Origin of the sequence: Methylosinus sp. (assembly GCF_036560965.1) — a bacterium.
Classification (GTDB): Bacteria; Pseudomonadota; Alphaproteobacteria; order Rhizobiales; family Beijerinckiaceae; genus Methylosinus.
On record NZ_DATBQF010000062.1, the window covers coordinates 1 to 111,885 of the forward strand.

Below are 111,885 nucleotides of genomic sequence, written 5' to 3' on the forward strand. Positions count from 1 at the left end.
TCGGCTGGATGGCGCTTGGCGTGTTCGGCGTCGTTCTTCAGCTGCTCGGCCGCATCCATGCGCTGATCGGCAAGGAAGGCGTCGCCCTCCTCACCGAGTAAGATATGACGAGGCCGCCCGCGCCCCGAGGGCGCGGGCGGATGATCAAAGAAAGGAAAAGCCTATGATCGGCAAGTTGCTTGTCGCGGCGTCCTTGCTCTCGCCCCTGGCTTTTTGGCTGGCTGCGCCGCGTCGGGTTCCGGCGCGCGTCGCACACTGCTGCAGGGGCGCGAAGAGAGGCTTCTGAGGTCGTCTCTTTTCCGCCGAAAGGCCGCTACCGCGCGACGCCGCAACGAGCGGCGCCGTGCGCGCTTCTTTCGTCACGCGCCTTCACTGCGTTTACCGTGAGGTATGCGCTTGCATTGTAAATTCATTCGGCTCGACTAGATCGGGAGGCGGGTGCGCGACCAACGCCAGCCCTTACCAGGAGAGCTCTCATGAACGACCTGCTCGTTATTGCCTTTTCCTCGGAGCAGAAGGCCGAGGAAGTGAGGCAGAAGCTTTTTCAAATGCAAAAGGAATATTTGATCGAAATGGGCGACGCGGTCGTCGCGGTAAAGGACGCCGAGGGCCACATCAAGCTCAATCAGCTCTTCAACATGACGGCGATCGGCGGCGTCTCCGGCATGTTCTGGGGCGCTCTCATCGGTCTGATCTTCTTGATGCCGCTCGCGGGGGCAGCGCTGGGCGCGGCCTCGGGCGCCGTTTCCGGGGCGCTGACCGACTTTGGCATCGACGATAAATTCATGAAGGAAGCCGCGGAGGTGATTCCGCCGGGCGGCGCGGCGCTCTTCGTTCTCGTCCACAAAATGACGACGGATAAGGTCCTCGAAGGCTTGAAAGGCGTGGGCGGAACGGTGCTCCGCACATCTTTCGAAAAGTCGAAGGAGGACGCCATTCGCGCCGCGCTCGCGGCCCAGATTCCGAGCATCTGACCGAAAAGGCGCGCGCCATCCGATGGCTATGGCGCGCGCAGGGTCTTGCTCAAGCGGTTGCGCGTTTCTCCCGCCGATGCGCGTGCAAAGTCACCCAAAGGCTGACGCCCACAAAGGCGGCCCCGAGCAGGGCGACGATAATGAACAGCGAAGAACGTTGTATGATCGCCATCCCCGGCACAAAGAGCGCGAGGATCAGGCCCACCACGCAAATCTGCCACGCCTGGGCGTGAACGCCGGCGACAAAGGTTGCAAGCGCGAGGATAACCATCAGATTGAGGCCCGCCGCATTGACGTCGATCAGCGCGCGCAACGATGGTGAATACATCAGCAACATAGCGGCCAGAAATGCGGCCCAGTGCAAGATTTGAGTCCAGATCAGCTTGACGCGGTCCTCCCTTGTCGGCGCATGCCGCCAGCCGACAAAGATGCAAAGCGCGCAATACACGGGCGTGAGCAGCTCCCAATACCATTGGACGGGCGCCCCCGTGAAGGTCACGAGACCAATGCCGACCACCGCCATCGAAAGCATGACGATGTAGGGCAGTTCGATCTTCAGCACGTCGGTGAAAAGCACTTCCGGCGGCTGCGTCCTGATCTCGTCGATGCCATCTTCGAGCGCGGCCGCCCACGATGGCGCATGCGCGTGCTCATGCGGCTTTTGGGGCTCGGCTGCGTGACCACCCGCCGATTCGGGGCTGTTGGACATTCGAATTTCCCTTGTCGAGAAGCGCTGTCGTAGACGCGCGCGTTTGACGCTCCGTCAGCCGGCGAGGCGCAATGCCCGGAGGATAGTGCGAGCGATCGAACTCGGCAACCGCGGCTCTCCAGCCGGCCGCTCGGTCGGGAGGCGCTCGTCGCCATCGCGCATGGCGGCGCTTTTGGAAGGTTAGCGGGTTTTCTCTTTGTCCTTCGCTAGCGGGACCACATATTGCAGCGCGGTGACGGAGAAAAAGCCGCCGAGCCAGGCCCCGGCCGCGGCGAAGAGCACATAGCCCCAGTTTGCCGTGTAGCTAATTACCGCAAAGGCCGAGAGCAGATACCATGCGCTGCTCCAGCTCGCCGCGGCGACGCGTCTGCGCGCCGAAACGGCCGCATTGAAAAACACATAAACGGCGTCGGTCGCAGCGGTCGATAGCAGGACGCCGACCGCGACAAACGGATCAATCGGCGGAAGACTCATCTACAAAGCGCTCTTCTTGCAACTTGGTTGATTTGCGGACGACGTCGCTCGGGGTCGAGCTTCAATATAGAAGTGCGCTATTGGGCACAACTCAGCAGCACTTCTGTTAACCAATATAAAGCATCGCCGCGCTTGCAACTGCGGCGAAGAATACGGAGAGGGCGACGGCGTTGAAGATTGGCGTTCGTATCATGGTGGGATAGGATGGATAGTTGAAAAGGCTGTTTCAATTCGCAAATTGATCGCGCGGCGAAGAGTCGCGGCCTTCTCGAGCAGAGGTCCGACGACCAAGCTGATTTCCATCATCAGCCGATCCAACTCACGTTAATTTCGCCGCGCGCGCCGATGGGACTTCTTTTTGTCGTCGGCTTTCCCGCCTATCAATACCAAGTTGATTCCTGCCTGCTGGAGCTCCTGGATCATGAAGAGATTTGTCCTAGCCGGACTGTTCCTCTATGCGTCGCTCGGCGCGGCGGCGGCCAAAGGGGGCATGCAAACCTGGATTCTGGTCTGCCCCAAGAGCTTCGCTCAAAATGAATGCAATCTGACGACGGCAAGCCGCTGGTACCATTTGCCTTCCCCGCAACCAGCGGGTGGCAGCCCCGCGATACAGGCAGCGCGGGCCAGGATTGGCCAAGGCCTCGCCGCGGGGTTTTATTTGTCGCAGGAGCAGTTCCCCGCCGGCGTCTCGATGGGCGACCGCGCCCGAGTGTTCAAGGCCTGTGATCCGCAGCCCGCCGCTCCAGTCGACGCTGAAGCGGCGGAATGGGCGCAACGCGGCGAATGCCTGCGCTAGCGCGCTTTCCGCTCGCATGGAATTATGCGAGCGATAAGAAATCGCGCCAAAATCAGAAACCTGGAGCGCATTCTTATCGCAAAGTCTGTCAACTTTTGCGGAATGCGCTCCAAGCCGGAAGCGCGCCTGATAATGGATGCTGCACAATCGGCCACGCGCCGCGCCCGCCTCCGATGGGACGACGTCGGCGGTCTGATTGCGGTCGTCGCGATCATTCTGTTTGCTCGTCCTTACAGAGGACTCGCTGGAGACGCCGCGCTCTATGTCGGCCATGCGGTCGCCGCTCTCGATTCCCAGCAGGTCGGCCTCGACCCGATGTGGGCGCTCGACGGGCAGATGAGGTTCAGCATCTTCCCGCGCCTTGTCGAAACGTCGGTCTCATGGCTCGGCGTGCATTCGGGAGCCTTGGCCCTGGCCTTTGCCGGTCTTTGCGCATGGGGCGCTGGGCTTTTCGTGCTTGCCAATGCGTTGGGGCTTGGCTCTTCGCTCGTCGCCGTCGCTTTGGCTGCCATGGCCTTTCCCGCCGGATATGGCGCTTATGGCGCGATTTATTTTGCAGAGCCGCTCGCCGTGCCGCGCGTTTTCGCGGAAGCGGTTGGCCTGCTCGCGCTCGCGGCTTTGATTTTTGAACGGCGCGCCTTATTCGCCCTGATCATCGCCTTCGCAATGTTGTTGCATCCGCTCATGGCCACCGGCGCGCTGGCCACGGGCCTCGCGTATGTCTCTTTGCGCGACAAGCGGATTGCGTTCTTCTTTGTCATCCTCGCATTGACGGGATTGGTTCTGGTTCCGTGGATTGGGACGCCAGTTCTCGATCCATTAACGGCTCGCATGGATGCCGAGTGGCTCCAAATCCTACGCGGCCCCAACGACTATCTCTTTCCGGCATTATGGCCGCAGATGGCTTGGCGGCTGAAGGCGACCCAGGCGATCAGCGTGGCGCTTTATGCCTGGTTGTCGCCGGGCGTTGCGCGCCGCTTTTTTTTGTCGGTGTTGATTGCGGCCGGCGCGGGCCTCGCAGCGTCGATTGTTTTGGGCGATATTCTGTCTTTTCGGCTTGCGGTTCAAACCCAGCCATGGCGCATTGGTTGGCTGCTTTGCGTCGCGGCGCCGATCGGTTTCGTTCTGTGCGCACGCCCTCTGTGGCGCGCCGGCGGAACGCGCCGCCTCTCCGTGTTTTTGATGGCCGCCGCCTGGGCGGTGAGCGATCAGGCATCGGGACCGGCTTTGGCGCTATTGGCGGCCGGGATCATCGTCGGCGAGCGGTGGTTGGAAGGCCAAATCTCCGAAAAGACGGTCATGCTTATCGGAGCATGCGCGTCCTTTTTCGTCATCGCGAAATTCGCGCTGGAGCTTGGGGCTATTCACAATCTTGTCACTCGAGCTCCGGCGCCGGCGCAGCCATCCTATCGATTTTTGCTCCTGCACGCGCATGCCCTGGCTGGGCCTGTGGCCTTGGCGACCGTTATTGCGCCGGACTTGCTTGCGCGATTCCGACTTGCGCGCGCGACCTCCGCCGCGTCTTTCGTCGCCGCGATCTGTTTTGGCGTCTCAATGTTTTTCTGGAATCCCCGACTGGACCCGTTCCGATTGGCGCGTGTGGGCGCGAGCGCCTATCCCGAGCTCGAGGAAATGCTGAGCAATCGGCCGGGGCCTGTCCTTTGGCTGGGAGGCAGTCAGGAAGCTTGGTACTGGGCTCGGCGTCCCAATTGGGCGGCCCCGATCCAAGGGAATGGGATCGTCTTTTCGCGTGAGCTGACGTTTCTTTGGTTTACGCGCATGCGACGGCTCAGCGCGCTTGGATGGATCGCCGACGGCGAAACTGTTTCGAGGGGCGTCGCCCGGGCGGACCCGGTGTTCCCAGTCCTCCAACCCGAGCAGATTAAGACGTTTTGCGAAACGTCGGATGCGCCGTCGTGGATCATCGCGCCCACCCCGACGCCCAACGGCGAGGCGATATGGCGCGCGCCGGAGCCGCGCTATGCGCCTCTGCCGGAGAGCGGCGCCTATGAGCGGATCGACCTCTACCGGCTCATCCCCTGCGCGTCAGGCGCGTAAACCCGCAGGATTAATCGCGGTTGGAACCTCGTCTGGCGCGAGCCGAGAAATAGGCCCCGGCGCGTTGACAGCTTAGACCTACGTGCCCGAGGGGCGCTTCGGCCCATGCCTGAGCGCGGCGCATGGGCCGCCGCGAACATGCGGCAGGCGGGGAAGCAAGCCATAGCAATTGCGGATTGAACGCATTGTGCGAGACAAAGCAGGCGTTAGTTACGGGATCCGGGTTGCTGGCGAGGGGGCGAACGAAGCGATTGCTTGGAGGCTGCTATGAAAAAGCTAAGGCTCGCACTCGCTATCGTCTCGCTTCTCGCATCCTCCGCGCAAGCTCAAGTTCCGACCTGTCAAAACCAAGGCGACGCCGGAAATACAACTTGCATGGCTGGCATGCTCTATCGATGCGTCTGCAGGCAAATCCAGACATCGACAAGCTGTGCGTGGAATAATGCGGCCGTTGCCTGCACTGCGTTTTCTGGAGAGGATTTGGAGCAAAATGGCAAATACTCGACTCCTGCTGTAGAGTCGCCTCTCAGCCTTTAACAGAAAGCATTAGGATCCGCTCACCAAATTTCCCCTTCACGCGCGCGGCGTAGCGCTTGCTTTCGCCGAATCCGCCCCGTAGGCTCCCCCTCAGATGACGGCTCGTCCTCGCTGTCAGAAGAAAACGCCCCGACGCCGGGATGTACGCGCGGGGCGTTTTTTCACGCCCGGATGCCCGCCCGGGCGTCACTTTGGAAGAGGAAAGCAGCGTGAGGCTGATAGCGCTTTTTATTCTTGGGGCGGCGCTCGGGGCGTGTCGGTCGCCGTCGGGGCCCGGCGAGGCCGAAAAACTCTCTGCGGCTACGCGCCAGGCATATAATCAGCGTTTAGACAGGTTGTGTAACGGATTGCCAGCCGTTCAAAGGGCTTATTGCGCGAGCAAGGTCCCTGAATGAGCCCAGCCGACGCCCCGACCGTGGACTAACGGCGGGGCGTTTTGATTTTCGTGATTTCGAGCGCATTCCGCAAAAGTTGACAGACTCTTGCGATAGGAATGCGCCCAAGATTTTTTTGACGCGATTTTCTTATCGCTCGCGTGATTCCGTGCGAGCGGAGCGCGCTAAGCCGCAATCCGGAAGGATTGGGGAGGCTCCTCGGCGTTGGCCGTTTCGGAAGCTTCCTCCCTCGCAGGCCTCTTCCAAGAGCAAACAAGCCGCCCCGTGGCTGGATCACGGGTCCAGACACTTATGAGCCGTTCGCGGCGAAGGTCCGGAATATGCTCTTCGCAACGGCGCGGCGGAACCGCGTCCGCGATCGGACGCTGCGTAAACAGGTATTTTGCGAGCTTGATCATCGCCCGTCTCCTTAACCGTTGAAGTCCACGGCCCGGAGCATGAGCGGCAGGCAGAAGCTTTAGGCTCTAGCGGCGCCTCTCACGCGGCCTCCGAGACCGCGGATGTTTTCGTTGTCGAGCGGCGTCGTTTGCGCAGACGATGCTGCGGGCGCGGCGCCTAAGCGGCTACTGCCCATAAGTCTTTCTGGGGTTGGTGAGATCGACGACACAGCCAGGGCCCGTCGTCTGCTGGCGATATCGGTCTCCGCTTCGAGCTTGTCAAGCGACGGAATTAGATTTCGTGGTATCCTCCACGAACCGCGCGAGGACGGCAGCGGGCCGATCGCATCGTGTGACGACACAGCCGCAACTCCCGTCCCGCTTGACCGCCAAATAAGGACTCCAGTCATTGAAACGTGTTTCGAGAAACCTACAGGGCTTCAAGGGCCGCCAGCGCAGTTTTGCGGTTCAAGTTGTTCGGCTCGGGAGCGCCGAGCCACCAAAGCGGCGTGGTGAGACGAAGGCGCCCGTTTCTCAGCCGCCCCAGCCGGCGCCATTGGGCGAGGCCTTCAATCCGGAGCTCGAAGCAAACAAGGCTCCGCGCCCGTGGCAGGCCGCAGGCGCCAGGATCATCGAGGCGGTCGACCAGCCGCGAGTTCTCGATACGCAGCGCGAGCCGAAACCGCGCTGCGGCCGTCCGAGCCGGCAAAAACTCGATGCGAGAAACGGGAAACAAGTCGAGGCCGAGGCCGTCACCGCCGGGGCCGCTATACCCGCCAAGCTGAAAAACCCTCGGGCGCCGCATAAGCACGCCGGGGAGGAAATTCGTCCGGGCCTCGCCGAGCCGGCGCTCGCGCCAGCGGCCTCCGAGTCGACCGCCGAGTCCACAAAAGCCAAGAGAATGCGCCGCAGTAAGATTGAGGCCCTGGTTGCGAGGCTGGCCGAGCCCTCAACGCCAAGCCGTGCAAAGCGCGAGGTACGGAAGGTTCTCACCGAGACGGGAGTTCGGCTCACATTCCGCCAGCGCCGCGCCTTGCGCCTCAAGGCGAGTCCCTGAGCGACCTCGTCCGACGATTGGCGAGGCGCTTCCGAGAAAAGCGCCAATCCCCGACTATGAAGCACGCGCGAAGATCAATCGTTGTGCCCATCGCCGCTACAGGGACGGGAAGCGCCTCGGGCTCGGACGGAAATGCGGCGGACGTGATCCAGCCGGATGTAAGCGCGGCGCATTTTGCTATATCGATGAATGTGACGGCGCGCCGTTGGGTCAAAATCGATGGAAACAAATCGGCTGGAAGCTTTTAGTGACGGCGTGTTGGCGATCGTCATCACGATTATGGTGTTGGAGCTAAAGATTCCGCATGGCGAGGACCTTACTGCGCTGTTCCCGCTCTGGCCCGTATTTAGCAGTTATGCGTTAAGTTTTGTCTATATCGGGATCTACTGGAATAATCATCATCATATGTTGAAAGCCTCCGAGCGCGTCAACGGCCAGATATTATGGGCCAATCTCCATTTGTTATTTTGGTTATCGCTGTTGCCTTTTACGACAGGCTGGATGGGCGAGAACCACTTTGCCCGCTGGCCAACATTTTTTTACGGCTTGAATTTGCTCGTTACCGCTATCGCATATTATGTCTTACAGACCTCCTTAGTGCATCTACACGGCCCAAGAAGCTTGCTCGCCAGCGCGATCGGACGGGATGTTAAGGGAAAGGCGTCGCCCTTCCTATACGTGCTTGGCATTGTCACAACCTGGCTATTCTCGCCGTGGGGAGGTTTAGTCTTTTTTGTCGGCGTAGCCCTGATGTGGCTCGTGCCAGACCGCCGCATCGAAGATAGGCTTGAGGTGAGAAAAAGCGACACGTGATCCCCGGAACAACGGTGCCGCAGGGCCAGCAAGCCGACTATTGAAAGCTTTCTCGCGCTGGTGGCCCGTTGCCTGTGCCGCGGGTGGCCACTCTAACGGCCGGCCGGCGCCCCTCACGTATGACTCGGTCGAAGCGCCGGCTCCGACACGACCTGCGGCGGCAGACCGGGTGACGCGTCCAACAAACCGGAAGCAACCGGCCGCCAGAATATCAGTGGCGCGGCGCGCCGATCCGCGTCAACAGCTGGTAACCTAACAGGCCGCCAAGCGCGGCTCCCCCCAGCGCCGCAATTGCGCCGGCGGCGCCAAATCCCGCTACTGCGCCTAAAACCGCGCCAGTCCCCGCAAAGATATAGCGATTTTTCTGTTGGTTCGGGTTCCGTTCACTGTCCGCCATGGTCCGCTCTCCAGTTCTGTATGCCTGACAGATGGGACGAACGGGCCGGCGGGCGAGGCCTATGGCGCCGGGCCGTCCGGCCCGCCTGACTGGTCGCAGTATCGGGCGAGCGGGATTGGTTGGGCTACGACATTGGCGAGCGCGGTCTCCTACCATAATGCGCGGGACGCCCAGGAAGGGTTCGGCCTCCGCCCACGCGTCGCCCAGTGCAAGCCGACCGCACGTGGGGGCAGCTTACCTGCAAAGGGCGCCAAGGCGGATATTGTGAAGGCGGTGCCCCGCGCGGCCGGCGTCTCGAAGAGGGATGCGGCGACGCTGGCCCCCACCATCCCCCGCCACCGCCGGATGTGGGCGCCCACATCGGCTTGAGTCTGGGCGACTCGTTGGTTGACTTGAAATACCCTGACGGCACGCCCCTGAAGGAATGCGCCGGCGCTTTTGCGCTCACCGGCGGAGATCACGACGTGCCTTAAGTTCGCAGCACACGTGCGACCTACCCGAGCCCCGGTAGCTACCGGGTCAAAGAGAAACGCCCCTCCCATTCTTTAATACGGAAAGCGCTGATTTTTAGCTCTTATGGCTCGCGAAGTCGACGAAGGCGTCATCAAACCGCTTCATGTGATACCGCAGCCAGCTTTGTAGACCTTCGCCAAGATCGGGAGAGAGTTGAACTGTATTGTCGACAAGTGATGCGGTGAACTCCTTGAGGCCCTTAACGAGGTAATCATGGTCACGCTTGTGCAGGAGCATCCCGGGATAGCTTTCAATCAACATATGGTCTTCTTCGTGTTTAAAATGCTCCTTTGTCATATCGACTAGCTTCTGCAACGCCTCTAAAACAACGGAAGTTTCCGGAGCATCTTTTTGCAGTTCCTGGCGGATAAAATTTATCTGATCTGCAATGGCTTTGTGTTCCTTTGCATCAATCTCGTTTGAAGTCGCGTCGCTCATCCAGGTAACCCTTCGATATGGAATGGGTGGATAATCTTCGACACAGGATTCATGAAGGTTGTGCGACGACAAGGCGCAGGAGTGCGACTTTTGGGCGACGCGTGAAGGCCATGGCGGCGGCGGCGCGCGTCGTTGCGGCCGGATTGGTCGCAGTGGGGAGAACAGGGGGAGGTGAGGAGCTGCCTCGCATGCGACAGGCGAGGGGGAGGACTTGTTACGCGCCTCGATACCCCAGAGCGCCTTCTCGGCGGGTAATTGTAACTTATCGTCTTCGCTAATGGCAGGAGTGGAGGGGCGCATAAAAATCCCCTGAAAACAAAAGCTTCGACGCGGCTCACCGGCGAAACTCCAGCTTTTGATTATAAAGGGGTTTCCGCCGCACTGGCTCACCCCTTTGAATGGCAGTCTCAAAAAGAAACCGCCGCTCCGGCTGATCCCCGGAACGGCGGTAAAAACCATGTGAAAGCTGCAAACTTTCGAGGGGAAGATTACCGCTCATCGGCTCTCCGCGCAACACCAGATTGTAGGGGCCGCTCATGAATTCGGCGGCTATCACAATCGTTCGCGGCGCGCATCGCTCGTGCTTCACGACGATCAAGAACGAACTTCTACAGAACAAGATCGGATTGTCCTGTCAGTCACGCGCCATCCTCTTCGATCTTCTCTCGCGTCCTGAGAATTGGCATGTCGTCATAGAGCATCTTGCGAAGGTGCATATGATCGGCCGTGACCAAGTCTATAAGGCGCTCGCCGAGCTGCGGGACAAAGGCTTCGCAACGCTTGAGAAGCTTCGCGATGGGCAAACCGGGAAGATCAAAGGCTCGCGCTGGATCATAACCGAGGAGCCTGCGACGACTTCACCACGTCCTGAAAATCAGGACGCGGCGGAAACCGCGTCCTTGTCCGCCGTATCCGGCATTTCAGGACACGGAAAGGTAGAAAATAAAGATAATATACAAAATCCCCCCAAAGCCCCCGATGGGGGCAGAGAGGGAGATTTCTCTCAATCTCAAGGGGACAATTCAGCCGGCTCGAGCCTGTCCGATGCTTGGCAGACCTTCTCAGCGAATTGGCCATGGAGGATCGGGGAACAGCGCCACAAGGCGCAGGCCTCATTCTCGCGCCTCAACGCTGACGAGCAGGCCGACGCGATACGCGGAGTCCCCGCCTTCCGCGCTGCGATAGCCAGCCGCACCCATCCGCCGCACGCTGCTACCTACTTGACCGAGCGCATGTGGCAGGGCGTCCCGCCTGCCACCTCGCAACCGCAGACGAGCAAGGCGTCCAGCGCGCCGGGCAGACCCGCAATGGCGATCTTACGGCCGGACGGACAATGGTTCCTAAAAGAGGGCTCGCCGCAACTTGCCCGATGGAAGGAATACGAGCGCCAGATCGGCAAAAAGAACCGCAGCTTGTTCCGACCGACCGAATGGCCGCCGAATGCGCAGACGAGCGGCGTGCGCGGAGCGGCCTCGGAGCAGGCCACCGCATGCAACCCCTCGAAAATGGTCCCAATGCCGCAAATCCGAGCGGGGATAGCAATCGGGTAGGGGAACTTTTCCTTTCGCGCTCTCAAAGGCTTGGAAATGACAGAGGCAGAAAAGGCAATAGCGTTCATCGAGGGTCTGACGGTCCCGACGGGCCCGTTGTCGGGCCAGCCGATCGCGCTCGCACCCTATCAACGGCAGTTCCTCGAGGGGGCGCTGGCGTCTGGCGTCACGATTGGCGTCCTTTCGGTCGCGCGCGGCGCCGGCAAGAGCGCCCTTACGGCGGGCGTCGCGCTCGGACATTTGCTCGGCGAGATAGACCCGCAGCCTCGACGCGAATGCCTCGTAGGTGCCCGCACGCGCGACCAGGCGCGCGTGATTTGGGATTATATTTCCGGCCTGGCGCGCTCGCTTCCCGACAATATACAAAAGCGACTGACGTTCCGCCGCGCGCCACGCCTTGAAATCGAGTTTGATGACGAGGCCGGCCCGCATATCGTGTGCGTCCTGCCAGCGGATGGACGGACGGCGCTCGGCACATCGCCGACCCTATGCGTGCTCGATGAGCGAGGGCATTGGGAAAAAGAAAAAGGCGACGCGCTCGAACATGCGCTCCTTTCAGGCGTCGGCAAGCGTGGCGGCCGTATGCTTCTCGTCTCGACAAGCGCGAGCGACGACGCGCACGCATTCTCGCGCTGGATAGACGAGCCTCTTTCAGGATCCTATGTGCAAGAGCATCGCGCGCCGGACGGCTGCGCGCCCGATGATCTCGCGGCGATCAAGGCAGCAAATCCCGGGGCTGAATATGGCGTCGGCGCGTCGCTTGAATGGCTGGAAGCGCAGGCGCGCCGCGCGGTCGCGCGCGGCGGATCAGCGCTCACCGCCTGGCGGCTTTACAATCTAAATCAGCGCGTCGCCGACGAAAATCGGTCCGTTCTCATAACGGCCGACCAATGGCTCTCATGCGAAACGGATGACCTCTTCTTCGCAGGTCGCGAAGGACCTGTGATCGTCGGCATCGACCTTGGAGGAAGCGCCTCCATGTCGGCGGCGGCCTTCTACTGGCCAGCGACAGGCCGGCTTGAGGCTGTAGCGCATTTTCCGTCGAAGCCGTCGCTTCTCGATCGCGGACACATAGACGGCGTGTCAGGTCGCTATGTCGAGATGCACAATCGCGGCGAGCTATTCGCAATCGGCGATGCGACCGTGCCGGTTGCGGCGTGGCTATCGGACGTGATGACGCGCATAGAAGGGCAGCCGATCGGCGCGCTCGTGATGGACCGCTTCAAACAGTCTGAGCTCGCCGAGGCAATCAATCGCGCCGGCATTCGCGCGCCGCTGGTGTGGCGCGGCTTCGGGTGGAAAGACGGCAGCGAAGATATCGAGCGGTTCCGCCGGTCCGTGTTCGACGGAAAGGTTAAGGCCCGCCCGTCGCTGCTGCTGCGATCGGCCTTCGCAGACGCGATTACCCTCGTCGATCCGGCGGGCAACCACAAGCTGGCGAAAGGTAGGTCGAATGGCCGGATCGACGCCGCTGCCGCAACGCTGCTCGCCGTCGCAGAGGGCGCTCGCGCGACGGGACGCGCCTCGAAGAAGCCGAGGGCGGTCGCATGGGTGTGATGAAAAAATACAGACGCCACTCGGAAAAAATCACCCGATCGGCGCGCTGGAAATCCCTGCGCTTCATCGTCTTGCGCCGGGACGGCTTCAAATGTGTGACGCCCGAGTGCGGCGCTCGCGGCGCCCTTGAGGTCGACCACATCAAGCCGGTTCGGACGCATCCAGAACTCGCATTCGACCTCTCTAACCTTCAGTCGCTTTGCGTAGCGTGCCACTCGCGTAAGACCCGCCTCGAAATCGGTCTAGGTGAAATCGATCCGCGCAAGGAAGCGTGGAAACAACTCGTTAAGGACATAAAATGCTCGAAAGTGTGAAAATCTCTCGCCGCCAAAGCGAAATTCGCCAGTCTCTCGCTGGACTCGTCGGAAAGTCCGATGCGACTGCGGACGAAATTCGTTCGATGGAAGCGCTGGACAATGAGTATCGCGGCAATGAGACCCGCTACCGCGCGGCGCTGATCGCCGAGGACACGGAACGGCGCGAGGCCGGCGCCGATCTCGAAACGCGCGGCGACCGGGAATATGCCGACCTCGTTTCCCGGTTCGAAATTCGGCAGGCCGCGCTCTTTCTCGACGAAGGCCGCTTGTTGAATGGCCCCACTGCCGAAATCGTTTCCGAATTGCGCGCCAAGGGCGGCTATCGCGGCGTCCCGATTCCGTGGGCTGCGCTCGAACAGCGCGTGGGCGAAACCGTCGCCAGCGGCACTCCCAACCCGATCCGCATCGCCCCGACGATCGACCGCATCTTTCCCGAGTCAGTCGCCGTGCGCATGGGCGCGCAAATTATTTCGATCGACAGCGGCGAGGTGGACTATCCCGTCACCACGTCGGCGGTCTCGGCAGCTTGGGCTGCGACGGAAACGGGCGCGGTTGGCGGTCCCACGCCCTATGCGACAACCCAGAAACCCCTCAAGCCGACCAATACGCTGGGCATTACCGCCAAGATCACGCGGACCACACTCAAGCAGGGTGGAACGGCGATCGAGCAGGCCGTGCGGCGCGACATTAACGGCGCGATCGGCGCTGCGCTCGACAAGGGTGTCTTTCTCGGCGCCGGCGCGTCTGGCGAGCCTGCCGGCGTCCTTGTCGGCAGCTACGGCATCACGTCCACGGCCGTCAATGCCGCCGCATCGTGGGCTGCATTTCGCGCCGCCGTTGAGGCGTTCATGATCGCAAACGCGGCGACCTCTCCAGCGGACGTGCGCCTGCTCATTCGTCCCGAAATTTGGAATTCGATGGACAACGTTCTCATCACGAATACAGCGGTGAGTGAGTGGGATCGTCTGGTCAAGAATATTCCCCTCTCGAATATCGCCGCGTCATCGAATGCGCTTGCCGCCCCGGCTGGCGGACCGCCGGTCTCTTCCAAGGCGCTGTTGACGACAAACGTTGGCGGAGTGCCTCCGATCTTCGTCGGCGCCTGGGGCGCGATCGACCTCATCCGGGACCCGTATAGCGACGCCGCGTCGGGCGGTCTGCGTCTCACGGCGCTTGCGACGCTGGATGTGACGGTTTCGCGTCCGGCGCAGCTTCAAATCTTGACGGGCGTCCAATAATGGAGTGCCGCGCGCTTCAAATCGAGCTTCGAGCGGCGGGGAGCAATCCCCGCAAGCTCGAAGGGTATGCCGCGACGTTCGGCGTTGAAACCCGTATCGGGGATTTTGTCGAAACGATTCGGGTGGGGGCCTTCGCTGCATCTCTTGCCAGCGGGCGGGACATTATCGCCCTTTCCGATCATGACGCGACGCGCGTCCTTGGTCGCACGAAAAGCGGGACCTTGCGCTTATCTGAAGACACGCGCGGTCTGCAATTCAGCCTCGACCTTCCCGACACGACGGCCGCGCGCGATCTTCTGGCGCTTGCCGAGCGCGGCGACTTAGGTGGCGCCTCATTTGGCTTCAAGGCGCAGGACGAAAAGTGGAGCGGCAACCGCCGGGAGCTTCGAGCGATCGAGCTCCACGAAATTTCCATCGTTCAATCGTGGCCCGCCTATTCAAACACGAAAGTCGAAGCGCGAGGTCGCCTAAGCGCTGAAGCGCCTCACGCAGGCCTGAGCCGAACTCTCAATAAATGGAGGCCGTGACGGTGGCGACGACGATAAAGCAGGACGAAGCGTTCCCGGCGTCGTATCCGCCGAGGCCGACAGGCCTCTCATCGGCGGCCTCTGCGCTCGACGCGGCGATGATATGGCAGCGGATCGAAGCTTACATTGCGTATCGCTACGCGGCGCGCGCGGTCATTTGGACTGTTGAAGGCTGCGGCGAATGGCGCCCACCTCTCGCGCCGACAACGGTCAGCGTCACTGAAGTCTGGTCGCAGGGCGGCGTGTGGGAGGCGACTATTCTCGACGCTGCGCCGCTCGGCGGTTTCTGTCTTTCGGCTACGGGGCCGTATCGCTTCACAGCGAGCGTCGGCGGCGGCGACATGCCCGCGGCGGTCGCCGAAGCATATCGGCGCCTAGCTGAGTATTTTGCGATCGCCAGACAGAACGCGAATCCAGGCGTGCGCCAGGAGCACGTTGACGGCGTCATGATGAACTTGTTCGACGCTACAGCGCTAGCAAAAGCAATGCAGAATTCTGGCGCCGGCGACTTGCTACGCTCGTTTAGGAGGGCATAACGATGGCATGGCGATGGCCCTGGCAGAAGGTCGAGAAGCGAAGTGCGTCTTCGGGCTTCACGGCGGAAATCATCGGCGCCCGTGCGTCCTACATCGCCGGGCCTGCTGGTATAGGCGAACTGACGGCCGCCGCTCAGAGCTGTGTGAGCTTGTGGGAAAATGGCTTCGCAATCGCTGACATAGATGGAACGGCGCTACTTGATCGGCGCGCGCTGGCGCTGATCGGGCGTTCGCTCGCTCTGCGCGGCGAGGCGGTGTTCCTGATCCGCGATAGGCTGGTGCCCTGCGCCGACTGGGATTTGCGGACGCGCAACGGCTCCCCGACCGCCTATCGCGTCTCGATATCGGAAGCCGGCGGCGGAACGACACAGACCGCGCTTGCTGGCGAAGTTCTACATTTTCGCATCGGGGCCGATGCGGCTACCCCTTGGCTTGGCGCTTCGCCGCTGCGGCGCTCGGCTCTGACCGCCAGCCTGTTACAGTCTCTTGAGTCGGCCCTTGGCGAAGTCTATGAGAACGCGCCTCTCGGAAGCCAAATCGTACCGTTTCCAGAAAGCAGCGACGTTGATCTAGAAACGATCGGCAGAGGCTTCCGTGCCAGGCGCGGGCGCGTGCTGCTACGCGAGTCGGTGAACGTCTCGGCGGCTGGTGGCCCGGCTCCGGCGGCAGATTGGAAACCTCAGGATGTTACGCCAGACCTGAGCCGAGCGATGACCGCCGAGACTCTCGCGGCGGCGCGGGCGGCCATTTGCAGAGCCTTCGGCGTGCTTCCGGGGCTGTTCTACCAACAGGCACAAGGGCCGCTTGTACGCGAGGCGCAACGCCACCTTGCGGCGTGGACATTGCAGCCGATCGCCGAGCTTATCGCCGAGGAGGCGACGGCGAAGCTCGGAGCTGCGATCAAGATGGACGTGCTTCGCCCAACGCAAGCCTTCGACAGCGGCGGCGCGGCGCGGGCGCTCGGGGCGCTCGTCTCGGCGATGGCCGAGGCGAAAGCGGCTGGCTTGCCACCTGAAGTTCTGGCAGGCGCGTTCAGGAGGCTGGATTGGGAAACTTGAGGTCACTTCGTCCGGCGGCGCAGGCGGACGCCGGCGCCGCCGCCATTCTCTGCAATGAACTCGACGCCGCCAGCCTCAAGGGCGGCGCGCATCTTCGCAACTGCATCTGTAGAAACGTTAGCCCCTTTGCCAGTTTCAAAGCGCTTGACTGTCGGATGAGACAGACCGGCCGCTTCCGCAAGCTGTTCCTGGGACCATCCAAGTAGACCTCGCGCTGCGCGCGCCTGGGCGACGATCATTATGGGCTTGACCATTTTTGGATCATTTCATATGATCCAATTTGTATCACAAGCGGTATGCGCGAACAATCACGCCGGACAATGACGTCTCGGCGAACGCTACCGTATTGCCAGTGATGGAGCGCCCAATGGCTGACTCGCCGAATACGAGAACTTTGCTCAATCGTCGTCTGTTTCTCGCGGCTGGCTCTGCCGGAGCCGTCTTCGGGGCGCTGAGCGCGGCGGTAGCCGTTGAAGTCGGCGACCCGCTCTCCGCGCTGATCGAGCGTCACCGCGATATCTACAAACAATTCAACGACATATGTAAGATTGAGGGTGATATTGAAGCAAGCGACCCGCTCTTCGAAGCGGTTAATGAGGAGTGGCGGCGGTTGGATGATGCCGAATGTCTGGCGATGGGAGAGCTTCTAGATTTTCCCGTGAATAGCCTGGAGCAGATGAAGGCCAAGGCGTCATATCTGCGCGGCTATTTCGGTCGCGGCCACCTGGAAGGTAACCAGTTCATGGCTTTCCTTGACAGCCTAATTGCGTAAGGCTGGAGACGACAAATCTCAAATAAAACAAAGCAAAAGAACGCCTGCGTCGGCGAGGGTCGACGCAGGCGGGAGCATCTCGCCCGCTATCGGTTCGACGCGATCCGAGATGCGATTGCGACCATCATGCGTGATGATGAGCGTTCATGAACCTTTGCGAGATCAAGTATGAGGAAACAAGTCACAAAGATTATATTAGCTTCCTCGAGTACCATCGCGAAATTGAACTGTGGCCGGAACGCGATCAATAAAGCTGTGGAAAAATGCGAGAGGGCGCGGCACAAGGCCGCGTCCAATTCGTCACTGCGCCACTTCCAGAGAAGTGACCGGAAACGTGTCGCTTTCTTTTTTCCAAGGGGCTTTGTCCTGCACGAACCAAGTGCACCATGCGGTTATAGTCCCATATTTTTCGGCAACTTCGTCCACGGTCATCTTTGGGCCGCCCGATTTGAGCCGAACCACTGAACCAGTTTTGATTTCGTCAGCCATTGCTGTCACTCCGATGAGATTCGCGTAGGAAGTGTAGCATTGGCGGTCCTCTCCCGTCACCATTCGAGCAACGCACAAATGGACTTGACGCAACCCGTCATTTGATATTGACTCGAATAGGCGGAGGCGATCGAGATGGCGACCCCTGGCGAGCTGGTGAAAGTGATAGCGGCCTCGACGGGTGAGGACGAGGCGACTGTTGCGCAGCACGACCGCAACCTTGTCATGGCTGGGCTGCGATCAAAAGGGGGGCGTGGGCGCAGCGCAGCGAATGTGAAGCCGCGCGACGCGGCGCACATTTTGACGGCAATCCTTGGAAGCCCACGCGTCAAGGACAGCGTTGAAACAGTAGAGCGCTATACGCTCACGCAAGAGCATCATGCTTATTGGCACGAGCATTACCCCGATAAGTTGCAGGGCATGGGAAAAGCAAATGTCTGGGAAGACTACGGAATCCCAGAGTTGGCCAAGCTTCCACCTGATCATTCGTTTGTTGATGCTCTCTCAGTCATCATAGCTATCGCAGCCGAAGGGAAATTGAAAAATGAACTGAGTGGATATTGGTCTCTGGAAAACATCAAGATCATTGTCACTTCGCCGTCGACGTACGCACGTATTTCAATAAGTTATTTCCAACACAAGGACCAAAATGCTTCGGTTCAAGCGGACTACCGGCCGAACGATCTACCTGCGGATTGGGTGAAGAACAAGGGGTTGCGTCGCTCAACGGAAATGAATGCACTTCCGATCATCTACATTGGCGCGCTTCTAGCCGGGCGGTTGGACGAACTTCCTAAGCTCTGTTTTGATTCGGCGCGTGAAGATGGGGGTGCCCGGGAATGACGAACGCGACCCGTAAACCTCGCATCTCTCAATCGGAAATGACGAAGGCTCTCCGCGCCGCGCGCGATTCCGGCCATAACGTCCAGCGCGTGGAAATCGAGCCGGGCGGTCGCGTTGTCGTCATAATGGGCGAACCTGAGCAAACGGCAGTAAGTTCGATTGATGTAGAACTTTCCCGCATCCTGGAGCGTCGCCAATGAAGTGGCGCTACGTCAAACGCGACGTGAGCCGTCACGGGCAGGTTCGTTGGTATTTCCGACGCGGCGGCGAGCCAAAGGTGAGGCTCCCAGATTATCCCGGCGCGTCGAAGGAGGCGGAAACGGCCTATTATGCCGCACTCGACCGCAAGCCATCTGCGCCCGCGCCAATGGCGGATACATGGCCAGCCGGATCGTTTGGGGCGCTCGTCACGCGCTACATCAATTCCCCGAAATATCAATCTCTCGCGCCTATAACGCAGGCGGGCTATCGACGCCAGCTTGACAGGCTCCGGGAGAGCATCGGCCTTCTGCCCTATCGCGAATTTCGGCGCCGCCATGTCGTTCGCCTGGTGGAGGCCAAAGCCGGTCGGCCCGGCGAGGCCAATAATGTCCTGAAGGCGTTGCAGGCGCTATTCACCTACGCGCTGAAAGCGGAGTTGCTGGATTTGCCCGTATCGCCCGCTGCAGGCGTCGAAAAGCTGAAGGTCACGGGGCCTCGTGCAGGGGGCTCGGAAACATGGCTCCCCGAACATGCCGCGATGTTTCGCGCGCGCTGGCCTCTCGGCACGCCGCAGCGGACGGCGTTCGAAATTTGCTGGAATACGGGCCTTCGGATCGGCGACGCGCTTCTCCTCGGGCCGCAACACGTTCGCGACGGGCGTGTGCGAATGACGACGCGCAAAAAGGGCGTCGCTGTCGATAACCCGGTTTTGCCTGAACTTGCGGAAGCGCTAGCCGCAGTGCCCACGCGGCATCTAACCTATCTCGCGACGCAGGGGGGGGAGAACTCGCTCGGCGAAGGCCGCTTATACGTGGTTTTCGAAAGCAGCGAGGGCGGCAGAAATCCCCCCGAAATACTCATCCCACGGTTGCCGTAAGGGTCTCATGACTGAGGCGGCCGAAGGTGGCGCGTCCGACGAACAGTTGGCGGCGCTGGGCGGGCATAGCTCCACAAAATCGGTTTCCAGCTACACCAAAAAAGCGCGGCGCGGCGTGCTCGCAGATGGTGCCGTCGCGCGCCTCGAAAGGGGAGAAAACAGAACATCCATCGGCCCACCTTCTAAAAAAGTGGGTCAAAATGGCGTGTAACCATCTGAAAATGAAGGAGAATTTTGCATGAATGGCAGGAGTGGAGGGGCTCGAACCCCCAACCCCCGGTTTTGGAGACCGGTGCTCTAGCCGATTGAGCTACACTCCTGCGGGACGGCGCGCCGTCGGGCTTCTCATGCCGCATCAGGGCCGAGGATGCAAGCGCCGGGGCTTCGCCCTGGCGCATTTTGGAGTCGAGGACGAGCGCCGGGGCTCGCCCTGGCGCATTTTGGCGTCAGGAATTGCCGCCCGAGAGCACCGTCACGGCGCGGCGGTTCTGCGACCAGCAGGAAATGTCGTCGCAGACGGCGACCGGCCGCTCCTTGCCATAGCTGATCGTGCGGATGCGCGGCGCCGCCAGCCCGCGCGAGGCGAGGTAGCTTTTCACCACTTCGGCGCGGCGGGCGCCGAGCGCGAAATTATATTCGCGCGTGCCACGCTCGTCGGCATGGCCTTCCACGGTGAAGGAATAGCGCCCATAGCGCGTCAGCCAGTCGGCCTGCTTGTCGAGGGTGGCCTGCGCGGTCGGCGTCAGCTCGCTCGAATCGGTCTCGAAATAGACGCGGTCGCCGACATTGACGACGAAATCCTGCGGGCTTCCGGGCGCCGCATAGCCGCCGCGGCCATTGGCGCCGGCGAGCGCGGCGTTTTCGTCCTCGGCGTTCTTGGCGCAGGCGGCGAGCGAGACCGCCGCCAGCAGGGCGACGGCGAAGCGCAGGGCGCGCGCGGCGGTAACGAATGCCATGTCCTCGAAACTCCTCTGACGACGGCTCTACTGTCGCCAGTCCTATCCGCGCAGGGGTTAAACGAAGGTTCCGTCAACCTTGACGAAAGCTTTGCGCGCCCCGCTGCGGCGCATCGAATGTCGGTAAGGTTAACGTGAGCTTGATCGTCGATGCGGTCGATGGCGCGAGTGAGGCGAAAAGGCGGCGCGAAAGGAGACGCAGGGAATTGCGGATGGGGAATGCGGGGCTGGACCGCCGCGCCGATCATCGTTAGCAATTCATACATCATGCGGCGGAGGGAGTCGGAGACGATGCGCGACCTGAAACGCTCCGCCCGACGCTTCGGCGCGCCGCTTTGCGCGGCTTTCGGAGCCGCCATGCTCGCCGGCTGCGTCGACACGGCGGTGGAGATCGGCCATCCGCGTCCCGAGCAGCTCGCCCAGCGGCAACGTCCGGCGCCGCGTCCCGGCGTCAGCCCGCGCGGCGCGCCGGTGGCGCTCACCAGTTTCGAAGGCGCGCCCGAAGCGGCGCTCGCTCGGTTCCGCCCGGTCTTCGCCCGCGCCGCGGAGAGCCGCGACATCGGCTCCGCCGGAGAGCCGGACGCCGCCTATCGTTTGCGCTTCTATCTCACCGCCTATGCGGGCGCGGAGGGGACGACGCGCTTCGCCTATGTCTTCGACGTCTTCGACCGCAATGGACGGCGCGCCCGTCGTCTGACCGACGAGATCGCCGTGCGGGGCGATGGCGATCCCTGGACGCTGCTCGACGACAGGGCGCTCGCCGAGGTCGCGGCGCGCGGAGCCGCCGCGCTCGCCGCCTTTCTCTCCGATACGCCCGAGGCGATCGCGGCCGCGGCAGGCGGCGAATCGGGCGTGACGATCGCCGCCGCCACACGCGGCGAGCCGGCTGCGGCGCAGAATGGTCCCAAGGCGCTGGGGCTCGCCGAAGCGAAATGATCGTTCCCGCTGCCGATCCAGCGAGCCGTCCTCCGGCGGATTGACGTCGTCGCCGCCTTTCTGTATCGATTTCGCTACATAAGGTCGCGGAGGCGAAAGCCGTCGCGCCAGGGGATGGGGTGCCCCCTATAACCGCCGAAAAGGCTGATGACTCCTGCTGAAACCGATGATCGCGAGATCATCGAACGAGGGCGTTCGCGCTCGATATGCAGGAGTACGGCTATGAATCAGGATCTCTCGGTTTTCATCACTCCCTTCGCTCTCGTCATCGGATGCGGGCTGATCGCCGTGGGCGGTCTCTTCTTCATCGACATCAAATTTCTGCGGTCGCAATTCCAGGCGATCGTGGCGCTTGTGATCGGCGGCTTCATTATCGCGGCGCTGGAGGTCGTGCTCGCCGGCAGCAGCGTCTCCTTCTTCAAGGCGCAGCAGGTGCAGACCTCCGTTTGCGAGCTCGAGGGCGAATCGGCGCATCCGGAGGCGCGTCTCGGCGGCGACGCCCACATCATTCACAAGCACATCCTCGGCTGCATGCAGGAGGCCGGCTATGAATGGTCGCCGACGCATCGCAATTGCAAGGACGCGCCGGTCGCCACCAATCCCTATTGCTATCTGCCGGCGAGCGGCTTCGACCGCACCATCACTGCATTCCAGCTGAGATTCGAATAGCCCGGGCGCGACGGCGCGGCTAAGGTCTCTCTCCGCCCGCGGGGCGCTTGCCGTTTGGAGTTCTTGCTCCATTTGACCTCGAGACTGAGGGGAAGGCGGCGCCCCGTCGGGACCAGACGGGAGACGCACCGATGAACGAGGACATATCCGCCTTCGTGGCTCCGCTGACGCTGATTCTCGGGGGCGCGCTTCTGGCGCTCGGCGGTCTGTCCTTCATCGGGATCGATTATTTCGACAGCAAGTTCAAAGCGCGCGTCGCCTTCGCGATCGGCCTCGCCTTCATCGTCGCCACCGAGCTCGTCTTCGTGACCAGCAGCAGTAGCGGGCGCTATTTCGCCGGGCTGAAGATCGACGTGACCGATTGCGAGCTCGACAGCGAGTCCAAGCTGCCCGACGAGCGGCACAAGAACAGCCGCGTGCTGCACGATCATATCGTCGGCTGCATGGAGCGGCTCGGCTATGAATGGAACGTCGACCACGAGCATTGCAAAGAGGCGAAGATCGCCACGAATTCCTTCTGCTATCTGCCGACGCGGCCGGTGGCGCGGGCGATCGTGCGGTTTCAGACAGCCTTCGAATGATCCGGCTTCGAATGATCGCGGCGCTCAGGCGCGATCCACCGCCTCGCCGGGAACGAAAGCGTCGAAGGCCGCCCAGAACTGCTCGCGCAATTCGTCGCGCTCCATCAGCAATTCATGACGCGCGCCGGGAACCGCTATGAGGCTCGCGACCGGAAGCCGCTGCGAGAAGCGCTCGATCGCGCGCGAGGATACGATGCGGTCGCGTCCGCAGAGAAAGGCCATCACCGGCGTGCGCACGGCGCGGGCGTATTCGGGCGCGGCGAATTGCTTCATCAGGCGGAAGGCGGCGTTGGCCCAGCCGACGGTCGGATCGCCGACCGCCAGTTGCGGCGAGGCGCGCACCACATCGGCGTTGCGGGTGAAGCGCGCGGGGTCGGAGGTCAGCCGATTGCTCTCGAAGGGCAGCTCCTCGAGCGATTTCGGACCGCCGCCCGGCACATACATCGCGCCGAGCCCGAACATGTCGAGCGTGTCGGCGATCGCGCGCGCGCCGATCGGAAAGCGCATGCCTTCGAAATCGATCATCGGCGCCGCGACGATCACACGATCGAAGGGCGAGCGCGCCGAATGGGCGCGGTCGAGCAGAATGGCGCCGCCCATGGAATGGGCCAGCGCATGCCAGGGCGAGGGGCATTCGAGCGCCAGAACATCGGTGATGAAGGCGTCGAGATCGCGCTGATAGAGCGCGAAATCGTCGACATGGCCCTTGCGCGGATCGGAAAGGTCGCGCTCCGAGCCGCCCTGTCCGCGCCAATCCAGCGTCACCACATGAAAGTCGCGCGCGAGCAGATCGTTGATCGTCTCGAAATATTTCTCGATGAACTCCGCGCGGCCTTGGAACAGCGCGACCGTGCCGATCGCGCCGCGTGGCGGCGAAAAGCTCGCGGCGCGCAACATGCGTCCGTCCGCCGTGCGAATGGCGAAGACCTTCGCATTGGGCGGCGCGGGATTGTTCGGCGTCGCGAAGAGCTTTGGTTCGGTGAGCGGCATGTCTGGCGGTCCTGCTGCGGCCGGAGCGAAAGACGCTGCGCGCGCCTTTCGTCCCGTCTATCGCATTTCTCGTCCGACCGCGCAAAAGGCGGCGGGTCAGAATTTCACCGTCATGCCCGCATAATAGGAGCGGCCGGGGCCGGGCACGGCTCCGGGCATGCTGGTCTTCTTGTAGTCCGCGTAATCGAATCCGCCGAGCGGCGAGTAGTAGCGCACATCGGCGACATTGGTGACGCCGAGATCGATGCGGAAAGCGTCCCATTCATAGCTGGTGCGCAGATTGACGAGCCCATAGGAGGGCGTCCTCAATTCATTGCGCGCCGTGCTCACATGCGTCTTGCTGTCGACGAGCTGCAGCTCGACGGCGCTGCTCCAGCCGCCGAGCTTGTGCTCCAGCGCGAAACGCGCGTTGAGCGGCATGATGTGATAGAGCCCGTCGCCGCGATCGAGATTCTCGCCATAGACATAGCCGATCACGCCCGAGAGCGTGAAGCGGCCCACGTCCGCCGCCTCGTACAGCTTGCCGCGGCCGGAGAGATCGAAGCCATAGAGCTCCGCCTTGTGATTGCGGAACTGCAGGATCGGGAACCAGCTGCCATTCTTGTCGGCGAAGCCGCCGACGCGATCGGCGTCGATGAAATTCTCGACATAGCTGAAGTAGGGCGTCGCCTTCGCTTCCCAATCATGATCGACCGGGTCGCGCCAGGCGGCGGTGAAGCTCACCGTATGCGCGACCTCCGGCTTCAGATCGGGATTGCCGACATAGCCATTGGCGTCGCCGAACCAGCCGATCATGCTGCTCGCCATGCCGCCGACGCCGAACACATAGCGCTCATAGAGATTGGGCGAGCGCGTCTTGCGCGAATAGCCGAGCTCATAGGCGCTCGTCTCATCCGCCTGATAGCGTAGGAGCGCCGTCATGTCGAAATTGACGTCGGTGCGCGCATGGCTGCGGGCGTTGAAGGCGCGCGCCGCCGTCGCGTCTGGATTGGACATGCCCATCATGCCCATCGGGATGGGATTGCGCGGATCATAGGCGCTGGCGTCGCCCGTGCTCATCCACACGATGTCGTTGCGCACGCCGAGCACCGTCGTCCATTGCGGCGCCCATTTCGCTTCCCATTCCGCGAATGTGCCGATGCGATCACGCTGGCCGCCATTGATGTTCCAATAGGTTCCCGGACCCATCATCATGCTGCCGACGATCGGCGGCCACCAGTCGTTCAGATGATAGCCGTGGAATTCATTGCCGATGCGCAGCAGATTGGAGGCGTCGAGCGGAATGGCGGCCTTCACCAGATAGCCATAGTCCGTCCCGGAGGCGTTCATCGGCATATTGGCGGGCTGCTTGTCGTAGAGGAAGCCCATCTTATGCGCCGTATGATGCCAGAAGGCGCGCGCCTCGAGCTTTCCCCAGTCGAACGCGCCTTCATAGCCGGCGTCGACGGAGTAGCCGCGATTATAGGTCATATCCATGCGCTGATTGACGAAGCCCTGATAGGGGATGTTCTGATATCCGCCCCTCAGCGTGAAGAGATGTCCGTCGTTCTGATAGGCGAGCGTCGCCGAATGATTTTCGGAGATGAATCCGGTGGAGAGAACCTTGGGGCCATTGTCGCCCGAGTGATAATCGGAGCCGCGCGTGTAGCCGCCATTGTAGAGCAGGCTGAAATGCTCGGTGGCGACATTCGCCGTTCCCGAGACGCCGAAGCCGCTGTTGGAGCTGCGGAAGAATCCAGAGACCGAGCCGGAGGCGATGACGCCCGGCGCGATGGACGGGCCGGGCGCCGCGACGCGCGGATTTGCGAAGATAGGGGGCTTCGGCTCGACTGAAATCGTGCCCGCGATCGAATCGCCGCCCTTGCTCACCGGCGTCACGCCGGAGAGAACCTCGATCTTTCCGACATTGCTCGGATCGATATAGGAGAGCGGCGGATTCATGTGATTGGCGCAGGCCGAGGTGATCTCGGCGCCGCCGAGCAGAATCTTGATGCGGTCGTCGGCGAGGCCGTGCAATGCGGGAAGACGCGACACGCCGCCCGCCTCATAGAGATCGACGCCCGGCGCCCCGTAGAGAAGCTGCGCCGCGTCGCTGGCGTCGGGACGCCGCGCATCGAGCGTCTCGCCGCTGATTTGCGTCGCGCCGATCGGCGTGAAGGGTCCATCGGCGTGGCGTGTGGCCGCGCGCAGCGCACGCTCGCGCTCCGCCGCTATGTCGATCGGCGGCAGCGGAACGGCGCCGGCGTCGTTGCGCACGGTCTGGTTCTGCGCGAGCACGATGGCGACGCTGCGTCCATCGCGCGCGAGACGATAGCCGATGCCGGTTCCCGCGAGCAGACGATCGAGCGCGTCTTCCAGCGTGAAGGCGCCGGAGAGTCCGCGCGTCGTGAGATCGCGCGTCAGCCGCGATTTGTAGACGAGCTGCGCGCCCGTGGCGTCGGCGAGGCGATTGAGCGCGAAGGCGATGGAGCCCGGCGGAATCTCATAGCTGCGCACGGCGGCGGAGAGCTCGGCCTCCGGCATTGCGACATGCGCGATGGCCGGCGCCTCCTGCCCGAGGACGAGAGCGCTCAGAGCCGTCGCTATCGCTGTCGCGCCCATGTTCTTATTCTCGAGACAAAAAAATCGCCGCCTCATCCGCCGCTCTCCGAGTTCTCAGCAGGGACGAAACTGTCCCTCTGTGAACTCTGACGAATGGAGCGCGCAAACACGCACGTCCGGACGACGAAAAAAACTCAGCGCAGGATGCGGCGTTCCGTCTCATCCGCGCAGCACCACGAAATAGTCGCCGATGTGAATCGCATCGAGATCGAGCGAGGCTTCGATCGCGCGCAGCGCGCCGATCGGATCGGCCGCGTCGAACACTCCGGTGACGCGCAGCTTGCGGACGGCGGCGCTCGGCGCCAGCACATAGCCGTGGTGATAGCGCGCGAGAATGTCGACGACCTCGCCGAGCGGGCGATCCACGAAGATCAGCTTGCCGCGTCGCCAGGCGGTCTCGTCCCGCACGGCGACGGGGACGGGCGCGCTCGCCGGCGCCGCCGGTCCGAAGTCGCATTGGCGGCCTTCTTCGACCAGCGTCGTCTCGCCGCGGCTCGCGACGGAGACTTTGTGCTCGGCGACGGTCACGCGCGCGCCGCCCCCCTCGAGCGCGATGTCGAAAGAGGTGCCGAGCGCCGTCACCGCGCCGCCCGCCGCCGTCACGACGAAAGGCCGCGTCGCGTCCGCCGCGACCTCGAAAAAAGCCTCGCCTTCGAGCAGCGTCAGCGCGCGCCTCCCGGCGGCGTAATGCACCGCGATCGCCGATCTCGCGCCGAGCTGGACCTTCGATCCGTCCGCCAGGCCGATGATGCGCGTCTCGCCGGTGGCGGTGCGGAAATCGGCGCTCCAGAGGAGACGCAGATCGTCGAAGCACGCCAGCGCCGCCAGCGAGGCGGCCAGCGCCGCCGCCGCGGCCCATCGGCGTCGTCTCGGCGCCTGCGTCGGGGCGGCGGCGCGGCGGGGCTTCAGCGCCCGCACGTCGCCCAATAGCGCGCAAATCTCCTCGAAGGCCGCGGCGTTGGCGGAATCGGCGAGCCAGGCCTCGAAAGCGGCGCTCTCGATGGCGGACAGCCGGCCGCCGTCGCGCCTCACCCACCAGGCGACGGCGGCGTCTTCGGCGTCGGTCGATTCGTCGGGCTCGCGGTCGTCGTTCGGGCCGCCGGTCATCGGTCGCAACTCGCTCCTCACACTTACAGACGAACGAGGGCGCGAAAAGGGATGCGCCGCCGCCGATTTTTTATCGCGCCGCATTTCGGCAGCGACGAATGGCGATGCGCAAATGCCGATCCACCATATTGCGGGAAATGCCGAGACGCCGCGCGATCTCGTCCTGCGGGACATCCTCGTGCATGCGCAGGACGAAGACCTCCCGGCATTTGGGCGGCAGCGTCTCGATCGCCTCGGCGAGCAGGCGCGCGCGCTGGTCCGCGTCGAGCCGCTGCTCGGCGGTGGCCTCCTCGGAAGGCGTGTCGCAGGCGTCGGCGTCGGCGACGAAAATCTTCGTCTCCAGCCTGCGCCGGCGCGAAAAATCCATCGCCAGATTGACGGCCGTGCGGCGCAGATAGGCGGGGGGATCGGCGATCTCCTCCGTCATATTGCGATGCATGACGCGCAGGAACGCCTCCTGGACGATGTCCGGGGCGTGATCGGGGCCGACGCGCCGCGCCAGCAGCCGCGTCAGCTCGCGCTGCGTGCGCGCGAATAGATCGCGCAGGGAGGTGAATTTGCCGTCGGGCAATTTGCTGCCGGGCATGGCGCCATCCGTCGAGGCGTCCGCCGGGCGCCGAGAGCGGCGTCCGGTCTGTCTTTCCTCATGTCGAAAAGGGCCGCGGAAACACGGCGCGGATCAGGCGAGGAGCGGATCAGGCGAGGGGAGGGGCGCGCGACGACCAGGAGCTCGCCCAGCCGACCGGCTCGCGCTCCGCCGGCGCCGCCCGGCCTCGAGCGAGCGGGACGGTGGAGAACACGGGAAAAGCGAAAGCCGGCTCCTGGCCCTCCGGCGCCGCGAGCGGCGGGGCGTCGCGTCCGGCGACGCAGAGAATGCAGCAAGGGGAGTGATCGCGCTCGGCCGGCGGCGCGCCGTCCCTATGCGGCTCGCAATAGGCGGAGGCGGAAACGCCGGGAGCGTCCGCCGGCGCATGCGCTCGGGCGATGGCGGCGGTGAACAAAGCCTGCAGCGCGAAAAGGCAAAGCGCCAGCGTCGAGACGAACATGCGTCTCGCCACGGGGGTGCATGACATTGAGCCGTTCGCCATGCGCGACCCTAGAGCCGGGAAATTTCCGCCGTCAATGAAATCGTCGCGCTCGCGGTGAAAAACTCGGGCCCCGTCACAAATTTGCGACACCAGCCCATCGTCGGCGCCTCTTGCATGGCGCGAAACGCGTTCCCACATCAATTTCAGCGCGGGCCGTAGCGGACGCGCTTCATCCCCGGCGCGAGCGGGGACGATGCCCCTCGCGCTCCACTGTCGCTTCTAGGAGGACATGTCATGCGTCACTTCGATCTCTCCCCGCTGTATCGCTCGACCGTCGGCTTCGACCGCCTGTTTTCCCTGCTCGACCAGGGCGCGGGCCCGGAGGCGGCTCCCGCCTATCCCCCTTATAATATCGAGCGCACGGGCGAGAACGCCTATCGCGTGACCCTGGCCGTGGCCGGCTTCGCGCAAGAAGATCTGTCGATCGAGACGCGCGAGAACACGCTGACCATCAAGGGCGCCAAGGAACCCGCGCCCGAGACCGGCGTCAAACGCGAAATCCTGCATCAAGGCATTGCGGCGCGAGCCTTCGAGCGGCGCTTCCAGCTCGCCGATCACGTCGTCGTGACCGGAGCGACCCTCGCCAATGGCCTGCTGCATGTCGATCTGGTCCGCCAGATTCCCGAGGCGCAGAAGCCGCGCCGCATCGAGATCGGCGGCGGCGCTCCGGCGCAGACGATCGACGCCAAGGCCGCCTGATCGGCCTTCGATAGGCGCTGAAAAATCGAGGCGTCCCCGTGGGACGCCTCTTTTTTTGGTCAGCCGCCGGGCGTGGGCGTGGGCGTCGGCGTGGACGTGGGCGGCTCGCCCGTCGGCGGCGCCTTGGTCTGTTCCGCCGACACCGGATTGGCGGGCGGCGAAGGCGCGGGGCTCGCGGCCGTCGGCGCAGCGGTCTGGGGAGCAGCGGTCGGGGGCGCCGCGGTCTGGGGAGCAGGAGCGGCCTGCTGATGGCCGATGGCGGCGGACGGCTCCGGGGCGGGCGCGGCGGCGTGAGGCGTCGTCTCCTGTGGAGGCGTCGGGGCTTTCGGCTCGGAGGGCGGCGTCGGCGCGGCGCCGGTCGCGGGGGCCGGTCCGGATTGCTGTTGCGCCGGGACCTTGCGCTCGCCGGGCCGCGCGGAGGCGGGTTTGGGCCAGGCCGGCTTTTCGGCGCTATGCGGCGCGGCGGATTGCATCGGCGTCGGTCGCGCCGGCGGCTTGGTCGCCTGCGAGGGCGGGGCATGAGGAATGCGCTGCGTCTCGGGGCCGTCTGGCCGGGCGGCGGCATGGGTCCGGCCCGGCGTCTCCGCCCGCCGGGGCGTCGGCGCAGATTGCGGGGCGGGACGGCGCGGCTCGGCGCCGAGACCCGGCACGACCAGAGGATCGTCGACCGCGCCGGTCCGCCGCCCGTCATAGGGGTCGACCGGCGGTGCGCCGCGATAGGCGGCGGGCGGCGCGTCGCCATAGCCCGGCGCCTCGTGGACGATCTCCGGCCCGACGCGCCAGGATCTCAAAATCTCGCCCTCATAGGGGTCGATGAGGAAGCGCCGGTAGCGTCCGCGGCGGTCGACGCCGGTCGCCACCACCTGATCGCCGCGGCGGCCGAGGGCGCCGACGAGGTGAAAACCCTCTTCCTCGAGGATTCCGGCGATCGCCCGCGGCGAGGCGTTCGGCGCGGGCTCCGGAATCGGCTGGTGAAAGGCGTAGCCGAAGGGCCGAAAGAAGAAATCCGCCGCAGCCGGCGTCGCGGCCGCGAACGGCGCGAGGCTCGCGAGGGCGAGCAAGAGCTTCGGCCGCAAGAGCTTCGGCCGCAGTCTCGATAGCGTCATGAACCGCTCCACATCGTCATTGATCATCCGCCCCCGTCTCGACAGCGGAGCTTCCGCGACCAATGCGGCGAGCTTTGGACGCGGACGGCGCGTTCGGCGGGCGGAATGCGCCGGGATTTCGGTTTTGTGGAGGCAGATTGCTTGTGTGCTGCGCGTAAATCTGGCAACAATATTTCCCGCTGATATGTCAGCCTTGCTGACCATTCTCCTCCGATGACGCATTCGCGCGTCGCGGAGCTAATCGATGAATTCGACGACAGGGGACGGGGACGCAGGCGCGGCGATCGGGCCGAGCCGCCTCCGGACTCGCCCGGGAGACGCCGCCATGACCGCGATCGACGCCAGAGACCCCCTCCTGCCGCAGGCTCAGGGCCTCTACGATCCGTCCAAGGAGCACGACTCCTGCGGCGTCGGCTTCGTCGCCGATCTGCACAACGCCAAGAGCCACGAGATCGTCGAGATGGGTCTGCAGATCCTTCTCAATCTCGATCATCGCGGCGCCGTGGGCGCCGATCCCAAGCTCGGCGACGGCTGCGGCATTCTCGTGCAGATTCCGCACGGCTTCTTCGCGGAGGAATGCGCCAAGCTCGGTTTCGCGCTGCCGGAGCCCGGCCATTACGCCATCGGCCAGTTCTTCCTCACACGCGACCACGCGGAGCGCGCCAAGGCGAAGGAGCTCATCGAGGCGGCCGCCACGAGCCAAGATCTCGTCGTGCTCGGCTGGCGCGACACGCCGGTCGATTCGAGCGATCTCGGCGCGGCGGTGAAGGCGGTCGAGCCGGTGCATGGGCAGGTCTTCTTCGGCCGCGGCCCCTCGGTGACCGACGATGTCGATTTCGAGCGCCGCCTCTATCTGGCGCGCAAGACGGCCTCCAATGAAATCTATGCGCGCGGGCCCGTCGCCCGCGAGCATTACTCCGTCTCGGTGTCGTCGCAGACCATCGTCTACAAGGGCATGGTGCTGGTCTCGCAGCTCGGCGAATATTTCCTCGATCTGAAAGACCCGCGCTTCATCAGCGCCCTGGCGCTGGTGCATCAGCGCTTCGCCACCAACACGTTCCCGTCGTGGCGGCTCGCGCATCCGTATCGCTTCGTCGCGCATAATGGCGAGATCAACACGCTGCGCGGCAATCTCAACTGGATGGCGGCGCGGCAGGCCTCGGTCGCCTCGCCGCTGTTCGGCAACGACATCGAAAAGCTGTGGCCGATCTCCTATGAGGGGCAGTCGGACACCGCCTGCTTCGACAATGCGCTCGAGTTTCTCGTGCAGGGCGGCTATCCGCTCGCCCATGCGGTGATGATGCTGATCCCCGAGGCCTGGTCCGGCAATCCGCTGATGGACGCCGAACGCAAGGCCTTCTACGAATATCACGCGGCGCTGATGGAGCCCTGGGACGGGCCGGCGGCCATGGCCTTCACCGACGGCCGACAGATCGGCGCGACGCTGGATCGCAACGGCCTGCGCCCGGCGCGCTATCTCGTGACCGAGGACGGGCTCGTCGTGATGGCCTCCGAGATGGGCGTGCTGCCGATCCCGCAGGAGAAGATCGTCCAGAAATGGCGGCTGCAGCCGGGCAAGATGCTGCTCGTCGATCTCGAGCAGGGACGCATCGTCTCCGACGACGAGATCAAGAAGGAGCTGGCCTCCTCGCATCCCTACAAGCAATGGCTCGAGCGCACGCAGATCGTGCTCGAGGATTTGAAGCCCGTCGAGCCGCGCGCCTCGCGCGCCGATGTGTCCTTGCTCAATCGCCAGCAGGCCTTCGGCTATTCGCAGGAGGAGCTCGATCTGCTGCTCTTCCCCATGGCCGTCACCGGCCAGGAGGCGGTCGGCTCCATGGGCACGGATACGCCCATCTCGGCGCTCTCCGACAAGCCGAAGCTGATCTACACCTATTTCAAGCAGAATTTCGCGCAGGTCACCAATCCGCCGATCGATCCGATCCGCGAGGAATTGGTGATGAGCCTCGTCTCCTTCATCGGCCCGCGCCCGAACATTCTCGATCACGAAGGTTCGGCGAAGCGCAAGCGGCTCGAGGTGCGTCAGCCCATCCTCACCAATGAGGACCTCGAGAAGATCCGCTGCATCGGCCATATCGAAGACAGCTTCGACACCAAGACGCTGGACATCACCTATGGCGCCACGACCGGCGCGGCCGGTCTGCGCGAGGCGCTGAACCGGCTCGGCGAGCGCGCCGAAAAGGCGGTGAACGGCGGCTATAACATCATCATCCTCTCCGACCGCATGGTGGGGCCGGATCGCATTCCGATTCCGGCGCTGCTCGCCACCGCGGCCGTGCATCATCATCTCATTCGCCGCGGCCTGCGCACCTCGGTCGGCCTCGTCGTCGAGACCGGCGAAGCGCGTGAGGTGCATCATTTCGCGCTGCTCGCAGGCTTCGGCGCCGAGGCGATCAACCCCTATCTCGCCTTCGAGACGCTGGAGGCTTCGACCGACGAATTTCCGGCCGACGTCGACGGCCCTACGGCGATCAAGCGCTTCATCAAGGCGGTCGACAAGGGCCTTCTGAAGGTCATGTCGAAGATGGGCATCTCGACCTATCAATCCTATTGCGGCGGGCAGATCTTCGACGCCGTCGGCCTCGCGCAGAGCTTCATCGACGAATTCTTCCGCGGCACGACGACGCGCGTCGAGGGCGTCGGCCTGGACGAGATCGCGGCCGAGACGGTGCGCCGTCACAAGGACGCTTTCGGCGATGTGGCGATCTATCGCGACGCGCTGGATGTCGGCGGCGATTACGCCTTCCGCATTCGTGGCGAGGCGCATAGCTGGACGCCGCATACGGTGTCGCTGCTGCAGCACGCCGTGCGCGCCAATGCGCAGGACAAATATCGCGCCTTCGCGCAGCATCTGAACGAGCAGGACGAGAAGCTGCTCAATCTGCGCGGCCTGTTCCGCGTCAAGACGGCGGAGGAGGATGGACGCGCGCCCGTTCCGCTCGACGAGGTCGAGCCGGCGAATGAGCTCGTCAAGCGTTTCTCCACCGGCGCCATGTCCTTCGGCTCCATCTCGCGCGAGGCGCATACGACGCTCGCCATTGCGATGAATCGCATCGGCGGAAAATCCAACACGGGCGAGGGCGGCGAGGAGCCGGAGCGCTTCAAGCCGCTGCCCAATGGCGACAGCGCGCGCTCGGCGATCAAGCAGGTGGCGTCTGGGCGTTTCGGCGTGACGGCGGAATATCTCGTCAATTCCGACATGATCCAGATCAAGATGGCGCAGGGCGCGAAGCCCGGCGAAGGCGGACAATTGCCCGGCGACAAGGTCGATGCGGTGATCGCCAAGGTGCGTCATTCGACGCCGGGCGTCGGCCTCATCTCGCCGCCGCCGCATCACGACATTTATTCGATCGAGGATTTGGCGCAGCTGATCTTCGATTTGAAGAACGTCAATCCGCGCGCCAATGTGTCGGTGAAGCTCGTCTCCGAAGTGGGCGTCGGCACGGTCGCCGCCGGCGTCTCCAAGGGCCGCGCCGATCATGTGACGATCTCGGGCTATGACGGCGGCACGGGCGCCTCGCCGCTCACCTCCATCAAGCACGCCGGCAGCCCGTGGGAGATCGGCCTCGCCGAGACGCATCAGACGCTGGTGCTGAACGGTCTGCGCGCGCGCATCGCGGTGCAGGTCGACGGCGGCTTGCGCACCGGCCGCGACGTCGTCGTCGGCGCGCTGCTGGGAGCGGACGAGTTCGGCTTCGCGACGGCGCCGCTGATCGCCGCCGGTTGCGTGATGATGCGCAAATGCCATCTCAACACTTGCCCCGTCGGCGTCGCGACGCAGGACCCGGTGCTGCGCAAGCGCTTCGTCGGCCAGCCCGAGCATGTCATCAACTTCTTCTTCTTCGTCGCCGAGGAAGTTCGCGAGCTGATGGCGGCGATGGGCTATCGCCGTTTCGAGGAGCTGATCGGCCAGATGCAGATGCTCGACAAGGAGATGGCGCTCGCCCATTGGAAGGCGAAGGGTCTCGACTTCTCGAAGCTGTTCCACAAGCCGGCGGGCGAGGGCGCCGCGATCCGTCACAGCTTCATGCAGGATCACGGGCTCGACAAGGTTCTGGACAATAGACTCATCGAGGCGGCGCGCGCCTCGATCGATCGCGGCGCGAAGACGTCCATCGAGACGGCGATCCGCAATGTCGATCGCTCGACCGGCGCGATGCTGTCGGGCGAGGTGGCGCGCATCTATGGCCATGCCGGCCTGCCCGAGGACACGATCGACATTCGCGCGACCGGCACGGCGGGGCAGAGCTTCGGCGCCTTTCTCGCGCGCGGCGTGACGCTGCGGCTCGAGGGCGAGGCGAACGACTATGTCGGCAAGGGCCTCTCGGGCGGCAAGGTCATCGTCTATCCCTCGCGCGAGGCCAAGCAGATCATTCCGGAAAAATCGATCATCGTCGGCAATACGGTGCTCTATGGCGCGATCGCCGGCGAGGCCTATCTGCGCGGCGTCGCCGGCGAGCGTTTCGCCGTGCGCAATTCGGGCGCCTATGCCGTCGTCGAGGGCGTCGGCGATCACGGCTGCGAATATATGACCGGCGGCGTCGTCGTCGTGCTGGGTCAGACCGGCCGCAATTTCGCAGCCGGCATGTCGGGCGGCGTGGCCTATGTGCTGGATGAGGACGGCGGCTTCGCCGAGCGCTGCAATCTCGCCATGGTCGATCTCGAGCCGCTGCGCGACGAGGAGGCCGCGATGACGCAGGCCTATCATCAGAGCGGCGATCTCGAGCAGCATGGCCGCGTCGATGTGATGACCGATATGACGCGCTTCGACGCCGAGCGCCTGAAGCATCTCGTCTCCAATCATCTGCGCTACACGGGCTCGACGCGCGCGCGCGCGATCCTCGACGATTGGGAGAGCTACAAGCCGAAGTTCCGCAAGGTGATGCCGGTCGAGTATCGCCGCGCGCTCACCGAATTGCTGGCGCGCAGCCAGAGCGGCGAGAAGCTGAAGGCGGCCGGCGAATAAGGACGCGCCGGCGCGTCACGCCGCCGGCGCCTCGACCCGAATGTGTAGAACTTCCGGCGGCGCGCCGAAGCGCACCGGAAGCCCTGTGCATCCCAATCCGCCGGAGACGACGAGATGCTTCTCGTCCTCGACGATATGTCCATAGACATAGCGATTGCCGAAGCGCGAGGGCACGATCGGCGCCCAGCCGAAGAGCCGCACCTGTCCGCCATGCGTATGTCCGCAGAGCGTCAGAGCGACGCGCTCCGGCACTTGCGGAAAAATGTCGGGCTCATGCGCCAATAGGATGACGGGATCGTCGGTCGTGACGGCGGCGAGCGTCGCCGGCAGATCGTCGAGCCCCTTCCATCGGCGGCGTCCGACCGGAATCGCATATTGATCGGCGAGGCCGGCCAGCCAGAACGAGCGGTCGCCATGCGCCAGACGCACGGCCTGATTTTCATAGACGGGAATCGAATTGTCCTCGAGCGCGATGCGCGCGGGAGCCGCGCCGCCGCCGTGGCGCCGAACCTTGCGATCGTCCCACATGTCGTGATTGCCGAGGATCGCATGGACGCCGAGCGGCGCCCTGAGACGCGCGAGCGCGCGCGCCCATTGCGCCGACGGAATCGGCGTGGCGAAATGATGCAGTCCGGCGACATAGTCGCCGAGCAGCACGATGACGTCGGGCCGGAGCGCGTTCATCCGATCGACAATGGCGTCGATGCGCTCGATCGACATCCAGGGATCGCAGGCGTGGAGATCGGAGAGCGCCGCGATCTCCAGGGCGAAGCCCTTCGGCCAGTTGGACGGCGCGACGCGATAGCGGGCGACGCGCGGCGCCTGCAGCGGCCCATAGCCGAACGCATAGGCGGCCCCCGCGAAGGCGGAAGCCGCGCCGGCGAGCGCGCCCCGCAGAAAGGCGCGCCGGGTCAGCATGGTCATGGCGTCTCCCACATGGCTCGTCTGGCCGAGAACCGACGTGTGACGTCAAAGCCGATCAATGCGTCCGTTTCGAGTTGCGCTTCGCGGGCGGCGTCGTTTCGCCGACTCATCTCGCCGCGGGGAATGGCCCCTCGTCGAGAAAATAGCCATAGCCCGGCGCGGGCCGCGGAGGAACCGGATCGGCCGCCGTATAGGCGCCGGGGCGATAGCTGCGATCGTAAGGATTGCTCTGCGGATAATAGGCCGGCTCGATAGAGGGCGGGGGAGCGAATTCATTGGCGCGATAGCGCGCTCTGATCGGCCGCGGCCACGCCGCCGCATCCTCTTCCGCCGCGACGCGGTCGTAACGCTGCGGCGCCATTGCAGCGCGTGCATAGGCCGGCTCCGGCTCCCGCCAGCGGCGCGCCGAGCGGGCAGGGTGAATCGGCCGGAAATCGGCGGCGGCCCGCGGTGAGAAATCATCGGGGCCGAGCCCGCGAATGACGACCGGTCCGCGCGCGCCGGCGAAGGACGCGGTGGGAAGGCCGGAGAGCGCGGCCAGCAAGGCCGCTGACAGAATCGTCGCACTGATACGCATGATCGACGCCTTTCGTCTCGAAGCAGAGCGCGGCAGGGCGGAAATATGCGCCGACGTGTCAAATCGGCGCGGCTCCCTGTCGCGCGCCTGCCAGGAGCAAGGCGCGTTCCCAATTCGTTAACCGTGAATTTTCGACAGCCGGGAATCGTTCGTCAGCCGAGCGTCTTCGTCAGCCGAGCTTGGCCTTCAGAGCATGGCCGGCGAGCGTCTTGCCGAGCGACCAGACAGCGCCCGGCGCGTGATGCGCCTCGGCGATGACCTTGTCGAAGGAACGCTCGATCCAATCGCAATCGAAATCATCGATGGTGAGCGGCGGCAGCAGCTTGATCGTGTGATTGCCATGGCCGGCGACTTGCGTCAGCACCTTGTGCTGCTCGAACAGCGGAATGCTGATGAGCTGGCAGAACAGGCCCGAATTGACCGTCTCGAGCAGGTTCCACGCGGCTTTCAGCTTCAGCGAACGCGGCTCGCCGAATTCGATTCCGATCATCAGCCCTTTGCCGCGCACATCGGCGACGAGCTCGTAGCGCTCCGCCATGGCGCGGAAGCAAGCGAGGAGCCGCTCGCCTTTGGCCGCGGAGTTCTCGACCAGACGCTCGCTCTCTATGACCTCGAGCGTGGCGAGGCCGGCCGCCATTGCGAGATCATTCTTTCCGAAGGTCGAACCATGCACGACCGCGCGATCCATGCGGTCGAACATTTTTTCGAAGATCCATTTGCGCGTCAGCACCGCGCCGACGGGGACATGGCCGCCCGACAGCGCCTTGGCGACGAGCACGAGATCGGGCTCGACGCCATAATGCTCTATGGCGAAGAACTTTCCGGTGCGGCCGAGACCGGTCTGAATCTCGTCGGCGACGAGCAAGGTCCCATATTTACGGCACAGCGCCGCCGCCTGCGCGAGATAATCTTGCGCCGGCATGTTCACGCCCTTGCCCTGAATGGGCTCGACGAAGAAGGCCGCGACGTCGCGATGGCGCAGCGCGTCCTCGAGCGCGACGAGATCGTCGAACGGAATCTCACGCGTGCTCGGCAGCAGCGGGCCGAAGCCTTTCTTGAAAATCTCGTCGCCATTGAGCGACAGCGAGCCATAGCTGAGTCCGTGAAAGGAATGCGCGCAATGGAGTATGCCCGCGCGGCCGGTCGCCGCGCGCGAAAATTTGATCGCCGCCTCGACGGCCTCCGTGCCCGAATTGGTGAAGAAGACTTTGTCGAGATAGGGCGCGAAGCCGAGCAGCCGCTCGGCGAGCAGCGCCGCGGGCACCGACACGTCGAGCTGAACCAGATTGGGCAGCTCGGCGCCGAGCACGCTCATCAGCGCGGCGCGCAGCGCGGGATGATTGCGCCCGACCGCGAACACGCCCCAGCCACTCAGCAGATCGAGATAACGCGCGCCTTTGCGATCATAGAGATATTGACCGGCGCCACGCACGAATCCGACGTCATAGCCGATCGTCTTGAGCACCCGCACCCACATCTCGTTGAGATGCTGCGAGTGCAGAGCGAAACGCTCGCTCTCCCGCTCCGCATAGAGTGAGGCGAGATCGAAATTCGGGGCGCCGCCGTCCTGCGCCAGGTCGCGATCGTCTTGCGGCGTAATGAAGGTCATGCGCTCTGCGTCCGTGTCCTTTGGCGGCGGGCCATCTTCTCGCGGGAATTGCGGGCGGTCAACCGCGCCACCCGCCGTGGCGGCCGCGCACTATGTCGCGGCTTCGCGCGGACCGCAACATATGGACGAGCATATTGTTTCGCGCCGCTCTGTCCAGCCCGATCGCTCGGCGGCGCGGCGCCGCAGGCGCGCGCCGTCCGGCTTTTTGGCGCTCTGGCGCCAAATCGCGCCGCTTTCATGGCGAAAATCGGCGCGGCGCGAGCGCGCGCGACGCGGCGATCCGTCTCGCGCAAAGCTGCGATCGCTCGCCGAAGGCGCTCGTACGGTATTTCGCGTAACTCTCGCCGATAGCGCGGAACGCCAAGCATTTTCAGGCTTTGTATCCACAGCGAAGGCGCGCGGGACAAAAAAGTCGGTTGGAGGAAAGCGCGTCGATGATATCTTAACCACAGTGATTCACGGGCGAGCGTCGCGATTCGAGTCTTCGAGGGCGAGCGGAGCGCATTCGTTCCGAATCGACAGGGGGAGTTGGTCTGTTGGGCGCAAAAATTTCATTCCAGAATGAGTTGAGCGCGTCGACCATCAATATCGAAAACGGCGAAGCCGGGCTCGATCTCATCGAAGTGTCCGGAACCATCAAATGGTTCGACGTTTCGAAGGGATATGGATTCGTCGTTCCCGATGATGGCGGCGCGGATATTCTCTTGCATGTGACGATCCTTCGTCGTTCCGGATTCCAGTCCGCCTACGAAGGCGCGCGCGTCGTTTGCGAGGTGCAGAATCGCGTCAAGGGAATGCAGGTGTTCCGCGTGATCGGCATGGACGAGTCGACGGCCGTTCATCCCTCGCAGAACGGCGTCGCGCGCACCCATGTCCAGGTGGCGCCGTCGAGCGGCTATGAGATCGCCATCGTCAAATGGTTCAACCGGGTAAAAGGCTTCGGCTTCCTGACCCGCGGCGAGGGGACCGACGATATCTTCCTGCATATGGAGACGGTGCGACGCTTCGGACTCGCCGAGCTGAAGCCCGGCGACAGCGTGCTGGTGCGCTACGGCGACGGCCCCAAGGGGCTGATGGCGACCGAGGTGCGGCCGTTGGAATCGGCGTTGCCGGCCTCTCATTAGAGCCGAGCGAGACGGGCGCTTCCGCGCCGCTTTGCATTTCCCGACCGCAATGGCAGAATGGCCGTCGAGCGCGCGCGTTTCGACACTATCGTCATGCGCTCCGCGGTCGGGTCGCGGCGAGGGCGAGCATGTCGGGTGAGTTGTCGCGGAAAGTCTCCAGCGTCGTCATGACGCTTCTCCTCCTGCTCCTTTGCGCGTCGGTCGTTCCCGGCTGCGCCAAGGATGTCGGAGCGGCGCCGCCGCCATCGGTGAAAATGTCCGTCGAGCCGCTCGAGATCGTCACCACGACGGGCGCGCATCGGCTGCGCGTCGAGGTGGCGCGCACGCCGGATCAGCGCGAGAGAGGCTTGATGTTTCGCACATCGCTTCCCGCCGACGGCGGCATGCTGTTCGACTTCCACGACGAGCGGCCGGTGTCCATGTGGATGAAGAACACGCCGCTCTCGCTCGATATGATCTTCGTGTCGCGCGCGGGGCGCGTCGTCTCCTTGGCGCTGGGCGCGGAGCCCTATTCGGAGCGGGTGATCTCCTCCGGCGGGTCGGCGCTGGCCGTCATAGAGCTCGCCGCCGGCGTGGCGCAGCGCCTGTCGATCGCCGTCGGCGACACTGTCAGACATCCGATTTTCGAGAGATAGAGCGACGCGGCGCGCGCTCGCGCTTGTGAGCGGCGCGCCCTCGTGCTAGCGAGGCGTTCAGCGGAAATGGGCTCCGCGGCCTATTCGCGAGACGGGGTATGGCGCAGCCTGGTAGCGCGGAAGTTTTGGGTACTTCAGGTCGCAGGTTCGAATCCTGCTGCCCCGACCAATGGGCGCGGAGCCACCGTCACAGCGCCGCTATTTCGTTTTTGGCTGGCGGCGAGCCAGCTCTTGCCGAGGCCGATATGACCGCACGCATTCACCGCCCGTCCCCCAGCGCGACGCAATCCGGTCCGGGACCGGCCAAGGCCTGGGTGCTCGAATTCGAGAACGAGACCCCGCGCGAGCTCGATCCGCTGATGGGCTGGACCGGCACGTCTGACGCCAAGGCGCAGATCAAGCTGCGCTTCGCCACCAAGGAGGAGGCGATCGCCTATGCCGAGCGCAAGGCGCTCGTCTACCGCGTCGAGGAGCCCAAGCCCGGCTCGCCGTTGCGCCGCATCATGTCCTACGCCGATAATTTCAAGACGCAGCGCGTCGGCCAGTGGACGCACTGACGACCACAGCCTCCGTCACGACCCCGTAGCTCAGCCGGATAGAGCAACCGCCTTCTAAGCGGTAGGTCGCTGGTTCGAATCCAGCCGGGGTCGCCATGCGGTCGACGACCGGACTCGCCTTTCGTCGCCTCCGCGATTCGTTTCGGCCGCCGCAATTCTCAATTCGTCGCGCGCTCGTCGCCGCGCGTTCGCCTGCACCCGAGACGCCGCCGGGCGAACATGTTAGAGTGTGCGCATCGACTCCGTAGCTCAGCTGGATAGAGCAACTGCCTTCGAAGCAGTAGGTCGTAGGTTCGAATCCTACCGGGGTCGCCAGCCGATTCATTGCGATCGTCCCCTATCGCGAGCATGGGCCCGCCGGCGGCTCTGCGACAGCGGCGATGCTCCCCTCCATTGCAAGCGCAGCGCTCGACGACGGCCACGTCCGGCGCGCGCTCGCATTGTGGCGAATCCCACATCGTTTTTTCGAGCAGAGATTAGCGTCGTCGTCATCGGCCGCCGCCGAATGAAATGCGACGAGCGCCGAATTCTTCGAAACGAATTGGGAAGCAAATCATGCGCTATGAGATCATCCTTCACAATCAGCACGCCAATCAGCAGCTGGATTTCGTTGCGTTCGACGATGCGATCGAAGCCGCGCCGACGCCGATCGCGCCGAATATTCCCGCCGGGGGCGTCGGGGCTGCGCGCGTCAGGGTCAAGTCCGTTCCGGGCAATCCGGTGGTTCCGATCGTCGGCGGCGGCGGCCACCCCGGCGGAACGATCTATTATTCCCGAACCGACGCCAATGGGCTGCGTTTCTACAAAATCTCGATTTTTCCGCCTGTCGCCGGAGGTTTTGTCGCCATTCAGCGCTGCGCCGCGACCGGGGCCGTCCCCAATCCCCACACGGGAAACTACCAAGCCTATCGAAATGTTTTCCTGCCGACAGGACCCAAGCTGGCGGTGAGCAAGTTCGTGCATGCCGGCGTGGTGCGGGTGTCCATGACCATCTAGAGCGCCCATCCGATCCCGTTGGATGGGGCTAGCGTTGCTTCTCGATCTGAACGATTCCGTTCGATCGGAAAGCGCGAGCGCCGGCGGCGGGGCGGCTCGGACTGTGGCGGCGCCGTGACAGTCGTGCGATTTCGACGCCGACCCCGCCGCATGGCGCATTTCCGCCTTGACGGTCGCGGTTTCGCCTGTCTCCAATGCGCCATGGCTTCGTCTCGGGCGCAAATCCGCCGGCTGCAGGGCGCGCTCGCCGTGCTCGCAGCGGCGTGGCTGCTGCTCCAGTCGCTCGTCGGCGTCGCCCAGGCGAGGGCGCCTCTGTCGCCGTCGGGCTGGGCGCTGTCGCAAGGCGACGACGGGCTCTGCGACATTCGGTCCGGCGATCGCGGGCCGGCGAAGCGCGACCATTCCCACGCCCAGTGCATTTTGTGCCGCATCTGCGCGCGCGACGAGGCGCCGGCACAGCTGGTGTCGGAGCCTATCCTCGATCCTGCGCCGCGCCGTGTGGCGACGCTCTGCGTCTCGTCGCGCAGCCGGCGCCCCCCGCCGCCGATCGGCCGGCCCAGCCTTTTCTCTCCCCGCGCGCCGCCGCCGTCGATCGGCTGATCGACTTCATCACTCTGATTTCCTTTTCTCTCGGTCTCGTCCGTCGCATCCCGTGCGGCGCCGAGACCGCCGCGGGCGGCGGCGTATGTCGGCAAAGAAATCCCATCTCATTCGCGCTCTGTTCGAGCGCAATCGACGCGTGCTGACGGCCTATCTCACGCGCCGCGTCGGCGCGGAGGCGGCGCCCGATCTGCTGCAGGAGACCTTCGTGCGCGCGCTGCGGCACGAGCGCCTCGACGACGTCGCCGATCCGCCGGCCTTTCTCCAGCAGATCGCCGCCAATCTGACGCGCGACTTCGCCCGGCGGCGGCGCACCGAGACCAAATATCTGAGCTTCGACCCGTTTCTCGGCGAGCGGCCGAGCGGCGACGCGCCGCAGGACGAGATCGTCGATCGTGATCGCCGCGCGCATCGGCTCACCGAGGCGATCGCGGCGCTGCCGCCGCGCTGCCGCGAGGTTTTCGAGCTCTGCGCCTTCGAGGATCTGTCCTTTCCCGAGATCGCGGCGCGCCTCGGCGTCTCCGAGCGCATGGTCCGCCAGCATATGAGCATCGCCATGCAGCGCTGCTGGGCGGCGCTCGCGTGAGAGAAATTTGCGCGACGACCTTCCTTTTTTCGCTTTCCTGCGTCGTATTCGGCAGGCGCGCGTGATCGGCCGCGCGCGGAGCGACGATGCGATGACGACGGATGACGACGGCGCCCTCCATGCAGCGGCGATCGAATGGTGGGTTCGGGAGACGGCGGGCGAGCTCGTCGGCGAGGCGCGCGCCGAATTCGGCGCCTGGCTCGCGGCCGATCCCGCCCACGCCCGCGCCTATGCCGATATTGCGGGAATGTTCGCGCAGGCGCGGGAGCTGCGTCCCGCCCGCCGGCCGCAGCGGCGCCTCGCGCGGTCGGGGCGCGCGGCGGCATGGGGCGGATTGCTCGCCGCTTGCGTGGCTTTGCTGGTCTGGATCGGCGATCTCGCCATTGTCCTGCGGGCGGACCATCGGACCGGCGTCGGCCAGCGTCGGACGGCGATCCTCGCGGATGGCTCCCGCGTCGAGCTCGACGGCGGCTCGGCGATCGCCGTCCGCTTCGAGCCCGGCCGCCGGCAGGTGACGCTGCTCGCCGGAGAAGCCTGGTTCGAGGTCGCGCCGGACACGGCCCGTCCCTTCGTCGTCGAGGCGGCGGGTGGGACGGTCACCGCGCTCGGCACGGCTTTCGACGTCGCGCTGGACGGCAACGAGGCCCGGGTCGCCGTGGGCGAGCATGCGGTGGCGGTGGCGAGCGGCGGCGCGCGCCTCGTCGTGGAGGCGGGCCGGCAGACCGCATTCGAGGCCGATGCGCCGGCGCGGGGGACGGCGAGCGTCGCCGGGGAGGCGATCGGCGCCTGGCGGCGGGGCGCGCTGATCGTCGAGGACCGGCCGCTCGGCGACGTCCTCACGACGCTCGGACGGCATCGTCAGGGGCTCGTCCTGTGCTTGCGCGCGGCGACCTGCGCGCGGCGCGTGAGCGGCGTGTTCTCGGCCGCCGAGCCGCTGACGGCGTTGCGCGAGATCGAGTTCTTCCTCGGCCTGCATGCGATTCAACTGACCGACTATCTGATTTTTCTGACGGAGTGACGCGCGGCGCCGGCGCACGCGGGACGGTCCGAATTTTTTTCGCTTTTCGACATTCCGAAATCGACGCGAGAGCGTCGAGTTGGTCACGGGCGGCGTCTCGCGTCCGGGGCAAATTCGACAGGAAGCGGCGATGGCGAAGAAAGGTCTGCGTTACGAGGGTGCGGCGATGGGGTCGACAGTTGCGGCGATGGCGTTCGGCGCCTTTGCGATGGGAGGAACGCCCGCGGAGGCCTCCCTCTCGCCGCAGGAGCGAAGCGGCGTCGTGCTGGTCTACGAGATACCCGCCGGATCGGTGGCGACGGCGCTCAACGCCTTCGCGGTGAGGAACGGGCTGCATCTCCTCTATGAGGCGCATGTGACGCGGGCGCTGCGCACTCCGGGTCTCTCGGGCGCTTTTTCGCTGCGTGAAGGGCTGGATCGGCTGCTCGTGGGCACGGGGCTGACCTATCGTTTCGGCGGCCCGGACGAGAAGGCCGTCTCGATCATTCTGGCGCAGAACGACACGGTGCGCAGCGACGCGGGTGGCGCCGAGCCGCTGCCGCCGATCGATGTGGGGGCGGAGCGTCCGGTTGCGGCGCCCGGACGAGCGGGCGGCGCCGGAAAGGGCGATCCGACAGCCTATCACGTCCCGGACGCCGTGACGGCGACGAAGACCAATACTCCGATCATGGAGACGCCGATCTCCATTCAGGTCGTTCCGCAACAAGTGTTGCAGGATCAGCAAGCGACGACCCTGGCCCGCGCGGTCGACAATGTCAGCGGCGTGAGATCCTTTACCGCGACCTATGTGGGCGGAAACGATCAGTTCCAAGTCCGCGGATTCAATTCGACCGTCACATATCTGGACGGATTGAGAACGACGCAGGGCAATCCGGGCACAAACACGTTGAGCAATATCGAGCGCGTCGAAGTTCTGAAAGGTCCGGCATCGATTCTCTACGGCCGCGCGGAGCCGGGCGGCATCGTCAATATCGTCACCAAAAAGCCGCTGGCGGCTCCGCAATACTCGGTCGATCAGATGTTCGGCTCATGGAACACCTATCGCACAGTCGTCGATGCGACCGGTCCTTTGACCAAGGACGGCTCGGTGCTCTATCGGCTGACCGGAGAAGTGGATCACCACCATTCGTTCCAGAACTTCTATGCCGCTCGCAACTACGTCGTTTCGCCGGTCGTTCAATGGAACATCGACGCCGCGACGCAAATCACAACGCATTTTCAATACGGCCATCAGAACGAGCCTTTCGACATCGGCGCGATCACCTATACGAAATATAATCCCTTGTCTCTGGTATACGGCGTCGGACCGGTCGGCTTTATCCCGCGTGGGCGGACGTTCGAAGATCCGAATTCGAACAGCAAATTGGACACAATGAGATTTGGTTTCAACTGGTCGCACAAATTCAACGAATATTGGACATTGACGAACCGCTTTCAGGCCGTTCACGGGGAGGGGCGTTCCTATTTGACCGCGACCTCGGGTTTCAATGCGACGAATCCGCTATTGCTCAACCGGGCCTATGTCGCAAATAATGGTCGGACCTACACCTACGCCACCAACCTCGATCTTACGGGTAATTTCGATACATTCGGCGTCGGCCATACGCTTCTTCTCGGCGGCGACTATTTCCTGTTCAGAGGCGTAAATTCGTTATTCGGGTTTTCCAACTTTCCTGTGCCCTCGATCAATTATCTTGCGCCGACATACGCTTTTACGCCGAATGAGGACTATCTATACAAAGCGGCCGGACCCGGGCTCATATCGGTCAATCGACAGAACTGGCTCGGCGTTTATCTTCAGGATCAAATCAAGCTGCCCTATGATTTGTTCCTATTGGTCGGCGCACGCTATGACAATGTCGTCGTTCGCAGCAACGGATTTGCCGGCAAGGGCGACCTGACCACCGACAATTCAGAGCGAGTGACGCCGCGTTTCGGGCTGCTGTGGAGGCCGATTCGAGAGCTGAGCCTCTATGCCAGCTATGTGGAGAATTTCGGCGCCGCCGGCGGCTTGGCGGGACCTGCGGGAGCCCAGCAGATATTGCCGCCGCAGACGGCGGAACAATGGGAGGTCGGCGTCAAGACGGAACTGTTCGACCAGCGTCTGACGGCGACGATCGCCTATTTCAATCTCATCAAGCAACATGTCGCGACGCCGGACCCCGACCCGACGCGGGCGGCGCTGGGTTTTCAGGTGTCGGCGGGAGAAATCCGCAACAAAGGATTTGAGCTCGACGTGGCGGGAGAAGTTCTGCCGGGTTGGAAGGTCATCGCCGGCTACTCCTATATCGATTCGCTGGTCACCAAGGACAATGGCGTCGTCACCGATCCGCTCGGCAATATCGTCAGCTACAACGGCGTTTCCGGCTTCATTCCAGCCGGCGTTTCGCGTCACATGGGCAATCTCTGGACGACTTACGAATTTCAGAGCGGCGATTGGAAGGGATTGAAATTCGGCGGCGGCGCGAATACGCGCAGCAAGGCCTATGGCGATCGCTTGGATAGCTATCATACGCCTGGATACGCCACCGTCGGCCTCATGGCGGCCTATAGCTGGATGTTCGACAAGAGCAAATTGACGGCGCAGCTCAATGTCGAGAACCTGCTGGACACACGCTACTATCCGGAGGGAACCCGTAGCGCCGTGCAAGTCGATGTCGGCGCGCCGCGCACGTTCCGGGGCTCGCTCCGCATGGAGTTCTGACGATGCGTCGCGCCTTCTGGGTGGGGCTGCATCGCTGGGCGGGATTGGCGATGGCGGGGTTTCTCGTCATCGTCGCCGTCACGGGGAGCGTGCTCGCCTTTCGTGAGGAGATCGACGCTCGGCTCAATCCGGAGCTTCTGACTGTCGCCGCTCGCGACGCTCCGACGCTCGATCCCCTCGAGCTGAGAGAGCGCGCGGCGGCGCTCTATCCGGGCGCGCGCATCGACGATGCGCCGCTGGACGTCGAGCCGGGCCGCTCCTACATGGCCCGCGTCTGGACGAAAGGGGAAGGAGAAGCCGGTCCGCTGATCTTTCTCTATCTCGACCCTTATACGGGAGAGAGGCTCGGAACGCGCATATGGGGCGTCGTCTCGTTCGACCGACGAGATTTGCTCCTCTTTCTCTATCGCCTGCATTACACGCTCGCTCTGCCGGCTTTCACCGGAAGCATCGGAGGCACGCTGCTCGGCGTCACCGCGCTCATTTGGACGATCGATTGCTTCGTCGCCTTCTACCTCACCTTGCCGCCGAGGCGGCGCGACCGGAGCAAGGCGTCCGATGCTGCGAAATCCTGGTGGGATCGATGGCGACCGGCTTGGCGGATCAAATTCGCGGGCGGCGCCTATCGCGTCAATTTCGACATTCATCGCGCCTTCGGCCTATGGACCTGGGCGATGCTGCTGGTCTTCGCCTGGTCGGGCGTCGGCTTCAATCTCGATGCTGTCTATCGGCCGACGATGAAGGCGCTGTTCGGCTTCGCCGACGTTCCCGCTCTGCCGGCGCGGGCCGAGCCTCTCGAAGCGCCGCTTCTCGACTGGCGCGCGGCGCGCGCCGTCGGGCGCAGGCTGCTCGACCAGCAGGCGCAGAAAGAGGGGTTTGTCATCGAGCGGGAGGCGCTTCTCTCTCTCGATCGTAGCCGCGGCGTCTACGCTCTCGTCGCACGCAGCTCGCCGGAGATTGCAGCGAATACGCGAGCAATGGTCGTTTTCGACGCCGACTCCGGCGCTCTGCGCGCTGCGACATGGCCGGGAGACTCTGTCGAGAAAGCAGGAAATTCGATCGGTCGATGGCTCGCGCGGCTCCACACCGCTTCCGTCTTCGGCCTGCCGATGAAGATTCTCGTCTGCGTGCTCGGCTTCGCGATCTGCGCGCTGTCCGTCACCGGCGTCTATATCTGGTGGAAGAAGAAGAGAGCGCGAACCTTCGGCCGAGGCCGAGCCGAAAAGCGCGAAGCCGAGGGCGCGCAGCGATAATTCGCTGGATCAGCTCGCCCGCGCCGCCTCCGGGAACTTCGCCAGAAACGCCCGCAGCACGACGATCTGATCCGCCGCGCGGCGCTTGAGGCCGAGGTCCAGAAAGCCGTCGAGATCGGCGACGATGAAGTCGCGCACCGCCGCAGGACCATGGCGGAGCCCGAGCAGATACGAAGCGAGCAGCGCGTCGTGCCGCGCCGAATACGTCACGCCAGTCATGATCTCGTTCGATGTGGGCCCCCGTCCGAATGCCGGGATATGCGCAAACATTTGAACTGCTCCCCTCGAGTCCCCGCCGCCCGCGACATTCCGTCGCGCCTCGGGGCCTGATTAGGCGTTTTCGCGAGTAGGCGAAATCGGGGAGAACTACGTATTTTGGAAGCTGCGGAATTTTATGCCTTTTCTTCCGCCGACGCGGCGGCGCGCAGGCGCGTGAAGCCGGCGTCGAGATCGTCCTTCAGGTCCTCGATATCCTCGAGCCCGATCGAGAGCCTTATCGCCGGGCCGCCCGGCGCCCACTCTGTCGCCGTGCGATAGGAGGCGCAGTCGAAGGGCAGCGCCAGACTCTCGAATCCGCCCCAGGAATAGCCGAGGCCGAACAGCTCCAGCCCGTCCAGCATAGCGGCGACGGCCGCCGGCGGGACCGGCTTCAGAATGAAGGAGAACAGGCCCGTCGAGCCGAGAAAGTCGCGTTTCCACAGAGCATGGTCCGGATGGCTCTCGAAAGCCGGATGGATCACCTCGGCGACCTCCGCGCGAGCGGCGAGCCAGCGGGCGATCTCCAGCCCGGCGCGCTCGGCCTCGCGCAGGCGCAATTCCATCGTGCGCATGCCGCGCAGCGCCAGGAAGACATCCTCCGGCCCCGGACACATGGCGAAAGCGTTATAGGTCGCGCGCAGGCGCTTGGCCCATTTGTCATTGGCCGAGACGAGGCCGAGCAGAAGATCGGAATGGCCGGCGAGATATTTGGTGCCCGCCTCGATCGCCATGTCCACGCCGCGCTCATGCGGCGGAAAGAACAGCGGCGTCGCCCAGGTGTTGTCGAGGATGACGCAGACGCCTCTCGCATGAGCGGCTTCGGCGATGGCGGGAATGTCCTGCACCTCGAACGTCTGCGAGCCGGGCGATTCGGCCAATATCGCTGTCGTGTTCGGCCGGATCAGCGCGGCGACGCCGGCGCCGATGCGCGGATCGTAATAGCTGGTCTCGACGCCGAGGCGCTTCAGCACGCTGTCGCAGAACATCCGCGCCGGCAGATAGCAGGAATCGGTGACGAGCAGATGGTCGCCCGCCTTCAGCGCGGTCAGCAGCGCGAGGGTGATGGCCGCGAGGCCGGAGGGGACCGCGACCGCATCCGCCGCGCCGGCTATGTCGATCCAGGCCTCCTCCAGCGCCTGCGTCGTCGGCGTGCCCTTGGTGGCGTAGGTGTAGGCGCCGCGATTGGCGAGCAGCGACGCCGTATCGGGAAACAGCACCGTGGAGCCGCGGTAGATCGGCGTGTTCACGAAGCCGAATTGCTGCGAGGGCTCGCGCCCGGCATGGGCGAGGCGGGTGCGGCTACGCTTTTTTCGCCCAGATTGTCCTCTAGTCTCGCTCATGTCTCGCCTATCGCGCCTTTCGTCGAACCGATTTGCGGCGGCCTGCTCCGCGCCGCAGCATAGACTGTTTCGGCGCGCGCGGCGCCGATGGGCGGGACATGGGCGATCATGGCGAATTTGTCCAATGATCGCTCGCGACGTCGCAAGCTGAAACCCCGGGTCGACTATGATCTCTCGCCTGTTCCGCCGCATCATCCTCGCCGCGAGCCTCCTGCTGCTCGCCGGCGGCGCCGAGGCCTCCACGCTCGAGCAGGTGCAAAAGCGCGGCTTTCTGATCTGTGGCGCGAGCAATGGCCTGCCGGGCTTCTCGCGCCAGGACGAGGCGGGCCGCTGGAGCGGCTTCGACGTGGACTTCTGCCGCGCGCTCGCCGCCGCCATCTTCGACGATCCGGAGAAAATGCAATTCGTGACGCTCGCTTCCAAGGATCGCGTGAAGGCGCTGCAATCGGGCATGGTCGATCTTCTGGCGCGCGGCGCCGCCTGGACGCTGTCGCGCGACGCCGGGCAGGGGCTCTCCTATGCGGCGATCACCTTTTTCGACGGGCAGGGATTTCTCGCGCGGAAAAAATCCGTCGCCTCGCTGCGCGATCTCGGCGGTCTCGCGGTCTGCGTGCAGCAGGGCACGCCCTTCGAGCTCGATCTGGTCGATTTTCGCCGCGACGACGCCAAGCCGATCGAGCCCAAGCTCTTCCCCACATTCGAGGAGGCGGCCAAGGCCTATGCCGACGGCAAATGCGAGGCGCTGACGGCGGATCTGTCGATGCTCGCCGCCCAGCGGCAGGAGCTCGCGACGCCGGCCGATCACGCGATTCTTCCCGAGCTCATCGACAAGGAGCCGCTCGGCCCCATCGTGCGGCAAAGCGACGATCAATGGTTCGACATCGTCCGCTGGACGCATTTCGCCTTGGTGGACGCCGAGGAGCTCGGCGTGACCTCGGCCAATGTCGACGAGCAGCTGAAATCGGCGGACCCGCGCGTGCGGCGCCTGCTCGGCGTCGATGGCGGGCGCGTCGAAGGGCTCGGGCTCGAGGCGGATTGGGCCTATCGCATCATCAAGCACGTCGGCGATTACGGCGAGGTCTTCGAGCGCAATCTCGGCGCCGGTTCGCCGATCGGCCTCGAGCGTCGGCTCAACGCCCTATGGACGAAGGGCGGGCTGATGTATGCGCCGCCGGTGCGGTGAGCGCGAGCCTCGTCGATGAGCGGATCACTCCGCGCCCGCCCGCCGGGGCTTTCGCGCGCGCTCCCACCAGGCGAAGAGCGCGTCGAGATCATGCGCGAGCGTTTCCGCCAGCGGCCCGGCGAATTGACGCCACTCGTCCACGTAATGGGGCGAGACGGCCGTCACCACCGGAACCTTGGCCACCATAGCCGCGCGGAAAGCGTCGGCGAGGCCGCCGCTCGACGCCTCCTGCTTGCTGAATTTGCTGATCACCACGAGATCGACGCCCTCGGCGATGCGCCGCTCGATCGCGGCGCAGGCGAGCGCCAATTCGCTCGAGTCGAGATTGCAGGCGACCGAGCCAGCGCCTAAATCCTGCGAGATCGCATAGAGCGCGCCATCGGCGATGTCGCGCAGCACGATGCGGCTGCGGCCGGTCGCCTCGTCGGGCATGCGCGCCTGGGTGACGCCGGCGACGCGCGCGCCGCTCTCGGAAAGACGCCGCGCGAAATCGGCGATGAGCGCCTGCGCCTGCGCGCTCGGCTCGCCGGGAAGGGCGGCGATCGGCGCCGTGGCGGGCAAGGAAGCGTAAAGGGTCATTTCGCTTTTCTCTTCAGGCGCGTTTCTGACGGGCGCGTTCTCATGAGCGCCGCGGCTCGTGATTTCTGTCGCAGCGCGCGGCGGACTCGCCTATCCTCGCGAGATCGGCGGCGGCCCGGCGCTTTCGTTCGGCGAGGCTCGCGCCTCTTGTCATTCCGGGGCGGCGCCCGATCTGTTATAGACAGTCAGGGACGCGACGTGAACAGCCGTAACGATGAACGAGGCAATGCGCCGCTTTCCCGCTCCGCTCGCACGGAGGCGGTCGAGGCGTTCATTCGGGAGGCGCGGCGCGTCGGCGCGGCGGCCGATCGGGGCCGGCTGATTTTCGCGCTCGACGCCACGATGAGCCGCCAGCCGACATGGGACCTCGCGCAATCGTTGCAAGGACGCATGTTCGAGGCGACGGCCGCGCTCGGCGGCCTCGATGTGCAGCTGGTGTTCTTTCGCGGCTTCGGCGAATGCCGCGCTTCGGATTTCGTCGGCGGCGGGCAGGGGCTCGCGGCCTTGATGGCGAAAATCGCCTGCCGCGGCGGCCGCACGCAGATCGCCAAAGTCTTTCGCCATGCGCTCGAGGAGACCGGCGCGCGCCGCATCGGCGCTCTGGTCTTCGTCGGCGACGCGATGGAGGAGAAGCCGGATGAATTATGCGAGCTCGCCGGCCGTCTCGGCCTGCTCGGCGTCAAGGCCTTCATGTTCCACGAGGGCGGCGACGTGGAAGCCGGCGCCGCCTTTCGCGAGATCGCGCGGCTGACCGGCGGAGCCTATGCCGCATTCGACGCAACGGCGCCGCGCCGTCTCGCCGAGCTTCTGTCCGCCGCCGCCGCTTATGCCGCGGGTGGGCTGGCCGAGCTCGAGCGCCGCGCTACAAAAGGCGAGGACGCCGCCCGCCTTCTTTTGTCCCAGATGGGGTGAGGAGCCCGCTTCATGCCCGTTCTGATCGGATTTCTCGCATTGGTGCTCGCGCTCTATGGAATGCGCATGTTCACACGCGCCTCGCCGGCGTCGATGGCCCGCATCATTCGCAAGGGCGGCGGCGCGGCGACGATCGCGCTCGGCCTGTTCTTCATCCTGCGCGGACGCATCGACCTCGGCCTGCTGCTGGCGTCGGCGGGCATGTGGCTCTACGGCGCTTTCTCGCGCGGGGTGAAGCGCTTCGGCCATGCGAGCGCCGGCGCCGGCGTGTCGCGCGTGCGCTCGGCCATGATCGAGATGGAGCTCGACCATTCGAGCGGCGCGATCCGCGGCACGATCCTCGCCGGCAAGGACGAGGGCAAGCGGCTCGACGCGCTGACGCGGCCGGCGGTGATGGAGCTCTACCGCCATTGCCGCAGCGTCGATCCGGAAGGGGCGCGTCTCTTAGAGGTGTATCTGGACCGCCGGTTTGCCGGCTGGCGTCAGACAGGAGACGGTCGACGCGACGCGGGGGGCGCCGATGCGGGCGGCGTCGGACCAGGCGGCCGCGGCGGCACGATTTCGGAAGATGAGGCCTATGAAATTCTGGGCCTCAAAAAGGGAGCGGCGCGCCAGGACATCGCGCGGGCGCATCGCGATCTGATGAAGAAGCTTCATCCGGACCATGGCGGGACGACTGATCTCGCGGCCCGGGTCAACGAAGCCAAAGATGTCCTCATGCGTCGTCATCATCATTGAAGCTCGGCCTTGCTCGCTCAACGCTCGTCGCTTTTTTAAAATAGGGCTTCGGTCGATCAATTCTTGGTCGCGAAACAGGAAAAGCCGGAGCGCTTCAGGGCGCGGCAGGCGGTCTCGGCGCTTTTTTCCTCGAGCCCGGCGAAGCGAGCCCGATAGAGCGTCTCTCGTCCTTTCTGCACCTTTTCGGTGAAGGCCTTGGCGGTGGCCGGCACGCCCTTGGCGCGGGCGCGGGAGAGCAATTGCTGAGCCTTTTCGGCGTCGTCGGTGGCGCCGATCTGAATCATCCAGCCCGAATGGATCGGCCGCGCCTGCTCGGCCTTGGACAGCTCGCCGCGATCGCTGCGGGCGACCAGCGTGCGATCCGCTTCCAACGCGCGCGACGGCAGCGCGGTGGGCGTCACGGCGGCGATCTTCGTCCCATGTCCGGCCTTGGCGGCGGTGGAGCCATCGGCGGTCGCGCGAATGCTGTCGTGACGCTGCGTCTCGGCCGGACGACGCGAGCCGCGTTCGGGCGCCGCTTCGGCCGCCTTGTGGCCGCCGGCGACGAAGGCCGGACGAATCTTGTCGGCGCGCTCGGGCGTCGGAATCGAGAGAATGGGCGCAGTGGAGGCGAGCGCCAGCGGCGCCGCGACGCGCGGGGTAGGAGCGGGCGCAGGCGTGACCGCGGCCGCGACGACAGGAGCGTCCTCTCGCTCGTCCTCGGCGGCTTCGGCGCGGGCGATCGGGGCGGGAGCGGGCTCGCCCTCATTGATCGGCCGCGCGGTGCGGACCGCGGCGCCGTCGTCTATGTGCTCGGCGATGAGCCCGGCCATCACGCGGTCGCGAGCGGCGGCGGTGCGCCCGCCCATGACGACGGCGACGATATGATGGCCGTCGCGCCGCACCGAGGTCAGCAGATTGAAGCCGGACGCATGGGTGTAGCCGGTCTTGATGCCGTCGACGCCGCGGATCTGGCCGAGCAGATGATTGTGATTGCGGTGCGACTGGCCGCGCCAGACGAAGGCGCTGGTCGAGAAATAGCGGTAATAGCGCGGAAAGCGATCCTGGATCGCGCGGCCGAGCACGGAGAGATCATGCGCCGTGGTGATCTGCTCGTCATTGGGCAGGCCGGAGGCGTTGGCGTAATGGGTCCGGCTCATGCCGAGCTGATGCGCCTTGCGGGTCATCATCTCGGCGAAGGTCTCCTCGTCGCCGGCGATATTCTCGGCGATCGCCGCGGCGATGTCATTGGCCGATTTGGTGACGACCGCCTTGATGGCGCTGTCGACGTCGATCGTCTGGCCGGGCGCGAGGCCGAGCTTGGTCGGCGCCTGAGCCGCCGCATGGGAGGAGATGACGAGCGGCGAGTCGAGCCGCAGCCGGCCCTTCTCGAGCTGCTCGAACAGGAGATAGAGCGTCATCACCTTGGTGACGGAGGCCGGATGGCGCAGCTCGTGCTCGCTGCGCCCATAGAGCGTGCGGCCGCTGTTGGCGTCGACGACGATCGCCGCGAAGGCCGGGCCGCCGCCGCCCTCGGAATGGCCGCGTCGCGCCGCATGGACGAGATGAGCGCCGCCGCGGCGATGATGCGCCGCATGATGGATAAAGGCGTGACGCGCGTGATAGCCGCGGCCGGAATAATGATGGCGCCGGGCCTCCGCGGGAATGGCGAAGAGCGACGATAAGACGGCCGCCGCCGCCAGAGCCGCCACCCACTTCCAACGCTCGAGCCCTCCGGCGACGCCACGCTTGGTCATTTATCCCGATCCCGTTTCACTTGTCCCATCATGCGCTTTCGGCGCCCGGGCCAGCCTGAGCGTTGCCGAAAAGTCACATGATTACAATCTTACCGTTCCGAGGTTACCCCCTGGTTAAGGCGAAAGCCGCTCGGCATTGTGGTTTTGCATCGCAACATTGTTATTGACTTCGATTGTGCAATGCATATAAGTTTTGCTGTCAACTGAGCGCATGGAGTCCGCCAAGGGGCGAAAGCCGAAACGCGCTCTATACGAGGACGAGACCGATGGTTGCCACTTTCGAAAACGTTCAGCAGATTGGCAAGGAGCAATTCGAAGCGGTGTCCGCGGCGGCGGCCGCCCTCACCAAGGGCTGGCAGACCATTGCGGCCGAGACGACCGACTATTCGAAGAAGTCCTTCGAAAAGAGCCGTCTCCTCGCCGAAAAGATGATTGGCGTCAAGAAGATCGACGAAGCCATCCAATTGCAGTCGGATTACGCCAAGGGCGCCTACGAGGACTTCCTCGCCGAGGCGACCAAGCTCGGCGAGCTCTATTCCAGCCTCGCCAAGGAAGCGTTCAAGCCCGTCGAAGTCGCGGCGACGAAAGTCTATTCCGCGGGCGAGTGAGCCCTCGGCCCGACGCGTCCTCGACACTCGTCTCGGAAAAGCCGGTCGGATCGTTCCGCCCGGCTTTTCGTTTGTTCCGGCCTGTGGCGCCGCGGTAGAATCGCGAAGCCTGTGCGTAAAATCCACAGGCGGAGACGAGCGCGTTGCGAATCCCGACGTTGCGGCGCGATATGGCCGCCTGGGATTGGAGGCGCGTCCGAGGAGGCAGCCAAATGAGCGCGATCGACGCGGTCGGCTTCGTTCATCTGCATGTCCATACCGCTTTTTCTCTGCGGGAAGGCGCGCTGACGCTGACGCGGCTCATCGATCTGGCCCAGAAGGACCAGATGCCGGCCCTCGCCGTCACCGATACGGATAATCTCTTCGGCGCGTTGGAGTTTTCCGAGAAGGCCGCCAAAGCCGGCGTCCAGCCGATCCCCGGCGTCCAGCTCACCATCGATTTCGGCGACGGGACGCAGAGCGCCGTCGGCGCCACGGACGGCCGCGGCCATATCGTGCTCATCGCGCAATCGGAGCGCGGCTACGCCAATCTGATGCGGCTGGCCTCGCGCGCCTATCTCGAGCCGGCGCAGGGCGAGGCCTCCCATGTGTCGCTCGACAGTCTGGCGGCCAATTGCGAGGAGCTGATCGCGCTCACCGGCGGATCGGAGGGCGGCGTCGACGCTCTCTTCGCCAAGGGTCGGCCGGAGCAGGCGCGCGCGCGGCTCGAGACGCTGCTGCCGCTGTTCGACGGCCGGCTCTATGTCGAGATCCAACGCCACGGCCTCGACCAGCAGCGGCGCGTCGAGCCGCAATTGCTCGATTTCGCCTATCGGCGCGGCGTTCCGCTGGTTGCGACCAACGAGCCCTTTTTCGCCACGGCGGAGGATTTCGAGGCGCATGACGCGCTGCTCTGCATCGCCGAGGGCACGGTGACCAGCGTCGCCGAGCGCCGGAGGCTTTCGCCGCAGCATTATTTCAAGACGCGCCGCGAGATGCGCGATCTCTTCGCCGATCTGCGCGAGGCGACCGACTCCACAGTGGAGATCGCGCGGCGCGTGTCCTTCCGGCCGCTTACGCGCAAGCCGATCATGCCGCGCTACATGCTGGACGGAGAGGGCGGCGGGGAAGCGCTCGAGGACATCGAGGCGCGGGAATTGCGCCGTCAGGCCAAGGAGGGGCTGGAGGCGCGTCTCGTCGTCCAGCCGCCGGCGCCGGGCCTGACGCGCGAGACCTATGACGCCCGCCTCGAATTCGAGCTCGACGTCATCGAGAAGATGCGCTTTCCCGGCTACTTCCTGATCGTCTCGGACTTCATCAAATATGCGAAGCTGCAAGGAATTCCGGTCGGGCCGGGGCGCGGCTCGGGCGCCGGCTCGCTGGTCGCCTATGCGCTGACCATCACCGATCTCGATCCTCTGCGCTTCGGCCTGTTCTTCGAGCGCTTCCTCAATCCCGAACGCATGTCCATGCCGGATTTCGACGTGGACTTCTGCCAGACCCGGCGCGGCGAGGTCATCGACTATGTCCGCGAGCGCTACGGCGCTGAAAAGGTCGCGCAGATCATCACCTTCGGCTCCTTCCTGGCCCGCGGCGTGCTGCGCAGCGTCGGCCGCGTGCTGGAAATGCCGCTGGGGCAGGTGGACAAGCTCGCCAAGCTGGTCCCGCAGAATCCCGCCAAGCCGGTGACGCTGGCGGAGGCGGTCTCCGGCGAGCAGAAGCTGCGCGAGGCGATCGCCGAGGAGCCGAAGGTCGCTCGGCTGTTCAAGATCGCCGGCGCTCTCGAGGGCCTCTATTCCAACGCCTCGACGCACGCCGCCGGCGTCGTGATCGGCGACCGCCCGCTCGACTCGCTGGTGCCGCTCTATCGCGACCCGAAGTCGGACATGCCGGCGACCCAGTTCAATATGAAATGGGTGGAGCCGGCCGGCCTCATCAAATTCGACTTCCTCGGCCTCAAGACGCTGACCGTGCTGGCGACGGCCGTCGATCTGGTGCGGCGGCGCCGTCGCGACTTCGATCTCGCGGCCATTCCGCTCGACGATTCCGAGACCTATGAGATGCTCGGGCGCGGCGAGACGGTGGGCGTGTTCCAGCTGGAAAGCGCGGGCATGCGCAAGGCGCTGGTCGAGATGCACGCCGATCATTTCGAGGACATTATCGCGCTCGTCGCGCTCTATCGGCCGGGCCCCATGGCCAATATCCCGACCTATTGCGCCGTGAAGCTCGGCGACGAGGAGCCCGATTACATCCACCCCAAGATCGAGCACATACTGAAGGAGACGTTCGGCGTCATCATCTACCAGGAGCAGGTGATGCAGATCGCGCAGGTCCTGTCCGGCTATTCGCTGGGCGAGGCCGATCTGCTGCGCCGCGCCATGGGCAAGAAGATCAAATCGGAGATGGACGCGCAGCGCGAGCGCTTCGTCAGCGGCGCGTTGGAAAGGGGCCTGGAGCCGGCCAAGGCCAGCGAGATCTTCGACCTGCTGGCGAAATTCGCCGATTACGGCTTCAACAAGAGCCACGCGGCGGCCTATGCGCTCATCGCCTATCAGACGGCCTGGTTCAAAGCGCATTATCCGGTCGAGTTCCTGGCCGCCTCCATGACCCTGGACAAGGGCAACACCGACAAGCTGGCCGAATTCCGCAATGAGGCGCGGCGCCTGGGCATAGCCGTCGAGCCGCCCTCCATCCGCCGCTCGGGCGTCGATTTCGATGTCGCCGCCGGCGTGGATGACACGCTCGCGATCCGCTATGCGCTCTCGGCGGTGAAGGGCGTCGGCGAGGGGCAGGCGGAGTCGATCGTGCGCCTGCGCGGCGAGAAACCCTTCCGCAGCCTCTCGGACTTCGCCCGCAGGATCAATCCGCGCGAGGTCAATAAGAAGGTGCTGGAGAATCTCGCCTGCTGCGGAGCCTTCGACGAATTGGACGCCGATCGTGCGCGCGTCGTCGGCGCGATCGAGACGATCCTCGCCTGCGCCAATCGCTGCGCCGAGGATCGGCAGGCCGGACAAAATGCGCTGTTCGGCGGCGCCGAGGCGGAGGAGGAGATCGTCCTGCCCAAGTCGCAGCCCTGGACCGCCTCGGAAAAGCTGAAGCGCGAATTCGATGCGGCCGGCTTCTTTCTCTCCGGCCATCCGCTCGACTCCTATGCCGGCGTGCTCGGCCGGCTGCGGCTCACACGTTGGGCCGAGTTCATCATCGCGGTGAAGCGAGGCGCGAGCGCCGGTCGGCTCGCCGCCGTCGTGCTGGACCGCGCCGAGCGGCGCACCAAATCGGGCTCCAAAATGGGCGTCGTCCAGCTCTCGGACGACAGCGGGCAGTATGAGGCGATCCTGTTTCAGGAGGGGCTCAACCAGTACCGCGAGCTTTTGGAGAAGGGCGCGACCGTGCTGGTGACGCTCTCCGCCGCGCTGGAGGGCGAGGATGTGCGGGCCCGCATCACCGAGGTGCAGCCGCTCGCCGTCGCCGCCGCGCGCGCGCAGAAGGGGCTGCGCATCTTCGTGCAGGACGCCGCGCCGCTGGATGCGCTGAAGTCGCGGCTGACGACCCGCGGCGAGGGCGAGGTGTCGATCGTCGCGCCGCTGGAGCGTTTCGCGAGCGAGGTGGAAATCAAGCTGCCGGGCGGCTATTCGGTCTCGGCCGATGTCGCCGGCGCGCTGAAGACGATCCCCGGCGTGCTCGCCGTGGAGCATGTCTGAGGTCCCGCGCGCAAAGGCAGCGGCTCCGTGTCTTACATTAAGTAAATACGCTTAGTTGTTGAAAATAATATATAATATTGTTCACCTGAGACTTTACGTGAAGACGGCTTTTCGCGTCCTGCGACGCTGCGCCTCTTCTGGCGCGTGGGAGATGCGCCTACATGAGAACCGTTCGCCGCGAGAGGCGGCGCTCGCTTCGATCGAGGAGGCGGGAATGAACGAGGCGATCGGCTTTCTCGGAAGGCCAGACGCGGGCTTCCTGCTTCTGGCGGTCATCGGCGCGCTTTGCGGCTGGCTCGTCGGCGCGCTCCTCTGGGCGTCCGACTCGCTCTTCGCCGATATGGCGGTCGGCGTCGCCGGAGCCTGGCTCGGCGCGCAATCGGCCGATCTCTGTGGGCTGGCCGTCGAGGGCTCGATCGGCCATTTCCTCGCCGGCCTGCTCGGGTCCATAATCATCGTCTCGCTCTGGGCCCGCGTCGATCATCCTCGCGCATCCGTCTCGTCGAGCGAAAGGCGTTAGGCAAAAGCTATGACCGTCCTTCTCGATCTCCTCGATGACGATCCGCGCAAGCGCGACGCGGCCGCTCCGCGCCATCCCGAAAAGGCGCATCGGCCCGACACGCCGCTGGCGCGCAAGCCGGACTGGATCCGCGTCAAGGCGCCGGGCTCGGCGGCCTGGCGCGAGACCAGCGCGATCCTGCGCGGCGGCGGCCTCTCGACTGTCTGCCAGGAGGCCTCCTGTCCCAATATCGGCGAGTGCTGGGAGAAGAAGCACGCGACCTTCCTCGTCATGGGGTCGGTCTGCACGCGCGCCTGCGCCTTCTGCAATGTGGCGACCGGCCTGCCGGCGGCGCTCGACCCGACCGAGCCGGAGAGGGTCGCGGAGGCGACGGCCAAGCTCGGCCTCTCCCATGTGGTCGTCACCTCGGTCGATCGCGACGATCTCGACGACGGCGGGGCGGGGCACATAGGCGAGACGATCCGGGCCATACGCGCCGCCTGTCCCACGACGACGATCGAGGTGCTGACGCCGGACTTCCTGCGCAAGGACGGCGCGCTGGAAAAAGTCGTCGCCGCGCGGCCGGATGTATTCAACCATAATCTCGAGACAGTCCCGTCGCTCTATGTGACGGTGCGGCCGGGAGCCCGCTATTTCCACTCGCTGCGTCTGCTGCAGCGGGTCAAGGAGCTCGATTCCACCATCTTCACCAAATCCGGCCTGATGGTCGGGCTCGGCGAGGGGCGGAACGAGATTCTCCAGGTGATGGATGATCTACGCGTGGCCGATGTGGATTTCCTCACCATCGGCCAATATCTCCAGCCGACCCGCAAGCATCACGAGGTGGCCCGCTTCGTGACGCCGCACGAGTTCGAGGCGTTTTCGACGATCGCCTACGCCAAGGGGTTTTCCATGGTCTCCGCCTCGCCGCTCACGCGCTCCTCGCACCATGCGGGCGCGGATTTCGAGAAGTTGCGGGCAAAACGGCTCGGCGCGTCTCGATGATCTCCTTCAGCGCGGCGGCGTTGTTCATCGCCGGCTCGCGGGAGGCGAAGACGAGCGTCACCACCCGGCCGCGGCCGAGCGCGCGCAGACGCTTCAGCTCCTCCGGGCAGGCCTCGCGCAGCTCACGCGCATAGCGGGCCTTGAACTCCCGCCAGCGCTGCGGGGAATGCGCGTACCAGCGCCGCAGCGCGTCGCTCGGCGCGACGCGACGATCCCATTCGTCCAGCTCGGCTTTCGCTTTGGCGAGGCCGCGGGGCCACAGGCGATCGACGAGGATGCGCTTGCCGTCCTCGGCGCTCGCCTTCTCATAGGCGCGCTTGATCTTGAACATGCTTTTCCTCGGGGTCGAAGCCCCCCGGGCAGCGACATAGGGCGCTAGGCGCTCGCGTCGCGCGGGCGAAAAGGCGGTTTTCCCGACTTCCGCAATAGTGGTAATAGCTTCGCCCATGAAGAGCTTCCGCAACCGCCGCCGGGTGAATTTCCGCGCCGACGACATGTTCGCCCTGGTCAGGGACGTCGAATCCTATCCGAAATTCGTGCCCCTCTGCGAGGCGCTGCGCGTGCGTCGCCGCAGCACGACGGAGGAGGGCGTGGAGGTGATTCTCGCCGAGATGCAGGTTGGCTTCAAGGCGGTCTGCGAGCGCTTCACCAGCCGCGTCACCTGCGATCCGAACAAGCGCGAGATCCTCGTCGAATATGTCGACGGTCCATTCAAGAAGCTCGAGAACCGCTGGACCTTCGCCGATGAGGTCTCGGGTCCGGACGGCGCGCCGCGCTCGGTCGTCGACTTCTTCATCAATTACGAGTTCCGCAGCCGGACGCTCGGGCTGGTGATGGGGGCGATGTTCGACTCCGCCTTCCACAAATATTCCGACGCCTTCGTCAAGCGCGCCGGCGAGGTCTATGGCCGCCGCTGAGCGGCCTCGATCATCAGCTCCAGCGCCTGCCGGACCGAGGCCTCTCTTATCGCCTCGCGCGTCTCCGGGCCGAAGCGGCGCTCGACATGATCGACGCCGAAGCCTTTGCGCAGGCAGGCGAAATGGACGAGCCCGACGGGCTTTTCCGCGCTGCCGCCGCCAGGGCCGGCAATTCCGGTGATCGAGACGGCGATATCGGCGAAAGAGCGCTCGACCGCGCCGCTCGCCATGGCCCGCGCCGTCTCGGCGCTCACCGCGCCATAGCGCTCGAGGATATCGTGCGGGACGCCGAGCATCTCCTCCTTGGCGGCGTTGGAATAGGTGACGAAGCCACGATCGAAAGCATCGGAGGAGCCGGCGATCTCGGTGATCGCCCCGGCGACGAGCCCGCCGGTACAGGATTCCGCGGTCGCGAGGCGCAGAGCCTGCGCGCGGCAGAGATCGAGCAGGCGTTCGGCGAGGCGCGGCAGGTCCGGGGAGGTCATGAGCTGACTCGCTCGGCGTGAGGGAGGGCGTCGAGCCCATAGATAGGCCGGATCGGACTCCGCCGTCCATCCGACCAAAAATGCGGCTAGGTCTCCGATAGCGCGACCGCTTGCTCCAACGCCGCGCTTCGCGACGCCGCGATCAGCCGGCCGAGGGCGCGAAACTCGTCGCCGCGGCGCGAGGATTTGCGCCAGACCAGGCCGATCGTCCGGCGCGGCTCCGGCGCCTCAATGCGGAGCACGCGGACGCCGCCCCTCGCGGTCTCGATCGGCAGGCTCATCTCGGGGAGCAGCGTGCACCCCATGCCCGCCGAAACCATCTGAATCAGCGTCGTCAGATTGGTCATGCCGAAAGTGTCTATGTTCAGCACATTACGGCTCTCGCAAAAGCTGAGCGCCTGATCGCGCAGGCAGTGGCCGTCCTCCAGCAGCAGCAGCCGCTGCGCCTTCAGCATTTCCGCGCTGACGGAGTCGACCTCTTCCGGGCCGCCGCTCGGCGGCGTGACGAGATAGAAGCGATCCTCGAACAGCGGCATCGAATCGAGATCCGGATCGACGGGCGTCGCCAGCATGACGAGGTCGAGAAGCCCGTCGTCCAGCTCGGCCAGCAATGTGGCTGTCTGCGCCTCGCGAAGATGCAAAGGCCTCAGAGCAGCCGCGCCGCCGCCGAGCGCATCGAACAAGGTCGGCAGAATATAGGGCGCGACCGTCGGTATGACGCCGAGGCGAAGCGGACAGAAATTCTGCGCCGCCATCGTCTCCAGCTCCGAAATATCGGCGAGGATGCGGTGGGCGACCTTGGCGATCTCTCCGCCGGCGGCGGTCAGGATGACCAGCTTGCCGCGTCGCTCGACCAATTGCGTGCCGAGCTCGACCTCCAGCTCCTTGATCTGCATCGAGAGCGCCGGCTGCGTCACGGCGCAGAGATCGGCCGCCCTGCCGAAATGCTCGGTGCGGGCGAGGGCGTCGAAGTAGCGGAGCTGCTTTGTCGTTATCATCAGTTTTCCTGATCGATGACGAAGAAATTCGAATTTTACCTAATCGATTTCGCGTCTTATAGCAAGCTTGGCGGGGGTGCGACGAGGAGCTGAACAATGCCGAATGCGATAGAAAAAGAGATGACGAGCGCCGGAAAGCCGCGCTCGCGAACGAGCTTGCGGCGTTTTCTACAAACGACGGCGGCTGCGATGGCGATCGTCGTCGGCGCGACCCTCGCCGCCGCGGCCGAGGGCGCGCCGCATCCCAATCAGTTCTGGTGGCCGGACCAGCTCGATCTCTCGCCGCTTCGCCGCAACGCCGCGGAATCGAATCCGCTCGGCAAGGATTTCGACTATGCGAAGGCGTTCCAGACGCTCGACCTCGCCGCCGTCAAAAAGGACATAGAGGCGGTTTTGACGACCTCGCAGGACTGGTGGCCGGCGGACTATGGCAATTACGGCCCCTTCTTCATCCGCATGGCCTGGCATGGGGCCGGAACTTATCGCGTTCACGACGGCCGAGGCGGCGCGGGCGGGGCGCAGCAGCGCTTCGAGCCGCTCAACAGCTGGCCGGACAACGCCAATCTCGACAAGGCGCGGCGTCTGCTGTGGCCGGTGAAGAAGAAATATGGCCAGAAGCTCTCCTGGGGCGATCTGATGGTGCTGACCGGCAATGTCGCGATGGAGAAGATGGGCTTTGCGACCTTCGGCTTCGGCGGCGGCCGCAGTGACGATTGGGAGCCCGATCTCGTCTATTGGGGCGCGCCCAAATTCATGGCCAGCAATCGCGACAAGAGCGGCGCGCTCGAGAAACCCTTGGGCGCGGTCCAGATGGGCCTGATCTATGTCAATCCCGAAGGGCCCAATGGCGTGCCGGACCCGCTCGCCGCGGCCAAGGACATAAGGGAAGCCTTCGGGCGCATGGCGATGAACGACGAGGAGACCGTCGCGCTGATCGCCGGCGGCCATACTTTCGGCAAGGCGCATGGCGCCAAATCGCCGGCCAAATGCGTCGGCCCCGCGCCGGCGGGCGAGAAGATCGAGGCGCAAGGCCTCGGCTGGGCCAATCGCTGCGGCTCCGGCAAGGGCGCGGATACGATCACCAGCGGGCTGGAAGGCGCCTGGTCTGCCGATCCGGTCTCGTTCACCACGCAATATCTGGACAATCTCTTCGGCCATGAGTGGGTCAAGACCAAGAGCCCGGCCGGCGCGACGCAATGGAAGCCCAAGGACGCCGAGGACGTCGTCCCCGATGCGCACGAGCCCGGCAAGGCGCATCCGCTGATGATGTTCACCACCGATCTGGCGCTGAAATTCGACCCCGAATACGCCAAGATCGCCAAGCGCTTCCATGACGATCCGAATGCGTTCAAGCTGGCTTTCGCCAAGGCTTGGTTCAAGCTGACGCACAGGGATATGGGGCCGCGCTCGCGCTATCTCGGAGCGCTGGTTCCGAAGGAAGAGCTGATCTGGCAGGATCCAGTTCCGCACGCGAATGACAAGCCGATCGAGGCCGCGGACCTTGCCGGATTGAAGTCGAAAATCCTCGCCGCGGGCCTCACCGACGCCGAGCTGGTCCGAACGGCTTGGGCCTCGGCGGCTTCGTTCCGCGGCACGGATAAGCGGGGCGGCGCCAATGGCGCGCGCATACGCCTCGCGCCGGAAAAGGATTGGGCGGTCAACGACCCCGCCGAGCTGGCGAAGGTCGTGAAGACGCTGGAGGAGGTGAAGGCCGGCTTCGACAAGGCCCATGCCGCCGACGGCAAGCGCGTGTCGATAGCCGATCTCATCGTGCTCGGCGGCTCCGCTGCGATCGAGGCCGCCGCCAAAAAGGCCGGCGTCACGGTCGAGGTTCCGGTCTCGACGGGGCGCGCGGACGCGACGCAGGCGCAGACGGATGTCGAATCCTTCGCGGTTCTCGAGCCGAAGGCCGACGGCTTCCGAAATTACTTCGCCAAAGGCGGCGGGAAATCGCCGTCCGAGGCCTTGGTCGATCGCGCGAGCCTGCTGGACCTCACCGTCCCCGAGATGACCGTTCTCGTCGGCGGAATGCGGACGCTCGGCGCGAATGAGGGGAATTCGCGGCTCGGCGTCTTCACCTCGCGGCCGGGCGTGTTGAGCAACGAGTTTTTCGTCAATCTGCTCGACATGTCCACGCAATGGAAAAAGTCGACCGCGACGGAAGGCGTCTATGAGGGCGGCGACCGCAAGAGCGGCGAGCTCAAATGGACCGCGAGCGCCGTCGATCTGCTCTTCGGCTCCAATTCTGAGCTGAGGGCGGTCGCGGAAGTCTACGCCTCGGACGACGCGAAAGAGAAGTTCGTGCGCGACTTCGTCGCAGCATGGGTCAAGGTGATGAATCTGGACCGCTTCGACTTGCGCTGATCGAACTGCCGGCCGGGCTCCGACCTCTCGGAGTCCGGCCGACGGAATTCGTTCATACGGCGGACATCGGCAGCCGCACCGTCGCCAGCGCCAGCGCCGCCATGCCCTCCTGCCGGCCGGTGAAGCCTAAGCGCTCGGAGGTCGTTGCCTTCACCGCCACGCGGCCGATGTCGACCTCCATGATCTTCGCGAGGCTCTCGCGTATCGCGTCGCGATGCGGGCCGATCTTCGGCGCCTCGCAGACGATGGTGGCGTCGACATGGGCGATGATCCCGCCGCGCTCGCGCACGCGCTTGGCCGCGAAGGCCAGGAAGATGGAGGAGGGCGCGCCCTTCCATTGCTGGTCCGAGGGCGGGAAATGCTTGCCGATGTCGCCGTCGGCGAGCGCGCCGAGCAGCGCGTCGGTGATGGCGTGGGCGAGCACATCGGCGTCGGAATGGCCGGCGAGGCCGTGACTGTGCGACACCGGAACGCCGCCGAGCCAGACCTCCGTCCCGGGGCCGAAGGCGTGAACGTCATAGCCCTGGCCGGTGCGAATGTCCGAGAGATCGCCTAGCAGAGCGGTTTGCGCGCGCAAAAAATCCTCCGGCGTGGTGAGCTTGAAATTGGCGGCGTCGCCCGCAAACACATGGACCTCGTGGCCGGCGACCTCGGCGACCATGCCGTCGTCGGTGAGCTCGGCGCCGCCTCCTGCGACCTGCCGATGCGCGGCGAGGATCAGCGGAAAGGCGAAAGATTGCGGCGTCTGCACGAAGCGCAGGCTGGCGCGATCGGGCGTCGCCGTCACCACGCCATGCGCGTCGATCTGCTTCACCGTATCGGCGAGCGGCAGGCCGGGCACGGCCGCGCCATGGATGCGCGCCGCCTCGATCGCCCGGCCGATCAGCGCCGCGTCGGCGAAGGGCCGCGCCGCATCCTGGATCAGCACGATCTCCGGCGCCGGGGAGAGCGCCGCCAGCGCCTCGAGCCCATTGCGCACGCTCAGCTGGCGCGTCGCGCCGCCGATGGCCGGCTCCAGCAGCCGCGCCCGCGCTTTCTCCGATAGCTCCGCCACGCTCGCGCGGTAGAGCTCGGCGTCGTCGGCGTGGATCGCGACGATCAGCGTCGCCTGTGGCGCGGCCTGGTGCATGGCCTCGAGCGTGCGCGCCAGCACAGACTTGCCGAGAAGCCCACGATATTGTTTTGGAAGGCCGTCACCGGCGCGGACGCCGCGGCCGCCGGCGACGGTGAGGATCGCAATGGTCGAGGAAAAGCTCATATCCGGTTCCTCTCCCGCTTTTTCGGCTCCGCGTCAATTTCACCTTGGCGTCAATTTTCGCGAATCTCGGGGTTGTACTCATTGCGTACGTATGGCGGTCTGCATATAGTGTAGGCACGATGACAACTGATGAAATTATAGGCGAGACCATAGGAGCCACGCCTTTGCGCATCGGTTCGCTTCATCTCGAGGGGCGCGCCTTGCTGGCGCCGATGGCGGGCGTGACCGATCTCGCCATGCGTCGGATCGCATTGCGTTTCGGCGCGTCCGCGGCGGTCGGCGAGATGGTCGGGGCGAGCGCGCTGGCGCGCGGCGACGCCGAGGCCCGCCAGCGGCTGGACGGCTCGGGCGTGGACGCCCATATCGTGCAGATCGCAGCGCGCGATCCGGCTGGCGTCGCCGAGACGGCGCGACGGGCGGAGGCCGCGGGAGCGAAGCTCATCGACATCAATATGGGCTGTCCCTGCAAGCGCGTGACCGGCGGCCTCGCCGGCGCCGCGCTGATGCGCGAGCCCGCTCTCGCCGCCGAGCTGGTCCGCGCCGCCGTGGGCGCGGTGTCGGTTCCGGTCAGCGTCAAAATGCGGCTCGGCTGGGACGAGTCGCGCCGCAACGCCGCCGAGCTCGCCCGGCTGGTCGAGGCCGAGGGCGCCGCCATGGTGACGGTGCATGGCCGCACACGCGCGCAATTCTACGAGGGCCGGGCCGATTGGCGGGCGATCGCCGAGGTCACCGCCGCCGTGACGATTCCCGTCGTCGCCAATGGCGACTGCGCCTCGCCGCAAGACGCCGCCGCAATGCTCGCAGCCTCCGGCGCCGATGCGGTGATGGTGGGCCGGGCGGCGCTGGGGCGGCCTTGGCTGGTCGGCGACATCGCGCATTTTCTGGCCACCGGCCGCCGTCGCGCGGCGCCGTCCGCGACCGCGCGGCTGGAGGCGGCGCTCGACCATCTGGACGGGCTGCTGACGGCCATGGGCGCGGGCGCCGGCCTGCGCCATGCGCGCAAGCATCTCTCCGCCTATGCCGAGCAGGCGGACGGCGACGCCGAGGAGCGCGCGCGTCTGCGCGGAGCGCTCGTCGGCTCGTCCTCGCCCGAAGAAGTCCGTGGACTTCTGAGCCGGCTGTTCTCGCTCGAGCCGGCGCCGAGGGAGCCGGCTCCTGCCTATTGCTGACGCGCAAATCCCATGGAGGTTCGGCGCGCGCTGCGCCGGAAACGAGTCCGAGGTGTCGAGATGACCGCCGAATCGAACCCGCACCGGCGCAAGAGCGCGCTCACGACGCCCGTCGGCGCGAGGCTGCGCATTATCGCCGACGATAATCGGGCCTGCATTCTCGAGGCGCTGCCCAATGTGATTCTGGCGATCCGCCCGGACGGCGTGATCGTCGACGCCAACGCCGCGGCCGAGTCCTTTTTCGAGATCGGCAAGCCGATCCTCATCGGACAGGAGCTCGGCCGTCTCGTGCCCTTCGGCTCGCCGCTGCTCGCCTTGATCGAGCAGGTGCGCGAGCGCGGCTCCGCGATCAACGAATATCGCATCGACCTCGGCCGCCCGGGAATGGATGGCGAAAGACGCGTCGATGTGCATTGCGCGCCGCTTCCGGACAGCGAAGGCGGCGTTCTGGTCGTGCTGCAAGAGCGGACAATTGCCGATAAAATAGACAGGCAGCTGACCCATAGGGGGGCGGCGCGCACGGTTTCTGGGCTCGCCGCAATGCTCGCGCATGAGATCAAAAATCCACTTTCGGGCATTCGCGGCGCGGCGCAATTGCTGGAAAGCTCGGTCGGCGACGCCGATCGGGCGCTGACGCGGCTGATCTGCGAGGAGACCGACCGCATCGTCCGCCTCGTCGATCGCATGGAGGTGTTCTCCGACTCGCGGCCGCTGGAGCGCGAGAAGGTCAATATTCATGTCGTTCTCGACCATGTGAAGCGGGTCGCCCGCAGCGGCTTCGCCCGCCACATTCGCTTCATCGAGAATTACGACCCGTCGCTGCCGCCGGTCGCCGCCAATCGCGACCAGCTCGTGCAGGTGTTCCTCAATCTGGTGAAGAATGCGGCCGAGGCGATCGGCGACGCCATCGACGGCGAGATCGAGCTCTCGACCGCCTTCCGGCCGGGGGTCAGCCTGCGCACGCTCGGCGAGAAGCGGCCGGTCGGCCTGCCGCTCGAATTCTGCGTGCGCGACAATGGCCGCGGCGTGCCCGAGGACATAGCCGCGCATTTGTTCGATCCCTTCGTCACCACGAAGACTTCCGGAACTGGCCTCGGACTTGCACTGGTGGCCAAGATCGTCAATGACCACGGTGGCATCGTCGAATGCGAATCCCATCCGAGGCGTACCACTTTCCGTATTCTCATGCCGATGTATCGCAACAAGGAAGAGGAGAAGCGAGCGGACGAGCGACGAACCAGAAAGCAACAGCCCGCCGCCGAGGGAATGGAGCCGACGCCGAGAGAGCGCCGCTCGTGAGAACGATCTACTGGAGAAAAATCCGATGACCCACGGCGAGATTCTGGTCGCCGACGACGACGCCGCGATCAGGACAGTGGTGGCGCAGGCGCTGTCGCGCGCCGGTTATGAAGTGCGCACCACCGGCACGGCCGCGACCTTGTGGCGCTGGGTGCAATCGGGAGAGGGCGATCTCGTCGTCACCGATGTCGTGATGCCGGACGAGAACGCTTTCGAGCTTCTGCCGCGCATCAAGAAATTGCGCCCCGATCTGCCGATCATCGTGATGAGCGCGCAGAATACTTTCATGACCGCGATTCGCGCATCGGAGCGCGGCGCCTATGATTATCTGCCCAAGCCCTTCGACCTGAAGGAGCTGGTCGGCATCGTCGGCCGCGCCATGGCCGAGCCGCGCAAGAAGAACGAGATCGACCGTCCAGACGACATGGAGGGCATGCCCCTCGTCGGTCGCTCGCAGGCGATGCAGGAGATCTATCGCTCGCTCGCGCGGTTGATGCAGACCGATCTCACCGTGATGATCAACGGCGAGTCCGGCACCGGCAAGGAGCTGGTCGCCCGCGCGCTGCACGATTACGGCAAGCGCAAGAAGGGCCCCTTCGTCGCCATCAACATGGCCGCCATTCCGCGCGATCTCATCGAGAGCGAGCTGTTCGGCCATGAGAAGGGCTCGTTCACCGGCGCCAGCCAGCGCTCCATCGGCCGCTTCGAGCAGGCCGAGGGCGGCACATTGTTTCTGGACGAGATCGGCGATATGCCGATGGAGGCGCAGACGCGGCTTTTGCGCGTGCTGCAGCAGGGCGAATATACGACCGTCGGCGGCCGCACGCCGATCAAGACCAATGTCCGCATCATCGCCGCGACCAATAAGGATCTGCGCGGGCTGATCCAGCAGGGCTTGTTTCGCGAGGATCTGTATTTCCGACTGAACGTCGTGCCGCTGCGGCTGCCGCCGCTGCGCGAGCGCTCGGAGGATATCGCCGACCTCGTGCATCACTTCTTCAAGGTGGCGGCGAGCGAGGGCCTGCCGCAGAAATATATCGAGCAGGCGGCGCTCGACCGCATGAAGCGCTACCGCTGGCCGGGCAATATCCGCGAGCTGGAGAATTTGATCCGGCGCCTCGCGGCACTGCATCCGCAGGAGGTCATCACCGAGCAGGTGGTGGAGCTCGAGCTCGAGCACGAGATGCGTCAGGCTTCGCCCGGCGATCGGCTCCAGCCGGCGACCGCCGTTGTGGCGGATATGTCCTCGGACAAGGATTTGACGCTCTCCACCTCGGTCGAGCAGCATCTCGCCAAGCTGTTCCGTGACCACGGCGAGCGTCTGCCGCCGCCGGGCCTCTATCATCGCGTCATTCGCGAGATAGAGGTGCCGCTGATCTCCGCCGCGCTCGCCGCGACGCGGGGCAATCAGATCAAGGCGGCGGAGCTGCTCGGCCTCAACCGCAACACGCTGCGCAAGAAGGTCAACGACCTCGACATTCGCCTGATGCGCTCGCCGCGGTAGCGCGGAGTCCTTCTCCCGCTCGCGGGAGAAGGTGGCCCTCGCGTCAGCGAGGGTCGGATGAGGGCCCGAGCCGCTTGCCCAACCGTTTGAAAAGATCGCGCCCGTCGGTCTCGCTCTCGTGTAATCTCGACGGACCCTCATCCGACCCCGCTTCGCGGGGCCACCTTCTCCCGTAAACGGGAGAAGGAAAGGTCGCGAGATTGCCACTCCACGCATCGCGACCTATACAGGCGCATGTCCATGGCGGGAGACATTCAGGCGCCTGCGCCGCCGACCGCGCCCAGGAAGCGATCCTGGCGCCTGTGGTTCGGGCCGATCGCGGTCGTCGCCGCCGTCGCCTGCGCGCTCGCGACTTTCTTCGTCATGGCCGAGCTCGCGCCAGTCGCGCCGACCAGCGATGTCGTCTATCCTCTGTTCTTCGCCGATGCGGTCGCGCTGGTCCTGCTCGCCACTCTGGTGCTGGTCAAGGCGGGCTCGCTCATCGGCTCCTGGCGACGCGGCGCGGCGGCGGCCGGGCTCCATATTCGCATCGTCGGCTTCTTCTCCGTGCTGGCGCTGACGCCGGCGATCATTCTGGCCATCGTCGGCTCGGTGACGCTCGAGCGCGCGTTGAACCCGCAATTCCTCTCCATGGTGAAGACCTCCGTGCACAGCACGGCGGAGGCGGCGCGCGTGTTCCGCGAGACGCAATGCCGCTCGCTGCTGCAGGAGGCGCAGCTCTCCGCCTCCGATCTCGACCGCGCGCGCGCCATGTTCAACGCCGATCGCGGGCTGTTCCATGAATTCTTCGTCTCGCGGGCGCGTTTCCTCGGCTTTTCGGTGGCGGCGATCGTCAAGACCGACGGGCAGATATTGGAGCGCGTCGATGTGACCGCGGACGGCTCGGCGATCGTCATCGCGCCGCCGGCCGCCGATTTCGAGGATGCGCGCGAGGGCGAGCCGCTCTGCCTCGTCATCGACGACGGGCGCACTTTCGTCGCGCTGCGGCCGCTGTCGAGCTTCGCCGACACATTCCTCTATGTGACGCGTCCGGTCGATCCGTTCGGCGTGCAATTCCCGGAGCAGGCGGCGAGCCTCATCGCCACCTATGACGCTTTCGAGACCTATCGCGGCGCGGTGAAAAAGGCCTTCACGGTCATGTATGCGCTGCTCGCCACCATCATGCTGCTGTCGGCGGTGTGGGTGGGCCTCGATTTCGTCGACAGGCTCGTCGCGCCGATCCGCGCGCTGATCGCCGCGACCGATCAAGTGTCGGCCGGCAATCTCGATGTGCGCGTCGATGTCGAGCGCTCGCATGGCGATCTCGCCCGGCTCGGCGCCGTCTTCAACAATATGACCAGCGAGATCGAGCAGCAGCAGAGCCGCCTGCTCGCCGCCAATCGTCAGAACGAGGAGCGCCGCCTGTTCACCGAGGCGGTGCTCTCCGGCGTGCCGGCCGCCGTCATCGGCGTCGACGCCGCGGGGCGGATCAATGTGCTCAACCGCTCGGCCGAGGAGCTGCTCGTCGGCGGCGCCGGACGGGACGGCGCCGCGGCCGCCATCGGCGCGCATGCGGCGGATGCGCTCCCCGAGATCGCGCCCATATTGGCGGATGCGGTGGAGGCCTTTCCGCGCGCCATTCAAACGCAGATCAACATAAGGCGCGGCGTCAAGGAGCTGACGCTCGCCGTGCGCGTCACCTCGGCGAGCACGCAGCAGGGGGGCTCCGATTTCGTCGTGACGCTCGACGACATCACCGATCTCGTCACCGCGCAGCGCACCTCCGCCTGGGCGGATGTGGCGCGCCGCATCGCCCATGAGATCAAGAATCCGCTGACGCCGATCCAGCTCTCCGCCGAGCGGCTGAAGCGCAAATACGGCAAGCACATCACCTTCGAGCGCGACATATTCGACCAATGCACCGACACGATCGTGCGCCAGGTCGACGACATCAAGCGCATGGTCGACGAATTCGCCTCCTTCGCTCGCATGCCCAAGGCGCGACCCGTGCGCGACGATCTGTGCGAGTGCATGCGTCAGGCCTTTTTTCTGACGCGAGTCGCCCATAACGACGTGGAAATGACTTTGACCTTGCCGGACGCTCCGGTCTTCGCCGTCTTCGACCGACGGCTGTTATCGCAGGCGATCACCAATATCGTGAAGAACGCCGCCGAGGGCATCGCCGCGCGCGACGACGCCGCGGCGCATGACGCCAAGCGGATCGACATCAGCCTCGGCGTGCGCGACGATATGGCGGAGATCGATGTGATCGACAATGGCAAGGGATTCCCTGCCTTCAACCGGCAGCGCCTGCTCGAGCCTTATATGACGACGCGGGCCGAAGGCACCGGGCTCGGCCTGCCTATTGTCGCCAAGATCATCGAGGACCATGGCGGGCGACTCGAGCTGCTCGACGCGCCCTCCGGAACCGGCGCCTGTGTGCGCCTGTTCATTCCGCTCGGCGAGGCCGCCGCGGCGGGGGACGCGCAGGCGCGGACTTCTTGACGCGGACTTGGCGACGCGGACTTGGCGACGCGGACTTGGCGACTCGGACTTGGTGAATGGTGAGGCAGATGGTCAGCGACATTCTCATCGTCGACGACGAGGAAGACATCCGGGAGCTCGTCGCCGGCATTCTCGGCGACGAGGGCCATGGCGTGCGCACCGCCAAGGACGCCGACGGCGCGCTGGCGGCGATCGAGCAGCGCCGCCCGCATCTGGTCTTTCTCGATATTTGGCTGCAGGGCTCGCGCCTCGACGGCATGCAGGTTCTGGAGATCGTCCAGAAGCAGCACAAGGACCTGCCGGTGGTGATGATCTCCGGCCATGGCAATATAGAAACGGCGGTGAGCGCCATAAAGCTCGGCGCCTATGACTTCATCGAGAAGCCGTTCAAGGCGGATCGTCTCGTGCTGGTCGCCGAGCGCGCGCTCGAGGCCTCGCATCTGCGCCGCGAGATCAGCGCGCTGCGCCAGCGCGCCGGCGCCTCGGACCGCATCGTCGGCAGCTCCTTTCCCGCGCATCAGCTGCAGCAGGTCATCGCGCGCGTCGCGCCGGTCAATTCGCGCGTGCTCATCACCGGCCAGGCCGGCTCCGGCAAGGAGCTCGCCGCGCGCTGCATTCATGCGGCCTCGCAGCGCGCCGTCGGCCCCTTCGTCGTCATCAATGCGGCGACGATCACGCCGGACAATATGGAGATCGAGCTTTTCGGCAGCGAGGGCGGCGACGGGCCACGCAAGATCGGCGCGCTGGAAGAAGCCCATGGCGGCACGCTCTTCCTCGACGAGATTGCCGACATGCCCAAGGACACGCAGTCCAAAATCCTGCGCGTCCTCGTCGAGCAGACCTTTCAGCGCGTCGGCGGAACGGCGCGCGTCGAGGTCGATGTGCGCATCATCTCCTCATCGGCGCGCGACCTCACCTCCGCGATAGAGGAGGGGGCGCTGCGCGAGGATCTCTTCCATCGCCTGTCCGTGGTGCCGATTCGCATCCCCTCGCTCGCCGAGCGGCGCGAGGATATCCCCGAGCTCATCGAATATTTCATGGAGCAGGTGTCGGCGACCTCGGGAATGCCGCGCCGCAAGATCAGCGAGGACGCGCTCGCCGTGATGCAATTGCACGACTGGCCCGGCAATATCCGCCAGCTGCGCAACAATGTGGAAAGACTGATGATTCTGACCGCCGGCGACGCCACGGCCGAGGTTTCCGCCGATATGCTGCCGTCGGAGATCGGCCAACTCGTCCCCTCGACTCCGGCCGGCGTGCGTGGCGAGAAGTTGATGAGCCTGCCGCTGCGCGAGGCGCGCGAAGTGTTCGAGCGAGAATATCTGATCGCCCAGCTCAATCGCTTCAGCAACAATATTTCCCGAACAGCGGAATTCATCGGAATGGAGCGGTCGGCGCTCCATCGCAAGTTGAAGTCGCTCGCCATAGAATGAGGCGACACATCTCGGCGATACAAGGCGTTGTGAAAATTTCCTATTGGCTCTGCGGCGGTTTGGCTCTAGTTGATGCGTTTCGTCTCGTCGTAAACTCGTCGAAACAGCGGGTTACAGGACCTAAGGAAAGTCCTTTCGCCGCATCAGGGGTTTGCGTCTTGCGCATCGCGCCGGCGCAGTCTCTAATATGCGGTTCGATGGCTATGGACCGATAAGAGCGACGCAAATCGCCCCGATAACGAAAAACAGAACAGGATAGCCGATGTCCTCCGAACGCGCGCAGAATCTGCAAGATACGTTTTTGAATTACGTGAGGAAGAACAAAGTCCCGCTCACGATTTTTCTGGTCAATGGCGTCAAATTGCAGGGCATCGTGACCTGGTTCGACAATTTCTGCCTCTTGCTGCGCCGCGATGGGCACTCGCAGCTCGTCTATAAACATGCGATCTCGACGATCATGCCGGGCCACCCGATCCATATGTTCGAGCCGGGAGAAGAGGGCGCTGAGACTGCGCCGGAGCAACGTCACCGCTGAGCCGGATTTCGGGAGACCGGCCCCGGTCTTCCGTTGAAAATCCCGCAAAAACAACAGACGCTGGCACGACGCGCGGCATGCTGCCGACGCGCTTCGCGCAGCGGGCCGAGGTCGGGTTGAGCGAAAAAACATCAGCGTCCGAGGACCGGACGGCCGACGCGTCCACGAAAGCGCTCGTGGTGGGTCCTTATCCGACGCGGGCGCGCCCATCGGAGGGCGGCGCCGGGAAAGCGGCGGAGCGCGATTCCGTCGCAAGGCTGGCCGAGGCCGTCGGCCTGGCGGAGGCGATCGAGCTCGACATCGTCGGCGAGATCGCCGTTTCGCTGCATGATGTCCGGCCCGCGACCTATCTCGGCAAGGGCAAGGTCGAGGAGATCGCCGAGACGGTGAAAGCGACCGAGGCCGAGCTGGTGACGATGGATTGCCAGCTTTCGCCCGTGCAGCAGCGCAATCTCGAGAAAGCCTGGGGCGCGAAGGTGATCGACCGCACCGGGCTCATTCTCGAGATTTTCGGCCGCCGCGCCCGCACCAAGGAGGGCGCGTTGCAGGTCGAGCTCGCGCATCTCGCCTATCAGAAATCGAGGCTCGTGCGCAGCTGGACCCATCTCGAGCGTCAGCGCGGCGGCTTCGGCTTCCTCGGCGGCCCCGGCGAGACGCAGATCGAGACCGATCGCCGCCTGATCGAGGAGCGGATGGCGCGCATCGAGCGCGATCTCGAGCAGGTCAAGCGCACGCGCGGCCTGCATCGCAAGAAGCGGCGCGAGGTTCCCTATCCGGTCGTCGCGCTGGTCGGCTACACCAACGCCGGCAAATCGACGCTGTTCAACCGTCTGACCAAGGCCGGCGTGCTGGCCGAGGACATGCTGTTCGCGACGCTCGACCCGACTTTGCGCCAGATCCGCCTGCCGCATGGCGCGAAGGTGCTGCTCTCGGATACGGTCGGCTTCATCTCCGATCTGCCGACCATGCTGATCTCGGCCTTCCGCGCCACGCTCGAGGAGGTGACGCTCGCCGACGTCATATTGCATGTGCGCGACGTCTCGCATCCAGATTGCGAGGCGCAGGCCGCCGACGTCGAGACGATTCTCGCCGAGCTCGGGCTTTCCGGCGAGGCGGGGACGCGCATTCTCGAGGTCTGGAACAAGATCGATGTAGTGGACGACGACATCGTCGCCGCGATGAAGATCGCCGCGCGTGGGAAGAAGATCGTCGATCGGCCGTCTCTCGTCTCGGCGCTGACCGGGGAAGGGCTCGGCGCCCTGCTCGAGCGCATAGAGACGCGCCTCGCGGAAGGGCGCATCCGGCTCGAGGTCGAGCTCGATCCCGGCGACGGCGCCGGCATCGCCTGGCTCCATGCGCATACGGAGGTGCTGGACCGCCAGACTCTGCCGGATGGCCGGGCGCGGCTCGTCGTGCGCGTCGCGCCGGAGAGTTTCGACGGAGTGACGCGACGCTATCCGCAGGCCGAAGTGCGCGCCGAAGCGCCGGCGCGGCGACGCGCGCGCTAATTTCCTCACGGCGCGCCTCGAGCCCCGAGGCCTTTCGAACCGGCGGAACGCATCATGGATCGAGTTTATCTCGTCGTCGCTATTCTCTCCGAGGTCGTCGGGACCTCAGCGCTCAAGGCGAGCGAGGCGTTTTCCAAGCCTTTGCCGTCGATCATCGTCGTCATAGGCTATGGCGTGTCCTTTTTTCTGCTGTCGCTCGCGCTGCGCAGCATTCCGGTCGCCGTCGCCTATGCGATCTGGTCCGGCGTCGGCCAGGCGCTGATCGCCCTCGTCGCCTGGCTGGCGTTTCGCCAGACGCTCAACGCCGGCGAAATGGCAGGAATGGGTTTCATCATCGCCGGCGTCGTCGTGCTGAGCCTGTCGTCGCAAACCGCTCATTGACGGAAGCGACGATCCCCTCATCTCACCGTGAAGGGCACGATCACATCGATGGCGAACATGCCTGTCGAACGCCTGAAGCCGCTCGCGCCGAAGAAGGGCGCGGCGGCGGTCAGCGACGCGTCGTAGCGCAGCTCCGGCCGCAATGTCAGGCCCGTGAACGGCAGGTCTTTGGGAATTTTCGGCGTGATGGTCAGACCCGCGGTGAGCTCGAGATAGCTCGTTCCGCGCCCCTCCGGCTGGAAGATCGCCGAGGGCGCGTAAAAGCCGTGCTCGACATTGTTGTAATCGAAATAGCCCGGATAGGCGCCGACGAAATAATTATTGTGGTCGCGCCAATATTCCACGCGGCCATTGAGCTGGAGCACGTCGTCGATCTTATAGGACGCATAGTGCGCGACTCCATAGCCATCGACGCCGCGCGCGCGGCGCGGAATGAGCGCGGCGTCGAAGCCATAGCGGTCGGCGAGCGTGCTCAACACGCCGTCCGACAGTCCTGTGACCGAAAGCGCGTTCCATCCGTCGTCGCGGACGTAATTGATATCCGCGCTCAGCGTGAGCCGATCCGTCACTTTCCAGGTCACCGTCACATCATTGCTATAGGACAAGGCCCGATTGGGATCGCAGGCGCATAGATAGGGAATGTTCGGCCAGCCGACGCCGAGCGGATCGAGCTGCTTTGGATCTTCCGGACCGATATGAGTCGTCCCGAGAATCGTCAGCTTGTCGTCGAAGGCTTTTATGCGCAGGCCTGCTTGAAAAGAGGCGGAATTATTATTGTCGCCGGGCCAGCCCAGGCTCGTGCTATCGCCCGACATCACGCTCGCATGGACGTAGAGCCAGGAGGTGAGATCGGTCGAGAGCATCACGCCCGTCTGCTTGAGCGGAATGCCGAAATTGAAAATATAGGAATGCGTGTAGAAGATGCTGTCCACCAATTCCGCGCCTTCCAGCGTGACGAATTGGCCGATTTTCACATCGACGCCATTGTCGGTGATCCAGGGTAGATGCGCGGTCGCGAAGGCCTGGAGCACGTCGAGCTGCGTGCGATCGCGCATCGCATAATCCAGCTCGCCGAGAAAATGCGTGTAGCGCGCGTCGGAGCCGATCATGCCTTGAATCTTGAAGCCGAAGTCGAAGTCTTTCGTCGCTTCGGGGTCTGGAAGGCGCTGCACGGTGAGCACGCCAGCGTTGAATTGCGGCTGATTGGCGCGATCGGTGAAGAGATGCCCCCAATTGAGCTTGTTGAAGGGATTGTCGAAATTGAAAGTGGAGCCGGCGTCGACGAAGCCATCCACCTTCAATGCGTCGAGCCATGCGGGCGGCGGCTTTTTTTTGTCTGATTTCTTGTCCGAGTCGGAGGTCGCGGACCGTCGCGCGCCAGTAGCGGCAGGCGGCGTCGGCCACCCGAGAAGCGCGCCGCCATCGTCGTCTTGCGCCCATGCGGGAACGATTATGAGCGTCGCCGCCACGACGCCGGCGCCAAATCTCGACTGCGCAAGTCGCAACTGTGCAAATCTCGGCCGCCGAGTCTCGACCACGAGCAGGTCAGCCTCTTCCTCGAAAAAAATCGAATGAAACGGGAATGATCGAAAACGCGGTCGATCGGCCGAAAACGACTCTGGCGACGAATGTGAGGCCTATCCGATTCCGCGGGCGTGATGGAGTCGGTTATTCCACGGGCCCGGCCTGCGGCTCCGCCTGATAGTCCTGCGAGCGCATCTCGATCAGCCGCGACACGGCGCGGGCGAATTCCTGCGCCTCGTGCCCGGTCGGCGCGCGATAGAGATCTTGCGCTTCGGTCTGCGCGGAGAGAACGAGCCGCGTCTTCCGCTCGTAGAGAATGTCGACGAGGGTGATGAAGCGCTTGGCCTCGTTGCGGCGCTCCAGCGTCATCGCCGGGACGTCGTCGACGAAGATCGTGTCGAAGGCTTCGGCGAGAGCCATATAGTCGGAAGCGCCGATGGGGCGCGAGCAGAGCGCCTCGAATGGGAAGCGCGCCACCCGTCCCGCCGCCTGCGGAACGATGATGTCGCGGCGAGCCACGCGCAGCTTCATCGGCGTGCCTGCCGAGACACCGGTCAGTTGCAGAAACATCGCGTCCAGCGCCGCGCGGGCGCAGGCATCCGCCGGGGTGAAGAAGGTCTCGCCGAGCGCTGTCTTCTCGAGGCGGAAATCGGCGCGCGCATCGAGACGCAGGATGTCCAGCCGCTCCTCGATCAGCGCGATGAAGGGCAGGAAGAGATCGCGATTGCGGCCGCCTTCATAGAGCTGGCGCGGCTCGACATTGGAGGTCGCCACCACGATGACGCCGCGCTCGAGCAGCCTGGTGAACAGGCGCGCGAGAATGGTCGCATCGGCGATGTCGGTCACGTTGAACTCGTCGAAGCAGAGCACGCGCGTCTCGCTCGCAATATCCAGCGCGACGCGCGCCAGCGGATCGGGAGCGGCGCTGGCGCGGGCGGCGCGCAGGCGCGCATGCGCCTCGGCCATGAAGGCGTGGAAATGCGCGCGGCGCTTGGCCTCGAGCGGCAGCGCGGCGAAGAAGAGGTCCATCAAGGTCGTCTTGCCGCGCCCGACGAGGCCGTGAATATAAATTCCGCGCGGCCCCCCGCAGGGCGCGCTGCGTCCGAAGAGTCCGCGCAACCGCGCGGCGAGGCCGCCTGTGGCGGGGAGCGCCGGCGGCGACCGGCGCGTCAGCGCGCGCGAGAGCGTCTCCAGCTTTTCGAGCGCGGCCAGTTGGGCCGGGTCGCGCTCGAGCGCGCCGCTCGCGACCAGAGTCTCATAGCGGGCGAGGAGGGGGCGCGGCGCCGTCACCTGCGGCGCCTCGTCGTCGCGGTCACAGCCGGCGCATCCGGCCATTGGCGGCCGCAAAGGCCCCGTCGCGCAATTCGCAATAGAGCAGGCGCTCGGGGTCCACCGGGCCGGGCATGACGATCTTGCCGCGCGGCACGCGGGCGAAGCCGAGCCGCGCGTAATAGTCGAGATCGCCGACCAGCAGCACCAGTCCGTGTCCGGCCTCGCGCGCGGCGTCCAGCGATTGCTTGATCAGCGCCTCGCCGAGCCCCTGCGAGCGGAAGGCCGGCTCGACCGTCAGCGGGCCGAGCAGCAGAGCAGGGGTTTCGTCGATGAGAATGGAGGTCATCCGATTGGCGCCCACCAGCAGAGTGCCGACATGGGCGACGAAGGAGAGGGCGAAATCGGCCTCGACGCCCTCACGCAGCCGATAGGCCGTGCGCGCATAGCGTCCCGGACCGAAAGCCCGCTCCTCGAGCTTTTCGATTTGGGGCGCGTCGGCCGGCGTCTGCGGCGAGAAGCGGATGACGAGATCGATCATGGCTGCGCATAACATGGTGGATGGCAAGGGCAAAGCATCGCGTGGGCGTGGGCCCGCGCTCGGGTGGCCCGGCCAGGCCCGAGCGAATCGGCCCGAGTCTTGCTCTCGCCCGGGATATGACAATGATAGCGATCAGACCCGCCACTCTGGAGGACGCCGAGACGATCGCCGCGCTCCATGTCGCCGCCTGGGCGGAGACTTATGCGGCGCTGGCGCCGGCCGAGATTCTCGCGGACTACACTCTGGAGACGCGCCTCGCGCAATGGCGCGAGACATTGGGCGGAGCCGGGCCGCAACAGCCGCCGCCGAGTGTGTTTCTGGCGCTGCGGGAAGACGGCGGCGCCATCGGCTTCGCCGCGAGCGGCGCGCAGCAGAGCGATATTCTCGGGCAGCGCGGCTATGCCGGCGAATTCCAGGCGATCTATCTGTTGAAGGAGGCGCAGCGCCAGGGCGTCGGCCGCCGCTTCATGCACATGATGGCGAAGGCTCTGCGCGAGCGCGGGATCGAATGGGGGAGCCTCTGGGTGCTGCGGCATAATTTCACGGCCCGGCGCTTCTACGAGAAGCTCGGCGGCCGCAAGATCGGCGTCGAAGGCGCATGGCGCGGCGTGCCGGAGGTCGCCTATGGATGGCGCGACCTCGGCCTCATCATCGATCCGCCGCCGGCCAAGTCCTGGTGAGCGGCTTCACCATACGCGCCGCGACGGCGGCCGATGCGCAGACGATCGCCGCGCTCAATTTCGCCTGCTGGCGCGAGACCTATGAGAGCCTGCTGCCGGCGGACGTCTTCGCCGCGCTCACGCTCGAGGAGCGTCTCGACCATTGGCGCGGCGTTTTCGCGGGCGGCGGATGCGTCGCTCTGACCGAGGATGCGGGCGGCGCGGCGGCAGGCTTCACGCATTGGCGCGCGCATGAGCTCGTTCTCGGCGGCCGGCTCGGTCGCGGCGGCGAGATTTGCGCCATCTATCTGCGCCGCGTGGCGCAAGGACGCGGCCTCGGTCGCGATCTGATGCGGCTGATGGCGCAGGAGATGCGCGAGAGCGGGCTGCGCTGGGCGAGCCTGACCGTGTTGCGCGACAATGGCGCGGCGCGCAGCTTCTACGAGGCGATGGGCGCGCGTCGTTTCGGCCGCGAGCTCTCTTGGCGCGGCGTTCCGCAGGTCGCCTATGGCTGGCGGGATGTCGGCGGGCTCGCTCGCGCAGCGACGGTCTAGTATCCGCCGTCAAGAAACGATCTGTCCGCCCGGCGCCGCGCGACGGCAATATTCGAAATGCATTCCGTCGCGCGTGCTGTCGGGTCGGAAATATCCGCCCCATGCGAATCCGAAGCTCTCGAAGATCGGGACCAGCTCGATCACGCTGCCGACGGAGCCTTTCGGAGGCGGCTCGGCGCCATAGGCGTTCCAGCGCGCATTGATGTCGAAGGCGAGGCCCCAGCTATGCGCGCTCAGATCGCGATTGGGGTTCCACGATTTGTGGCGCGGCACATGGCAGCCGTCCCATTTCAAAATACGATCGAGCAGATTGCGTTCGGCGATCTCCACTATCGCGGCTTGCAGCGGCTCGGCGATGGCCTTGTTGCAGGCGATCTCGCCATGGGCGACGAGATGGGCGAGCGCTTCGATCTTGATGGTGACGATGTTCCGGCTCGGCCAGTCGTCGGTGATCGCGATGGCGCCGCGCGGCGAGCTCTCCACATAGGCGAAGCGTCCGAAAATCTCCCGAATCTCGTCCGTCTTCAGCACTTTGAGTTGCGCCGCGGGCGATAGCGGCGGCGCGGCCGGCGCGGCGCTCTCGGGGAGCGGAACGACGACGACGCAATTCTGATCGGTCGACAGGCCGAGCTTGCGAGCGAGGCCGGGCGACAGATCGGCGACGCGGCCGGTCGTCTCTTTGGGACCCCAGTCGACCGGCTGCGCCCTCTCGGCCGCGCCCGTCGTCGGATTGACGACCGAGACCTGGATTTTCTTCAGATGCGCTCTCGGCGTATCGTCATAGTTCCAGCGACAGGCGATATAGAACGCCTCTGGATCGAGACGACGCGCGAGCCCGGTCGTACCCGGCGGCTGCTGCGGCAGGAACAACTCCGGAAATTGCGCCAAGTCGGAGGCCTCCAGCAGGGCGAGGCCCTCATCGGGTCCGACGCCATGGTCGTCGGGGCCGCCGAAGGTCGACATAGCGCCCCGCAACGTGACATGACGACCGGGGACGGCCGGCAGCGAAGGCGGCGGCGAGGCGGGCGGCGGCAGGGAGGGGGTCGTCGGCTGGGAAAAAGTATCGATGCGCTCGAACAGCGACGCGTTGATTTTCGGCGCCGGAATCCTGGCGAGGCTTCGTGTGAACGCCTCGATCGCGTCCGAGCCGACATAGCCGGCGACGATCACGCCGAGAAGAATTTGCGCCGACCCGGACGGGTCGACATTCATCAGCTTGGCGGGGCCGAGCGAGAGCGTCGTCGCCACTCCGGCGACGAAGCCGATCATCAGGCTCGTCGCAAGTCGGGCGGCGTTGAACAGATCCGCGGAGGCGACGTCGGCGGCCTCGGCGTCATCGTTCATTTTCTTGAGGCCGGCAATCACGCGCAGTCCTTGTCCGATCGCTCCGAGCAGCCCGCCGAGCGTAAGCGCGCCGAGGACGTCGAAGAGCTGACTGCTGTCCGTCATGACAAACCTTTCGAAAAAACGCGGAATCGACTGAAGGCGCGGGCGCTCAGGAGACCGCGGAGCCGCTCAACGGCGGAAGATCGTCGAAGAAAGCCAATCGTTTGCGTATCTCGAGGTCCGGCTTGGCGGGAACTTCGTAGTTGCGCACCAGCGCGTCGATGATCTCGCCCGCGGACGCGCCATGGTCGAGGGCGCCGCGCGTTCTGGCGAAGCGCGATACGCTCCGAATCTCCCAGATCGCCGCGGCCGTCTGCTCCGCCACCGACATTTCTTTCGGATATCGGCCGAACTGCTTTCGAATGGCTTCCGCGCGGCTCGGGTCCCATTGCACGATGCCTTGGGAACGGTGGTGAACGTCCCAATGCTCGTCCCGCGGATTTGCGAGCGACTCGCCCGTCATATTGGCGACGAGCGCGCGCGCCGCGAGATCGCCGAGCCCCTGCTGGCGCGCTTCTCGATAGGCCTCGATCTGATTTTGCCGCAGCGCGCTGAGCGTGCGAGGCTTGCCGCCGCCGGCCGGAATCTTCGGCGGCGCGGCCGGGCCGCCGCCGCCGGGCGTGCGGGCGGCGCCGCCGAGATTGCGCGTGAACGCCTCGAGAAAATCGACGCCGGCGTAGCCCGAGGCCGCGATCCCCAACAGTAGCTGCACATCGTCCGGCTTGATGCTGAGCAAGCGGCTTATGCCCATCGAAATGCCGGTGATGACGCCCGCTATGAAGCCGATGACGAGGCTGACATTGATACGGCTGGCGACAAAGAGATCGGCTTGGCCGGCGGCTTTCGCCTGCGCCTCGTCGTTCATCTTCTTCAGGCCGACGATGGCGCGGGCGCCTTGCCCCACCGCGCCGAGGAGGCCGGCGAGAAGGAGCGCGCCGAGGATTTGCCCGGGAGTGAAGCCGCTCGCCCCATTGGCGGCGGCGCTCGCCGCGCTGGCGATCGGGTTGTCCGCCACACTAAGACCCCTTGAAAAGTCACGGCGCTGTTGCAGCGTCAATGAAATCGAGCAAATTCTCACTATATGATGACGAGTTTTTGACAGTCTGGCAAGCGCAAAGCCAGATCGCGGCAAGCGCAAATCAAAGTCGAGTCGGCTCGGCGGTTCATCGCCGATAAGACGGATCACCAATAAGGAGATGGAGGCGCGGCCGCGAAAACTTCGGCGAGCCGAGCGCGCGTCGCGGGCGTCGTAGTCTCGGGCAGCTGGTCCAGCGGAAAGAACGCGGCCTCGGCGATCTCATGATCGGGCGCGCGCGGCGCGCTCTGGCGGAACGCCCGCGCAATGTAGAAAGCCACATGGTCGCGCTTGGAGATGCGGCGGTTGAGATAGACCCCGTGCAGCTCCGCCGGCGCGTCGAGCTGGATATTGCCTTCCTCGGCGAGTTCGCGGGCGAGCGCCTGCTCGAGCGTCTCGCCCGGCTCGACGCCGCCGCCGGGCAGATAAAAGCCCGCAATATAGGTGTGGCGCACCAGCAGCACGCGCCGCTCGGCGTCCACCACCAGCCCACGCACGCCGAGCGTCATCGGCCGCAGCGCCATGGCGCCGAGCACCACGAGGCGCGTCGTCAGCAGGGTCCGCCAGCCGGGCTCGCTCATCGGCGCGGCGCCCGCGGGGGAGGGCTCGTCGATTCAAATGACTGGCGTTCCATGGTTCGACACTCTAGAACCGCTCGAATTCGTCGCTGGCGCGAATGGGGACGTCGAGAGGCTAACTAGCGCCGCTGTTCCGTCGCGCGCAAGGAGCGCCAGATTGAAATCCTTTTCCGACCTCACGGAACGCGAGATTCTCGCCGTCGCTATCGCCTCGGAGGAGGAGGACGGCCGCATCTATCAGAGCTTCGCCGAAGATCTCTCCGAGCGCTATCCGTCCTCGGCCCGAGTCTTCGAGGAGATGGCCGAGCAGGAGGCGGCCCATCGCCACGCGCTGCTCAACCTCTATCAGAAGCGTTTCGGACCCAATCTGCCGCCGATCCGGCGCGAGGATGTGAAGGGGTTCCTGCGCCGCCGGCCGATCTGGCTGACGCGCAATCTCTCGCTCGAGACGATCCGCAAGGAAGCGGAAGTCATGGAATATGAGAGCGCGCTCTTCTATCAGCGGTCGGCGGCGCGGGCGACCGACGTCGGCGTGCGCAAGCTATTGGGCGATCTCGCCGCGGCGGAGCAGGGCCATGAGACCCTGGCCTCGCGTCTCGGCTCGCAGATTCTGACGCCCGGCGCGAAAAAGGCCGAGGACATCGCCTATCGGCGCTTCTTCATCCTGCAATATGTGCAGCCGGGCCTCGCCGGCCTCATGGACGGCTCCGTCTCGACATTGGCGCCGCTGTTCGCCGCCGCCTTCGCCACCCACAATAATTGGGAGACGTTTCTGGTCGGCCTCGCCGCCTCGATCGGCGCCGGCATCAGCATGGGCTTCGCCGAGGCGCTCTCCGACGACGGCTCGCTGACCGGCCGCGGCTCGCCCATGCTGCGCGGCGGCGTCTGCGGGTTGATGACGACGATCGGCGGCCTCGGCCATACGCTGCCCTATCTCGTGCCGGATTCGGTCCCCAACAGCTTCGGCATAGCGACGACGATCGCCGGCGCGGTCGTCTTCGTCGAGCTCTGGGCGATCGCCTTCATCCGCGCGCGCTACATGGACACGCCGTTCCTCCATGCCGTGTTCCAGATCGTGCTCGGCGGCGCGATCGTGCTCGCGGCCGGCATTCTGATCGGCGGCGCGTGAGGGTTGCGCATGGGATTTCTGCTCGCTCATCTCTCCGACGCCCATATCGGGCCGATCCCGCGGCCGAGCCTGCGCGAGCTCGCCGGCAAGAGGCTCACCGGCTACGCCAATTGGATCAATAAGCGGGCGCAGGCGCATGACATGGGCGTGCTCGGCCGGCTCGTCGCCGACATGGAAGCGCAAAGGCCCGACCATGTCGTGATGACCGGCGACATCGTCAATATCGGCCTCGACGCCGAGATCGAGGCGGCGCGGCAATGGCTGTCGAGCCTCGGCAGTCCGGAGCATGTGAGCTTCACGCCCGGCAATCACGACGCCTATGTTCCGGCGTCTGTCCCCCGCGTGGCGGAGACTTTCGCGCCCTGGACCACGTCGGAAGAGGGCGGGGGCTTTCCCTATCTGCGGCGGCGCGGCGGGGTCGCGCTCATCGGGCTCGATTCGGCGGTGCCGACCGCGCCTTTCGTCGCCTCCGGCCGGCTCGGCGCCGAGCAGCGCGAGAAATTGGCGGCGCTGCTCGACAAGACCAAGGCGGAGGGGCTGGCGCGCGTCGTGCTGCTGCATCATCCGCCGCATCGCGGCGGCGCGCGGGCCTTGCGCGGCCTCGATGACGCCGCCGAGCTCGAGGCGATCATCGCCCGCCATGGCGCAGAGCTCGTCCTGCACGGCCACAATCACCGGATCAGCCTGCATCGTCTGCCCGGCGCGCATGGCGCGACGCCCGTCATCGGCGCGGCCTCCGCCTCGGCGAAGGCCGGCGCGCATACGCATCGCGCCGCCTATAATCTTTATTCGATCGAGCGCAGGGACGACAAAATCGTCATCTCGGCCCGCTCGCGCGGGCTGAGGGACGACGGCGAGACGATAGAGGAGCTGGACGCGCTCGCTCTGTGAGCAAGCGTCAGCGCGCCAGATAAGGCCCGATGGCGTAGACTCCGAGCTGCCACAGCAGGAAGAAGAACGCCGCCGCGCCTGCGCCCTGCGCCAGGAACAAAATGGCGCGATACAGCTTTTCGCCCAATCCGCCGGGCCGACGCGGCGCGGGCAGGCTCGCGGCGGAGGAGGAGGCGACGATGCGCTTTTTCTTCGCCTCGTTCGAAAACGCGCGGGCGCCGCTCTGGCCGGCGAAATCGAAAGCCAGCGCCTTTTCGCGCTCGATCAGCCGATGGGCGATATATTCGGTGATCGCCTCGACCACTGTCGCGACATTGTCGCTCTCGCCGATGGTGACGCGGCCGTGGCGCGTGTCCTGCAGAAAACGATAGGTGCGGCGGTCGCGCCCCATCTCCACGAAGCCGACATGATCGATGAAGAGCCGCGGCCGGTCGCCATGCGAGACGCCGATGTCGAAGAGATCGCAGTCCTCGGGCGCCTGGGCGAGGACGGGCTCCAAATGGTCGCGCAATATTTCGAGCCGTGCGGTCTCGGCGTCGCGCAGATCCGCGAGCACGCCCGAACGCTCGGCGTTGGCGAGGCGCGCCCGCCGCATCGCGCCGGTCAGATTGGCGACGCGCGTTTCCTTGGTCTCGGCGGAGAGGGCGCGCTGGCCGGAGCCGCTCCGCTCCCCGGCGGTCCGCCTGTCGGTCACAAGGGCCGCGGCTGCGGGCGCGTCGCCCGTCGTGGCCGGTTGGCCGTCCCTCTTGGACTCGTCCATCTCACTCATTCGTACGAAAGACCGCATGGCGCATCTCTTCCATTATACCCTCTCGCGACCGAGTTTCGACTGGAAAGCGCCAGGGGCCGTAAAGGCCCGGCCGGCGTCTCCGTCTTCCATATCGATCCATTATCGGCGGCGAGCGTTTCCTTGTTAGACCACAAAGGCGGATAAAGCATGACCGTCGTTACGAACGCGCCAAACTCGTATCCGGAATAATACTTATAATTCGATATGAATATTAGAGGACGCCGCATTTTTTCTATGAGCGCTCCTCTTATGCTTCGATAGACGCGCGCAGGCGGCGATGAGGGCGCGCCGCCGCTGCCAGCCGAGCTTGCGGAAGAGTCGACATTTGCGCCGCCTTCCGGCACATCTCCGGCCGATGTGAGCGGGCGCCCACGATTCGCGCGCAGGAGGAGGCCGCAGCCCGCCGCAGGCCGCCGCGCGCAAGCTGGAGACCCATATGGCGCATTTCGACGCCGGCCTGCCGACGGCGGGCGCGCGATTCGGGCGGATCGCATTCGGTTCGATCTGCGGACTCGTTTCGGCCATGGAGGCGGGAGGCGGTAGGGAGCATCTGCTCGTCGCCGGCTTCTTCGCCGCCACCGCCTTGCTGCTGTTGCGGCCGGCGCAAGGGCGCATCCGCCAGGGCGTCGACTTCGCCATCGATTTCGCCGCGATCGGCGCGCTGGCCTTTCTCTGCGATCCGGCGGGCGTGCTCTGGCGCGCGCCGGACACGCTCGCCGGCCTGTTCACGCTGACGCCGAATGGGGCGAGCTCGGCGGTCGGGCTCTATCTCCTCGGCGTCGCCATTCTGCCGGGCTCGCGTTTCGCGCTGCGCGGGGCGCTGTTCCTACTGCCGTTCCTGTTCTGTCTCTTGGTCGCGCTCGGCTCGCGGGCGATCGGCGATTTGGGCGGGCTTCTCTTCCTCGGCCTCGAGGCTCCGCAGACGGCGCGCGTCATCGCGGCGCGCACGCTCATCCTCTTTCTGCTGAACGAGGCCGTCATCGTCGGCGCGCCGCTGGCGCTCGGCCGCTATCTGCCGCAGCAATGGCGCCCGCATGGCGTGCTGTTCGTCGCGGCGCTGATCGCCGCCGTCACGCCGGAGATCGCCAGCCTCGGCGCGCATCCGCATGTCGCCTTCCTGCCGGCGCCGATCGCCATCGTCCTGGCCTCGCTGCTCGCCGCCGCCGCCCAGGCGGGACTCTGGGGCGAGACTTACCTCGTCACTCAGGCGATGGCCGGAATGCTGCGCGGGACGCCCTCGCTGCCGGTCATCGTGCTCAATGATTGGAAGACCGGCGCCGCCAAGGGCGCCGTCTATGGCTTCGTCTTCATGGCCCTGCTGCTGATCGCCGGCGTGATCGTGAGCTTCCCGCCGGCGCTCGGTCTCCTGGTCGCGGCGGGGCCGGTCGGCGGCGCGCTGATCGGCGCCGCGACCTTCCCGCTCGTCCGCGCCATCGTCGAGAGCACGGATTCGACGCCGCCCTTCGCCGCCCGGCTGCGACGCGAATATCGGCGGATCGCCAATGTCCCGCGCGGCGGCGTCGCCGGCGCGGCGGTGGGCTTCGCGCTTCTCTTCGGCCTGCCGCATGACGATGGCGGCGCGCGCTTCCTCTTCGGCGCGGGGGCGGGGCTGCTCGCCTACGCCGGCGTCGACATGGGCTTCGATCTCTATGCTTTGCAGCGCAAGCGCCGCCAGCATCTCCGCAGCTGGCGCGTCTATGCGCTCGGCGCTCTGCTGGGCGGCCTCGTCGGCGGCGCCGTCTCCTGGTATCTCGACGCCGGCCAGCTCGAGACGATCACCCGGAAGTTCTTCGCCTATATCTCGCTGAGCTATGCCGCCGACGGTCGGCCGGTCGCCGATTACGTCATCCGCCCGCTGTTCTCCAAATGGGGCGCGACAAATCTCGGCCTCGTCGACGGCGGCGTGCGGCTGTTCTTCGACGAATCGCTCTCGGGCGTCATCCAATGGGTGTTCGCCGCGCCCTTGTTCTCGATCAATCTGTTCTTCCTGACGGCGCTGGTGCGCCGCAGCCTCGCGCCTCTGCGCCAGCTCGCGAGCTGGGAAGGTCTCGACATGCTGGTCGAGAACGCCGTGCGCGTGCTGCGCTGGGGCCTGTGGATGGCGCCGGTCATCTATTCCTTCCTGAAGGCGACGCCCGACCCCACTTGGTACAATCAGGACGGCCTCATCCGCACCGGCGTCGCCATATGGATGAATCACGCGCTGCCGGACCAGGATTTCCGCGCCTGGAGCCTCGATATTTTCACGGCTCTGCTCGCCTATGACGCGATCCGCGTGCTGATCTGGTTCGACCATATGGGCCTGCGCGTCGCGACCTTGGTGAACCTCTCCTTCGTCGGCGGCGACGTCGCCGACGAGAAGGCGGCGCGCTTCATCGGCAAGGCGCAGAAGAGCCGCGCCATACCAGAAGGGCTGCGCCGCTTCGCGACCTGGGCGCCGCTGCTGCTGCCCTTCTATATTCCGCGCGGCGCGGAATGGGATCAGGCCTGGGGCGCGGCCGAGCGTATGTCGCATCTCAGACCGCCGTCCTATTCCTTTCTCATCGGCGGCTATATGGCCTATGCGGGCGCGCTCTCCATCGCATTGGTCATTTTCCTGCTGATACAGCTCGCCAAGGCCGGCAAGCTGCCGCTGGAAGGCGTCACCGGCGCCGGCGGCGCGCCCGGCTCCAAGCCCTTCGAGCTGACCAATGGCCTCGTCACCAGCCAATGGTTCCAGGACGGGCAGGGCGCGATGCGCGTCGAGGGCGTCGCGCGCGGCGGGCCGCCGATCGATCTCACCCGCCGGCCGGACGATCACGCGCATCCGCGCGGGCGCTTTCTGTTTTTTCGGGAGGAGGGCCGCGATCTCTGGTCGCTCGGCTCCGCGCCGACCTGCGTGCGCTGCGAGAAAGTCTCGCTGGAGAGCGAGGGCTGCACTTTCCTCTATCTGCTGACCGAGCAGGGCGGCTTCGCCATAGAGGCGAAAATATCGCTCGCGCCGGACGAGGCGGTCGAGATCACGCGGCTGCGCCTCGTCGATCTCGAGCAGCGCCCGCGCAAGATCACGCTCGCGACCTTGCGCGAATGGGTGCTGAACGAGACCGGCGTCGAGCAGCGCGACGCCGCCTATAACGCCATACACATCGGCACATGGTTCGTCGGCGGGCTGAGCGCCATCATCGCGCAGAACCGCCTGCTGAAGGGCGGCGCGCGCCGCGACGTCGACCGGCGCCTGTCGCCCGAGGTCGGCTTCCATGCGATCGGCGCCGGCGACGGCGCGCGGCTTCGTGTCGTCGGCTATGAGGATGTGAAGGCGCGCTTCTACGGCCTCGGCGCCGCCGGCGCGCCGGACAGTCTCAGAAATGGCGATCAGCCGCGCGATCCGTCTGATGAAGGCCTGCTGTTCGGCTTCGAGCCGATCGCGAGCCTGCGCGCCGAGCTGGAGATTTCGGCCGGCGGCGCGGCGGAGATCGTCATCGTCGACGGCTGGGCGCGCGACATCGCCGCGGCGACGCGGACGATCGCCAAGCATCTCTCCCGCGACTTCGATTTCGCGAGCGTGGAAACGGCGCTAGCGCGCAAGCGCGCGCTGATCCAGCCGCCCGTTCCCGCCGAGCATCGCTATGCTTTCGCAACGGACGGCCGCAGCCTGACGCTCGGCCCGGACACGCCGCGCCTCTATGCCCATGTGATCGCCAATGCGGTCGGGCAGGGCGCCGTGCTCGGCAATCACGGCGATATTTATTCCTTCCACGGCAATTCGCGGCTCAACAGCCTGACGCCCTTCCGCATGGGCGAGGGCCGCATGACGCCGGCGGGACAGGCGATCTATGTCTATGATCTCGCGCGGCAGGACGCGCATTCGGCGACCTTCGTCCCGCTGCGGCGGCGCGACGCCGCGCATTCGGTCGAATATGGGCTCGGCTACGTCGTCTATCGCGCGAGCCGCGACGATCTCGATCTCGAGCTGACGGTCTTCGTTCCGCCGAAGCAGCCTGTCGAGATCAAGCTGCTGCGCATCTCGAATCGCAAGGATCATGAGCGGCTGCTGCAGATCACACCGGCGATGGAGATCGTCCTCGCCGAAACGCCGAACGAAAGTCTCGGCCGCGTCGAGGCGGCGGCGGGCGATCGCGCGCTCTACTTCCGCAATCCGGACAATAATTTCGTCCAGGGCTGGGCCTTTGTCTCGACCTCCTTCGCGGCGGAGTTCTCGGAGACCTCGCGGCGGCGCTTCCTCGGCCATGAGAGCCGCGATCCGGCGCTTCCCTATATGGTCGAGCACGGCCATCCGGACGCCGGAGCGCCCGAGCATCAGCGCAAGGTCGCGAGCTTTTCCGGCGCGATCGACGTGCCTGCCCAGGGCGAGTCTCTCGTCGTCGTCGCGCTGGGACAGACGCCGGAGCTCGAAAGCTCCAAAATATTGGCCGCCCTCGCCAGCGATCCGGCCTATGCCGCGCGCGCTCTGGAAGAGACCAAGCGCGATTGGGACGCGCGCCTCGGCGTGCTGCGCATAAAGACCAACCGGCCGGAATTCGACCGGCTGGTGAACGACTGGCTTCCCTATCAGCTGCTCGTCTCGCGGCTCTGGGGGCGCGCCGGCCCGGCCCAGCGCTCGGGCGCGACCGGCTATCGCGATCAGCTGCAGGATGTGCTGCCGCTGATCCATCTCGCGCCGGAGCTCGCCCGCGCGCAGATCTTGAAGCACGCCGCGCATCAATTCATCGAAGGCGACGCGGTGAAATGGTGGCATGATGCGCCGGACGGCGGCTGCGGCATCGCCGACCGCACACACGCCTCCGACCCGCATCTGTGGCTGCCCTATCTGACCGTCCGCTATGTGAAGGGGACCGGCGACGACGCCATTCTCGACGCGATCGAGCCCTTCCTGGAGGCGGAGCTCACGCCGCCCGACCGGGAAGGAAACGCCAGCGTGCCGCTCGCCTCGCGCGACAAGGACAGCCTGCTCGGGCATTGCGCGCGAGCGATCGACTATTCGCTGGATCGCTTCGGCGCCCATGGCCTGCCGCTGATGGGGACGGGCGATTGGGACGACGGGCTCGATCGGCTCGGCGCGGAGGGGCGCGGCGAGAGCGTCTGGGTCGGCTTCTTCCTGCATGGAATTCTCGTCGACATGGCGCCTCTGTTCGAGGCCCGCGGCGACGTGGCGCGCGCGACGCGCTACCGCGAGCGCGCCGAGGCTCTGCGCGTGGCGCTCGACGCCTGCTGGCGCGGCGACCGCTTCCTGCGCGCCTATGCCGACGACGGACGCGAGGTGTCGCCGATGAGCGCGATGACCGCCTCCTGGCCGATCCTCTCCGGGGCCGTCGATTTCTTGCGCGGCAAGGAGGCGCTGGACAATGCGCTGGCGCAGCTGGCGCGGCCCGACCGCATATTGCTGGTGACGCCCTTCTTCGACGAGAATTCGAGCCCCTATCCCGGCCGCAGCGCAGACTATCCGCCGGGCGTGCGCGAGAATGGCGGCCAATATTCGCATGGCGTCTCCTGGCTCGTCGACGCGCTGACGCGGCTCGCGCTGGAGGCCGCCGCGCGCGGCGACCGCGCCGAGGCCGATGCGCTGTTCGAGCGCGCATGGCGGGCCTGGTTCACCATCTCGCCGCTGTCGCGTCTCGGCGCGCCGGCGGCGGCGGATGTCTACGGCCTCGCGCCGCATCAGCAGCCCGCCGACGTCTATGAGGGCGAGGGCTATGAGGGCCGCGGCGGCTGGAGCTGGTACACGGGCGCCGCGGCGCGCATGCTCTCGGCCGCCTATGGGCTGTTGGGGCTGGAGATGATCGACGGCGCGCTGCGCCTGCGCCCCGACGCCTTCGAGGCCAAGGGCGATCTGAAGCTCGAGAGCGTCGCCTGGCGCGGCGAGACATTTTCGAGCTGATGCGCGGCGGTTCACCATGAATCGGCGCCCGACGGGGCGCCGCTTGTGGACAAAGTGATTTCGATCTAGCTTTTTCGCAGCTCGAGCTGCGCTATGCGCTCGAGCGTCGATGCGGCGTTCCTGTTATGCGTTCATGGGCGCATTTCTGCTCCTGCGTTGCGGCTCTGTCGATTTTGCAATCGACGGCGTGCCGCGCCGGCGCGTTTCTGCAGAGGCCGGGCGAGGGGATCGTCATCCTCACGACGAGCTTCGGCGAGGCGCACAAGGCCTATGATTCGCGCGGCAAGCTCGTCGTCGCGCCCTCCTACGATAAATTCGAGACGCAGGCCTATGTCGAATATGGCCTCATCGACGCGCTGACCTTCGTCGCCGAGTCGAGCTACATGCGCTTCCGCGGCTCCAACGGCTCGCGCCAGCTCGAGCAATTGCAGTTTCTGACCGCCGAGGCGCTCGCCGGCGCGCCGCTCTATCTGCCGGCAGGCGTCGGCGGCGGCGCGCGTTACGAAGGACTCGGCGCCGGCTGGCTCGGCGGCCGGCTGCGTCTTCTCGAATGGGGCGCGACGGTTGTTTCCGTTCAGGCGAGCCTACGCGCCGCGCCGCCCACCGCGCAGACTTATCTCGACATGAAGCGCCGGTTGCAGGAAGACGCGCGCATCCAGCTCGGCTGGCCGATCGAGCTGTTCGGCTTCACCGGATTCAGTGAAGCGCAGCTCGGCTTTCGCTCCGCCGGCCAGAGCGGCGACGAGCTTCGCGCCGAGATGACCTTCGGCCTGCGGCCGATCCAGGGCGTGCTGCTGCTGGCGCAGAGCTTCATCGCCTTTTCGCCGTGGAGCGGCGCGGCGCCGTTCATGTCCTCGCAAAAGGCCCAGCTGAGCGCGGTTTGCGACGTCACGAGAGAAATCGCGGTGCAGATCGGCGTCCGCGCCTCGTTGCGCGGCGTCAATGATTCCGCCGAGCGCGGCTTGCTCGGCGCCCTATGGTATAGGTTCTGACAATGGGCGATGGGGCGACGGGACGATGCGCTGTTTCGGACTTATCCTGGCCGGCGGGCAGGCGCTGCGGATGGGCGGCGTCGCCAAGCCGCTGATCGCGGTCGGCGGAGCGCCCATCCTCGAGCATGTCGTGCGCCGGCTCGCGCCGCAATGCGTGCGCCTCGCGCTCAACGCCAATGGCGATCCGGAGCGCTACGCCGCCTTCCATCTGCCGATCGTGCCGGATGAGGTCGAGGGTTTTGCCGGGCCGCTCGCCGGCGTGTTGGCGGGCCTCGACCATGTCGCCGCGCATTTCCCGGATGTTCCGCTGGTGCTGAGCGTTCCGGCGGATACGCCTTTCATCCCGCAGGATCTCGCCCAGCGTCTCGCGAGCGCGCGCGCCGAGGCGAAGGCGGAGATCGCCGTCGCCAAATCCGGCGACCGCGTGCATCACGCCGTCGCCCTCTGGCCGGTGGCGCTGCGCGAGGAGCTGCGCCATGCGCTGGTGAAGGAGGATCTGCGCAAGGTCTCGGGCTTCATCGAGCGCCACGCCAGTACTCTGGTGGAGTGGCCGGACGCGCCTTACGATCCCTTCTTCAACGTCAACCGGCCGGAGGACGTCGATCTGGCCGAGCGCATTGCTGCAAGCCTAGAGGCTCAGCGGTCGTAGACGAATTCGACGCGGCCGACGATGGTTTCGACCGGAACGAGGCCGACGCCTCCGTCCTCCGTGGCGATGCGCGAGTCGGCGGCGTTGTCGCGATTGTCGCCGAGCACGAAGAGGCGCCGCGCCGGGACTTCGACGAGCGGCGTCGTTGTCAGCGGCGGCGCAGCGCCTTTGGCGCAGACGAGCTTTTCGTAGGTCCTGTAGCGACGCCCGTCGGGCAGCTGCTCCTCCACGAAACGGCTGTCGCAATCGGCCTGCTCCGTCACGTCCGACGGTCGGTCGAGAACGCGACGCGGGACCCGCGCCTCGTTGATCCACAGCTCGTTGCGAAGCAGTCTCACCTTGTCGCCCGGCAAGCCGACCACACGCATCACCATGTCGCGGCCGTCCTCCAAGCGAAACACGATGACGTCGCCGCGCACCGGAACGAGATCCGGCCAGCGGCCGGCGATGGGGAGGGGAAACAACTCATAGCTGACGCGCCCGAGACCATAGGCGAGCCTGTTCGCCCAGACGATCGATCCCTTGTCGATCGTCGGCTCCATCGATGCGCTCATCAGATGATAGGTTCGAAAGACCGGCCCGACATTCGGCAGGCACGCCCAGACGACGAGAAACAGCAGAAAGCCGATCGCCGTCACGCGCAGAAATAGCCGTCGATCGGCGATGTCCGCCGGGTCCGCCGCGTCGAAGCTCATCGTGAAAATCCTGCGATCGAAATTCGGCGTCGCCGCTCGACGCGTGCCGAAGACTATCGCGAGACGTGGCGCGAGTCACCGGTGCCGGAGACGCCTCACACGAAGCCCGGATCGATCGTCCCCGTCCGCTCGAGCCAGCGCGGCGTCGGCAGATTCTGCCCGCGCAAAAACTCGAGATTATAGAGCTTGGAGGCGTAGCGCGTGCCGAGATCGGCGAGGATGGTCACGATCGTATGGCCGGGCCCCAGCTCCTTGGCGAGGCGGATCGCCCCCGCCACATTGACGCCGGACGAGCCGCCGAGCAGGAGCCCCTCATTCTCGGCGAGATCGAAGATGATCGGCAGCGCCTCGGCGTCCGGGATCTGATAGGCGAGATCGATCGGCGCGCCCTCGAGATTGGCGGTGATGCGGCCTTGCCCGATGCCCTCGGTGATGGACGAGCCCGAGGATTTCAGCTCGCCGGTCGTGTAATAGGAATAGAGCGCCGCGCCGAGCGGATCGGCGAGGGCGATTTTAACGGAGGGCTTGCGCTCCTTCAGCGCGATGCCGATGCCGGCGAGCGTGCCGCCGGTGCCCACCGCGCAGACGAAACCGTCGATCTCGCCATTGGTGTCGGCGAAGATTTCCGGCCCGGTGCCGAGAATATGAGCGTCGCGATTGGCCACATTGTCGAATTGATTGGCCCAGATCGCCCCTTCCGGCGTCTCCTTCGCCAGCCGCTCGGCGAGGCGGCCGGAGAGCTTCACATAATTATTGGGATTGGCGTAGGCCACCGCCGGCACCTCGACCAGCTGCGCGCCTTGCAGGCGCAGCGTGTCCTTCTTCTCCTGGCTCTGCGTCTGCGGGATCACGATGACGGTGCGAAAGCCCAGCGCATTGGCGACCAGCGCGAGGCCGATGCCGGTATTGCCGGCGGTGCCCTCGACGATTGTGCCGCCCGGCTTCAGCGCGCCTTCCGCTATGGCGGCCTGCACGATGGAGAGCGCGGCGCGGTCCTTCACCGAGCCGCCCGGATTCATGAATTCCGCCTTGCCGAGAATGCGGCAGCCGGTCGCCTTCGACGCCGCCTTCAATTCGATGAGCGGTGTGTTGCCGATCGCTTCGATGACATTGGCGGCGAATTTCATGTCGGACCCGTCCTTTACGCGCGAGAATCCGCGCTAGCCGATAGAGTGTAGGGAAGCAAGGATTATTCCTATTCGCTTTGCGCCCGCCGCTCCAAGCGGAAAGTTGCGGCATGGGCGGCGCTCTCGCCGGGAGCGAGAATCCGCATGGACGGCTTCTCATAGAGATCGCCGCGAAAATCCTCCGGGTCTCCGTGCCCGGTCCAGGCCTCTATGCAGAGAAAGGGCGCGGGCGGCCGCGACCAGAGAGCGATATGCGGAAAATCCTCTAGCTCGACCGCGAGCGCGAGTCCCTCGCCATTGTCGTAAAGGAGACGTCGGCTCGCCGCGTCCAGAAAGCAGAGCGCCTCTTGCTCGAGGAGCGCAGCGGATAGCGGAAGCCGCTTGTTTTCCAGCGGGATGGTGCGGCGACGACCCGAGAACAGCCCGCCGGGCGCGATAATCGGAACCTCGCCGCGCTCGTCGTCGCCGAAATGGATCGCGTGGCGCGCCGCGGAGCCGCCCAGCGGCCAGCGAAACCCCGGATGGAGCCCGACGGCGTAGGGCAGGGGCCGCGCGTCGCGATTGGCGGTGGTGAGCGAGACGCGCAATTCGCCCGGCCGCAGCGCGAAATGCGCCTCGAGGCGGAAGGCGAAGGGATAGAGCGCGCGGCTGTCGTCATCCTCCGCGAGCGCCAGGGAAACGGCCTCCGCCGATCGCTCGACGATCGTGAAGCGCTTTTGTCGCGCAAAGCCATGCAGGCCGAGGGGAAAATGCGCGCCCTCGACGCGGATTCCATCGCGCGTCCAGCCGACCACGGGGAAGAGAATCGGCGCCGTCTGCGGCCAGACATCGGGCTGCGGCTCCCAGACGAGATCGACGCCGCCCGCGCGCCAGGAGAGGAGCTCGGCGCCGAGCGACGAGATTTCGGCGATGTCGCCGGGGCCTGCCTGCAGGCGAATCGTTTCGGTCATGCGCCGATCGTAGCGAGCGGGCTCGCGGCAGGGGAAGGGCGCTGGCAAGGCAGGCTGCTTGCCGCCGTCGCGGGAGCGTTTATAGTCGTGCGATTGCCCGCGCAAAGCTCGATCGCGATATGAGTTTCGTCATTTGGAATTTCGCCCTTTGGAAATTCGTCGCTCGGCGTTCGATCGCGGGCTTCCGGCTTGCGCTCGTCCTATCGATGGCGATCGCCGCGCTCATGGCTGCGGAACCGAGCGTCGCCGCGCCCGTCTGGCCGAGGACATGGCTTCCTCTCGCCTCCGCGCCGATGCGGGTTCGGCTCGTGCGCGGCGCCTATCGCGATTGCGCGCCGCAATGCGACGAATGGATTTCGGTGGAAGGGACGATCGGCGCAGAGTCGCTGGCGCTGCTCCGCCGGGCGCTGGACGCCACGAAGAAGCGCAAGCTTCCCATACTCATCCATTCGGCCGGCGGCAGGGCCGACATCGCCATGTCGATGGGACGCCTCATCCGCGCCCGCGGGTTGGATGTCGTCGTCGCCCGCACGGAATTCGAGCCCGCCGCCTCGGAGCCGCGTGGTTGGGCCATGTCCAATTCGGCGATCTGCGCGTCCGGCTGCTCCATGGTGCTCGCCGGGGGCGTGCGGCGTTTCGTTGCGCCGGAGAGCTGGACCGGGGTCCATGAGGGCGTCGTCCCGGCCCAGACGGTCGTTCAGACGATCCGCTATTATCGCACGCGCACCTTTGTCCGCGGAAATCGCATCGTCGGTCGGGAGAAGGTCTTCGTCGGCGAGAAGCACGTGTCGCGGCGGTTCGGCCGTTCCGCGCCGACCGCGCGGTCCTACGCTCAACTCGCCGCTTTTTTCATCGAGATGGGCATGACGAAGCAGCTCTATGAGCTGCTGCATACGGCGCCTTCGCAGAGCATGCGCTGGCTCACGCCAGACGAATTGCTCGCAACGCGGCTCGCGACCGAGAATCGCTCCGCCGAGACGATCGTCCACACGCCTCGCGCGCCTGCCGAGCCGCCGGCGACGGCCTTTCCGGCGGCGACGCCCGCCGAAGTGGTGATCAAAGCAGCCGAACCCGCGCCCGGGTCGCTATCGGCCCCGCCGCCTCTGCCGAGCTTTCTGCGGTCGACCTCGGCCCGTCTGCATTGCGCCTTTTGCTCAGGGGCAGGCCGTAAAGGCGGTGGAGACGCTCCTCCGCCGCATTGACCCGCCGGACCGGCGCCGCGATGCTTTTCGGCAACGATTCTCTTTTCGTCGCCGGGCCCTGGATGCTGGATAAAATCGCCGGGAGCGACCGACCGCCCTTTCTCGGGGTCGAGCGCTCTATCTCGGGCCGCGTCTGGCGCGCCCGCCTGCGGCCGCATGATGAGGCCCAGGCCGCCGCCATCGGGCAGATTCACGGCCATGGCGACGCGCTGTCGCGCGTCCTGGCCGGGCGGGGGGTGACGCAGGAGACGGCGGCCGCGTTTCTCGACCCCACGCTGCGCGCGCTCATGCCGGACCCGCTGCTGCTGCAGGATATGGACGCCGCGGTCGAGCGTCTGGCGCGGGCGGTCGAGATCGGCGAGCGGATCGCCGTCTTCGGCGATTATGACGTCGACGGCGCGACCTCCTCCGCGCTTTTCGTCGAATTTCTGGAGGCGGCCGGCTGCCCGCGTCCGTTTCTCCATATTCCAGACCGCATCCTCGAGGGCTACGGCCCCAACGCCGAGGCGATCGCCGAGCTGCGGGCGCGGGGCGCGAGCCTGCTGGTGACGCTCGATTGCGGGACGACGAGCCATGCCGCGCTGGCCTCCGCCCGCGCCTCGGGACTCGACGTCATCGTCATCGATCATCATCAGGCCTCGGAGGCGCTGCCGGACGCGATCGTCGTCAATCCCAATCGCGCCGACGATCTCTCCGGCCTCGGCCATCTCTGCGCCGCCGGGGTGGCGTTTCTCGCGCTCGTGGCGCTGGCCCGCGAGCTGCGCGGGCGCGGACATTGGACCAACGCGCGGCCGCAGCCGGATCTGCTCGCCGGCCTCGACCTCGTCGCTCTGGCGACCGTCGCCGATGTCGCCCGGCTGCAGGGCCTCAATCGCGCCTTTGTGGCGAAGGGCCTCGCCGTCATGCGGGGCCGGGCGCGGATCGGCCTTTCGGCGCTGCTCGACGCCGCTCGGGTGGATGGCGCGCCGCGGGCCTATCATCTCGGCTTCGTCCTGGGGCCGCGCATAAACGCCGGCGGACGCATCGGCGACGCGGCGCTCGGCGCGCGCTTGCTGACGCTGCGCGATCCCGTCGAGGCGGCCCGCATCGCCGCCGAGCTCGATCGGCTGAACGTCGAGCGGCAGGCGCTGGAGAAGGCCACTCTCGAGGAGGCGGAGGCCGAGGCGGATCGACAGCTGATGCGCTCCAACCGCCTCTCCTGCCTCGTCGTGGCGGCGGATGGATGGCATCCGGGCATTGTCGGCATCGTCGCCTCGCGGCTCAAGGACAAGTTCAAGATACCCGCCTTTGTCATTGCGAAGACTGGTGAAATTTGTTCAGGCTCAGGCAGAGGCTCGAGTGGCGTCGACCTCGGCCGAACGGTGCGGCTCGCTGTCGAGGCGGGACTTCTTCTGAAGGGCGGGGGGCACGCGATGGCGGCCGGCGTCACGCTGGCGAGCGATCGCATCGACGCCTTCCGCGCCTTCATGGACGACGCGCTCCAGGAGGATGTCGAGCGCGCCCGCGACGCCGATGCGCTGCTCGTCGACGGCGCGCTGACGGCGCGTGGCGCGAGCGTCGAATTCGCCCGCGAGCTGGAACGGGCGGGGCCGTTCGGGGCCGGCAATCCGGAGCCGTTGTTCGTCTTCCCGGACCACCGCATTCTCGACGCCGCGGTCGTCGGCTCCACCCATGTGCGGGCGCGGATTCAATCGGGCGACGGCGCGCGGCTCGACGCCATCGCCTTCCGCGCGGTGGGAACGCCGGTCGGCGAGGCGCTGCTCCAGGGCCGCGGGCGGCTGCTGCATGTCGCCGCGCGATCGGGAGCGAATGTGTTTCGCGGCGCCGAGCGGGTGGAGACGCGCATCGTCGATCTCGCCCACCCGGATCGCGAAACATGGTGAACGCTCCGCTGCGCCGGGCGACTCTGCGGCGAAAAGGTTCGGCCGTGTCGCATTTTTGTCGCAATCGCCCCCTCTCATGGCAAAGCTCGAGGATGCGGGAGAGGGAGCGCGAGGCGCGTTAACTCTCGAGTAATTCGGGCGCGAGACATTGTGGCGTGCGGTCGCGCCGAAATCGCGAGGTTCATCGGGGTCGCCCGCAAGCGCGGCTCCCGATCATCGCGCGAACGAAGCGAACCGTCCCCCATTTCGAGCGAATGCGCGCCTGACATGCGATCGAGATCAAAACTGCCGGATTTTCGCAATTCCTTCGTGCTTCTCGGCCTCTGCGCGCTGGCGGGATGTTCATCCGCCCCGCCTGTGGCCCATAAGCTCGCACGCTCGCAGGTCGATCCGCGCTACGGCGTCGCGCCGAGCCCGCGCGTCGTCGCGGATGGCGAGGAGGTGCCGCGCGGCGGCGGCTATTACATGGTGGGCAAGCCCTATCAGATCGCCGGCAAGACCTATTATCCGAGCGAGCGCTCCTATTCGGCCGTCGGCCTGGCCTCCTGGTACGGATCGGATTTTCACGGACGCAAGACGGCCAATGGCGAGGTGTTCGACAGCGCCTCGATCAGCGCCGCCCATCCGACCATGCCGCTGCCGAGCTATGCGCGCGTCACCAATCTGCGCAATCACCGTTCGATGATCGTGCGCGTCAATGATCGCGGCCCCTATCACGGCGGCCGCGTGATGGATGTCTCGCAGCGTGTCGCCGAGGCGCTCGATTTCCACCGCGTCGGCACGGCGCGCGTGAAGGTCGACTATGTCGGCCACGCGGCGCTCGCTGGCTCCGACGACACCAAATTGCTCGCGACCTTGCGGGAAGACGGAAGGCCGGCGACGCTGCCGGGCGGCGCGCCGATCATGGTGGCGACCAATCTGCGCGAGCCGCCGAGCCGCGTCGCCCGGCTCGAGCGGGCCGAGGAGACGCAGCAGGCCGAACGCGCGAGCGCGCCCCGCGCCGAGGCGCGGGAGGAGGAGAGCGTATCCCGCGCCGAAGCGCGCGAGGTCGAGAGTCCGCGCCGCGCCGAGGCGCGCGCCGTCGAAAAAGAGCCGGTCGCAGCCCTTCCGACGCCCATTTCGGCCAAGGCGCTGGCCATGGCCAAGAGCGCGCCGCTGCCGCCGTCGCGACCCTTCGACCTCGGGGCGGCGTCGCCCCATAGCGTCCGGCTGAGGCAAGCACTCAATTAACCTCGACGGCGGTCCTCCCTGTCGAGCGCCGCGCGAGGCCGTTGCTTTCTGCCGCCCGACGCGCCACATTTTATCGGAACTCATTGCGTGAGGCCGTCGACGCCCTCCGACGGCGTTTCGAACGAAGGCGAAAGACGCGTGCCTGTCTCCCTTCCCAAATCCCCCGTCCGTCTCGGCTCTGCTCGGCTCGGCTCGGCCCTGCTCGGAATGGCCCTGGCGGCCTCCCTCATCGCGCCGACGGCGGTTTTCGCCGAAGGCTTCCAGACCATCGCGCCGCGCGCCATTCTCGTGGATGCGGGAACGCATACGGTGCTGCTCGAGAAGAGCGCCGACGACTATGTGACGCCGGCCTCCACTGTGAAGATCATGACGGCGGAGATCGTGTTCCACGAGATCGCCGAGGGACGTCTGAAGCTCGACGACGAGTTCACCGTCTCCGAGCACGCCTGGCGCAGCGGCGGCGCGCCGGCCGGCGGCTCGGCGATGTTCCTCGCCGTCAACAGCAAGGCGCGGGTCGAGGATCTGATCCGCGGCCTGGTCATCGACTCGGGCAATGACGCGGCCATCACTCTGGCGGAGGGCGTCGCCGGCTCGGAGGAGTCTTTCGTCGGCCGCATGAACAAGCGCGCCTCGGAGCTCGGCCTCAGCAAATCGATCTTCGGCAATCCCTGGGGCCAGGCCGGGCCAGACCAGAAGGTCACGCCGCGCGAGATGGCCCAGCTCTCCGCGCATGTCATCAAGACCTATCCGGACCTCTATCGCTATTTCGGCGAGAAGGATTTCACCTGGAACAAGATCCGGCAGCAGAACCGCAATCCGCTACTGACCATGAGCATTGGCGCGGATGGGCTGAAGACCGGCAATATCGACGATTCCGGCTATGGGATGGTCGGCTCCGCCGTGCAGGACGATCGGCGCCTCATCGTCGCCGTCTATGGGCTACGCACGGCCAAGGACCGGGCCGAGGAGGCGCGCAAGCTGCTGCAATGGGGCTTCCGCAATTTCGAGGAGAAGTCGCTGTTCAAGGCCAATGAGGCGGTCGGCTCCGCTCAGGTCTATGGAGGGGCCGCCGGCTCGGTGCCTTTGTCCTCGTCGAGCGACGTCAAGGTGCTGCTGCAGCGCGGCGGCTCCGAAAAGCTCTCCGGCAAGATCGTCTATGAGGGACCGCTGATCGCGCCGATCGAGGCGGGAACGAAGGTCGCCAAGCTGGAGATCCGCCGTGGCGCGACCGTCGTGCTCGAGCAGCCGCTGGAGGCCGCCGAGACCATCGAGAAAGGCTCGCTCGCGAGCCGCGCCTTCGATGCGGCCTATGAATATGCCGCCGGCGCGATCCACAATAAGCTGTCGAAGAAACAATGAGCGTAGAGCCGCCGCTCGGCCCGGCGCGTGGGCAGGACAAGGGCCGGGCCGGCAAATTCATCACGCTCGAGGGCGGCGAGGGGGCCGGCAAGTCGACGCAGATGCGCCGGCTGCAGGAGCGGCTCGCGCAAAAGGGCGTGGAGGCGATCGCGACGCGCGAGCCCGGCGGCTCGCCTCATGCCGAAGTTCTGCGCGAGGCGCTGCTCGGTGGCAAGGCGGCCTCGCTCGGCCCGCTCGGCGAGGCGATTCTGTTCTCGGCGGCGCGCATCGACCATCTCGACCGGCTGATCAAGCCGGCGCTCGCCCGCGGCGCCTGGGTGATCTGCGACCGTTTCGCCGATTCGACGCGCGCCTATCAGGGCGCGCGCGGCGGCGTCGATCCGCGGCTCATCGCTCTGCTCGAGCGCGTCGCGCTGATGGGCTCGACGCCGGACCTCACGATTATTCTCGATCTGCCGCCCGAGATCGGGCTCGAGCGCGCCCGGCGGCGGCGCGCGCCGGACGAGGCCGCCGACCGTTTCGAGCGCGAGGGAGTGGAGTTTCATCGCGGCCTGCGCCAGGCCTATCTCGAAATCGCCGCGAGCGAGCCCGGCCGCTGCTGTGTGGTCGACGCGCTGGCGCCGGAGCAGGAGGTGGCCGAAGCCCTCTGGCATATCGTCGAAGCGCGCTTCTTTCGGCCCGAGATCGTCATTCCTCTCCAGAGCGTGATCGCGTGAAGCGCGACGCAGAGGCCCCGCCGGAGAGCGACCGCTTCGCCGATACGCCGCATCCGCGCGAGACCCATGCGCTGTTCGGCCATGCGGCCGCCGAGAGCGCGCTCCTCGACGCCTTTCGGCGCGGCAAGCTGCCCCAAGCCATTCTCATCGGCGGGCCGGAGGGCATCGGCAAGGCGACGCTGGCCTGGCGCCTCGCGCGTTTTCTGCTCGCGCATCCCGATCCGTCCGCGCCGGAGGCGGCGCGCGCGCAATCGCTGTTCATCGGCGAGGAGACCGCCGTCAGCCGGCGCATCACGGCGCTGGCGCTGCCCGATCTCTTCCTGCTGCGCCGCGAGTGGAACGAGAAGACCAAGAAGCATTTCACCGAAATCCGCATCGAGGATGTGCGGCGGCTGATCCATCTCTTCCATCAGAGCTCGGGCGAGGGCGGGTGGCGGGTCGCCATCGTGGATTGCGTCGACGACCTCAATCGCTCCAGCGCCAACGCCTTGCTGAAGCTCATAGAGGAGCCGCCGGAGCGCTCGCTGTTCCTGCTGGTCGCGCATCAGCCGGGCCGCGTTCTGCCGACGATCCGCTCGCGCTGCCGCAAGCTGACGCTCACGCCGCTCGCCGAGCCGGACGTCATCGCCGCGATCCGCGCGCTCGGCGATCCTTGGGGCGCGTTGCCGGACCAGACGCTCGCCGGCGCGGCCGCCGGGGCCGAGGGCGCGGTGCGCGAGGCGCTGCGGCTGCTGGACGGCGACGGCGTCGCCTTCGATGCGGCGCTCAGGGCGATGCTCGCGCGCCTGCCGCAGGTCGATTGGCTCGCCGTGCATTCGCTCGCCGATCGGCTCGCCGGACGCGACAATGAGCAGGCTTACGAAACATTCATGGGCGGGCTCTATCGCTTCCTCGACCGCGTGGTGCGCGCCAAGGCGGGCGAGGGCGCGAGCGCGGCGAGCCTCGCCCCCTACGCGCGCGCCTGGGAGCGCATCACCGAGGCTGCGCGGGATACAGAGGTCTTCAATTTCGACAAGCGCGGGCTCATTCTGTCCATCTTCGCCGATCTCGAAGAGGCGGCGAGAGGCTAGGGGCTTCCGTGGACGCGATTCCGACCTCGAAGGGCTTTGCGCCGGTCTCCCGCGCCGACGCCCGCGTTCTGATCCTCGGCTCGCTGCCGGGGCAGGTCTCGCTGGCGCGCGTCCAATATTACGCGCAGCCGCGCAACGCCTTCTGGCCGATCATGGGGCGGCTCTTCGGCGCCGCGCCGGAGCTTGCTTACGAGGAGCGTCTCGAGCGGCTCGTGGCGAGGCGCGTCGCGCTGTGGGATGTTTGCGCGCAAGGGCGTCGGCCGGGAAGCCTGGACCAGAAAATCGATGTCGCCAGCGTCGAGACGAATGATTTCGCCGGCTTTCTCGCCGCTCACGCCGAAATCGGACTGATCTGCCTCAACGGCGCCAAGGCCGGCGATCTGTTCCGCCGCATGGTCGCGCCGACGCTTCGCGCGCCCGCGCCGCGGAGCTCGGTCCTTCCCTCGACGAGTCCGGCGCATGCGGCGATGCCCTTCGAGCGGAAGCTCGAACATTGGCAGGCGGCGCTCGCCGAATTTCTCTAGCGTTCCAACGGACCGAGAAATTTGCTGCGCTGCACGCCTGCCGCTTTCCCGCGACCGCAAAGCGCGCTAGACCGCTGTCCATGGCTGAACGTCCGACCTTCATGATCACCACCGCCATTCCTTACGCGAATGGCGCCCCGCATATCGGTCACGCCTATGAGCGTATCGCGACCGACGCTTTCGCGCGCTTCAAGCGGCTCGACGGCTTCGACGTGCTGTTCGTGACCGGAATGGACGAGCACGGCCAGAAGATGCAGCGCACCGCCGAGCGTGAGGGGCTGACCCCGCTCGAGCTCGCCGACCGCACTGCCGGCCAGTTCCAGACCATGGGCGAGACGCTGAACGCGCGCGCCGACGATGTCGTGCGCACGACGCAGCCGCGGCACGCCGATGCGGCGCTCGAAATCTGGAAGCGCATGGAGGCGGCGGGAGACATCTATCTCGCCAAATATTCCGGCTGGTACTCGGTTCGCGACGAGGCCTATTACGACGCGGGCGAGATCACCGAGGTCGAGGGCAAGAAGCTCGCGCCCACCGGCACGCCGGTCGAATGGGTGGAGGAGGAGAGCTGGTTCTTCAAGCTCTCCGCCTATCAGGAGAGGCTGCTCGCCCTCTATGAGGCGCGTCCGGACTTCATCACGCCGGAGAAATACAGAAACGAGATCGTCTCCTTCGTGAAGCGCGGCCTCAACGATCTCTCGATCAGCCGCACCACTTTCGACTGGGGCGTTCCGGTGCCGCCCAAGCCGCAGACCAATGCGCCGCATGTGATGTATGTGTGGGTGGACGCGCTCACCAATTACATCACCGCCACCGGCTTTCTGACCGGGGAGGGGGAGCGCGCCCGCTTCTGGCCCGCCGACGCCCATGTCATCGGCAAGGACATCACGCGCTTTCACGCGGTCTATTGGCCCGCGTTCCTGATGTCGGCCGGCGCGCCGCTGCCCAAGCAGATCGTCGTGCACGGCCATTTGTTCAGCCGCGGCGAGAAAATGTCGAAGTCGGTCGGCAATGTCATCGATCCGATCGATCTCGCGCAGCGCTATGGCGTCGATCAGCTGCGCTATTTCTTCCTGCGCGAGGTGCCATTCGGCCAGGACGGCAATTATTCGCATGAGGCGATCGTCAATCGCATCAATGCCGATCTCGCCAATGACCTCGGCAATCTGGCGCAGCGCTCGCTGTCGATGATCGCCAAGAATTGCGGCGGGGTCGTCCCGACGCCGGGCGAATTGACCGAGGCCGACCGCGCGCTGCTCGCCGAGGCCGCGGTCGCGCTCGGCAAGGCGCGCGAGGCGATGGACGCCTATCAGCCGCATCTGGCGCTGGCGGAGCTGTTCCGCGTCGTGGCCGACGCCAATCGCTATTTCGCCGGCGAGGAGCCCTGGGCCAAGAAGAAGACCGACCCCAAACGCATGGAGACGGTCCTCTATGTGACAGCGGAGGCGCTGCGGCGGCTGGCGATCCCCTTGCAGCCATTCATTCCCGCCGCGTCCGCGAGCTTGCTCGATCTGCTCGGCGTTCCCGCCGATGCGCGCGATTTCGCCCATGCGAGCGAGGCGCATGCGCTGAACGCCGGCGCGCCGCTGCCTGCGCCCGCTCCCGTCTTTCCGCGCTATGTGGAGGAGGGCGAGGCGCAAAGCGCCAAGAGCTGAAAGCGCCAAGAGCTGAAAGCGCCGAGAGCCGACGGGGAGACGCCCATGAGACGGTCGCGAGCGAGCCTCATTTTCGTGACCGCGACGGTTGCGGCCATGCTCTGCGCCGGCGCCCTGCACGCCGAAGCCTGGCTCGCCTATCGCAACGCCCGCTTCGGCACGACGGCCGATGTGCCCAAGGGCTGGACCATGGGCGCGGCGCCGGAGAATGACGACGGCCGCGTCTTCACCTCGCCCGACAGACAGGCCGAGATCGCCGTCTATGGCGGCTATCGCGCCTTTCAGAAGGACCAGGAATTCGCCGACCGGCTCGAGCCCGGCGAGGGCGAGACGGTGACCTACAGCAAGAAGGGCAAGGATTGGGTCGTCGTCTCCGGCGTGAAAGGCGACCGCATCTTCTATCGCCGCTCGCTGCTCTCCTGCAAAGGCGCGATCTGGAACAATGTCTCGATCGAATATCCCGCGTCGCAGAAGAAGCGGTTCGATCCGCTGGTGACGCGCATCTCGCGCTCGCTGCGCGCCGGACGCAGCGACGGCCTCGTCACCGGATGCTCGTGAGGCGGCCTCACGCCTCCTTCTTCGGCTGCTCCCAGGCGAGCTTGACCTTGAATTCCGCCTTGCCCTCGCCGGAGACGACCCAGAGATCGCAGTCGCCGGTCAAGGACGCGCCGAACTCGATCTCCACTTTCTGCGGCTTGTCGGGGATCGCCTCGACCGCGCTGCGCAAATGCTCGACCAGCACCGCGAGCGAGCCCATCGCCTTGGCGAATTGATCGGCCGACGCCTTGGCGGCGCGATCGAGAGCACCGACGGATTCGAGACCTTCGGGGCCTTCCGCGCCGCCGAAATAAATCTTCCGGCCCTCGCCGGCCTCGATTATGATATTTGCGCTCATCGTAATTCCTTTCTCCGATGGATATGCGTGAAACGGCTCTCGTTTATATCTTCACCGCCGACGAGCGAAAAGCATTCGTCGGCTGCGGCGCGTTGATCGAAGGCGATCTCATCGTCACCTGCGCCCATGTCGTCGAGGATGCGCGCGCCCTCGCGCCGAATGAGACGAGCCTGCGCATAGAGCTTCCCTTTCTCGGAGAGGCCGCTCTGCGTCACGCGACGCTGGTCCACAGCATCGGCGGCCGGGGACAAACGCCCGATCTGGCCTTTCTGCGTCCCGACGCGACGCCCGACGAAGCGCTGCGTCTGCCCTTGGCGCTCGAGAGCTACGAGGCCGGCAGAGCGGAATTGCTGGCCTTTCTCCCGACGCGCAACACCGATGATCTGATCGAAGGCGAGATCGCGGATCGGACGAATTCGAAGAGCTGGCGCAAATTCACCGCCGAGCGGGACAATCCCTATTTCGCCGAGAAAGGCTCCAGCGGCTCGCCGCTGTTCACGCCCAATGCGCCCAATCTCATGGGCGTTCTGACCCAGGTCGATTTCGGCGGCAAAGGGCAGGGCGAGGATCTGCGCGTCGGCTATATCGTCCCCGCCTCGCTCATTCGCGCGAATTTGCCGGGGGCCGAGCGCGCTTCCAGCCGGCTCGCGAGAATGTCGCCGCTGCAAATGACGAAAGCGCAGGAGCCGCCCGCCCCGACGCGGCCGGCGATCGACAAATACGCGCCGGCCTCTGGCTATGTCGCGCTCGGGCAGGGGCGCGCCGCCGAGGGCGAGGGGACGAAGGACATTCATACCGTCGTCTGCCGGCTGACCTTTCGCGGCGAGATGCGCGCGACGAGCGACAAGGGCCAGATCACTTTCGGCTATCGCAGCGCCGAGCTGTTCGTCGGCTGCGAGAACGGCCGCATGTCGCAGCCGGCCTTCGCGACGCCGGCCGCCGATCCGACGCCGCAATTGATCAGCGCCGCCGGCCGCGCCGAGGGCGGCGAGAGCTGGATCATCGCTGCGACCGACGGCGGCTTTTTGCGGGGCGACATATTCGCCCTCGCCTATGGCGGCGAGGTGGACGGGCGCGTCGCCTCGGTCGAGGTCGCGAAAGGCGAGCGGCCGCGAATGCGCGGGCGAGTCGATCTCGGCCTGCAAGTGTCGGATATGGATTTCGGCGCCTGCGGCCTGTTCGCCAAGAGCCAGGAAAAACAGAAGCAGGCGCTTCTGACGGCGCTTTTGACCAAGCATGGCGACAGGCTGCGCAGAATCGATCTCGACAGCGAATAGGACGCTTTCAAAATGGTGTTCAGGTCATCCGATCCCTTCGGTCCCCTGCCATCGGGGGCCATCGCGCAGACCGACCCGCATTCGCTTTCGCATATCTCGCTGACCGTGGAAGTCGCGGCGCGCGCCGAAAAGATCATAGCGGCGCGGCCCATGTCCTTCGCTGAAATGGCGCGGCTCGGCGATCTCGACCCGCTCACCGATTTCCGCGGCCTGACGCTGGCGGGGATCGACCTTGCCGGAGAGGATTTGCGCGGCGTCGATTTTTCGCGCGCGGATTTGCGCGGCTGCAACATCAGGCGCGCGACGGTCGATGCGACGACGCGCTTCGACGGCGCGCGGCTCGATGAGGAGGATGCCCGGTTTTTGGCTCGGAGTGTCATCGTCTCTCTGTAAACTTCAGCCTGCGGTCACTGGCGGGCAGAACGACCCTCGACTGGTCGAAGACTTGCATCGCGGTCTGAAGGAAGCGGATTCTCCCTCCGAATAGAATCGTTCCAATTCCCGGCCGGGCGCGTTAAGGGTTCGGCGCCGACACGCCGAGAGCCCAGGCCGAGCCCATGCTGATCGACACTCACTGCCATCTCGACTTCCCCGATTTCGCTCCGGAGCAGGAGGAGGTCGTCGCGCGCGCTCGGGCGCAGGGCGTCGCGCGTTTCGTCACCATCTCCACCCATGTCGAGAAATTCGCGGCGATCCGCGCCATCGCCGAGCGTTACGAGGATGTGTTCTGCACCGTCGGCACGCATCCCAATCACGCCCATGAGGAGCGCGAGGCCAGCGCCGCCGAGCTCGTGGAGCTGGCGCGTCACGAGAAATGCGTCGGCATAGGCGAGGCGGGGCTCGATTATCACTATGACAAGGCCCCGCGCGATCTCGCGCATCGGGTGTTCCGCGCCCATATTGCCGCCGCGCGCGAGAGCGGCCTGCCGCTCGTCATTCATTCGCGCGACGCCGACGCCGACTGCGCCGCCATTCTGCGTGAGGAAATGGGGAAGGGGGCTTTCAAGGCCCTGCTCCATTGCTTCACCAGCTCGCGCGCTCTGGCCGAGACGGCCGTCGAGCTTGGGCTCTACATCTCCTTTTCCGGCGTCGTGACGTTCAAGAACTCGGGCGAATTGCGCGAGATCGCCCGCGACGTGCCGCTGGAGCGTCTCCTGGTGGAGACCGACGCGCCGTTCCTCGCGCCCGTCCCGCATCGCGGCAAGCGCAATGAGCCGGCCTATGTCGCCGATACGGCGCGCACGCTCGCCGCGGCCAAGGGCGTCTCCTTCGACGAGATGGCCGCGCAGACGACCGCCAATGCTCTCGCGCTGTTCTCCAAAATGACGCCGATCGAAACCCCGCGGGCCGCCGAATGAGCCTCGCCGTCACCATATTGGGCTGCGGCTCCTCGGGCGGCGTTCCGCGCGTCGGCCAGGGCTGGGGCGCCTGCGATCCCGCCAATCCGCGGAATCGACGCCGACGCTGCTCGATATTGGCGACGCGGACCGAGGGCGCCGCGCGGACCAATGTTCTGATCGACACTTCGCCGGATCTGCGCGAGCAATTGATCGACGCGGCAGTCGACCATCTCGACGCGATTCTCTTCACCCATCCGCACGCCGATCATACGCACGGGGTCGACGATGTGCGCGGCCTGGTGCTGGAGAGCGGCCGGCGCATTCCGGCCTATCTGGACGAGCCGACGGCGAAAATGCTCACCGATCGCTTCGACTATATCTTCAAGACGCCGCCCGGCAGCTTTTATCCGCCGCTGCTCGACGAGCATCGCATTCACCTCGGCCGCGAGGTCTCGGTCGACGGCCCCGGCGGCGCGATCGAGGCCATGCCGTTCCGACTCGACCATGGCGATATGGACGCGCTGGGTTTTCGCATCGGCGGCCTGGCCTATACGCCGGACCTCAATTCCGTGCCCAAAGAGAGCTTCCATCATCTCGAGGGGCTCGATGTCTGGATCATCGACGCGCTTCGCCACAAGCCGCATGGCACGCATCTTTCCGTCGGCGAGGCGCTGGATTGGGTCGCCCATTTCAAGCCGCGCTGCGCGATTCTGACCGATCTGCACGTCGATCTCGATTATGAGACGCTCAAAGCGACGCTGCCGGCCAATGTGACGCCGGCCTTCGACGGAATGCGGATCGACCTGGCCTGAGCCGGCGTCCGAAACAGCACCCATCCGGCGCGCCGGAACCTGTCCAAGCGACGACCGAGGCCTTGCCCAGGCTGGCGACATGGACCGTCGGGCCAGAGACGCCGCGATGCTGTGCGACGGCGCATCGGTAGGCGCAATCGTGACCGGCGAAATGGCGCGCGATGGCGGCGACGAGCTGCGGCGGAGCGCTGGCGTCATCACCGGGAAACCATGACCATTGGAGCGACTGTTTCATGCGACCAGCTCCGCTATGATGCGGCGCTTGGCGGCCTTGGCGGCGTCGGCTTTCACGGGCGCATGGATCGCGGCGGAGCGCCATCGGTCTAGCGCGTTCTGCAGCCAGGAGCATTGCGCCAGCAGCTCGACGCGCTGCGTATCGGTGAGAGGATGAAGCGCGGCGTCGAAATCGCGGCGATTGAGCGAGCGGATTGCCTCGGTGAGCGTAAGCGTTTGAGAAGTGGGTGACATCATGGTTTGTTCCTTAGGTTCCATAATATCGATTATGCGAATCGTTGGTTTCGCAACGGCTTTGTATTTCGGCTGATTTGCCCTGGACGCC

104 protein-coding genes, 4 tRNA genes, 1 pseudogene and 1 riboswitch are annotated in these 111,885 nt (G+C 65.5%); of the genes and pseudogenes, 72 read left to right on the plus strand and 37 right to left on the minus strand.

Going from position 1 to position 111,885, the window contains the following annotated elements; translation table 11 throughout:
* Positions 1–101: pseudogene (locus tag VIF40_RS16125) on the plus strand (methane monooxygenase/ammonia monooxygenase subunit C); the annotation flags it as partial.
* A gap of 375 nt (positions 102–476) precedes the next feature.
* Entirely contained in the window at positions 477–974 is a 498-nt protein-coding gene (locus VIF40_RS16130) for a DUF1269 domain-containing protein (RefSeq protein WP_331938534.1), read from the plus strand.
* Between the two features lie 49 nt (positions 975–1,023).
* On the opposite strand, the gene VIF40_RS16135 is transcribed toward VIF40_RS16130, so the two are convergent.
* Both VIF40_RS16135 and VIF40_RS16140 read right to left on the minus strand, forming a co-directional pair.
* On the minus strand, positions 1,024–1,683 hold the full coding sequence (locus tag VIF40_RS16135; protein ID WP_331938535.1) for a hypothetical protein: 660 nt from the start codon (positions 1,681–1,683) through the stop codon (positions 1,024–1,026).
* A 180-nt stretch (positions 1,684–1,863) separates the two neighbouring features.
* Complete coding sequence (locus VIF40_RS16140) at positions 1,864–2,157, minus strand: hypothetical protein (RefSeq protein WP_331938536.1); 294 nt, start codon at positions 2,155–2,157, stop codon at positions 1,864–1,866.
* A gap of 421 nt (positions 2,158–2,578) precedes the next feature.
* On the opposite strand from VIF40_RS16140, the gene VIF40_RS16145 reads away from it, so the two are divergent.
* From VIF40_RS16145 to VIF40_RS16160, 4 genes are all read left to right on the plus strand, one after another.
* Positions 2,579–2,953, plus strand: a complete 375-nt coding sequence (locus VIF40_RS16145; protein WP_331938537.1) for a hypothetical protein — start codon at positions 2,579–2,581, stop codon at positions 2,951–2,953.
* Positions 2,954–2,977: 24 nt separating this feature from the next.
* A complete protein-coding gene (locus tag VIF40_RS16150; protein WP_331938538.1) occupies positions 2,978–5,011 on the plus strand; it encodes a hypothetical protein in 2,034 nt (677 codons plus the stop codon).
* A gap of 1,718 nt (positions 5,012–6,729) precedes the next feature.
* Complete coding sequence (locus VIF40_RS16155; protein ID WP_331938539.1) at positions 6,730–7,377, plus strand: hypothetical protein; 648 nt, start codon at positions 6,730–6,732, stop codon at positions 7,375–7,377.
* A gap of 219 nt (positions 7,378–7,596) precedes the next feature.
* Positions 7,597–8,190, plus strand: coding sequence for a TMEM175 family protein (locus tag VIF40_RS16160; RefSeq protein ID WP_331938540.1), 594 nt, complete (start codon positions 7,597–7,599; stop codon positions 8,188–8,190).
* Positions 8,191–8,401: 211 nt separating this feature from the next.
* Here the strand turns inward: VIF40_RS16160 and VIF40_RS16165 are convergent, their stop codons facing one another.
* Together VIF40_RS16165 and VIF40_RS16170 are read right to left on the minus strand one after the other, a co-directional pair.
* Complete coding sequence (locus tag VIF40_RS16165) at positions 8,402–8,587, minus strand: hypothetical protein (protein WP_331938541.1); 186 nt, start codon at positions 8,585–8,587, stop codon at positions 8,402–8,404.
* Positions 8,588–9,154: 567 nt separating this feature from the next.
* Positions 9,155–9,997, minus strand: coding sequence for a hemerythrin family protein (locus VIF40_RS16170; protein ID WP_331938542.1), 843 nt, complete (start codon positions 9,995–9,997; stop codon positions 9,155–9,157).
* Between the two features lie 77 nt (positions 9,998–10,074).
* On the opposite strand from VIF40_RS16170, the gene VIF40_RS16175 reads away from it, so the two are divergent.
* The 7 genes from VIF40_RS16175 to VIF40_RS16205 are packed head-to-tail and all read left to right on the plus strand — an operon-like array spanning position 10,075 to position 16,321.
* Complete coding sequence (locus VIF40_RS16175; RefSeq protein ID WP_331938543.1) at positions 10,075–11,088, plus strand: hypothetical protein; 1,014 nt, start codon at positions 10,075–10,077, stop codon at positions 11,086–11,088.
* 36 nt (positions 11,089–11,124) lie between these two features.
* The gene (locus VIF40_RS16180) at positions 11,125–12,645 is read left to right on the plus strand and encodes a terminase TerL endonuclease subunit (protein WP_331938544.1); all 1,521 of its coding nucleotides are present in this window, start codon (positions 11,125–11,127) and stop codon (positions 12,643–12,645) included.
* Positions 12,636–12,959 (plus strand): HNH endonuclease, encoded by a 324-nt coding sequence (locus VIF40_RS16185; protein WP_331938545.1) that lies wholly within the window; start codon positions 12,636–12,638, stop codon positions 12,957–12,959. The genes VIF40_RS16180 and VIF40_RS16185 overlap by 10 nt, the downstream gene beginning before the upstream one ends.
* Positions 12,944–14,200, plus strand: coding sequence for a phage major capsid protein (locus tag VIF40_RS16190; RefSeq protein ID WP_331938546.1), 1,257 nt, complete (start codon positions 12,944–12,946; stop codon positions 14,198–14,200). Before VIF40_RS16185 ends, VIF40_RS16190 begins: the two co-directional genes overlap by 16 nt.
* Entirely contained in the window at positions 14,200–14,727 is a 528-nt protein-coding gene (locus VIF40_RS16195) for an HK97 family phage prohead protease (protein ID WP_331938547.1), read from the plus strand. The genes VIF40_RS16190 and VIF40_RS16195 overlap by 1 nt, the downstream gene beginning before the upstream one ends.
* Positions 14,724–15,263 carry a hypothetical protein gene (locus VIF40_RS16200; protein WP_331938548.1) on the plus strand — a complete coding sequence of 180 codons (540 nt, stop codon included), beginning with the start codon at positions 14,724–14,726 and terminating at the stop codon, positions 15,261–15,263. The genes VIF40_RS16195 and VIF40_RS16200 overlap by 4 nt, the downstream gene beginning before the upstream one ends.
* Before the next feature lie 2 nt (positions 15,264–15,265).
* A complete protein-coding gene (locus tag VIF40_RS16205; protein WP_331938549.1) occupies positions 15,266–16,321 on the plus strand; it encodes a phage portal protein in 1,056 nt (351 codons plus the stop codon).
* A 2-nt stretch (positions 16,322–16,323) separates the two neighbouring features.
* Here VIF40_RS16205 and VIF40_RS16210 read toward each other — a convergent pair whose 3' ends face one another.
* Positions 16,324–16,575: a helix-turn-helix domain-containing protein gene (locus VIF40_RS16210; RefSeq protein WP_331938550.1), complete on the minus strand. Its 252-nt coding sequence runs from the start codon at positions 16,573–16,575 to the stop codon at positions 16,324–16,326.
* A 113-nt stretch (positions 16,576–16,688) separates the two neighbouring features.
* Between VIF40_RS16210 and VIF40_RS16215 the strand changes: the two genes are divergently transcribed.
* A complete protein-coding gene (locus VIF40_RS16215; protein WP_331938551.1) occupies positions 16,689–17,093 on the plus strand; it encodes a hypothetical protein in 405 nt (134 codons plus the stop codon).
* A 300-nt stretch (positions 17,094–17,393) separates the two neighbouring features.
* On the opposite strand, the gene VIF40_RS16220 is transcribed toward VIF40_RS16215, so the two are convergent.
* On the minus strand, positions 17,394–17,582 hold the full coding sequence (locus tag VIF40_RS16220; protein ID WP_331938552.1) for a DUF2158 domain-containing protein: 189 nt from the start codon (positions 17,580–17,582) through the stop codon (positions 17,394–17,396).
* Positions 17,583–17,717: 135 nt separating this feature from the next.
* On the opposite strand from VIF40_RS16220, the gene VIF40_RS16225 reads away from it, so the two are divergent.
* The 4 genes from VIF40_RS16225 to VIF40_RS16240 are packed head-to-tail and all read left to right on the plus strand — an operon-like array spanning position 17,718 to position 19,714.
* Positions 17,718–18,425: a hypothetical protein gene (locus tag VIF40_RS16225; protein ID WP_331938553.1), complete on the plus strand. Its 708-nt coding sequence runs from the start codon at positions 17,718–17,720 to the stop codon at positions 18,423–18,425.
* The gene (locus tag VIF40_RS16230) at positions 18,422–18,625 is read left to right on the plus strand and encodes a hypothetical protein (RefSeq protein ID WP_331938554.1); all 204 of its coding nucleotides are present in this window, start codon (positions 18,422–18,424) and stop codon (positions 18,623–18,625) included. The genes VIF40_RS16225 and VIF40_RS16230 overlap by 4 nt, the downstream gene beginning before the upstream one ends.
* Entirely contained in the window at positions 18,622–19,503 is an 882-nt protein-coding gene (locus VIF40_RS16235) for a hypothetical protein (protein WP_331938555.1), read from the plus strand. Before VIF40_RS16230 ends, VIF40_RS16235 begins: the two co-directional genes overlap by 4 nt.
* Positions 19,469–19,714, plus strand: a complete 246-nt coding sequence (locus tag VIF40_RS16240; protein WP_331938665.1) for a hypothetical protein — start codon at positions 19,469–19,471, stop codon at positions 19,712–19,714. The genes VIF40_RS16235 and VIF40_RS16240 overlap by 35 nt, the downstream gene beginning before the upstream one ends.
* A 32-nt stretch (positions 19,715–19,746) precedes the next feature.
* On the opposite strand, the gene VIF40_RS16245 is transcribed toward VIF40_RS16240, so the two are convergent.
* Positions 19,747–19,823: transfer RNA gene (locus VIF40_RS16245), tRNA-Trp, on the minus strand.
* A 126-nt stretch (positions 19,824–19,949) separates the two neighbouring features.
* A complete protein-coding gene (pal, locus tag VIF40_RS16250; protein ID WP_331938556.1) occupies positions 19,950–20,459 on the minus strand; it encodes a peptidoglycan-associated lipoprotein Pal in 510 nt (169 codons plus the stop codon).
* Positions 20,460–20,750: 291 nt separating this feature from the next.
* On the opposite strand from pal, the gene VIF40_RS16255 reads away from it, so the two are divergent.
* The 3 genes from VIF40_RS16255 to VIF40_RS16265 all read left to right on the plus strand — a co-directional run bounded on the left by VIF40_RS16255 (position 20,751) and on the right by VIF40_RS16265 (position 22,645).
* On the plus strand, positions 20,751–21,395 hold the full coding sequence (locus VIF40_RS16255; RefSeq protein ID WP_331938557.1) for a hypothetical protein: 645 nt from the start codon (positions 20,751–20,753) through the stop codon (positions 21,393–21,395).
* Positions 21,396–21,496: 101 nt separating this feature from the next.
* Positions 21,497–21,559, plus strand: a riboswitch (Fluoride riboswitch).
* A 58-nt stretch (positions 21,560–21,617) separates the two neighbouring features.
* On the plus strand, positions 21,618–22,064 hold the full coding sequence (locus VIF40_RS16260) for a hypothetical protein (RefSeq protein WP_331938558.1): 447 nt from the start codon (positions 21,618–21,620) through the stop codon (positions 22,062–22,064).
* Between the two features lie 131 nt (positions 22,065–22,195).
* Positions 22,196–22,645 carry a hypothetical protein gene (locus VIF40_RS16265; protein ID WP_331938559.1) on the plus strand — a complete coding sequence of 150 codons (450 nt, stop codon included), beginning with the start codon at positions 22,196–22,198 and terminating at the stop codon, positions 22,643–22,645.
* 24 nt (positions 22,646–22,669) lie between these two features.
* Here the strand turns inward: VIF40_RS16265 and VIF40_RS16270 are convergent, their stop codons facing one another.
* The 5 genes from VIF40_RS16270 to VIF40_RS16290 form a co-directional block, all read right to left on the minus strand.
* Positions 22,670–23,635 carry an alpha/beta hydrolase gene (locus VIF40_RS16270; RefSeq protein ID WP_331938560.1) on the minus strand — a complete coding sequence of 322 codons (966 nt, stop codon included), beginning with the start codon at positions 23,633–23,635 and terminating at the stop codon, positions 22,670–22,672.
* 96 nt (positions 23,636–23,731) lie between these two features.
* Positions 23,732–26,236: a TonB-dependent receptor gene (locus tag VIF40_RS16275; protein WP_331938561.1), complete on the minus strand. Its 2,505-nt coding sequence runs from the start codon at positions 26,234–26,236 to the stop codon at positions 23,732–23,734.
* 159 nt (positions 26,237–26,395) lie between these two features.
* Positions 26,396–27,343: a FecR family protein gene (locus tag VIF40_RS16280; RefSeq protein WP_331938562.1), complete on the minus strand. Its 948-nt coding sequence runs from the start codon at positions 27,341–27,343 to the stop codon at positions 26,396–26,398.
* Between the two features lie 70 nt (positions 27,344–27,413).
* On the minus strand, positions 27,414–27,929 hold the full coding sequence (locus VIF40_RS16285) for an RNA polymerase sigma factor (protein ID WP_331938563.1): 516 nt from the start codon (positions 27,927–27,929) through the stop codon (positions 27,414–27,416).
* A gap of 109 nt (positions 27,930–28,038) precedes the next feature.
* The gene (locus VIF40_RS16290) at positions 28,039–28,416 is read right to left on the minus strand and encodes a hypothetical protein (protein ID WP_331938564.1); all 378 of its coding nucleotides are present in this window, start codon (positions 28,414–28,416) and stop codon (positions 28,039–28,041) included.
* 249 nt (positions 28,417–28,665) lie between these two features.
* On the opposite strand from VIF40_RS16290, the gene VIF40_RS16295 reads away from it, so the two are divergent.
* Positions 28,666–29,130: an Hsp20 family protein gene (locus VIF40_RS16295; RefSeq protein WP_331938565.1), complete on the plus strand. Its 465-nt coding sequence runs from the start codon at positions 28,666–28,668 to the stop codon at positions 29,128–29,130.
* A gap of 59 nt (positions 29,131–29,189) precedes the next feature.
* Here the strand turns inward: VIF40_RS16295 and VIF40_RS16300 are convergent, their stop codons facing one another.
* Positions 29,190–30,236 carry a hypothetical protein gene (locus tag VIF40_RS16300; protein ID WP_331938566.1) on the minus strand — a complete coding sequence of 349 codons (1,047 nt, stop codon included), beginning with the start codon at positions 30,234–30,236 and terminating at the stop codon, positions 29,190–29,192.
* Between the two features lie 325 nt (positions 30,237–30,561).
* On the opposite strand from VIF40_RS16300, the gene gltB reads away from it, so the two are divergent.
* Entirely contained in the window at positions 30,562–35,223 is a 4,662-nt protein-coding gene (gene gltB, locus VIF40_RS16305) for a glutamate synthase large subunit (RefSeq protein WP_331938567.1), read from the plus strand.
* Between the two features lie 15 nt (positions 35,224–35,238).
* Here the strand turns inward: gltB and VIF40_RS16310 are convergent, their stop codons facing one another.
* The 3 genes from VIF40_RS16310 to VIF40_RS16320 all read right to left on the minus strand — a co-directional run bounded on the left by VIF40_RS16310 (position 35,239) and on the right by VIF40_RS16320 (position 38,333).
* Positions 35,239–36,141 carry a metallophosphoesterase gene (locus VIF40_RS16310; protein ID WP_331938666.1) on the minus strand — a complete coding sequence of 301 codons (903 nt, stop codon included), beginning with the start codon at positions 36,139–36,141 and terminating at the stop codon, positions 35,239–35,241.
* Positions 36,142–36,253: 112 nt separating this feature from the next.
* Positions 36,254–36,724: a hypothetical protein gene (locus VIF40_RS16315; RefSeq protein ID WP_331938568.1), complete on the minus strand. Its 471-nt coding sequence runs from the start codon at positions 36,722–36,724 to the stop codon at positions 36,254–36,256.
* Between the two features lie 169 nt (positions 36,725–36,893).
* Positions 36,894–38,333, minus strand: a complete 1,440-nt coding sequence (locus VIF40_RS16320; protein ID WP_331938569.1) for an aspartate aminotransferase family protein — start codon at positions 38,331–38,333, stop codon at positions 36,894–36,896.
* A gap of 536 nt (positions 38,334–38,869) precedes the next feature.
* On the opposite strand from VIF40_RS16320, the gene VIF40_RS16325 reads away from it, so the two are divergent.
* From VIF40_RS16325 to VIF40_RS16380, 12 genes are all read left to right on the plus strand, one after another.
* Positions 38,870–39,457 (plus strand): cold-shock protein, encoded by a 588-nt coding sequence (locus VIF40_RS16325; protein ID WP_414684821.1) that lies wholly within the window; start codon positions 38,870–38,872, stop codon positions 39,455–39,457.
* A 128-nt stretch (positions 39,458–39,585) separates the two neighbouring features.
* Positions 39,586–40,092, plus strand: coding sequence for a DUF192 domain-containing protein (locus VIF40_RS16330; RefSeq protein ID WP_331938570.1), 507 nt, complete (start codon positions 39,586–39,588; stop codon positions 40,090–40,092).
* Between the two features lie 92 nt (positions 40,093–40,184).
* Positions 40,185–40,261 (plus strand) — tRNA-Pro (locus VIF40_RS16335).
* Positions 40,262–40,337: 76 nt separating this feature from the next.
* Entirely contained in the window at positions 40,338–40,649 is a 312-nt protein-coding gene (locus tag VIF40_RS16340) for an ETC complex I subunit (protein ID WP_331938571.1), read from the plus strand.
* A gap of 19 nt (positions 40,650–40,668) precedes the next feature.
* Positions 40,669–40,745, plus strand: a tRNA-Arg gene (locus VIF40_RS16345).
* A 142-nt stretch (positions 40,746–40,887) separates the two neighbouring features.
* Positions 40,888–40,964 (plus strand) — tRNA-Arg (locus tag VIF40_RS16350).
* Positions 40,965–41,204: 240 nt separating this feature from the next.
* Positions 41,205–41,645 carry a hypothetical protein gene (locus VIF40_RS16355; protein WP_331938572.1) on the plus strand — a complete coding sequence of 147 codons (441 nt, stop codon included), beginning with the start codon at positions 41,205–41,207 and terminating at the stop codon, positions 41,643–41,645.
* Between the two features lie 201 nt (positions 41,646–41,846).
* Entirely contained in the window at positions 41,847–42,245 is a 399-nt protein-coding gene (locus tag VIF40_RS16360) for a hypothetical protein (protein ID WP_331938573.1), read from the plus strand.
* An 85-nt stretch (positions 42,246–42,330) separates the two neighbouring features.
* Positions 42,331–42,831, plus strand: a complete 501-nt coding sequence (locus VIF40_RS16365; RefSeq protein WP_331938574.1) for an RNA polymerase sigma factor — start codon at positions 42,331–42,333, stop codon at positions 42,829–42,831.
* Positions 42,832–42,922: 91 nt separating this feature from the next.
* Positions 42,923–43,849, plus strand: a complete 927-nt coding sequence (locus tag VIF40_RS16370) for a FecR family protein (RefSeq protein ID WP_331938575.1) — start codon at positions 42,923–42,925, stop codon at positions 43,847–43,849.
* Between the two features lie 130 nt (positions 43,850–43,979).
* Positions 43,980–46,553, plus strand: coding sequence for a TonB-dependent receptor (locus VIF40_RS16375; protein WP_331938576.1), 2,574 nt, complete (start codon positions 43,980–43,982; stop codon positions 46,551–46,553).
* A gap of 2 nt (positions 46,554–46,555) precedes the next feature.
* Positions 46,556–47,806 (plus strand): PepSY-associated TM helix domain-containing protein, encoded by a 1,251-nt coding sequence (locus tag VIF40_RS16380; protein ID WP_331938577.1) that lies wholly within the window; start codon positions 46,556–46,558, stop codon positions 47,804–47,806.
* 9 nt (positions 47,807–47,815) lie between these two features.
* On the opposite strand, the gene VIF40_RS16385 is transcribed toward VIF40_RS16380, so the two are convergent.
* Together VIF40_RS16385 and metC are read right to left on the minus strand one after the other, a co-directional pair.
* On the minus strand, positions 47,816–48,025 hold the full coding sequence (locus VIF40_RS16385) for a hypothetical protein (protein ID WP_331938578.1): 210 nt from the start codon (positions 48,023–48,025) through the stop codon (positions 47,816–47,818).
* Positions 48,026–48,198: 173 nt separating this feature from the next.
* Positions 48,199–49,404, minus strand: coding sequence for a cystathionine beta-lyase (gene metC / locus VIF40_RS16390; protein WP_331938579.1), 1,206 nt, complete (start codon positions 49,402–49,404; stop codon positions 48,199–48,201).
* Positions 49,405–49,570: 166 nt separating this feature from the next.
* Between metC and VIF40_RS16395 the strand changes: the two genes are divergently transcribed.
* Positions 49,571–50,587 (plus strand): amino acid ABC transporter substrate-binding protein, encoded by a 1,017-nt coding sequence (locus VIF40_RS16395; RefSeq protein ID WP_331938580.1) that lies wholly within the window; start codon positions 49,571–49,573, stop codon positions 50,585–50,587.
* A 24-nt stretch (positions 50,588–50,611) separates the two neighbouring features.
* Here the strand turns inward: VIF40_RS16395 and VIF40_RS16400 are convergent, their stop codons facing one another.
* Positions 50,612–51,166 (minus strand): DUF2478 domain-containing protein, encoded by a 555-nt coding sequence (locus tag VIF40_RS16400; protein WP_331938581.1) that lies wholly within the window; start codon positions 51,164–51,166, stop codon positions 50,612–50,614.
* Positions 51,167–51,364: 198 nt separating this feature from the next.
* Here VIF40_RS16400 and VIF40_RS16405 point away from each other — a divergent pair, with 198 nt between their 5' ends.
* Both VIF40_RS16405 and VIF40_RS16410 read left to right on the plus strand, forming a co-directional pair.
* Entirely contained in the window at positions 51,365–52,078 is a 714-nt protein-coding gene (locus VIF40_RS16405; protein ID WP_331938582.1) for a VWA domain-containing protein, read from the plus strand.
* A gap of 12 nt (positions 52,079–52,090) precedes the next feature.
* Positions 52,091–52,816, plus strand: a complete 726-nt coding sequence (locus tag VIF40_RS16410) for a DnaJ domain-containing protein (RefSeq protein WP_331938583.1) — start codon at positions 52,091–52,093, stop codon at positions 52,814–52,816.
* A gap of 56 nt (positions 52,817–52,872) precedes the next feature.
* Here VIF40_RS16410 and VIF40_RS16415 read toward each other — a convergent pair whose 3' ends face one another.
* Positions 52,873–54,552, minus strand: coding sequence for a D-alanyl-D-alanine carboxypeptidase (locus VIF40_RS16415; protein ID WP_331938584.1), 1,680 nt, complete (start codon positions 54,550–54,552; stop codon positions 52,873–52,875).
* Positions 54,553–54,818: 266 nt separating this feature from the next.
* Between VIF40_RS16415 and VIF40_RS16420 the strand changes: the two genes are divergently transcribed.
* From VIF40_RS16420 to lipA, 4 genes are all read left to right on the plus strand, one after another.
* Positions 54,819–55,160, plus strand: coding sequence for a phasin family protein (locus VIF40_RS16420; protein WP_331938585.1), 342 nt, complete (start codon positions 54,819–54,821; stop codon positions 55,158–55,160).
* A 212-nt stretch (positions 55,161–55,372) separates the two neighbouring features.
* Entirely contained in the window at positions 55,373–58,840 is a 3,468-nt protein-coding gene (dnaE, locus tag VIF40_RS16425) for a DNA polymerase III subunit alpha (protein WP_331938586.1), read from the plus strand.
* A gap of 214 nt (positions 58,841–59,054) precedes the next feature.
* Positions 59,055–59,360: a hypothetical protein gene (locus VIF40_RS16430; RefSeq protein WP_331938587.1), complete on the plus strand. Its 306-nt coding sequence runs from the start codon at positions 59,055–59,057 to the stop codon at positions 59,358–59,360.
* A 9-nt stretch (positions 59,361–59,369) separates the two neighbouring features.
* Positions 59,370–60,344 (plus strand): lipoyl synthase, encoded by a 975-nt coding sequence (lipA, locus tag VIF40_RS16435; RefSeq protein WP_331938588.1) that lies wholly within the window; start codon positions 59,370–59,372, stop codon positions 60,342–60,344.
* Here the strand turns inward: lipA and VIF40_RS16440 are convergent.
* The gene (locus VIF40_RS16440) at positions 60,271–60,675 is read right to left on the minus strand and encodes a DUF488 domain-containing protein (protein WP_331938589.1); all 405 of its coding nucleotides are present in this window, start codon (positions 60,673–60,675) and stop codon (positions 60,271–60,273) included. The genes lipA and VIF40_RS16440 overlap by 74 nt on opposite strands.
* Positions 60,676–60,790: 115 nt before the next feature.
* On the opposite strand from VIF40_RS16440, the gene VIF40_RS16445 reads away from it, so the two are divergent.
* Positions 60,791–61,261, plus strand: a complete 471-nt coding sequence (locus VIF40_RS16445; RefSeq protein ID WP_331938590.1) for a type II toxin-antitoxin system RatA family toxin — start codon at positions 60,791–60,793, stop codon at positions 61,259–61,261.
* Here the strand turns inward: VIF40_RS16445 and VIF40_RS16450 are convergent.
* A complete protein-coding gene (locus VIF40_RS16450) occupies positions 61,246–61,746 on the minus strand; it encodes a CinA family protein (RefSeq protein WP_331938591.1) in 501 nt (166 codons plus the stop codon). The genes VIF40_RS16445 and VIF40_RS16450 overlap by 16 nt on opposite strands.
* Positions 61,747–61,832: 86 nt before the next feature.
* Positions 61,833–62,744: a hydrogen peroxide-inducible genes activator gene (locus VIF40_RS16455; RefSeq protein WP_331938592.1), complete on the minus strand. Its 912-nt coding sequence runs from the start codon at positions 62,742–62,744 to the stop codon at positions 61,833–61,835.
* Between the two features lie 189 nt (positions 62,745–62,933).
* Between VIF40_RS16455 and katG the strand changes: the two genes are divergently transcribed.
* Positions 62,934–65,108 (plus strand): catalase/peroxidase HPI, encoded by a 2,175-nt coding sequence (katG, locus tag VIF40_RS16460; RefSeq protein WP_331938668.1) that lies wholly within the window; start codon positions 62,934–62,936, stop codon positions 65,106–65,108.
* Between the two features lie 52 nt (positions 65,109–65,160).
* Here the strand turns inward: katG and VIF40_RS16465 are convergent, their stop codons facing one another.
* Positions 65,161–66,366, minus strand: a complete 1,206-nt coding sequence (locus tag VIF40_RS16465) for a bifunctional 2-C-methyl-D-erythritol 4-phosphate cytidylyltransferase/2-C-methyl-D-erythritol 2,4-cyclodiphosphate synthase (protein WP_331938593.1) — start codon at positions 66,364–66,366, stop codon at positions 65,161–65,163.
* A gap of 164 nt (positions 66,367–66,530) precedes the next feature.
* Between VIF40_RS16465 and dusB the strand changes: the two genes are divergently transcribed.
* The 8 genes from dusB to VIF40_RS16505 all read left to right on the plus strand — a co-directional run bounded on the left by dusB (position 66,531) and on the right by VIF40_RS16505 (position 76,679).
* On the plus strand, positions 66,531–67,535 hold the full coding sequence (gene dusB, locus VIF40_RS16470; RefSeq protein WP_331938594.1) for a tRNA dihydrouridine synthase DusB: 1,005 nt from the start codon (positions 66,531–66,533) through the stop codon (positions 67,533–67,535).
* A 60-nt stretch (positions 67,536–67,595) separates the two neighbouring features.
* On the plus strand, positions 67,596–68,834 hold the full coding sequence (locus VIF40_RS16475; RefSeq protein ID WP_331938595.1) for a two-component system sensor histidine kinase NtrB: 1,239 nt from the start codon (positions 67,596–67,598) through the stop codon (positions 68,832–68,834).
* 25 nt (positions 68,835–68,859) lie between these two features.
* Positions 68,860–70,338 carry a nitrogen regulation protein NR(I) gene (gene ntrC / locus VIF40_RS16480; RefSeq protein ID WP_331938596.1) on the plus strand — a complete coding sequence of 493 codons (1,479 nt, stop codon included), beginning with the start codon at positions 68,860–68,862 and terminating at the stop codon, positions 70,336–70,338.
* Between the two features lie 234 nt (positions 70,339–70,572).
* On the plus strand, positions 70,573–72,822 hold the full coding sequence (locus tag VIF40_RS16485; RefSeq protein ID WP_414684822.1) for a sensor histidine kinase NtrY-like: 2,250 nt from the start codon (positions 70,573–70,575) through the stop codon (positions 72,820–72,822).
* A gap of 68 nt (positions 72,823–72,890) precedes the next feature.
* Positions 72,891–74,255: a sigma-54 dependent transcriptional regulator gene (locus VIF40_RS16490; protein ID WP_331938669.1), complete on the plus strand. Its 1,365-nt coding sequence runs from the start codon at positions 72,891–72,893 to the stop codon at positions 74,253–74,255.
* A 262-nt stretch (positions 74,256–74,517) separates the two neighbouring features.
* On the plus strand, positions 74,518–74,790 hold the full coding sequence (hfq, locus tag VIF40_RS16495; RefSeq protein ID WP_331938598.1) for an RNA chaperone Hfq: 273 nt from the start codon (positions 74,518–74,520) through the stop codon (positions 74,788–74,790).
* 116 nt (positions 74,791–74,906) lie between these two features.
* Positions 74,907–76,298: a GTPase HflX gene (gene hflX / locus VIF40_RS16500; RefSeq protein ID WP_331938670.1), complete on the plus strand. Its 1,392-nt coding sequence runs from the start codon at positions 74,907–74,909 to the stop codon at positions 76,296–76,298.
* A gap of 54 nt (positions 76,299–76,352) precedes the next feature.
* Positions 76,353–76,679 (plus strand): multidrug efflux SMR transporter, encoded by a 327-nt coding sequence (locus VIF40_RS16505; RefSeq protein WP_331938599.1) that lies wholly within the window; start codon positions 76,353–76,355, stop codon positions 76,677–76,679.
* A gap of 17 nt (positions 76,680–76,696) precedes the next feature.
* Here the strand turns inward: VIF40_RS16505 and VIF40_RS16510 are convergent, their stop codons facing one another.
* The 3 genes from VIF40_RS16510 to VIF40_RS16520 form a co-directional block, all read right to left on the minus strand.
* A complete protein-coding gene (locus tag VIF40_RS16510) occupies positions 76,697–77,974 on the minus strand; it encodes an outer membrane beta-barrel protein (protein ID WP_331938671.1) in 1,278 nt (425 codons plus the stop codon).
* Positions 77,975–78,347: 373 nt separating this feature from the next.
* Positions 78,348–79,538, minus strand: coding sequence for a cell division protein ZapE (zapE, locus tag VIF40_RS16515; protein ID WP_331938600.1), 1,191 nt, complete (start codon positions 79,536–79,538; stop codon positions 78,348–78,350).
* Positions 79,516–80,013, minus strand: a complete 498-nt coding sequence (locus VIF40_RS16520; RefSeq protein WP_331938601.1) for an N-acetyltransferase — start codon at positions 80,011–80,013, stop codon at positions 79,516–79,518. The genes zapE and VIF40_RS16520 overlap by 23 nt, the downstream gene beginning before the upstream one ends.
* 122 nt (positions 80,014–80,135) lie before the next feature.
* Here VIF40_RS16520 and VIF40_RS16525 point away from each other — a divergent pair, with 122 nt between their 5' ends.
* The gene (locus VIF40_RS16525) at positions 80,136–80,693 is read left to right on the plus strand and encodes a GNAT family N-acetyltransferase (RefSeq protein ID WP_331938602.1); all 558 of its coding nucleotides are present in this window, start codon (positions 80,136–80,138) and stop codon (positions 80,691–80,693) included.
* Positions 80,690–81,226, plus strand: coding sequence for a GNAT family N-acetyltransferase (locus VIF40_RS16530; protein WP_331938603.1), 537 nt, complete (start codon positions 80,690–80,692; stop codon positions 81,224–81,226). The genes VIF40_RS16525 and VIF40_RS16530 overlap by 4 nt, the downstream gene beginning before the upstream one ends.
* A 9-nt stretch (positions 81,227–81,235) precedes the next feature.
* Here the strand turns inward: VIF40_RS16530 and VIF40_RS16535 are convergent, their stop codons facing one another.
* The 3 genes from VIF40_RS16535 to VIF40_RS16545 form a co-directional block, all read right to left on the minus strand.
* Positions 81,236–82,675, minus strand: a complete 1,440-nt coding sequence (locus tag VIF40_RS16535) for a M15 family metallopeptidase (RefSeq protein ID WP_331938604.1) — start codon at positions 82,673–82,675, stop codon at positions 81,236–81,238.
* A 46-nt stretch (positions 82,676–82,721) separates the two neighbouring features.
* Positions 82,722–83,627, minus strand: coding sequence for a phage tail tip lysozyme (locus VIF40_RS16540; RefSeq protein WP_331938605.1), 906 nt, complete (start codon positions 83,625–83,627; stop codon positions 82,722–82,724).
* Between the two features lie 167 nt (positions 83,628–83,794).
* A complete protein-coding gene (locus tag VIF40_RS16545) occupies positions 83,795–84,268 on the minus strand; it encodes an NUDIX domain-containing protein (protein ID WP_331938606.1) in 474 nt (157 codons plus the stop codon).
* 154 nt (positions 84,269–84,422) lie between these two features.
* Between VIF40_RS16545 and mbfA the strand changes: the two genes are divergently transcribed.
* Both mbfA and VIF40_RS16555 read left to right on the plus strand, forming a co-directional pair.
* Positions 84,423–85,394 carry an iron exporter MbfA gene (gene mbfA, locus VIF40_RS16550; protein WP_331938607.1) on the plus strand — a complete coding sequence of 324 codons (972 nt, stop codon included), beginning with the start codon at positions 84,423–84,425 and terminating at the stop codon, positions 85,392–85,394.
* Between the two features lie 9 nt (positions 85,395–85,403).
* Positions 85,404–86,285: a metallophosphoesterase gene (locus tag VIF40_RS16555; protein WP_331938608.1), complete on the plus strand. Its 882-nt coding sequence runs from the start codon at positions 85,404–85,406 to the stop codon at positions 86,283–86,285.
* 7 nt (positions 86,286–86,292) lie between these two features.
* Here the strand turns inward: VIF40_RS16555 and VIF40_RS16560 are convergent, their stop codons facing one another.
* A complete protein-coding gene (locus VIF40_RS16560) occupies positions 86,293–87,045 on the minus strand; it encodes a hypothetical protein (RefSeq protein ID WP_331938609.1) in 753 nt (250 codons plus the stop codon).
* A gap of 466 nt (positions 87,046–87,511) precedes the next feature.
* On the opposite strand from VIF40_RS16560, the gene VIF40_RS16565 reads away from it, so the two are divergent.
* From VIF40_RS16565 to mobA, 3 genes are all read left to right on the plus strand, one after another.
* Positions 87,512–92,950, plus strand: coding sequence for a GH36-type glycosyl hydrolase domain-containing protein (locus VIF40_RS16565; RefSeq protein WP_331938610.1), 5,439 nt, complete (start codon positions 87,512–87,514; stop codon positions 92,948–92,950).
* Positions 92,951–93,075: 125 nt separating this feature from the next.
* A complete protein-coding gene (locus VIF40_RS16570) occupies positions 93,076–93,942 on the plus strand; it encodes a hypothetical protein (RefSeq protein ID WP_331938611.1) in 867 nt (288 codons plus the stop codon).
* Positions 93,943–93,967: 25 nt separating this feature from the next.
* Positions 93,968–94,591: a molybdenum cofactor guanylyltransferase MobA gene (gene mobA, locus VIF40_RS16575; protein ID WP_331938612.1), complete on the plus strand. Its 624-nt coding sequence runs from the start codon at positions 93,968–93,970 to the stop codon at positions 94,589–94,591.
* Here the strand turns inward: mobA and lepB are convergent.
* The 3 genes from lepB to VIF40_RS16590 all read right to left on the minus strand — a co-directional run bounded on the left by lepB (position 94,579) and on the right by VIF40_RS16590 (position 97,363).
* On the minus strand, positions 94,579–95,286 hold the full coding sequence (gene lepB / locus VIF40_RS16580; protein WP_331938613.1) for a signal peptidase I: 708 nt from the start codon (positions 95,284–95,286) through the stop codon (positions 94,579–94,581). The genes mobA and lepB overlap by 13 nt on opposite strands.
* Before the next feature lie 95 nt (positions 95,287–95,381).
* A complete protein-coding gene (locus VIF40_RS16585; RefSeq protein WP_331938614.1) occupies positions 95,382–96,413 on the minus strand; it encodes a cysteine synthase A in 1,032 nt (343 codons plus the stop codon).
* A 68-nt stretch (positions 96,414–96,481) separates the two neighbouring features.
* Positions 96,482–97,363 carry an aldose 1-epimerase family protein gene (locus tag VIF40_RS16590; RefSeq protein WP_331938615.1) on the minus strand — a complete coding sequence of 294 codons (882 nt, stop codon included), beginning with the start codon at positions 97,361–97,363 and terminating at the stop codon, positions 96,482–96,484.
* Between the two features lie 224 nt (positions 97,364–97,587).
* Between VIF40_RS16590 and VIF40_RS16595 the strand changes: the two genes are divergently transcribed.
* The 9 genes from VIF40_RS16595 (at position 97,588) to VIF40_RS16635 (ending at position 107,560) form a co-directional block, all read left to right on the plus strand.
* Positions 97,588–98,565 (plus strand): hypothetical protein, encoded by a 978-nt coding sequence (locus VIF40_RS16595; RefSeq protein WP_331938616.1) that lies wholly within the window; start codon positions 97,588–97,590, stop codon positions 98,563–98,565.
* 62 nt (positions 98,566–98,627) lie between these two features.
* Complete coding sequence (gene recJ, locus VIF40_RS16600; RefSeq protein ID WP_331938617.1) at positions 98,628–100,448, plus strand: single-stranded-DNA-specific exonuclease RecJ; 1,821 nt, start codon at positions 98,628–98,630, stop codon at positions 100,446–100,448.
* Positions 100,449–100,715: 267 nt separating this feature from the next.
* Entirely contained in the window at positions 100,716–101,678 is a 963-nt protein-coding gene (locus VIF40_RS16605) for a septal ring lytic transglycosylase RlpA family protein (RefSeq protein WP_331938618.1), read from the plus strand.
* Between the two features lie 207 nt (positions 101,679–101,885).
* Positions 101,886–103,037 (plus strand): D-alanyl-D-alanine carboxypeptidase family protein, encoded by a 1,152-nt coding sequence (locus tag VIF40_RS16610; RefSeq protein ID WP_331938672.1) that lies wholly within the window; start codon positions 101,886–101,888, stop codon positions 103,035–103,037.
* Positions 103,034–103,753 carry a dTMP kinase gene (gene tmk / locus VIF40_RS16615; RefSeq protein WP_331938619.1) on the plus strand — a complete coding sequence of 240 codons (720 nt, stop codon included), beginning with the start codon at positions 103,034–103,036 and terminating at the stop codon, positions 103,751–103,753. The genes VIF40_RS16610 and tmk overlap by 4 nt, the downstream gene beginning before the upstream one ends.
* A complete protein-coding gene (locus VIF40_RS16620; protein ID WP_331938620.1) occupies positions 103,750–104,823 on the plus strand; it encodes a DNA polymerase III subunit delta' in 1,074 nt (357 codons plus the stop codon). The genes tmk and VIF40_RS16620 overlap by 4 nt, the downstream gene beginning before the upstream one ends.
* Before the next feature lie 8 nt (positions 104,824–104,831).
* Entirely contained in the window at positions 104,832–105,347 is a 516-nt protein-coding gene (locus tag VIF40_RS16625) for a DNA-deoxyinosine glycosylase (RefSeq protein WP_331938621.1), read from the plus strand.
* A gap of 80 nt (positions 105,348–105,427) precedes the next feature.
* Complete coding sequence (gene metG, locus VIF40_RS16630; protein ID WP_331938622.1) at positions 105,428–107,002, plus strand: methionine--tRNA ligase; 1,575 nt, start codon at positions 105,428–105,430, stop codon at positions 107,000–107,002.
* Positions 107,003–107,047: 45 nt separating this feature from the next.
* Positions 107,048–107,560 carry a hypothetical protein gene (locus tag VIF40_RS16635; protein ID WP_331938623.1) on the plus strand — a complete coding sequence of 171 codons (513 nt, stop codon included), beginning with the start codon at positions 107,048–107,050 and terminating at the stop codon, positions 107,558–107,560.
* 7 nt (positions 107,561–107,567) lie between these two features.
* On the opposite strand, the gene VIF40_RS16640 is transcribed toward VIF40_RS16635, so the two are convergent.
* Entirely contained in the window at positions 107,568–107,897 is a 330-nt protein-coding gene (locus tag VIF40_RS16640) for a CU044_2847 family protein (RefSeq protein ID WP_331938624.1), read from the minus strand.
* Positions 107,898–107,920: 23 nt separating this feature from the next.
* On the opposite strand from VIF40_RS16640, the gene VIF40_RS16645 reads away from it, so the two are divergent.
* The 4 genes from VIF40_RS16645 to VIF40_RS16660 all read left to right on the plus strand — a co-directional run bounded on the left by VIF40_RS16645 (position 107,921) and on the right by VIF40_RS16660 (position 111,326).
* On the plus strand, positions 107,921–109,174 hold the full coding sequence (locus VIF40_RS16645; RefSeq protein WP_331938625.1) for a serine protease: 1,254 nt from the start codon (positions 107,921–107,923) through the stop codon (positions 109,172–109,174).
* A 12-nt stretch (positions 109,175–109,186) separates the two neighbouring features.
* Positions 109,187–109,567: a pentapeptide repeat-containing protein gene (locus VIF40_RS16650; protein ID WP_331938626.1), complete on the plus strand. Its 381-nt coding sequence runs from the start codon at positions 109,187–109,189 to the stop codon at positions 109,565–109,567.
* A 164-nt stretch (positions 109,568–109,731) separates the two neighbouring features.
* Positions 109,732–110,532 carry a TatD family hydrolase gene (locus VIF40_RS16655; RefSeq protein ID WP_331938627.1) on the plus strand — a complete coding sequence of 267 codons (801 nt, stop codon included), beginning with the start codon at positions 109,732–109,734 and terminating at the stop codon, positions 110,530–110,532.
* The gene (locus VIF40_RS16660) at positions 110,529–111,326 is read left to right on the plus strand and encodes an MBL fold metallo-hydrolase (RefSeq protein WP_331938628.1); all 798 of its coding nucleotides are present in this window, start codon (positions 110,529–110,531) and stop codon (positions 111,324–111,326) included. Before VIF40_RS16655 ends, VIF40_RS16660 begins: the two co-directional genes overlap by 4 nt.
* Before the next feature lie 231 nt (positions 111,327–111,557).
* Here the strand turns inward: VIF40_RS16660 and VIF40_RS16665 are convergent, their stop codons facing one another.
* Positions 111,558–111,797, minus strand: coding sequence for a hypothetical protein (locus tag VIF40_RS16665; RefSeq protein WP_331938629.1), 240 nt, complete (start codon positions 111,795–111,797; stop codon positions 111,558–111,560).
* Between the last annotated feature and the right edge of the window lie 88 nt (positions 111,798–111,885).

Bases quoted from the DNA above. Each gene is read 5' to 3' on its own strand.
- VIF40_RS16555 (WP_331938608.1), top strand. From the start codon at position 85,404: ATGGGATTTCTGCTCGCTCATCTCTCCGACGCCCATATCGGGCCGATC.
- VIF40_RS16180 (WP_331938544.1), top strand. From the start codon at position 11,125: ATGACAGAGGCAGAAAAGGCAATAGCGTTCATCGAGGGTCTGACGGTC.
- VIF40_RS16255 (WP_331938557.1), top strand. From the start codon at position 20,751: ATGCGCGACCTGAAACGCTCCGCCCGACGCTTCGGCGCGCCGCTTTGC.
- VIF40_RS16430 (WP_331938587.1), top strand. From the start codon at position 59,055: ATGAACGAGGCGATCGGCTTTCTCGGAAGGCCAGACGCGGGCTTCCTG.
- gltB (WP_331938567.1), top strand. From the start codon at position 30,562: ATGACCGCGATCGACGCCAGAGACCCCCTCCTGCCGCAGGCTCAGGGC.
- zapE (WP_331938600.1), bottom strand. From the start codon at position 79,538: ATGGCCGGATGCGCCGGCTGTGACCGCGACGACGAGGCGCCGCAGGTG.
- hfq (WP_331938598.1), top strand. From the start codon at position 74,518: ATGTCCTCCGAACGCGCGCAGAATCTGCAAGATACGTTTTTGAATTAC.
- VIF40_RS16285 (WP_331938563.1), bottom strand. From the start codon at position 27,929: ATGCCCGGCAGCAAATTGCCCGACGGCAAATTCACCTCCCTGCGCGAT.
- VIF40_RS16525 (WP_331938602.1), top strand. From the start codon at position 80,136: ATGATAGCGATCAGACCCGCCACTCTGGAGGACGCCGAGACGATCGCC.
- VIF40_RS16490 (WP_331938669.1), top strand. From the start codon at position 72,891: ATGGTCAGCGACATTCTCATCGTCGACGACGAGGAAGACATCCGGGAG.
- katG (WP_331938668.1), top strand. From the start codon at position 62,934: ATGGCGATCGTCGTCGGCGCGACCCTCGCCGCCGCGGCCGAGGGCGCG.
- VIF40_RS16395 (WP_331938580.1), top strand. From the start codon at position 49,571: ATGATCTCTCGCCTGTTCCGCCGCATCATCCTCGCCGCGAGCCTCCTG.
- VIF40_RS16410 (WP_331938583.1), top strand. From the start codon at position 52,091: ATGCCCGTTCTGATCGGATTTCTCGCATTGGTGCTCGCGCTCTATGGA.
- VIF40_RS16545 (WP_331938606.1), bottom strand. From the start codon at position 84,268: ATGAGCGAGCCCGGCTGGCGGACCCTGCTGACGACGCGCCTCGTGGTG.
- VIF40_RS16590 (WP_331938615.1), bottom strand. From the start codon at position 97,363: ATGACCGAAACGATTCGCCTGCAGGCAGGCCCCGGCGACATCGCCGAA.
- VIF40_RS16260 (WP_331938558.1), top strand. From the start codon at position 21,618: ATGAATCAGGATCTCTCGGTTTTCATCACTCCCTTCGCTCTCGTCATC.
- VIF40_RS16445 (WP_331938590.1), top strand. From the start codon at position 60,791: ATGAAGAGCTTCCGCAACCGCCGCCGGGTGAATTTCCGCGCCGACGAC.
- VIF40_RS16165 (WP_331938541.1), bottom strand. From the start codon at position 8,587: ATGGCGGACAGTGAACGGAACCCGAACCAACAGAAAAATCGCTATATC.
- VIF40_RS16295 (WP_331938565.1), top strand. From the start codon at position 28,666: ATGCGTCACTTCGATCTCTCCCCGCTGTATCGCTCGACCGTCGGCTTC.
- VIF40_RS16505 (WP_331938599.1), top strand. From the start codon at position 76,353: ATGGATCGAGTTTATCTCGTCGTCGCTATTCTCTCCGAGGTCGTCGGG.
- VIF40_RS16655 (WP_331938627.1), top strand. From the start codon at position 109,732: ATGCTGATCGACACTCACTGCCATCTCGACTTCCCCGATTTCGCTCCG.
- VIF40_RS16145 (WP_331938537.1), top strand. From the start codon at position 2,579: ATGAAGAGATTTGTCCTAGCCGGACTGTTCCTCTATGCGTCGCTCGGC.
- VIF40_RS16640 (WP_331938624.1), bottom strand. From the start codon at position 107,897: ATGAGCGCAAATATCATAATCGAGGCCGGCGAGGGCCGGAAGATTTAT.
- lipA (WP_331938588.1), top strand. From the start codon at position 59,370: ATGACCGTCCTTCTCGATCTCCTCGATGACGATCCGCGCAAGCGCGAC.
- VIF40_RS16475 (WP_331938595.1), top strand. From the start codon at position 67,596: ATGACCGCCGAATCGAACCCGCACCGGCGCAAGAGCGCGCTCACGACG.
- VIF40_RS16210 (WP_331938550.1), bottom strand. From the start codon at position 16,575: ATGGTCAAGCCCATAATGATCGTCGCCCAGGCGCGCGCAGCGCGAGGT.
- VIF40_RS16225 (WP_331938553.1), top strand. From the start codon at position 17,718: ATGGCGACCCCTGGCGAGCTGGTGAAAGTGATAGCGGCCTCGACGGGT.
- VIF40_RS16190 (WP_331938546.1), top strand. From the start codon at position 12,944: ATGCTCGAAAGTGTGAAAATCTCTCGCCGCCAAAGCGAAATTCGCCAG.
- VIF40_RS16130 (WP_331938534.1), top strand. From the start codon at position 477: ATGAACGACCTGCTCGTTATTGCCTTTTCCTCGGAGCAGAAGGCCGAG.
- VIF40_RS16230 (WP_331938554.1), top strand. From the start codon at position 18,422: ATGACGAACGCGACCCGTAAACCTCGCATCTCTCAATCGGAAATGACG.
- ntrC (WP_331938596.1), top strand. From the start codon at position 68,860: ATGACCCACGGCGAGATTCTGGTCGCCGACGACGACGCCGCGATCAGG.
- VIF40_RS16665 (WP_331938629.1), bottom strand. From the start codon at position 111,797: ATGATGTCACCCACTTCTCAAACGCTTACGCTCACCGAGGCAATCCGC.
- VIF40_RS16400 (WP_331938581.1), bottom strand. From the start codon at position 51,166: ATGACCCTTTACGCTTCCTTGCCCGCCACGGCGCCGATCGCCGCCCTT.
- VIF40_RS16205 (WP_331938549.1), top strand. From the start codon at position 15,266: ATGGCATGGCGATGGCCCTGGCAGAAGGTCGAGAAGCGAAGTGCGTCT.
- VIF40_RS16140 (WP_331938536.1), bottom strand. From the start codon at position 2,157: ATGAGTCTTCCGCCGATTGATCCGTTTGTCGCGGTCGGCGTCCTGCTA.
- VIF40_RS16565 (WP_331938610.1), top strand. From the start codon at position 87,512: ATGGCGCATTTCGACGCCGGCCTGCCGACGGCGGGCGCGCGATTCGGG.
- VIF40_RS16465 (WP_331938593.1), bottom strand. From the start codon at position 66,366: ATGAGCTTTTCCTCGACCATTGCGATCCTCACCGTCGCCGGCGGCCGC.
- VIF40_RS16370 (WP_331938575.1), top strand. From the start codon at position 42,923: ATGACGACGGATGACGACGGCGCCCTCCATGCAGCGGCGATCGAATGG.
- recJ (WP_331938617.1), top strand. From the start codon at position 98,628: ATGCTGGATAAAATCGCCGGGAGCGACCGACCGCCCTTTCTCGGGGTC.
- VIF40_RS16265 (WP_331938559.1), top strand. From the start codon at position 22,196: ATGAACGAGGACATATCCGCCTTCGTGGCTCCGCTGACGCTGATTCTC.
- VIF40_RS16385 (WP_331938578.1), bottom strand. From the start codon at position 48,025: ATGACTGGCGTGACGTATTCGGCGCGGCACGACGCGCTGCTCGCTTCG.
- VIF40_RS16290 (WP_331938564.1), bottom strand. From the start codon at position 28,416: ATGTCATGCACCCCCGTGGCGAGACGCATGTTCGTCTCGACGCTGGCG.
- VIF40_RS16160 (WP_331938540.1), top strand. From the start codon at position 7,597: ATGGAAACAAATCGGCTGGAAGCTTTTAGTGACGGCGTGTTGGCGATC.
- VIF40_RS16175 (WP_331938543.1), top strand. From the start codon at position 10,075: ATGAATTCGGCGGCTATCACAATCGTTCGCGGCGCGCATCGCTCGTGC.
- VIF40_RS16560 (WP_331938609.1), bottom strand. From the start codon at position 87,045: ATGGACGAGTCCAAGAGGGACGGCCAACCGGCCACGACGGGCGACGCG.
- VIF40_RS16235 (WP_331938555.1), top strand. From the start codon at position 18,622: ATGAAGTGGCGCTACGTCAAACGCGACGTGAGCCGTCACGGGCAGGTT.
- VIF40_RS16310 (WP_331938666.1), bottom strand. From the start codon at position 36,141: ATGCTGACCCGGCGCGCCTTTCTGCGGGGCGCGCTCGCCGGCGCGGCT.
- metC (WP_331938579.1), bottom strand. From the start codon at position 49,404: ATGAGCGAGACTAGAGGACAATCTGGGCGAAAAAAGCGTAGCCGCACC.
- VIF40_RS16365 (WP_331938574.1), top strand. From the start codon at position 42,331: ATGTCGGCAAAGAAATCCCATCTCATTCGCGCTCTGTTCGAGCGCAAT.
- VIF40_RS16585 (WP_331938614.1), bottom strand. From the start codon at position 96,413: ATGAAATTCGCCGCCAATGTCATCGAAGCGATCGGCAACACACCGCTC.
- VIF40_RS16320 (WP_331938569.1), bottom strand. From the start codon at position 38,333: ATGACCTTCATTACGCCGCAAGACGATCGCGACCTGGCGCAGGACGGC.
- VIF40_RS16660 (WP_331938628.1), top strand. From the start codon at position 110,529: ATGAGCCTCGCCGTCACCATATTGGGCTGCGGCTCCTCGGGCGGCGTT.
- VIF40_RS16420 (WP_331938585.1), top strand. From the start codon at position 54,819: ATGGTTGCCACTTTCGAAAACGTTCAGCAGATTGGCAAGGAGCAATTC.
- VIF40_RS16280 (WP_331938562.1), bottom strand. From the start codon at position 27,343: ATGACCGGCGGCCCGAACGACGACCGCGAGCCCGACGAATCGACCGAC.
- VIF40_RS16170 (WP_331938542.1), bottom strand. From the start codon at position 9,997: ATGGTTTTTACCGCCGTTCCGGGGATCAGCCGGAGCGGCGGTTTCTTT.
- VIF40_RS16275 (WP_331938561.1), bottom strand. From the start codon at position 26,236: ATGGGCGCGACAGCGATAGCGACGGCTCTGAGCGCTCTCGTCCTCGGG.
- VIF40_RS16195 (WP_331938547.1), top strand. From the start codon at position 14,200: ATGGAGTGCCGCGCGCTTCAAATCGAGCTTCGAGCGGCGGGGAGCAAT.
- VIF40_RS16440 (WP_331938589.1), bottom strand. From the start codon at position 60,675: ATGTTCAAGATCAAGCGCGCCTATGAGAAGGCGAGCGCCGAGGACGGC.
- dnaE (WP_331938586.1), top strand. From the start codon at position 55,373: ATGAGCGCGATCGACGCGGTCGGCTTCGTTCATCTGCATGTCCATACC.
- VIF40_RS16645 (WP_331938625.1), top strand. From the start codon at position 107,921: ATGCGTGAAACGGCTCTCGTTTATATCTTCACCGCCGACGAGCGAAAA.
- VIF40_RS16535 (WP_331938604.1), bottom strand. From the start codon at position 82,675: ATGACGGACAGCAGTCAGCTCTTCGACGTCCTCGGCGCGCTTACGCTC.
- VIF40_RS16595 (WP_331938616.1), top strand. From the start codon at position 97,588: ATGGCTGCGGAACCGAGCGTCGCCGCGCCCGTCTGGCCGAGGACATGG.
- VIF40_RS16300 (WP_331938566.1), bottom strand. From the start codon at position 30,236: ATGACGCTATCGAGACTGCGGCCGAAGCTCTTGCGGCCGAAGCTCTTG.
- VIF40_RS16330 (WP_331938570.1), top strand. From the start codon at position 39,586: ATGTCGGGTGAGTTGTCGCGGAAAGTCTCCAGCGTCGTCATGACGCTT.
- VIF40_RS16520 (WP_331938601.1), bottom strand. From the start codon at position 80,013: ATGATCGATCTCGTCATCCGCTTCTCGCCGCAGACGCCGGCCGACGCG.
- lepB (WP_331938613.1), bottom strand. From the start codon at position 95,286: ATGAGCTTCGACGCGGCGGACCCGGCGGACATCGCCGATCGACGGCTA.
- mobA (WP_331938612.1), top strand. From the start codon at position 93,968: ATGCGCTGTTTCGGACTTATCCTGGCCGGCGGGCAGGCGCTGCGGATG.
- VIF40_RS16215 (WP_331938551.1), top strand. From the start codon at position 16,689: ATGGCTGACTCGCCGAATACGAGAACTTTGCTCAATCGTCGTCTGTTT.
- VIF40_RS16270 (WP_331938560.1), bottom strand. From the start codon at position 23,635: ATGCCGCTCACCGAACCAAAGCTCTTCGCGACGCCGAACAATCCCGCG.
- VIF40_RS16570 (WP_331938611.1), top strand. From the start codon at position 93,076: ATGCGTTCATGGGCGCATTTCTGCTCCTGCGTTGCGGCTCTGTCGATT.
- metG (WP_331938622.1), top strand. From the start codon at position 105,428: ATGGCTGAACGTCCGACCTTCATGATCACCACCGCCATTCCTTACGCG.
- VIF40_RS16415 (WP_331938584.1), bottom strand. From the start codon at position 54,552: ATGACCAAGCGTGGCGTCGCCGGAGGGCTCGAGCGTTGGAAGTGGGTG.
- VIF40_RS16610 (WP_331938672.1), top strand. From the start codon at position 101,886: ATGGCCCTGGCGGCCTCCCTCATCGCGCCGACGGCGGTTTTCGCCGAA.
- VIF40_RS16455 (WP_331938592.1), bottom strand. From the start codon at position 62,744: ATGATAACGACAAAGCAGCTCCGCTACTTCGACGCCCTCGCCCGCACC.
- VIF40_RS16185 (WP_331938545.1), top strand. From the start codon at position 12,636: ATGGGTGTGATGAAAAAATACAGACGCCACTCGGAAAAAATCACCCGA.
- VIF40_RS16150 (WP_331938538.1), top strand. From the start codon at position 2,978: ATGCGAGCGATAAGAAATCGCGCCAAAATCAGAAACCTGGAGCGCATT.
- VIF40_RS16650 (WP_331938626.1), top strand. From the start codon at position 109,187: ATGGTGTTCAGGTCATCCGATCCCTTCGGTCCCCTGCCATCGGGGGCC.
- VIF40_RS16355 (WP_331938572.1), top strand. From the start codon at position 41,205: ATGCGCTATGAGATCATCCTTCACAATCAGCACGCCAATCAGCAGCTG.
- VIF40_RS16375 (WP_331938576.1), top strand. From the start codon at position 43,980: ATGGCGAAGAAAGGTCTGCGTTACGAGGGTGCGGCGATGGGGTCGACA.
- VIF40_RS16605 (WP_331938618.1), top strand. From the start codon at position 100,716: ATGCGATCGAGATCAAAACTGCCGGATTTTCGCAATTCCTTCGTGCTT.
- VIF40_RS16220 (WP_331938552.1), bottom strand. From the start codon at position 17,582: ATGGCTGACGAAATCAAAACTGGTTCAGTGGTTCGGCTCAAATCGGGC.
- VIF40_RS16340 (WP_331938571.1), top strand. From the start codon at position 40,338: ATGACCGCACGCATTCACCGCCCGTCCCCCAGCGCGACGCAATCCGGT.
- VIF40_RS16485 (WP_414684822.1), top strand. From the start codon at position 70,573: ATGTCCATGGCGGGAGACATTCAGGCGCCTGCGCCGCCGACCGCGCCC.
- VIF40_RS16315 (WP_331938568.1), bottom strand. From the start codon at position 36,724: ATGCGTATCAGTGCGACGATTCTGTCAGCGGCCTTGCTGGCCGCGCTC.
- VIF40_RS16380 (WP_331938577.1), top strand. From the start codon at position 46,556: ATGCGTCGCGCCTTCTGGGTGGGGCTGCATCGCTGGGCGGGATTGGCG.
- tmk (WP_331938619.1), top strand. From the start codon at position 103,034: ATGAGCGTAGAGCCGCCGCTCGGCCCGGCGCGTGGGCAGGACAAGGGC.
- VIF40_RS16135 (WP_331938535.1), bottom strand. From the start codon at position 1,683: ATGTCCAACAGCCCCGAATCGGCGGGTGGTCACGCAGCCGAGCCCCAA.
- VIF40_RS16635 (WP_331938623.1), top strand. From the start codon at position 107,048: ATGAGACGGTCGCGAGCGAGCCTCATTTTCGTGACCGCGACGGTTGCG.
- VIF40_RS16360 (WP_331938573.1), top strand. From the start codon at position 41,847: ATGGCTTCGTCTCGGGCGCAAATCCGCCGGCTGCAGGGCGCGCTCGCC.
- VIF40_RS16450 (WP_331938591.1), bottom strand. From the start codon at position 61,746: ATGACCTCCCCGGACCTGCCGCGCCTCGCCGAACGCCTGCTCGATCTC.
- pal (WP_331938556.1), bottom strand. From the start codon at position 20,459: ATGGCATTCGTTACCGCCGCGCGCGCCCTGCGCTTCGCCGTCGCCCTG.